Genomic DNA, 82,825 nt, shown 5'->3' on the forward strand with positions numbered 1-82,825 from the left:
AACAAAATCTGTTCCCCCTTAGTTCAGTCGGTAGAACGGCGGACTGTTAATCCGTATGTCGCAAGTTCAAGTCTTGCAGGGGGAGCCACTTTTCGAAACCCAGCCTCGGCTGGTTTTTTTGTTATCTGTCCGCAGTGTTCGCTCAAACGAGATGTTATCGCCTGTTTGATTGCGTGTGACACCAAAAACCAAAATGGTCAATTTATATACACTTCGCAAATTTAGTGAAAAACCCTCCCCCCTATCTGTTGTTATACCCGCTTCAAACGCCGATAATACAAAGATCTCTTTAAAATTATTTTGAATGGCATGACTGAGTATTTATTGCTTCTCGTCGGTACCGTCCTCGTAAACAACTTCGTGTTGGTGAAGTTTCTTGGCATCTGCCCGTTTATGGGGGTGTCTAAAAAGCTTGAAACAGCGATAGGTATGGGACTAGCGACGACATTTGTTCTTACCCTGGCGTCGGTAAGTGCCTATCTTGTTGAAACTTACATTCTGGCACCATTAGGCTTGGGTTACTTGCGCACCCTAAGCTTCATACTTGTCATTGCAGTGGTCGTTCAGTTCACCGAAATGGTCGTGCATAAAACCAGCCCAACACTTTATCGATTGCTGGGTATCTTTTTGCCACTCATCACCACGAACTGTGCCGTCCTAGGTGTGGCGTTACTTAACATCAACGAACAACATAACTTTATCGAATCCATCATCTACGGATTTGGTGCGGCAGCAGGTTTTTCGTTGGTTCTCATTCTCTTTGCTGCAATGCGTGAACGAATCGCAGCAGCTGACGTCCCAGCCCCCTTTAAAGGCGCGTCTATCGCAATGATCACCGCAGGACTCATGTCTCTGGCATTCATGGGCTTTACTGGACTGGTGAAACTGTAATGATCGGAATTTTAATTGCGGTCGCTGCAATCGCCATTTTGGCTGCCGTGTTCGGCGTGTTGTTAGGTTTCGCGTCTATCCGCTTTAAAGTGGAATCAGACCCTATCGTTGACCAAGTTGACGCTATTTTGCCACAGACCCAATGTGGTCAGTGTGGCTATCCAGGCTGTCGACCTTATGCCGAAGCGATTGCCAATGGCGACGCGATTAACAAGTGTCCTCCTGGTGGGCAGGCTACCATCGAAAAACTTGCCGACTTGATGGGCGTAGAGGCAACAGAGTCAGCACACGATGAAGAAAAAGCCTTAAAGACTGTCGCCTTTATCCGCGAAGACGAATGTATTGGCTGTACCAAATGTATTCAGGCGTGTCCGGTAGATGCCATCATTGGCAGTACCAAGGCAATCCATACCGTTCTTAAAGATGAATGTACTGGCTGCGATCTTTGTGTCGCACCGTGCCCAACTGATTGTATAGAAATGATCCCAGTTCAAACCACGCCAGAGACCTGGAAATGGCAACTCAACCAGATCCCTGTCGTACAAATTACCGACCAAGAAAATCAAAGGGTGAAACAAGCATGATCACCCTTATTGAACAAATTAAACAGGGTCAAGTCTGGGAGTTTCACGGTGGTGTACATCCCCCGGAAAACAAACATCAGTCAAATCAACAAGCCATTCGGCCCGCAGCGATCCCCAATGAAATCGTATTGCCACTGAAACAGCACATTGGTACCACCGGTCAATTGCTGGTTGCCGTTGGCGACAAGGTGCTGAAAGGCCAACCATTGACGAAATCTGACGTATTACAGGCGTGCCCTGTTCACGCGCCTACATCGGGTGAAGTCATTGCGATAGAAGCAAGAACGATCGCCCACCCTTCAGGTTTGTCGGATAACTGCATTGTTATTCAGCCGGATTTTGAGGAGCGCTGGGCAACGAAAACACCAAGTACTGATTTTCGCCGCCAAACACCTGAAGATCTGATCGATCACATCCGCATGATGGGCATTGCAGGCATGGGCGGTGCGGGTTTCCCAGCCGCGCGCAAACTGCAAACGGCGCATAACAGGACCGAAATCCTGATCTTAAACGGCGCCGAGTGTGAACCTTACATCACCGCAGATGATCGCTTGATGCAGGAACACGCACAAGAAATTGTTCAAGGCGTGGAAATTCTACAGCACATCGTCAATCCAAAGCTGACGGTCCTTGCGCTGGAAGACAATAAGCCTGAAGCCATTGATGCACTGAAAACGGCCACCATTGGCAAAGACAACATCATCGTCCAAGTCGTACCGACCAAATACCCATCGGGTGGTGAGAAACAGTTGATCAAGCTGATCACCGGAAAAGAAGTTCCCACCAAAGCAATCCCTGCAGCCATTGGCATCATGGTGCAAAATGTGGGAACCGCATTTGCCATAAAGCGCGCTGTTATTGATGGTGAGCCCCTGATCGAACGTGTTGTTACACTTGCTGGCACGACGCTAAAAGAACAAAGCAACCGTTGGGCACTGTTAGGCACGCCCGTGAGCTTCTTGCTGGATAAGCATGGCTACCAGCCAGATAATAAACTAGAACGCGTGATCATCGGCGGCCCGATGATGGGCTTTACGGTGCCGCATACCCAAATCCCCGTCACAAAAATCACCAACTGTATTCTTGTTCCAAGCAAACGTGAAATTGCGCCTTCTCAAGGTGAAATCGCGTGTATTCGATGCAGCAGTTGTGCAGACGCCTGCCCGGCTTCATTGCTACCACAACAACTGCAGTGGTATGCGAAAGACCAAAACTACGACAAATGCGAAGAGTACAACCTGTTAGATTGCATTGAATGTGGCGCATGTGCGTACGTATGTCCAAGTGAAATTCCGCTTGTTCAATACTATCGCCAAGCAAAAGCAGAAATCCGTACTCGCGATGCAGAACACCAAGCCGCTGAACGTGCACGTGAGCGCTTTGAAGCGAAAAAAGCGCGTATGGAGCGTGACAAGCTAGAACGCGAAGCGCGCCACAAGCTAGCGGCTGAAAACCGTCGTAAGGCAATGGAAAAAACGGGTGACGGTGATGCAATTGCCGCTGCGATCGCTCGTGTTAAAGCAAAGAACGACCAAGGATCTGCTGCCACAGCCATGAAACCAGCCGTTGCCGCAGCCATTGCGAAAGCGAAGGCCAAGCAAGCTGAAGCCGCTGCTGCAGGTAACGCAGAACCTGATAATAGTGAAATGAACAAGCTGCGAGAAGAACGTAAGCGACTTGCTCGTGAGCGAAAAGCGCAAAAAGAGGCGACGGAAAACACCTCGTCTTCTGACAGTGCTATAGACAAAAAAGATGCCGTTGCGGCTGCAATCGCACGAGCGAAAGCGAAAAAATCTGCTCAGCAACCGGACGAACCAGCGAGCGAGTCCAGCGAGGCTGATGCGAAAAAAACAGCGGTCGCAGCAGCTATTGCGCGCGCAAAAGCCCGCAAAGCAGAACAAGCGGGATCCGCAGAGCCTACGGTTGACAATACGTCGTCTGAGAGTGACCCGAAAAAGGCTGCCGTTGCTGCCGCTGTTGCCCGTGCAAAAGCACGTAAAGCTGCTCAGCAGGTTGAAACGCAAGAATCCGCTGACATCGTAGAGTCTTCTGAGGATGATCCGAAAAAAGCAGCCGTTGCTGCCGCTGTTGCCCGTGCAAAAGCGCGTAAAGCTGCTCAACAGGTTGAGACGCAAGAATCCGCTGACATCGTAGAGTCTTCTGAGGATGATCCGAAGAAAGCTGCTGTTGCCGCTGCTATCGCTCGTGCTAAAGCACGCAAAGCCGCGCAGCAAGCCGACGCTCAGGAAAACGTAGAAACGCCAGTGCCTTCTGAAAACGATCCGAAGAAAGCTGCCGTTGCCGCCGCTATCGCCCGCGCTAAAGCACGTAAAGCGGCACAACTGTCAGCCGCCCAGAGCGAAGAAAAAGAAGACGAAAATATCGACGAGCAGGAAGCGGAGCTGTCTGTTATTCAAGACCCTAAAAAAGCGGCTGTTGCTGCTGCCATTGCCAGAGCAAAAGCTCGCAAAGCAGCGCAGATGCAAAACAAGAACGAGGATGAGTAGTCGTGGCCTTTTTTCTAGCCAGTAGCCCACATAGCCATAATCGCAGAAGTACCAAAGACATCATGATGACAGTGATATTGTGCACGTTGCCCGGTATTGCTGCACTTTGCTACTTCTTTGGCTGGGGTGTGTTATTTCAGGTACTCATCGCCTCTGCAACCGCCGTATTGTCGGAAGCTGCCATCATTGCGATGCGCCGTCGTCCCGTAAAACGATACCTGCAAGATAATTCTGCGTTACTAACCGGTATTCTAATTGGTATCGCTATACCTCCCTTTGCACCGTGGTGGATTGCCGTCATCGGCTCTCTGTTTGCCATTGTCATCGCGAAGCATCTTTACGGCGGATTGGGCCAAAATCCGTTCAATCCTGCAATGGTTGCGTACGTTGTTCTGTTGATTTCCTTCCCCGTACAGATGACAACTTGGCTACCGCCATCCTCATTGTTGGCTCAACCATTGAGCTTTATGGATGGTTTATCGTCAGTCTTCACAGGGTTAAGCGTTGATGGCTTTAGCGTTAACCAACTCAGACAAGCTGTCGATGGTTCAACGATGGCGACGCCACTAGACACGGTTAGAACCGCCCTACTGGCCGGTAAGACTGTAACGGAAGCTGTTCAAGAACCTGTTTTCGGCACATTTGCAGGCCTTGGGTGGGGTTGGGCAAATCTGGCGTTCCTTGCAGGCGGTTTAATTCTGCTCAAACTACGCGTTATCCAGTGGCAAATTCCCGTTGCCATGCTCTCAACACTGCTCGTTTTCAGCACATTAGGGTATGCCGTTAGCCCTGATACTGTCGCATCACCCCTGCTGCATTTATTCTCAGGTGCAACCATGTTGGGTGCATTCTTTATCGCAACTGACCCTGTTTCCGCCTCTACAACGCCGAAAGGCCGTTTGGTATTTGGCTGCATGATTGGCGCTCTGGTGTATTTAATTCGAACCTTTGGTGGTTTCCCTGACGGGGTCGCCTTTGCAGTATTGATTGCCAACATGTGTGTCCCTTTGATTGATTACTACACAAAGCCAACGACGTACGGTTACAAAAAGGAAAGCAAATGATCCGCGCAATGAGAAACAATGGATTAATACTGGCGCTAGTCGCACTGCTTTCCACTGGATTGATTGCGATTACTGATTCGCTAACCAAAGACACCATTGCTGAACAACAAAGATTGCAGTTGTTAAATGTGCTCAACCAGGTTATTCCAACTTCAATGCACGATAATCCGTTGTATAAAAGCTGCACTATGATTACCAACCCAGCATTGGGTAGTAAGTCTCCAATGCCTGCATACGTCGCGACCAAAGACGGGAAAACAACCGCCATCGCGATTGAAGCCATTGCTCCTGATGGCTACAACGGTGCCATTAAGATCCTCGTTGGTGTGGACACAAACAAAACAGTCTTAGGTCTGCGTGTATTGAGCCAAAACGAAACACCAGGGCTAGGCGACAAAATTGAACTCACTGTTTCTGATTGGCCGCTCTCATTCACCAACCAGAAAATTGAAAGTGCGGACGACAAGCGTTGGCACGTCCAAAAAGATGGCGGGCAGTTTGACCAGTTCACCGGGGCAACCATCACTCCTCGCGCTGTCGTTAACGCAGCACGCAAAGCAGCATGGTATGTCAGTGAAAACATCGATACCATCATCAAGCAACCACAAAATTGTGGAGATGCATCATGAGCCAAAACATTGAATTAATGAAAAACGGGCTTTGGAAAAACAATCCAACGCTAGTTCAATTACTCGGTCTTTGCCCTTTATTGGCAGTCTCTTCTACAGTGGTCAACGCATTAGGCCTTGGCCTGGCGACACTGTTAGTACTCGTTGGGTCCAACCTCACCATCTCGCTGGTACGCGAATGGGTGCCGAAAGAAGTCCGTATACCTATCTTTGTCATGATCATCGCGTCGCTAGTAACGTGTGTGCAATTGCTTATGAATGCCTATGCATACGGTCTCTACCAGTCTTTGGGCATCTTTATCCCGCTGATCGTGACAAACTGCATTATTATTGGCCGAGCCGAAGCGTTTGCCTCAAAAAACACACCACTCCCCTCTGTACTTGATGGGCTCTGGATGGGATTAGGCATCACACTATCTTTGGTGGTCGTCGGTGCTATCCGTGAAGTGCTGGGCAACGGCACCTTATTCGATGGCGCTGACCGTTTGCTCGGAGAGTGGGCGGCAGGTCTGAAAATTCAAATATTCCACTTCGATAGCGCGTTTTTGCTGGCATTATTGCCACCGGGAGCGTTCTTAGCAGTCGGTTTCCTTATTGCCGCCAAGAATGCACTTGACGAACACCAAGCGAAAAAACTGCCAAAAGAAAAAGTCGTAATTGAACGCGTCCGCGTGACTTCAACCGACTGATATAGATAGTCAATGGAAAAGCAATGAATAACGAAAAACGAGTCCAAATACTGGAGCGATTGCGCGCGGAAAACCCTCACCCGCAGACAGAGCTGAACTGGAGTACACCGTTTGAGTTGCTCATTGCGGTTTTGCTGTCAGCGCAAGCCACCGATGTCAGTGTCAACAAAGCCACTGACAAGCTTTACCCTATCGCCAACACACCGGCAGCACTGCTGTCTCTGGGCGTCGAAGGTGTAAAAGGATACATAAAAACCATTGGTTTATTTAATTCAAAAGCGGAAAACGTCATCAAGACGTGTCAGATCTTGATCGATCAGCACAATAGCCAAGTTCCGGAAGACAGAGAAGCATTGGAAGCCCTTCCGGGAGTTGGCCGAAAAACAGCAAATGTTGTGTTGAACACTGCATTTGGCTGGCCAACGATAGCGGTTGATACCCATATCTTTCGTGTTTCCAACCGCACCAAACTTGCAGTAGGTAAAAACGTCGATCAGGTCGAGCAAAAACTTCTCAAAGTCGTACCCAATGAGTTTAAAGTGGATGTCCACCACTGGCTTATTCTTCATGGACGTTATACCTGTATAGCGCGTAAACCTCGTTGCGGAAGCTGCATCATTGAGGATTTATGCGAGTTTAAAGACAAGGTTTATCCTGACGAATAACAAAAACCACCTTTCGTGGTTTTTTACATCTGAAAAGACATATTAAAGGAGAATGTCATGAGCACGGGTCGTATTCTTCACACCATGCTTCGCGTTGGCGATTTGGATCGTTCAATTGCTTTTTACACCGACGTGATGGGTATGCAACTTCTACGTAAAAACGAGAATGAGCAGTACGAATACACGCTGGCATTTGTAGGTTACGGTGACGAATCGCAAGGCGCGGTTATCGAACTCACTTACAACTGGGGTACAACAGAGTACGAACAAGGAACTGCCTTTGGTCACATTGCGATTGGCGTAGACGACATCTATAGCACATGCGATGTCATTCGCGCGGCTGGCGGAAACGTTACCCGTGAGCCTGGCCCAGTAAAAGGTGGTTCTACTGAAATCGCGTTTGTTGAAGACCCAGACGGTTACAAAATTGAGCTGATTCAAAACAAAAGCGCATCAGAAGGTTTAGGTAACTAAACACACTGAGGAAACGCCGTGACATTCACGGCGCTTCCCATTCATATACATCTAGTTGCATTCAATTCAGAACATCATACTGCAAGTGGTTTCCATCCAATTTTCGCACTCCTCACAGTTCCCGAGTTCATCCTTCAAAAACATTTATCTCTGATAGGCTTAAAGTATTGTCGCAATAACAAGACCACGCCTTCATGCTCGGTAAAAAAAACACCTTACAGCTACATATCGCCAGCATATTTTTTATTGTCGTCTCTGTGCTCTCGCTAATATTGATTATTCTTAGCTACCAAAACTCAAAAGCCTTGAATGAGCAGCTCGCAAGAGAGAGAACCTCTCAAAATGCTGAGCAAGTAAAGCTGGCGTTTGAAAAAAAAATCTCTCCTGTTCTCACCGCATTAGAAACACTCGCCGTTTCCGATTTTGGGCATACACTCGATGCATCTAATGACGAAAATTGGTTAGCGTCTGTCAATGCCATTATGGACGTTTCGCCGGATGTACTGGCTATCTATGTTGGCTATGAGGATGAAAGCTCGGCGTTTATTCGTTCCACACGCCCCGCATTTATGCGATCACAATTTTCAACGCCAGATAACGCCTACATCATGGTCGACATCAATCAAAGCAATGGCGACCAAGTACGCACTTACTATGATGACAAGCTCGAATACATAGGCGAAAAAAGCGATAAGATTTCTTATCTCCCTACAACTCGACCTTGGTACAAAGACACACCCGATGACGGTACAATCTACATCACCGACCCCTACTTCTATCTGTTTATCAAGCGTATGGGGATCACAATCTCCAAGCGTATACCCGCTAACGGTGGTGTCCTAGCCGCTGATATTACCCTTGCAACGCTCAATGAATTTCTCACCTCATTGCCGTTTTCCGGCGACTCTCAGGTCTTACTGTTTGACGATAATGGAACCATTTTGGCGCAAAATGGCGTAATGCAGAACGCAGCAGAAAACACCACACAAGATATCTACGAGAAAGCGTTAGAAAGCTCACCGCTAAACAACACGTTTTCCCGTCAGAATTGGTCCGAGTCATCCCAAACCACCATGTTCAATGATGCTTTATGGCGAATAACGCTCGTCAATGTCGCCTTTGGACAGGGTGATGGCATGTGGTTGGCCACTGCCATTCCCGAAGACAAGCTTATCGGCACCGCGATAGAAGCCAGAAACAATCAGATATTCATTAGCTTCGCCGTCTTAGGTATCGGCATGCTACTTATTCTATGGGCATCTCGACGTATCGCAGCACCACTACGACAGCTTAATCAAGCCACATTAAAGATCAGAAACCTCGACTTCTCAGGCGTAAAAACACCGGATTCCACCATTCAGGAGGTCCGCGAATTATCTGACTCGATCAGCATGATGTCTGAAACTATTAGCGATTTTTTGGGAACATTGCACCGAGTTTCCCACAACCAGAATTTCGAGTCGCTATTGACTGACATGGTGTCACACTGCCAGAAAACATCAGACGCAGATTACGTGCTGATGTGGGCAGCTGACATGGACGATCGTGACCAATTGTCTCTTGTCGCGCACGTTCCAGAGGAAATCAGCGAAACAAACATAGATATCTTCACGTTGCTAGATGCCAAACCAGACATGACAGAAGCGCTCGAAAACCAGCGCGTATATGCCTTCACGCCTTCCGAAATAGAGAAAAGCCAATGCCAGCTGCCCGCAAAATTAAAGAGGGCATGGGTGCTGCCACTCCACAACAGAGACAAAGAACGCGTTGGTTTCGTGTTCATAGGTTTCAACCATTCCGTTAGCGAAGAGCAAGAGGAGAAAGTCGCCTTTATTCAAGAATTCCTTGGCTTCGCTTCACTGATCAAAGAAAACTGGGACCACATTGCTGCGCAAAAAAATCTCTTTAAGTCTTTTGTAGAGATGTTCGCATCCGCAATCGATACCAAATCCCCTTATACAGGCGGCCACTGTCAACGGGTACCAGAGCTAACGTTTATGCTTGCCGAGGAAGTCAGTAAAGACAATGCCACGTTCCCCGACTTTTCGCTCAATGACAATTCACGCGAAGCCTTGTACTTCGCAGCATGGCTCCATGACTGTGGAAAAGTGACCACACCCGAATATGTGGTAGACAAAGCAACCAAGTTGGAGACCATCTACAACCGCATCCATGAAATCAGAATGCGTTTCGAAGTGTTAAAACGCGATGCTGACATTGCGTATTGGCAGAAAAAATGTCGTCACGGAGTTACCGATACCGATTGGAATACGCTGCAACAAACCCACCAGCAGTTGGACGATGATTTCGCGTTTGTTGCCCAATGTAATATTGGTGGCGAATTCATGGATGATTCATCCATTGAAAGGCTTCAACGCATCAGTGAGATGACGTGGGAACGAACCCTCGACGACTCTCTTGGCTTGTCGTGGGAAGAAGAGGATCGTAGAAAACGACGGGGCGAAAATGCACTCCCTAGCACAGAAAAGCTGCTGAATGACCGTGTGGACCATGAAATTCATTGGATGCAGGAGCAGCGTAAGCACTTCGATAATTGGGAATTCAAACTTCCCGTTCCGTCTTTGCAATACAATCGCGGGGAAATTTATAACTTGGGGATTCGACGAGGCACGTTGAACGACGAGGAGCGCTTCAAAATTAACGATCACATCATTCAAACCATCACGATGCTCCGGAAACTCCCCTACCCCGAGCACCTAAAGCGCGTGCCTGAAATTGCTGGGGGCCACCATGAGAAACTGGATGGCAAAGGGTATCCATACGGTCTAGATGAAAACGATCTTCCCATTGATGCACGGATAATGGCGGTCGCCGATATCTTTGAAGCACTCACGGCAAGCGACAGGCCATACAAAAAAGCCAAAACACTCAGCGAAGCACTAAAAATATTGGCATTCATGGCGAAAGACAAACACATCGATCCAAAACTGTTTGTGCTATTTATCGAACAAAAAATTTATCAAAAATATGCCAATGCCTTTCTTCCGACAAAGCAACATGATGACGTTGATGAGCAAGCGTTACTCAACATCGTGTTAAATATCAAAAGTAAGCACGCCGCAACAAAAGCGTAATAACATATAGGTCAGATCACATTTACACTCATGGAGACGATGCTTGGCATAGCGCTCAAGAACAAAGGTAGGATCTTTGAATCAAAACAATTGTTTAATGCCCTCAGCATACAAATATTTTCGTGATGATATTCATAGGGATGAATGTAAGGAATTTGAAAAGATTTAGATCTGATAGGCTCTAAATAACATCTTACTTATTAGACACCAGACATGTTCCCCAAGAAACATTACACACTCCAAATTCACATCGCTGGCATTTTCTTTGTCGTCGTTTCAGCACTTTCTATCATCCTTATTGTATTGAGCTACCACAATTCAAAAGTGCTCAATGAGCAATTGGCATCTGAGCGTGCGCTTCAAAACGCAGAACAAATTAAAGGCTCTTTTCAAAGTCTGGTCGCCCCTGTAATCACGTCAATGGAAATGATGGCAGCATCCAGTTTCGGGGAAAACTTATATTCAGCAAACAACAAACAATGGCTTTCTGCCATCAATGCCATCATGACGCGCAACCCTGATGTGCTCTCTATTTACCTCGGCTACCCCGATGAAAGCTCAGCCTTTGTTCGCTCAACCAAACCCAGCTTTATGCGAGAACAGTTTTCAACGCCTGACAATAGCCACGTTATGGTTGACATCAACATGGCGTCCGGTCGTCAAATTCGCACTTACTATGACGAAACGCTCAGTTATATCGATGCCGATACCGACAATATAGATTACACACCCACTTCACGCCCTTGGTATAAAGTGGCACCAGACGATGGCAGCATTCATGTCACTGACCCCTATTTTTATCTGTTTATCCAACGTATGGGGATCACACTATCTCGTCAATTACCGAAGGGGGACGGTGTTATCGCTGCGGATATTACACTCGCCTCTCTTGAGCGATTCCTTTATGCGCTTATCGACTCTCCAGATACCCAATTAATGCTATTGGATGATAACAAACGTATTTTTGCGCACACAGGCTTTCTACCCGAAACCTCTTCAGGCCCCAATCAACGTGTCTACTTGGAAGCACTGACTCAATCCCCTCTCAATACCTTGTTCAAAAGGACTGATTGGGAAGAGACCAACCGCAAAGTTGAACATCGTGGTGAGACCTGGGTGCTGAACCTCGTTTATATGACATTTGGCAATGAAAGAGGGCTATGGCTGGCAAAAGCAATCCCCGAAAGCGCATTAATCGGCAGTGCAATCGAAGCACGAAACAACCAAATCATTATCAGTGCGTTCGGTCTGCTTATCGGCACCTTAATGGTGCTTGGGGCTTCACGACAAATCGCCAAGCCATTGAAAGAACTCGGAGATGCCACTCAAAGTATCCGTAAACTTGATTTCACATCCGTCATCACACCGCAATCAAATATTGTCGAAGTGAAAGAGCTCTCCGAATCAGTGCAATTGATGTCCGAAACAATTGGCAGCTTTCTTGACACTCTTCACCGCGTTTCAAATAGCTCCAATTTTGATGCCTTAATGGCTGACATCGTGTACCACTGCCACCAAACTGTGGAAGCCGATTCCGTACATTTATGGACAAAGCCCCCTCAAAGTGAGGATGCCTTGACACTTATCGCACAGTTCCCCACCAGCAACGACCAAAGCGATATAGACATTTCCAACTTACTTGTCGATTCACCAGAAATTGCCAATGCGCTTAATAGCCAAGCATTTTTCAGCTTTAAACCATCACAAACCGATGTCCAACGCAGTAACCTGCCCATCGACATTAAACACGCATGGATTCTTCCTCTCTTTAACAGAGAAAAAACATGTGTTGGCTATGTACTGCTCGGGTTCCATGACACGCCGACAAACGCGCAAAAAGACAAAATTCAATTTATCCGACAGTTCTTAGGGTTCGCCTCTCTTATCAAAGAAAACTGGGACCGCGTTTCCGCACAAAAACATCTGTTTAAATCGTTTATAGAGATGATGGCATCCGCTATCGATACCAAGTCTCCGTACACGGGGGGGCACTGTCAGCGTGTCCCTGAGCTCACGTTTATGTTGGCAGAAGAAGTAAGCAAAGATAATGCGAATTTCCCCGATTTCATACTCGATGAAAAAGCACAAGAAGCCCTTCACTTCGCCTCTTGGTTACACGATTGCGGAAAAGTGACAACCCCTGAATATGTGGTCGACAAAGCCACGAAGTTAGAAACCATTTACAACCGAATTCACGAAATCAGAACCCGCTTCGAGGTGTTAAAACGTGACGCTGAAATCACGTATTGGCAAAAGTGCTATAACGGTGAAGATGAGAAAATATGGAGACAATGGTTAAGTAACACACATACAAAATTAGATGAAGATTATGCATTTATCGCCAAGTGTAACGTGGGCGGAGAGTTTATGGATGACAGCAATCTCGTTCGGCTGGAAGAGATTTCCAAGAGGACGTGGGTTCGTACCCTGGATGACACCTTGGGTCTTTCATGGGAAGAAACGGCGCGACGGACACAGCGTGGTGACACCATATTGCCCAGTGTCGAACGTGTCTTAGATGACAAGACTGACCATCAAATACCTTGGCTCGAAAAACAAAGAGAAGCTTTCAAGAACTGGGAGTTCAGCCTGACGATTCCGACATTGCAACATAACCGTGGTGAACTCTACAACTTATCGATTCAACGTGGGACGCTCAATGATGAAGAGCGATTCATTATCAATGACCATATTATTCAAACCATCAAAATGCTGAGAAAGCTGCCCTACCCCACGCATTTGCAGCGCGTACCTGAAATCGCGGGCGGACACCATGAGAAACTGGATGGTAAAGGTTACCCCTACGGACTGGACGCTTCATCGCTGTCGATCGATGCCAGAATTATGGTGTTGCCGATATTTTTGAAGCATTAACGGCAAGCGACCGGCCATATAAAAAGGCCAAATCACTCAGCGAAGCACTGAAGATACTGGCCTTCATGGCAAAAGATAAGCATATCGACCCTCAACTATTTCGATTGTTTATCGAACAAAAAGTCTATCAACGATATGCAGATGCCTTTTTGCCCGCATCTCAACATGACTCCGTCAACGAAGGTGCTTTGCTCGCGATCGTCGCGCCAGTTAAAGCTGCACAAGAAGAGACCGCTGTTTAGCAAACGTTACGAAACGGTGCGTATCTATAAAAAAAGCCCCTTCCGGGGCTTTTTATGCAATACACGTCGCCATTATATAATCGTTCGTCCGAGAGAGATCACCACGCGTCGGTTCTTGTTTCGTCCAATAGGCGTTTCGTTGACGGCGATAGGACGGCGCTCACCGTATGCTTCAACCTGAATACGATTTTTTGGCAGACCAAGAGACATGAAATAGTCTTCCAATTTTTGCGCACGTTTTTCTGACATCCGCTGGTTGGCCGCTTTTGCACCACGCGCATCCGTATAGGTCGCCATAAGCACCAAGTCGATATCTGGACTGTAACGAACAAACTCAGCGATCTGTGCAAGTTTCGCCATGGATTGTTTATTCAACTCGTCACCATTTTCGTCGTAATGCAGCGTCGTAAACGCAATGTCTTCAAATGAATAAGGCAACAGTCGAGCCAAACAACTACTGAACTCATTATATGATGACTGGAAAGCGACGGGCGATAACGCAACTTCTACGCGCTTCCCTCGGCTTTGCCACTCTCGAAAACTGAATGTTGGCAATCGGCCAGACTCTAGTTCAGCCAACATACTCCAAGCCGTCTGACCATCGACGTATCCATCAAACTGTTTATAAAATTTCAGACGATCAATGTATTCCGCGGGCTCGCCCGGCGTCCAAACTGGCGGCTTGGAAAGCAAAAACACGTTTTCGGTCTGTCCCATCGGGCGACGCATTTCCAATTCAAAATCCAAATTGATTTTTTTGCTCGCTCGGGAGGTAAATGTCGCCGAACCAAAGTTGGGGATCACATGTTCAACTCGGCACTCTATCGGCGTATCAACTTTCACCTGCCATACTGATTCCGTTGGCTTAGCACCGTAATACTTGCTCGCATTCACAGACATAGGAGTAAGTGCTGCTGCAATGCACAGAGGAAGAAGCGTATGACGGATCGCGCTTTTCATAATCTGGGCTGGCTCCTGTGTCTTTAGTCAAACGGGGTTACTAGATTTATCGGTCGTAACAACGACTTCTTTAGTGGTAATTGTAATCATCATCCACCCAACAAGAAAATGAAAAAGGCTGCGGCTTCTGACATAATGCACGCCTGATTTTAATGAGTTGCTCAAATATGACCCAAGAAACCAACCTAAACACCTTAAAAGCGCGATTTCGTGGCTATTTCCCAATAGTTGTCGACGTTGAAACCGCAGGTTTCAATGCCAAAACGGATGCATTACTTGAGATTTGTGCCATCACTTTAAAGATGGATGAAGAAGGTTGGATTTCTCCAGACAAAACCCTGCATTTTCACGTCATGCCATTTGAGGGTGCGAACCTGGTTCAAGAGGCCTTAGAGTTTAATGGCATCAAGGAACCATTCAGCCCTTTGCGTGGTGCAGTCAGTGAAGAGCATGCACTTAAAGAGATTTTTAAGCTGATCCGTAAAGAGCAAAAGGCGCAAGGTTGTCAACGCTCCATCATGGTTGCGCACAACGCTAACTTTGACCACAGCTTTGTTATGGCCGCTTCAGAACGTGCAAGCCTGAAACGTAACCCATTCCACCCATTTGCCACGTTCGATACCGCCGCACTAAGCGGGTTGGCATTAGGACAAACCGTTTTGGCGAAAGCTTGCCAGACTGCGGGAATCGCATTTGACAATCGCGAAGCTCACTCTGCACTTTACGACACTGAGCGAACAGCTGAGTTATTTTGTGAGATCGTTAACAAATGGAAAAAATTGGGTGGTTGGCCAGTCATTTCAGCAGAAAATGAATCCGAACAAAGTACGGATAACTAACTACGCTTCTTCTTAGAAAAATCAGGCGGGAAACCAATTAAAACAGGGGATCCCGCCTGAGAATATCAAAAGTTAAACACATGTTTCAAACGATGGTATGAAAACACCATTATTTAGTGGTCTTACCATTGTAGATCTCGCGCAAACTATTGATAACAAATCCGTCACATTCATCAAAAAGCCGAATATACTCTTAAATCTGAACCGTTATAGCGCAATTGATACAAGGCTATGCAGCAGCGGGTAACACAAAGGCAGTGACAGGGAGGCAAGATTGATGAAACGTGTAACCAACCGTACCTTACTATCCGTAGCGATTGCTTTGGCAACTTTCCAAGCACACGGTGCCGGATTCCAAATTAGCGAGCATTCCGCCAGTGGCCTAGGCCGCGCATTCGCAGGCGAAGCGGCTATTGCAGACAATGCAGCCGTCGCTGTCCGTAACCCAGCCGCCATGACCATGTTTGATTCAGCCCAGCTTTCTGGCGGCATCTCCTTTATTCAGCCAGATGTGAACGCGAAAGTTAACAGTGTGGGTGGAAACTCTCCTTCTCTTTTCCCAAACACGTCTTCTGAGCACAGCGGCGTTGCACCTGATGCTGTCGTTCCTAATGTTCACTACGTTAGGCCAATTGACGAAAAATCTGCGTTTGGGTTGTCTGTTTTTTCTAATTTTGGTCTCGCAACCGAATACCCTTCGGATTCAGTTGCAGGCCCCATTGCAGGACAAACGGAGTTGACGACCATCGATTTTAACGTCAACTACGCTTACAAAATAACGCCTCAGTGGAGCTTAGGGTTCGGCCTCAATGCAATTTACGCAGATGCATCTCTCGTCCGTAACGCCGGCGCTGCTGTGTATGGCTCAAGTAAAACCCAACTTGCCGCACTAGGCATAACGTCTCCTACTGATGAAGTCACTAACTTGAAAGGCGACGGTTGGGGCTTTGGCTGGAACGCGGGGGTTCTTTGGGAGATCAATGAGAATAACCGCTTAGGTCTGTCTTATCGCTCAGAAACCGATATTACTTTGGATGGCGACTATCGAGGCACATCCAATGCACAGAGTGTACTTACTGGGGGAACGGTTCCTGGTGAGCTTGAGTTGAACCTTCCCGATATCTTCGAGTTTTCTGGTTACCATAAAGTCGCGCCAAAATGGGCAATTCACTACAGTGCAATGCGTATCGGCTGGAGCTCGTTCCAAGAGCTGAAAGCAACCAGTACATCATGCACAAGTGCAACCGCTGGTGCTGGCGTCTGTCTTCAAAAAGATGAAAAGTGGGACGACAGTTGGCGCTATGCTATCGGTGCAACGCACTACCTGAACAACGCTTGGACACTTCGTGCTGGTATTGCTGTTGATGAGAGTCCTGTACCTGACTCTCACCGTACACTGAGTATTCCAGATACCGAACGAAACTGGTACACCCTAGGGGCAACATACCAAGCATCTGACAAACTGACCATTGACGGTGGCTTCGCTTACCTCAACGGTGATTCAGTTTCTGGAACCGAGACAGAGAGTGGTACCGCATTTACATTTGAAGCGGGTGGCGACGCATATATCTATTCAATTAGTGCAAACTACACATTCTAATCACTTGTTTCATAAACAGGAAAAAGTCGACTCTTTGCAGTCGGCTTTTTTATTTCTATCACAGAATCGACATTTTCCCAATAAACCCGTGACCAATAGCAACAGCAAGCTGACACTCCATTTTCAAACACCTGTTTATATCTACAAATACTAACGTAATCAGATAACTCACTAATAACAATACAATCAATAAGTGCATTTACTATTTAGAGTAATAACTTCAAACAACAGTTTTCTTTTCCGCACTCCATTCCAACGTGAAATCCCATCAAATCCATCAATTTAACAGCTATTTAACATTCCAAAATTGCGTGCCATATTACTCAGCGAAAAGATCCGACCAGCTGGAAAACTATACCTCCCCTCCTGCGTCTCATCTTTAAAACACATTAAAACAAAAGGTTACACCCGTACCTCAACGGACATCTCTAACGGACAGAGAGGCTGTATGTCACACAAATATTTAAAGACGGCAATTGCAATCACGGTAGCTTGTACATCATCTCTTGCATGGAGTGCGGGCTATCAAGTATCAGAACACTCTGCCAGTGGGTTAGGCCGCGCCTTTGCGGGTGAGGCCGCCGTCGCTGACAACGCGTCTGTGCTGGCTCGTAACCCAGCAGCAGGGACATTGTTTAAACGTGCCACGACATCCGGCGTTATCAGCTTTGTTGACCCAAATGTGGACGTTTCACACACAGGGCCATCAAGGGAGCAGTCAGTAAAAGACGTTGCACCTTATGCTATCGTGCCTGCCTCGTATTATATATCCCCTATCAATGAACAGTTCTCTTGGGGTGTCGCTCTTTTTACGGGTTACGGTGTAGCAACAGGCTATCCCGATGATTTTAATCAGGGTCGCTCCGCAGGGGATACCTCTTTGGTGAGTGTCACCTTCAATCCCAGTATTGCTTGGCAAGCTAATGAACATTGGAGCTTAGGTGTCGGTCTCAGTGCCGTATACGGCATAGCAGAGCTGAACCGTCATAAAGGCTTGTTGGCCTTGGCGATTGGCGGAAACGCGTCAGATAAACTCATCACCATGGAAGGTGACACCTTTGGTTTTGGCTGGAATATTGGTGCGCTCTATGCGCTTGATCCTAATAACCGATTTGGATTTGCCTACCGCTCAGAAGTTACGCTCGACTTTGACGGAGACTTCACCGATCACACAGGTATTGCCGCGGGGTTACCGCCGGGCACAACATTGACAGGGAAGCTTGAAGCAGTCCTTCCCGCCACGTTTGAATTCTCTGGTTTCCATCAAGTTGCCCCTGCCTGGGCCGTCCACTACAGCGTATTGTGGACAGAGTGGAGTCAATTTAAAGAGCTTCGAGCGACCAACACTCGATGCAACTCATCAGATGGCGCAGGCGTTTGTTTCCTAAAAGAAGAACACTACGAAAACGCCTTACGCTGGTCTGTTGGCGTAACGCACAATCTCAATGATGACTGGACTGTCAGAGCAGGATTTGCCTTCGATGAACAAGCAGGTAAAGCCACACTGAGCATTCCAGATACCGACCGCTATTGGTACTCCATTGGTGCCACCTATCAGTACAGCAGTGATCTTTCCTTTGATGCAGGGTTCACTCTCATCGACAGTAAATCTGGCACGTTCACAGAAGACGGAGAAATATTCGACAGTTCAGGAAACGCCCTGATTTATGCCATGCAGGCTAACTACACCTTTTAATTTTTCATTGATGAGCAGTTCATGAGGCGTTTTATGAAAACGAAAATTTTAGCCATGATGGTTTCAGCCGCGCTTTTGTCGGCATGTAATGATTCCAGTATTTCAGGTGATTCAACTTTAGACCCCGGAATTACTGACAGCCTTAACGCACCAACCAAAGTTAACTTCGATCTGTTGGCGAAAAAAACCGTGGTCGTCACCCCGAGTTTTATTGCTGCAGATGCACATGACGGCACGCTGGCTTCCGAAGGAACAGTAGGAAGCAGTGCTTATTCGACAGATATTTCCGACCCTCTGGTTGCGACGGGAAAAACCGACGGTTGGGGAACGCAATCACCCATCAGCGTGTCATTTACCGGCAACGATCTCGACCCGTCGACAGCGAGCCAAGGCTTTCGTTTGATGGCAAGTATCAACCCAACGGCATCGTCGAGCACCAATGTAAGCCCCACGTTACTCAAAGAGAACCAAGACTACACCGTGAGTGCGAGTGGAAAAACGCTGACGGTCTCCCTGAAAAAGCCACTCAATCCAGCCGCAGAATACATGTTTGCCATTACCAATGACCTAAAAGATGTCACAGGGGCAAGCGTTGGTATGACACGCTCATATGCGGTGTTAAAAGACAAAGCGGCTCCACCCAGTGATGCGCTGAAGCCCGCACAAGCTATCACTCGTACAGTTGAAGCAGAGTTTGAGAAAGCGGGTGTTGCTGCTGAAGACATTATCTTCTCGACTTGGTTTACCACGGCATCAGCAGGTGATGTCCTCTACGGTGCAAAACAAGCCACCGCGTTTGCAATCGATCAAGGTGCATCATCAGTTTGGAAAGGGTCAGCCATTGATAGCTCTGTAACAGACGCCGATCTTAGTGCCCTTTTTTCTATCACCGCTCAGGCTGTTGCGCCTACCCAAACGAACGCAGGCAACACAGTTATTGCCCTTTCGGTAAAACTGCCCTACTTCTTAAGCAAAGAAGCTGGCACTTTCTCATCGACTCCGTGGAAAAGTGGCATGCCAAGCTTGGCGGCCATCACGAACATCGTTTCAAACGGCTCCGATGCCGACAAAGCGGCAGTCTTAGGCCAATTAACTGCACTGGGTATTTCGCAGGCGCAGTTAGCGACTGTTGCGACTGATCCTCAAACACAGGCTGACGTGCTGCCAAAACTTGTCGGCGCAACCCTAACCAAAGCTGACGGCAGTCAGCTTGATGCCGAGCGTCTTGTAACCCGCTACAGCCCTGTGCCTATGCTGCGTTCTGTAGAAGATGTACCCGTGATGCTGGTCATCCCTAAATCAGCTAACTGTGCCAACGGTGCCAAGATGCGAACAGTTATCTTTCAGCACGGCATTACATCGAAAAAAGAGGTACTTACTGATAATGGCGGAATGGGTGCTGATGGCCTTATCGGTGATAACTGCGTAGCTATTTTCGCCATTGATCACCCTCTTCACGGTGAGCGAGCCATATCCGAACAATTGAGCGCGACGACAGGAAGTGCCGCTGTTTATCTCAACCTCGCTGCACTGCCTGTTGCACGTGACAACCTGAGACAAAGTGCGATTGACGTCATCAACCTGCGTGCATCCATCGGGCGTATTCTTGCACTGCTAAAACAAGGCGGGACACTTGCTGCACCGCTTGGCAATCTAGACCCTGATAAAGGCGTCGCTTTTGTTGGCCACTCTCTTGGCGCAATCACTGGTGTTGATGTTGGGAATGTTGCAAACCGTTCGGTGAATAACCCAACTGCAGATACTTTTCTTTTCAACATCAATGCTGTGGCACTTGCTAACCCAGGGGCGGGCATTCCTTATTTGCTGCTCAACTCAGGGTTCTTTGGCGATTTCGTAAAAGGAAGCTTGTTAGCCAGTGCAAATCAAACATTTGCAGGCTTTTGTCAGCAAAATGGGCTGTCTAATGATTTAAAAACCTGTTTCTCGGTATTTCAAACGAACTCACTAGATGCAGCGTTACAGCCCGCTTATGACGCATTTGGACAATACGCTGTTGCCGCTCAGATTGTGTTAGATTCGGTAGACCCCATCAATCACGCAGGCTCAATCGGCAGCGACATTCCCGTCTACATGTCTTCTGTGGCTGGTGATGAAACCATTCCGAATGCGCTCAAAGAGAAAACCCCTATTAAACCAAGTTCAACGGTTTTCGAGATTTATTCCCCCTCAGGAGGCACATTGCCGCTTATCGAGCCTTTGGGTTTAAATGCCACGACAGCGTCAGTTTCCGGCCAAACGGTCAAAAGTGCATTGTTGTTTACTGAAGGAGGACACTCTTCGTTGCTTGATACATCGCCAAGTGCCAATACCAATAAAGAAATGCTAGATCAAATTGCCTCTTTCATTGCTGGTGACGGAAAAACACTTGAAGTTGGTAATAGCGCGATTCTTTCTACCTCCCAATAAAAGGCTGTAGCCCGCCCAATCCCTGCTTCAAAGGCCTATTTGCGTAGGCCTTCTTCTTTTTTTCTCTTTCCGTTAATTTCCTCTCGACAATGTAAAAAAAACGCGCAAACTGTGTTTTTTTGTGACATCAATCTTTTTAGGACGTTTTTTCGCCGGGATTGGGCGAGTTTTGTAGGGATAAGAAGTAATGAATCCAGTAGTCGTTTCCGTCTGTGTGATGCTGTTGTTAGCTCTATTACGAGTTAATGTCGTTGTCGCGTTGACCTTTAGTGCCATTCTTGGCGGTATTGTGAGTGGCATGAGTTTGCCCGATACCATTTCAGCGTTCGAAGGTGGTTTAGGCGGTGGTGCGACCATCGCGTTGAGCTATGCCATGCTAGGCACCTTTGCCGTCGCTATCAATCGCTCGGGCATCACAGATCTGCTTGCCCAATCAGTAATTCGTAAACTTAATGGCCGAGACAGTGCAAAAGGGTCTGCTGCACTCAAATACTCTGTGCTCGTTGTGTTGGGTTTGCTGGCGATTTCTTCACAAAATGCCATCCCTGTGCACATTGCTTTTATCCCTATTGTTATTCCACCTCTTTTGCATGTATTTGCAAAACTCAAGATGGACCGCCGTCTGGTTGCATGTGTTCTGACATTTGGTTTGATTACACCCTACATGGTGTTACCGATTGGCTTTGGCGGCATCTTCCTTAACAATATTCTTTTAAAAAACCTGCACGACAATGGTTTGGATGTGGTCGCAAGCCAAGTCCCGCATGCAATGCTATTGCCAGCCGCGGGCATGTTGTTTGGTGTCCTGATGGCTGTCTTTATCAGCTACCGTAAACCCCGTGAATATTCGGAAGAACTGATCCTAGCCGCTGAGCCTGAGAAAGCAGAATTCAAACCTTGGAACATCTGGGTGGCAGTGATTGCCATTATTGTCACTCTCGGCGCACAGCTTTACACCGGCTCCATGATAGTCGGCGCATTGGCTGGTTTTATGGTGTTTACGTTTGGCGGTGTCATCAAGTGGAAAGACTCCCACGATGTATTCACACGCGGCGTACACATGATGGCGATGATCGGCTTTATTATGATTTCTGCGGCAGGCTTTGCGGCAGTGATGAAAGCCACAGGCGGTGTGGAAACACTGGTTGCCTCACTATCATCAAGCATTGGCGACAATAAGCCACTTGCGGCACTGTTAATGTTGGTTGTTGGTCTGTTGGTCACCATGGGCATTGGTTCATCATTCTCGACAATTCCAATCATCGCAACCATCTATGTTCCACTGGCACTAGCGTTTGGCTTTTCGCCAATGGCAACCATTGCTCTGGTTGGCACCGCCGCAGCATTGGGTGATGCTGGCTCTCCAGCCTCGGATTCAACGCTGGGGCCAACATCTGGTTTGAATAGTGACGGCCAGCACGAACACATTTGGGATACGGTCGTGCCGACCTTTATCCACTACAACCTGCCGCTTATTGCATTCGGTTGGTTGGCTGCAATGACGCTATAAGTCAGTACCCGTAGCTAAAACAGCAAGATACAAAAAAGCCGCTGACATCAGCGGCTTTTTTCATCTCACTCGAAAACTTATTCGTTTTCTGCAGCATCACGGCGTGCTGCTGCTTCTTTGATCATTGGCTGAAGTTCACCTTTCTGGAACATTTCCAGAATAATGTCACAACCACCGATCAACTCACCATCAATCCACAACTGTGGGAAAGTCGGCCATTGCGCGTAGATTGGCAGCTCAGCGCGGATATCTGGGTTTTGTAAGATATCTACGTATGCGAATTTCTCACCACACGTCATCAGAGCCTGGCTAGCCTGAGACGAGAAGCCACAGCTAGGTAGCTTAGGCGAACCTTTCATGTATAGCAGAATTGCGTTTTCTTCGATCTGCTGTTTAATTTTATCAATAGTTTCCATTACTTCCTCGAACACAAAGCGTGATGATTACATCGATTCTAACTGGGAAATGCTCGGAAAAAAACGCCTAAAGTTTGTAGGGGCAAATTCCCTCCATTTTTTTAAAATTCTTCTTTTAATAAAGTAAAAACTTGCTAAACTATTCCGCAGTTAGCCTATAAGTAGATACGTCAGCCTACAGGTAAGCACTCTTAAAGTGTAAGACAAATCTACAGGAAGCAATAAAGTCAGGGGGAGACCCCGTCTATCATGGAGAATCGAGTAATGGCATTTCAACTACCAGCTCTTCCTTACGAAAAAAATGCTCTAGAGCCACATATCTCTCAAGAGACTCTGGAATACCACTACGGCAAACACCACAACACTTACGTGGTTAAGCTGAATGGCCTGATCGAAGGTACTGAGCTTGAAAGCAAATCTCTGGAAGAGATCATCAAGACTTCTACCGGCGGTGTATTTAACAACGCTGCTCAAATCTGGAACCACACGTTTTACTGGCACTGCCTGAGCCCAAATGGCGGCGGCGAGCCTACGGGTGACGTTGCAGACGCTATCGCGAAATCTTTCGGTTCTTTTGAAGAATTCAAAGCAAAATTCACTGATTCAGCAATCAACAACTTCGGTTCTTCTTGGACTTGGTTGGTGAAAAAAGCTGACGGTTCTCTGGATATCGTTAACACGTCAAACGCGGGTACACCTCTTACTGAAGAAGGCGTAACGCCACTGCTGACTGTTGACCTGTGGGAACACGCGTACTACATCGATTTCCGCAACCTGCGTCCAGACTACATGAACGCGTTCTGGGCACTGGTTAACTGGGAATTCGTTGCACAAAATCTGGCAGCGTAATTTCTGGCTATTGCCTTAGAATAGAAAAATACCTCGCCTCGGCGGGGTATTTTTTTGCCTGCGGTTTTGTGGCACCAACAGCAGTGGTAAGGATAAAAAAACCGCTGCACGAGCAGCGGTTCTTCAGTGTCGAAGTTTTACTTAAGCAACTTCAGACAGGATAATGCGGAGCGTACGACGCAATGGCTCTGCTGCACCCCACAACAACTGGTCGCCGACAGTAAACGCGTTGAGGTAATCGTCGCCCATCGCCATTTTGCGTAAACGACCCACAGGAATAGACAATGTGCCAGTGACTTTTGCAGGAGACAATTCCTGAACGGTCATGTCACGCTCGTTCGGGATCACTTTTACCCAATCATTGTGCGCAGCGATGATGCTTTCGATTTCGTCCAATGGAACGTTTTTCTTCAGCTTCAGCGTCAATGCCTGGCTGTGACAACGCATCGCACCGATACGGACACAAGTACCATCAATTGGAATTGGGCTGTCTTGGAGACCCAAAATCTTGTTGGTTTCTACCGTGCCTTTCCATTCTTCTTTGCTCTGGCCGTTTTCGCGTTTCACATCAATCCATGGGATCAATGAACCTGCCAAGGGTGCGCCAAATTCAGACGTTGGGAAATTTGCCGAACGTTGAGTCTCTGCCACTTTACGGTCAATATCGAGAATAGACGTTGAAGGGTTCGCCAGATCCATGCTTACGGAGTCATTTATCACGCCCATTTGGCTGATAAGCTCCCGCATGTTTTTCGCACCTGCACCCGAAGCTGCCTGATAAGTTTGAGATGTCATCCACTCAACCAGACCTGCTTGGTACAATCCACCCACCGCCATCAGCATCAAGCTAACGGTGCAGTTACCACCCACATAGGCTTTCGTGCCTTGGTGAATGCCTTCTTGAATTTGTTTAAAGTTAACTGGGTCCAACGTGATGATAGAATCGTCTTTCATACGTAAAGACGAAGCGGCATCGATCCAGAAACCCTTCCAGCCTGCGGCTAACAGCTTTGGATACACTTCATCGGTATAACTGCCGCCTTGGCAGGTGACGATAATGTCTAGCGTTTTCAGGCTTTCAATATCAAACGCATTTTGCAGAAGACCTGCATCTTTACCATAGTTTGGTGCAGGGATACCTACTTGAGAGGTGCTATAGAAAACGGGCTCAATAACATCAAAGTCACGCTCTTCTACCATGCGCTGCATCAGTACGGAGCCAACCATACCTCGCCAGCCTACTAAACCTACTCTTTTCATTAGTACTCACACTCCTTGTTTAATCTTCTGTACCTATCTTGAAAATTAACGACACAAATAACAAGCAAAAACTGAATCTTTTTGCAGCTAAACGTTAAAACTCACAGCAAAGTGGCGTGTTTTTTCAACAACACAGCCAGAAGGAACAAGATGCAAACACTCTCGATGGTAACAATATGAATTGATTGCATTTATATCCGCAGTTAAGAATATAATGCCAACAATCATATATATAACTACCCCATGGAAAATTCACAGTTACAAGCGCCACATTAAGCCAAATTGATAGCATTAATCGCCGTCCATTTACACATCCTCATACATTATAGAAACAAACCCACCCCAACGAACAGCGCTAACAATTAACAAAACCACTCGATCACACAAACCCTCAAAAACAAACACTTCACACCGTCAACGCGGAGAAATGTAAATACTTGTTACCCCTGCAGACAGTATTTCGCTAAAGTATGCGTCCGCCGCCAGGAAGGTAGTAATGAAAGCCCACCAAACCTGCAGCCTGAGGTTGTTTCGGTACATTTCGGCAGGAGCCAAAAGGGCCTTACTCTTAAGAAAGGTTTGAGATATGCAACAACACTCGGCGCGACTACCTTCCCTTTTCCAAGTTTTCGCTGCGCTTGGTCTGTTCCTGTTACTGGCATTTTCGTTTACAGCGAAGTTAAATCTTCCTATCCAGTTGGCTTTATACATTGGCTGGTTCGTGGTTATTGGTTTAGGCATTCGGCTCGGTCATCGATATAAAGACCTTGAGCACGCTGCGACCCAGGGTATTTCAAATGGCTTAGGTGCAGTGCTTATCCTGTTAGCCGTGGGTTCCCTCGTCGGAACATAGATTGCGGGCGGTATCGTTCCAACCATCATTTATTACGGTTTAAAAGCCATTCATCCATCCATATTCCTCGCCGCTACCATGATTATTTGTTCACTGACTGCGCTGGCTACTGGCACGTCTTGGGGGGCGGCAGGTACTGCCGGTATCGCAATGATGGGGATTGGACAAGGCTTAGGGGTGCCTGCGCCTGTCACCGCTGGTGCCGTGCTGTCAGGCTGCTATTTCGGGGACAAAATGTCGCCATTGTCTGACTCTGTGATCCTTGCTTTTTCGATGTCTGGTGTTGAGATTGTCGAACACATCAAAGGCATGCTGCCAATCGCATTGATTAGCTACATCATCACAGCGCTGATGTTTACTGCATTTGGTCTTCACTACACTGGCAATGTCGATATGGCTCAGGTGTCTGATGTGATTGCCGCAATGGACAAGCAATTCATTATTACACCCTTCTCCTTTATTCCCGTTGCTATCGTGCTCGTACTGTTGGCCCTGCGTTTACCATCTTTCCCCGTGATTTCTCTCGGTTCAGTACTGGGTATTGTATGGGCGATCGTGGTTCAAGGCATGAACCCGCTGGATGCCATTAATACCGCTTGGGCACCCTATTCAATTACGTCAGGTGTCAGCTTTATCGACGCCATCCTTAATCGTGGTGGTATGGAGTCGATGCTAGGTTCAGTGGCGGTTATCGTTTTCGGTCTCGGTTTCGGCGGACTGTTGGATAAAGTGGGTGTTCTTGAAACCATTGCGAAGATTTTTGAACGTAAAGTTAACTCAGCAGGTAGTCTGGCGACATCGACCATCGCGACAGCATTCTTGGGGAACGTATTTGGTTCAGCGATGTATGTTTCACTGATCCTGACGCCAAAAATTTGCGCGAAAAACTATGACCGTTTAGGGTTCAAACGCAAGAACCTCTCTCGCAATGCAGAGTTCGGCGGGACGCTAACATCGGGTATGGTGCCTTGGAGCGACAACGGTATTTATATGGCAAGTATTCTGGGTGTCGCAACCTTGTCTTATGCGCCGTTTATGTGGCTGAGCTTCGTCTGTATTTTAGTGACAATTGTGACTTCTTATATGGGGTGGTTTGTGAACCCATGCAAACCAACAGGGTCTATGACGACTGTGCCAAAATGTGCCAATGCACAAATTCAAAACGCATAATTTCTTATTGAGATAGGGCGTTCTATATACGCCCTATCTACGCTTCTCCGCCAAACCCTACTTTGAACCCACCCGCAACCTACCGCTGTTGCACAAATATCACACCAAATTATTCACTTTTCATAAGCCACATTTCAGTGCTCATCACTTTTCATAACAAATGACTTCGTTACCAATAGCCACCAATGACGATCAAGATCTCATTTTCATGCAATTCATCGCATTGCGGTGGTTTTATGTAGCCCATATTGACCCCTGTCAATTTCCGTTTTCCAGTCTGAAGCACAATCGATTCGTTCAATTTTATCTTTGTTTGAGGGAACAATATGTCGCAACCGGCAAACTCAGACCGCAAAGTCACTATCGGCGCCTATATTGCGCTGGCATTTGCAGTCGTATTCTTTTCTGGCCTTCTCCAATCTAATCAATGGTATGGCATTTTCGATTTCACCACGCTAAATGGCTCGTTCGGTAGCGTCGTTTACTCTGTAAATGAAACTGCTGACGGTATTCAAACTGCCGCAACATCAATGCGTGGTAAAGGCGGTAGCGGTGCTCGTGACGGTTTCATGTTCGCCCTGACCCTGATCCCAACCGTAATGTTTGCTCTTGGTATGATTAATGTTCTGGAGCACTACGGTGCACTTGAAGCCGCGCGCAAACTTTTAACACCTCTTCTGCGCCCACTGATGAACGTTCCTGGTAACACAGGTTTGGCCCTGATTGCTTCTTTGCAAAGTACGGATGCGGGTGCAGCGATGACTCGCCAGCTCAAAGATGAGGGGCAACTCACCAAGCGTGAAGCTGACATCTTTACCATGTTCCAGTTCTCTGCTGGCGCCACCATCGTTAACTTCTTCTCGTCAGGCGCGGTACTGTTCACCCTGACACTGGTTGACGGCTCGATGGCTGTTACATCATCAATCGGCCTGGCCGTCGGCGTTATGTTTATCTTCAAATTTGTCGGCGCAAACCTGTTCCGTGTTTACCTGAACATCACGGAAGGCAAAGAAGACAAAGCCAACAACGCATCGCTGACTGAGGAGAAAGCATAATGACGACAGCTAAAAAGCCGATGGTGACGGATATCTTCGTCGAAGGTGCGAAAAAAGGCTGGAACATCGCCACCATGTCGACCGTACCAAACGTTCTGATGGCATTTGTGATCATCAAAGCGCTACAAATTACCGGTGCGCTAGACATGATGGGCACTCTTTTCTCGCCGATCATGGCGATTTTCGGACTACCTGGTGAAGCCGCTGCTGTACTGATTGGCGCATGGATGTCGATGGGTGGTGCAGTAGGTGTTGTTATCACTCTATTTGACCAAGGTATCCTGAACGGCGAGCACATCGCTATTCTGGCGCCTGCTATCTACTTGATGGGTTCTCAGGTTCAGTACCTAGGTCGTATCTTGGGTCCAATCGGTACCGAAGGTCGTTACATCCCAATCATGATCCTGATCTCTGTGATCAACGCCTTCGGCGCAATGTTTGTGATGAATATTCTGGTGTAACCCCCCCTGATTTTTGCGCTGAAAGACACGCTTTCAGCGCAGCTTTCCAAATGGAATTCTGGAGTAATTATGAGCTTTTCATTAGACGCTTACCTTGAAGAACTTCGCCCTCTGGTGAACGTAGACTGTGGCACGCTGACCGTTGAAGGTATTGAAGTCATTGCAGACATCATGGCTGCAAAATACGAAGACATGGGTGGCTGGAACATCAAACGTGTTGATTGCGGTATTGCTGGCCCCGGCCTCGAAATCCGCAACAAGCCAGAAAGCGATGTTATCGACCTGATGTTGATTGGCCACATGGATACCGTATTCCCGGTAGGTACCGCGGCTAAACGCCCGATGAGCGTTGACGGTAACCGTGCATTTGGTCCGGGTGTGTCAGACATGAAATCTGGTCTGTTGAACATTGTTTATGCACTACGCACACTGGATGCGGCCGTACTGGACAAAATGTCTATCTGTGTTTGCATGAACCCAGATGAAGAGATCGGTTCTCTGCATTCTGGCGAGTGGCTGAAATCAGTGGCAGAAGATGCGCACCATGTGTTGGTTTGTGAAGCAGCCCGTGCAGACGGCTCTTTGGTTAAAGCGCGTAAAGGTAATGCTCGCTACAAAATGACCTTTAATGGGAAAGCTGCGCACGCAGGTAACGAACCGCAAAATGGTCGTAGCGCAATTTCGGAAATGGCGCATTGGATTGTGGCTATTAACGAAATGACTAACTTCGACACTGGCACCACACTAAACGTGGGCGTTGTCAGTGGTGGTGACGGTGCAAACATCGTTCCAGAGCTAGCAACCGCTGTGGTTGATGTACGTTTCTGGGACAATGATGAATACGCCGCTGTTGACAGAAAAATCCGTGAAATGGCAGAAAATGCATTCATTGATGGTGTGTCTGTAATTGTTGATCGCGAAGCGTACAAACCTTCAATGACACCTAGCGAGAAAACAGAATCGCTGATGGCAATGATCGAAGAAACAGGCACGGAGTTGGGTATGAACATCACCTGGCAAGCCGTTGGTGGTGGTTCTGATGCGAACTTGACTGCGATTCTTGGCATTCCGACGCTGGACGGTCTGGGCCCTATCGGTGCAGGTTTCCACAGTGACGCTGAATATCTGGAACTTGATTCTATCGAGCCACGCGTCGAGATGCTTCAACGCATCATCACTAAGCTGGCTTAACAGCAGGCTTCAAGTAAATAGAGGGCGTCATCGACGCCCTCTTTGTATGAGTAACGTTTACCCTGTATTTATGACTTGTATCCTCTGAGGGAGTCGATGTAGTCAGGTAGAAACAACGATATTTGTGGGATGTAGGTGATCAATATTAAGAAGATCAACAGCAGCCCCAACCACGGCAATGCGGCCTTTATCGCCCAGCCCATGCTTTCTCCGGTAATCCCCGCAGTCACAAAGAGATTGAGTCCCACGGGTGGTGTCAGCATGCCAATCTCCATGTTCACTACCATGATGATCCCGAGATGGATCGGATCAATACCCAGTTGCACCGCAATAGGAAACAAGATTGGCGCCATGATCAGAAGGATCGCCGACGGCTCCATGAAGTTCCCTGCTATGAGCAACAATATGTTTACGACGATCAAAAAGCCCCATGCAGGAAGCCCCCACGCAACAATCGTTTCAGCAATGGTATGTGGTATACGTTCAGTGGTAAGAACATGTGCGAAAAGCATGGCATTTGCGATGATAAACAGCAGCATAATACTGACTTTCGCGGCATCTTTGACGACATGGTTCACTTCTTTATCCATGAAAGAACGCACCATCACTACGGGGAGCAAAAGCATGTTACGAACAAACATGGCAATTGTATTTTCGCCCTCTTTACGCCATGCCACGTGTTTTAAAGGGCCAATGTCTCTATAGCCCCACACACTCACCAGCCACGCATAAACAGCCGCAACCGAGGCAGCCTCTGTCGGGCTTGCCACACCACCATAGATTGAACCAAGCACAATGATGATAAGCATCAGCCCGCCCAATGCCCGAGCACCGGAAAATGCTAATGCCCTCACACCGGGAAACGGCTGGGACGGCAAACCTTTGATTCTGGCAACGATGTAAATCGCCAGCATCAAAATACCGCCCATCATGAGGCCCGGAATAAAGCCTGCCATAAACATACGCGACGCTGACACTTCTGTGGCAGCGGCGTAAACCAGCATCACGATTGACGGCGGGATCAAAATACCCAAAGTTCCCGCATTGGCAATCACTCCCGCAGCAAACGCTTTGGGATACCCCGCCTTTACCATCCCGACGATGACTATCGAGCCTATTGCGGCAACGGTCGCCGGTGAGCTTCCCGAAACAGCGGCAAACAGCATACAGGCCATGACAGACGCCATCGCCAACCCACCTTTAATGTGGCCAACAGAATCAATAGCAAAGTTGATAAGACGTCTTGCCACGCCGCCCGTTGAAAGAAAGGCTGAAGAGAGAATAAAAAACGGGATAGCAAGGAGTGTGTAGTGTTCACTGGTCGCCTCAAACAGTTTGAGCGAAATAGACGCCAACGAGTCATTGGAGAACATCAGTATGGTTGCCACACTCGATAAACCTAACGCTATCGCGATGGGCATACCCATAAACATGCACAAGAAAAGCAAGCCAAATAATACTGCAATTGTCATTGGTTTCGCTCCTTGTTCGCACTGTCCGTTTCTTCACTGCTCTCCTGCACAATTTCCTCTGCCAGGTGCATACTTTCTTCAGCTTCATCAATGAATCCGAAGCCTTTACGGGAGCCTTTCACGACCTCATAAGCAATGGTGCAGACACGAAGAGCAAGCAAGCCAAACCCGAGGATAAGGCATGTCATGGCTTTCCATTTTTCAATGGGCATGTCTTCCATTTCGATGCCAATCATTTTCATTTTGCTGAGGTAAATCCAAGATCCGTAGAGAAACAAGCCACAATAGACAAGACACAATGCCAAGGCGATAAGGGTAACGACCTTCTGTCGTGAAGGAGATAGGTGTTTAATCGCCGCATCCACACCGATATGCGCACCTTCTCTCAGTCCCCAAGACGCGCCCATCAGCACCATCCAAGCGGAGAGATACAGGGTAAGCTCCTGCGCCCAAAGCAACCCTTCATTGAAGAAGAAGCGCAGAATCACTTCCATAAACACAAGCAGTGTCATTGCCACCAGTAAGAGACCAATCCCTGCCTCTTCAAAGCGGTGTAATAACCGAATCATTTCAAACTCCATGAAAAAGCCCGGTAGAACACCGGGCTTTTTGTATTACTGATTGGATGCCACTGCAGCTTCAATAAGCTCGGGGCCGATTTGTTCTTGGAATTCAACCCAAACAGGTTTCATCACTTCCACCCATTTCGCTCGCTGATCATCGGTGAGGGTAATGATTTCACTGCGGCCTGATTCGATGATGTTCTGGCGATCTTTCATCGCTTTTTCATTCGCAATCTGGTTGCCATGCGCGACAGCTTCTTCCAGTGCCTTTGCCAGCACTTGGCGATCCTCGTCTGGCAATTGCATCCAGAACTCGGTCGATGTTGTCACCATATAATCCAGAACACCGTGGTTTGACTCCGTGATATAAGGCTGAACTTCAAAGAATTTTTTGGAGTAGATGTTTGACCAGGTGTTTTCCTGTCCATCAATCGCGCGAGTTTGCAGAAGCGTGAATACTTCTGAGAACGGCTTTTTCAAAGGAACGGCATCAACGGCTTCAAACTGGGCTGCAAGTACGTCAGAGCTCATGATGCGGAACTTCTTACCATCAGCGTCACTCGGCACGCGTAAAGGGTCGTTCGCGGAAAGCTGCTTTAACCCATTGTGAAGGTAACCCAATCCGACCAAACCTTTGCTGTTCACCGAGTTCAGTAACGCCTGTCCTGCTTCGCTACGTTGGAAACGATCCACCGCCGCCATATCTTTAAACAAAAACGGCAGATCATAAATTTGTAACTGCTTGGTGTATTTCGAAAATTTGGATAATGACGGAGCAATAAACTGAATGTCCCCCAGCAGCAGAGCCTCCATTTCTTTTCCGTCGCCAAACAACTGGGAGTTTGGATAGACTTCTACAACATATTTATCGCCGATCCGCTCAGCCACCAAATCCCGGAATTTCAGTGCCATCTGTCCTTTGGGCGTATTTTCAGCCACCACATGTGAAAATTTGATGGTTTCTGGCGCAGCATGTACCCATGCAGAAAGGCCAGTAAAAAGTGCTACTGACAACAGCACTCTGCAAAACATCTTCATATCGTTTCCTCTCACTCCATGTATTCAGCATGCGCTTCGCATGCGTGTCATATTCCCTTAACCAACTAGCCTATTCACCGTAAAAGGTGAGCTACAACGCGATAGGATTAACAGTTGATTAAAGGTAGTGAGAGGTGATCAAAGAGAAATGGGTGAAAAGCCACCCATCTTTCAGGATAAACTGTGAGCGTTTATCACTATCTTGTTGTTCTCGCCTTTTCCCTCTTTTATAGCAGTGCGTAAGGCCGTTAATGGGGCCTTAGCATGACATCGCTGAGTCATTGCTTGCCGGCAAACTTGGTTGTTTAACTAAAACCCACTGTGCAAACTTTTGTTTTTGCTCATTCGTTAGAAATAAACCATGTTTAGTACGACGCTCTAAAATATCTTCCGATGTAAGTGCCCACTCATGTCGAATAAGATATTCGGCCTCTCTGGCATAGAGAAGTCCACCAAAATGTTCCCCCAAATCAGCCGTGGCCTGTGCCCCTTCTAAAAGTACAAACAACCGTGTCCCATAAAGCCGGACGTAATGATGAACAAGCGAACAAGGTAACCAGGGATACGCCTTTTCAACCTTTTTGATAAAAACACCAACATCTCTCCCCATATCACCCCCTGGCAGTGTGGCGTTAACTGTCCAATTGGGTTTCATCGCTGGGAAAAAGGGTTTGAGCTTCTCCATCGCATGTTGCGAAAGCTCTCTAAATGTGGTGATTTTGCCGCCATAGATATTTAGCAGCGGGGTCATACCAGACACACTATCTAACTCTAATTCATAGTCGCGAGTTACAGCACTAGGGTTGTTACTGTCGTCGTCAAACAACGGGCGAACGCCGGAGAATGCATGCAGGATGTCACTCTCACAGGGAGGATCGTCAAAATAGCGCGACAGTGTTTCTAACAGGTACTTTGTTTCGTGTGCGTCAATCGCAACATCTTCTGGATTGCCCGCATAACTAACGTCCGTCGTCCCGATCAGACAAAGATCGTCGAGATAGGGATTAACGAAAATGACTCGTTTATCCGGATTTTGCAGCAGATAAGCATGATCGCCCTGCCAGAACTTTTTAGCCACAAGATGACTGCCCTTCACCAAGCGTACCCTTCGTTTGCTGGCGAACTTCAGCACTCTTTCATTGACATCATTAATCCAAGGACCCGCAGCGTTCACGACAGCTCGAGACCGAAAAATGGTTTGTCGCCCCTGCTGATCTGTCGTTACAACCCGCCAGTACCCACCAGCACTTCGTGTCACCTCATCACAGCGGGTTCGGGGTAATATTTTGGCTCCTTTTTCATAGGCATCCATGGCACTCAAAATCACCAAGCGCGAGTCATCTACCCAACAGTCAGAATATTCATATGCTGTTTTAAATTGACGTTTCAGCCCTTCCTTTAAAGGAGAAAGCTTTCGCGTTGTGGTATTTGGTAGCGTTTGATTTCCCCCAATGTGATCATACAAAAACAGACCCAGACGAATAAACCAACTCGGTCGCTTGCCTTCCCCAAGTAGGAGCACGAACCGCAATGGCCATATGATGTGAGGGGCAGAGCGCAACAAAACGTCACGCTCTTTCAGCGCCTCACTAACAAGGCGGAATTCGAAATACTCAAGGTAACGTAAGCCTCCATGTATCAGTTTTCCAGAACGGGAGCTCGTTCCTTCAGCCAGATCCTCTTTCTCACACAGGATAACGTCTAATCCTCTACCTGCCGCATCTCTTGCAATACCAACACCATTAATTCCACCACCTATAACAAAGAGATCGACAGTGCAGTTATGCTCATCTTTCATCGGCTTTACCTGCTGCACACAGTGTTTGTTATTTATGCCTTAGGCATCATCTTTGGGGCCATAGCTGCCAAAAGCGGCAATGGTGCCAGCAATTTCTTCATCACTGAGCACCACCGCATCTCCCATCAATAAAGTATTAAAATATTGGCGGGCCAAGGTTTCTAGCTCTACCGCTCGCCACATGGCTTTATCCAGCGTTTCACCGATCGCAATCATGCCGTGATTCGCTAACAGACAGGCCGTTCTGTTTTTCAACGCAGTGAGGGCATTTTGCGAAAGCTCCTCCGTACCAAAACGTGCAAAGTCTGCGCAACGAACAACTGAGCCCCCAAATGCTGCAATCATATAGTGAACGGCCGGCAAGTCTTTTCGGGCAATGGCAATCGCCGTGCAATAGGTTGGGTGGGCATGAACAACAGCATGTGTATCACTACGTGCCGTTAGAATATCAAGATGGAAACGCCACTCTGTTGAGGGTTTCATTGGCCCCTCCCAACTACCGTAATCATGATTGATCGGCATTTTTGCCAGCATTTCCGGTTCCATCTTGTGGTAAGGAACACCCGAAGGCGTAATGATCATACTTTCTTCATATCGCGCGGAGATGTTGCCAGACGTACCTTGATTTAATCCGCTTTGATTCATAAATAGGCATTGTGCGATGATCTCCTGCCTCAAGGCATACTCTTGCTGCGTCATGGTCATGGCTTGTTTCCTTTCAGGGTTATGTGAATTTTGGAGTGAACGAATTAATCAACAGGGGTTGATTGGAGGCTCCCCAACGAGATAACGCTGTATTTCCTCAGCAGCAGCATTGGCTGCATTGTAAATAGTTCGAATAGAGGCACCGGCAATATGAGGGGTTAGTGTCACACTCGGCATAGCCAGCAATGGATCGTCGACAGGGATAGGCTCAACACCAAAGGTTTCCAACATCGCTCCCCTGAGCTTTCCTCGCTGAAGCGCCCGAGTCAGTGCGGGATAGTCAACCATCGGGCCGCGCGCGGTGTTAATAAACGTCGCCCCGTCTTTCATTTTCTCGAACGCCTTGTAGTCAAACAGTCCGGTGGTTTCCTCGGTCACCCTTGCATGAAGTGATACCACATCCGATTGATTCAGGAGCGAATCAAATTCCACTTGTTCAACACCAGCCTTGATGTCTTCCTCACTCAGGGTTTTATAAGGGTCGCAAACGATTATCCGGCATTTAAAAGGGCGAAGAAGTGCGGTGACGAGCGAGCCAATCTCACCATAACCGACAAGACCAACCGTCATATCGCACAGCTCGTTCCCCGTGGTATCCGCACGATAGAGATCGCCACGCCACTTTCCATGCCTTAATGCATCATGGCCACGGGTGATGTTTCGGGTTTCAGATAAAATGGCACCTATCGTAAATTCAGCCACCGCGGTTGCATTTCGTCCCGGCGCATTAACGACAGTAACGCCGTTAGCTTTAGCTGCCTTCATATCGATATTGACCGGCCCACCGCGTGAAACCGCAACCAGCTTTAAGTTTGGTAAGCGTTCAAACATTGCACGAGAAAGAGGGGCGAGATGATTCACCAGTATGCTGGCGTCGCCAATAAAACTGACAATGTCATCGGGATCCCCTAAGTACTCCTTCAGACCTTCAAGTGCGGGGGTTTGATAGCCATGCTCCATTGGCGTTTCCGGCCAATCTAGCTGCAGCGTTTTATAGCAGAGTTGGTTTGGGCAGGCTTTCTCCAACGCATCGATAAAATACTTAGGCTGCATAAACAGATCGCCGATAACTGCTACTTCTGTTTTCATGACGGACTCCTTTTTTGATGGCCAAAGGCGGCCCAAACAGGGGAGAAATATGTTCGGGTTTGCAGATAAAGGTCTCGCTTCGATTGATAAACGTGCACGAGGCTGGCGTCTGGCTGTACTGACGATAAAAGCCGCGGTTTGACCCATGACTCAGCGGCAGATGCCATGTCGTTATACAGCCCCACTTTTACCGCAACCATCATGGCGACACCCGCAGCCCCGGCTTCTTGTTGGTCGATTCTTCGTATTGGGCGGTTCAGCACCGATGCAAGCAAGGAAATGAAGCGTTGAGAATGAGCAGCACCACCAGTAATACGCACTTCATTGGGTAAATCTCCCATTGCGCGATAACAATCCCAAGTGGCAAATGCCAACCCCTCAAGCACAGCGAGAAAGAGGTGATAATAGCTATGATGAATATCTAATCCGGAAAAACTGGCACGCGCTTTTGGATCAAGAAAAGGCCCGCGTTCACCAGCATTAGATATGTACGGATGAAATAAAACGCACTCCGCGTTGGCAGGCGGATGATCATCTATGAGTTTCAGAAGAGCCTGCCTGTCTAGTGTCACGCCAAGATCGTTACAAACCGTAATGACCATATCGAGTATCCAATCGATATTGAGCGTGGCAGACATGTTAGATTGCATTTGCGCGAGCATGCCCTTTTCGGGAAAGCACATGATATAGCCAGTTTTCTCTTCGGATAGCCGGACAGCCTTCGCATCCGGCAAAAGCCTAATGTGCATCCCCGTTGTTCCGACAATGGAACAGCCGCTTTGAGTACAGTGTCCATCGTACAATCCCCCACCGAGTGCCGTGCACATCACATCAACGTAGCCCAGCGTTACGGGTATCCCCATGGGAAGGCCGCAACGCTTAGCGGCATCCTGAGTAAGTGGGTAAGCGTCTTCTAATCCATCAACAATGGGTGGTAACAAGTGTTGTAACGATTCGAGCTTAAGGATTCGGAGGACTTCCTGTTCGTAATTTCGGGTGCGGAAATTACCAAAAGTGAATACTGCCTCAGATGGGTCTGCCGCCCTCACCCCCGTCAAGCAGTAGTACAGCCAGTCTTTGGCGTGAAATGCACTCGCTGCTAACGCGACTCTCTCCGGCTCATGCTGTTGCAGCCAACGTAACTGACAGCTTTGCTGGCAGGCATTGACTCCTGTGCCAGTGAGTGAAAACAAGGTATCGTAATCTGGGCCCTCACTGATCGCCTGCGCTATCTCTGAAGCCCGGCTATCCAACCATAGCAAAGCTGGCCCAACCGGTACGCCATCACGATCCACCAGCCATGTACCGTCTCCCTGAGCAGTGATGCCCAAGCCAATAACGCGGTCACGAATCTCAGGATTACCCTCCACCAGTGATGAAATCACATCAGCGGTGACCTGCCAGGTTTCAAGCATATCCTGCTCTACATGACCATTTGCATGGGAAACATATGGATTGGGGTGACTGGCGGTAGCCAATACAGTCCCTTGATGATCAAAGGCCACGGCTTTGATCATTGAAGTCCCGGCATCAACACCAATAATGACTGCATTATTCATTGTCATGCCCGCCCTGAATGATGTGAAGATGCTGAGCAGGACGATTCAGTCAGCCGGCTACCAGACAAAGGGTCAAAGAAATGTAATTGTCGTTGGTCAATTTGAACTCTCGCATCATCGCCGGGACGAAGCGGTGACCTCTCATGGCTGATAGCAATCAAGCTGTGCTCGGCGATACGAATGGAGAAATGCGTCTGATCACCAAGCCACTGATTTGCCAATACACGGCCAGACAGACCCGTATCCGTCAGTTGAACTGCATAAGGACGGAATCCCATCATTAATTCGCCTCGCTGGCACAAATACTCACAAAGCGCTGGCGTGAAATTGGCTTTATCACACTGAATCGTATAGACGCCGCCGCTTCGTCCAAGGTCAATCAACAAGGAATCCCCGTCGTTTTTCACAAAGACAGGCAACAGGTTCATGGGAGGCTCACCAATAAACGTACCCACAAAGCGGTTGGCGGGTGATGCCTTCAAGGTGGCGGGCGTTGCATATTGCATCAACTCACCACCTTCCATCACAGCAATTCTGTCCGCCAGTGCGTTTGCTTCTGTTTGATCATGTGTCACCAGAATCGCGGTCAAACCACGGCTTTTCAGGTAGTGCTTAATATGCCCGCGAAGCAAAGTGCGCAAGCGAGGCTCCAGTTGCCCCATAGGCTCATCAAGGAGAAACAGATCTGCATCTCGCGCTAATGCCCTCGCCAAACTGACACGTTGCTGCTGGCCGCCCGATAATGACGATGGATAAGCGTCTAAGATGTCTTCTATTGCTAACAAGGTTGCCAACTCGTTGATGCGCTGGTTGATTGCCTCACGGCTCAACCCACTGCTTTTCAACGCAAAGCCAATGTTGTCTTGGACTGAAAGGGGTGGATAAAGCGAGTAGCCTTCAAATGCCATGGCCACGCCTCGCTGTGCAGGTGGCAATGTTTGTATCTCCCGTCCCGCCAGAGTAATACTTCCCGTCGTGGCGGCTTCAAATCCGGCAATCATCCTCAATGTAGAGGTCTTCCCGCACCCCGATGACCCCAGCAACGCGATGATTTCACCTTTCTCTACAGAAAGGCTCAATCTTTTAACGGCATGTACATTTCCGTCATAAACCTTATTGATCTGCGATAAAACGAGCTGGCTCATGCGCACACTCCCGTTATCTTTGTCTCTAATGACGTAATACGCTTCCCTGTTTTCGCATCAAAAAGCGTCATATCCGAGGCATCAAAAGTAACAAAGACGACGGCCCCGACCTCTGGGCTTTGAAATTGCGAGGGTATTGATGCAACCAGCTCTAGCCCTTTTTTGTCTGCCAGAAGTATCACGGTCTTTTCATTCACTGGCGTCACCGCATTGACAGTGAAAGCCGCAGACTCTGGCTTTTTTTCAGGGAGCAATGACAACGCGTCCGGACGCACTGCACAGGTGTACTCCGTTGAATCCAGTGCCTGAGCATTGGCAGGAACAGGTAGCTCAACACTGCAATCGCCAATTTGAGATCGCCATTGTCCGCCATGCCAATAGGGAGAAACCGTGAAAGCGTTAATGGCTGGGTCGCCAAATGCTTCTGCTATTTCCAGCGTTTCCGGGGTATAGAAAATTTCTTCCGGTGTACCAACCTGCACAATGCCTTCTCCTTTACCGTCTAGAATCGCAATACGATCGCCTAGAGCCATTGCTTCCCGGTAATCCTGAGTAACGTAAACAACACTCGGCGCACTGCGTGAAAGCAGTTGTGGTAGTTCAAGCCTCATTTCAAAACGCAATTTGGCATCGACATTTCTTAGTGGATCATCCAGCAGCAAAATATCGGGTTGGGACACCAACGCTCTGGCTAGTGCTGTTCGTTGTTTTTGCCCGTTAGACAACGCTTTGGGCGCGTGATCGAGCACCTTGTCAATTTTCAGAAGCTGGGCAACTTCCAACACTCGGGTCTTAACTTCACCTGTGTTGAGCCCGCTTCTTGCAATGGCACTCGCAATGTTTTCAAACGCATCCATGTGAGGAAACAGGGCAAAGTTCTGAAATGCCATGCCAATCCCTCGATGCTCAGGACCACTGTTTGTCATCTCTTCGCCCCTTAACACCACTTCGCCTTGCGTGGGCAACTCAAGCCCTGCAATGAACCTCAACAGCAGGTTTTTTCCACTCCCAGACGGTCCAAACAACACCAAGGTCTCCCCTTTGGCCACCGTCAACGAAATGTCTGTCAAAACAGGGTTGTCCTTAAAGTGTTTGCTAAGGTTTTTCAGTTCAATCATGACGACCTACCCTTTCACCGCACCAAGTGACAATCCCTCTACCAAGTACCGTTGGGCATACAAGGCCAGCAACAATGTCGGCGCAATGGACAAGACAATTGCGGCAGCGATTTGACCGTATTGAATGCCGGAAGCAGTGACAAACGCCAATGCCCCAACCGTAACTGGCTGCTTATCTGCCGAGGCGAGGACGAGGGCAAACACAAAGTTGTTCCAGGCAAAAATGAAAGACAGCAGTCCCGCCGCTGCTATACCTGGGCCTGCCAATGGAACGGCTATCTTACGGAACGTCCTGAACCAGCTGTTTCCCCCCAGTCGGTAGGCATACTCAATGTCTGGGCTTATGTCCTCAAAGTAACCACGTACAATCCACAAAATCAGCGGTAGGCAAATCAGTTGGTATACCCAGATAAGTCCGGTGTAGGTATTGGCCATACCAATATCTTGGAAATACAACGACAAGGGGAGAAGCACGAGGAGAGGAGGAGCAAAACGGAATGACAAAAGGGTGAATGCGATATCTTCCCCTAACTTAAACTGAAAACGCGCAAACGCGTATGCCGCTGGTACACCGAGGATTAGTGCCAGTAACACTGAACTTGTTGATAAAAACAGGCTGTTCCCCAAGTTCTTCATGAACGCGATATCTAATGTCCCGCCAGCACTTTCCAGCTTTCCTGTGATGAGCGATGTGTAGTTTTGCAGTGTCGGCTCAAACACTATGCTGGGTGGAATCCTCAAGATTTGTTCATTGGTCTGAAAAGACATCAACAAGATCCAGAAGATCGGGAACAGGAAGAACACCAGCACTAAGGTAATCATTACTCGGCGCAACCATCGCTCAAGCAGGGAATATTGCTCCATGACTTCTCCTTAACTCGCCTTGTTCTTGGCCCGTAACTTGAGTCAGTTTTTTACAAATAGGTTCGACAAAAAGTATGTGATAGCCCAAAGGACCATCAGCAAGGCTGCCGAACGACCGACGTTCGTTGATTGAAAAAATTGCAAATATGCCTCGACCTGAAACACCATTAATTTGTCGCCAGGCCCTCCTTGGGTCATGGCATAAATGATGTCGAACTGCTGAATGGCGTCGAGAAGCCGAAATAACACCGCTGTCAGTAAGTAAGGTGTCAGCATGGGCAATGTAATTCGAAAGAAGACGAAGCTACGGGGGACATTATCCAGAGCCGCAGCTTCAAACGGTTGTGTGGGGAGAGAACGCAGGCCGGCCAACAATAAGATCATGATGAAAGGCGTATATACCCACACATCAACCAACACGACCGTCATTAAGGCTGTATCCGGAGAAGAGGCCCACTTAAAGTCTTCAATCCCGGCTGATGCAACGAAATAGCTCAATATGCCGAAATTAGGGTTGGTCATTAACTTCCACATCAAGGCAGCTAACGCTGGTGCTGTCATCAATGGCATTAGCAATGCGATTGAGACTATGTTGTTAAAACGGGTCCGCCTTTGCAGCAACAATGCAATACCAAGGCCAAGGACCAGTTCTATCCCAACAGTTAACCCCGTGTAGGAAAGTGACACCTTCAGGGTGTTCCAAAATGACGGATCCGAAAAGAAATCTGCATAGTTTTCGCCCCAGTTGAACTTTCTCAAATGGGGCAAGTTCAGCCGATACCGCTCCAACGAGTAGTACACCGCCGTGAAAAAAGGAATCAAAACACCAATGCAAACCAGAAGAGCAGGAAGGCTCAATAAATAAGGCAAAGCTTTGTGCCGAAATTGCCCGGATTTATACTTTTGAACAGTTTGCGACATCCTTGACTCCTTCACCGTCTCGTTAAGGGCTCCCTGCTAGGGGAGCCGCCCGAATTAACTCAGTCCGGCATCCCTGAGTTGTTTATTCACGCTCTCGGCCAACATATCGAGACCTTCATCAACCGGCACCTGGTTTGCCACCATTTGTTGCAGCATGGACGCCCACTCGGTGGTCAAATCGAAGAACAAAGGCTGGGGGGTGAAATAGATTTGAGCATTGGCTGCGGAAGCATCATGCTGATCCAGATAGCCTGGGTACTTATCTGCAATGCGGGTTCGAAAATCTTCGTTATTCCAAACAGACTGTCGGACTGGGTTAACGAAATCCATTTTCCCTGCGCCAAAGAGGCCATGCTCAATACCGCTTGCCCATTGCATGAAATACCAAGCTTCATCTTTGCGTTTGGAGAAATTCGACATGGCCAGTGACCAAATCCAGACGTTCGGCGAAGGGGCCTGTGCTTCTGGGTTTGCAGCAAACGCCGCATAGGCAATATTGCCGCGTTCTTTATTGTCACCACCATTCATAAAGTAACCGAGGATATCGGCGTCATAGATCATGGCGGAAGCCCCCGCCCCTAAGTCCGTCCCGACTTGATACCAGGTATACGTCGACCAGTTTTTAGGGCCCGACTCTTGAATCATCGTCACCCATTGGCGATGAAACGCTTTAGAGGTATCGGTGTTCATTGCTGCCTGCAATGTGCCATCACTTCGCATGGTGAGATCTTTTTGCCCGAAGTTGGCATAACCTGAGAGGAAGCCGGGATGGATCGTTGCCCATGAGCGTGATCCCCTTACACCGATGCCATAGGGTCCCCCCAAATCACGTTGCGCTTTCGCCGCGGTTTCGATCATCTCATCCATATTGGTAGGGACACTCAACCCGGCTTTATCAAAATAACGCTTGTTATAAGACAGGTTGTTCAACTCGTAGCCCCAAGGAATACACCATTGTTTGGCATTGGCTGAACCCAATTTACTGCCGGGAATGCCATCCCATGCTGTAGAAGCTCGTAGTCCGGGTAACACATCGTCCCAGCGATAACCGGGATTGGTTTTCGTGGGGTCAGAAATAAACTCGTTCAGGTCAACAACCCAACCAGCCGGTCCATAGGTCCAGGTCATATAGGCCCCAGTCATAAAGGCATCATACTCTGAGGAACGGGAGGAAAGAGCGGCGGTGACTTTATCGAAGTAAACATCTTCTGGAAAAATGTCATACTCGACTTTCATACCTGTCAACGCTTCAAATGCCGGGAGGTTGGCAATCATCGCATCCACATAAGGATGCTTGTTTAGCAACAGTTTTACTGACTTGCCTTGGTACTTCTTCCAATCAAAGTCTGCTGCGAGAGCTTGACTCGACATTGTGCCGAGAAGAGTACCTGTCGCAGTTGCTGTTGCGCCTAACGCGGCCATTCCTTTTAGAAAATCGCGTCGTCCGACATCACCCCGAAGGTAACGGCTGACCAGCTTTTTTTGTTTCCTTAACATGGTTGACTCCTGTTTCAGTAACCGGAAATGCGCAGTGCGCTTCCTGTCCTATTGATCACTCAACAACTGCTTGGCTGTTACGTCGTCAGTGATCAGCCCTTTCATCAAGCCGCTTTTCAATACGGCTTTTAGCGCAGGCACTTTCGACACGCCTCCCGCCAACGCCACCAATGGCTTCCCGCGTAGTTCATCCACAGAGAGCGACATGGCTCTTTCATTGAGGCTGGTTTTTACTGGTTCCCCTTCGGCATCAAAGTAATGCCCGAGTAGCTCGCCCTGAGCGTTTAACGCTTGTATTTCATGCATTTCTTCTTTGGTAACCAAATTGACTTCACTCAGATGGGAATGCCAATTCGCCTCCCCGATGCTGATGATGAGCAAATCCGCTTCTCGCCCCATATCAAAAACATCGGCAATGCCCGGTTGCCTCATCAGGGTTTCCTTATCCTGGGCACTGTTTGCAAAAATCGAGACGGGCAACATGTAAGCTTCAGCATCGGTTTTTTCCGCTAGACGATGGATGACATCAAGAGGATTCGCCGCAAACTTTCGCGTCAAACCGCCTAGAAGAGAGACAAACCTTGTGTGTGTTTGATGTATTGCAGGAAGGTGATGAACCATAGACGCCAACGTCCGCCCATGGCCGATGCCAATGGTCTTATACTGCTCGCTTTCAATGATGCGTCGCAGAAAGCCTGCCCCCGCTAGACCCAGAGCGCGGAGAGGAAGCCCATCTTCATTCAGATCAGGAACGACCTGACAAAATTCAAGTCCATAGTTGGCAGTCAGAGAGTCTTCCAAGTCAATGCAGCATTGAATAGAGGGGTCAACAAGAACGGTAATCAATCCTTGCTTGAATGCGCGAGAAATAAGCCTATGAGCCTTTGGCTGGGTAATACCAAGGCGCTTCGCGACTTCGCTTTGTGTAAACCCTCCAGAGTAATGCAACCAAGCTGCATGCGCAGCGAGACTGTCTTCTTCTGAAAGGGGGGCGGCGGTACGCTTTAGAGATAACACCATTGCTCCGTGAATAATTTTGCATCCAATGAAAAATTATTTATTCACAGCAAAAAAAACGTCAAACCGCACCGCGTTTCGTATACGAGATAAACAAGAGGCAAAGGGAAAGGACGGGTCGCTAACTCACTAAAAAACAGACAAATAGAAAAGTGAGCATTTTACTTTAGCTCATGAGCAAAAGATCGTTGCCGATTTGGCAATAAAAGAAGAAGAGATTTGATTGAGACCACGGAGGCACTAAGCAGAAAACCTTCGCGCGCCTCGTTTAGACGCCCGGGTAAGCAAAGCGAGGAAAATGCATACCCAGCATCTTTAAATTGGCTGGGTATGTCACTAATTCAATATGGAACTCACGTAATGTCTCGCGACAAGCAATGGCTTTCGCCATCTCAGCTTTGGTTCCGCCCAACGAGTGATATGGTTTATCTCTAATCGTTTTGCATCGGGATAACACTGGCGATCACACTCTTTGCAGGCAGACTTGCTTCCTTCTTCAGCGCATTGGGTGACTCGCGTCTCCTCAAATGCTAATAGTGCTGTACATTGCGGGCACAATTGGCTGCCGCGGTGAATATGCTTACAATAAAGCGTCGTCATTGCGCGCACGAGCCACAAAGGTTGGCGTCGGGGGCCAGACGAATTAGATACAGTTTTCATAGGCGCGCTATTTTCCTCAGTCGCCATGAAAATCCTTTGATGCAGATCAAACTTCCAGCATCAAAGGACGAATCCAGAATCTCAACTTACACTTCGACTTCCGATGACATCGCTTTCACACAGACGGAAAAAATATCATTTTCGCGTAAAGGCTTACCAATATGGCCTTGCATACCGTTGCTAATGCATCGCCAAATATCATCTTTCAGCACGTTTGCCGTCATTGCCACAATTGGCGTCCGTTTGTTAAAACCATCGCTTGCACGAATCTGTCGGGTCGCCTCTAACCCATCCATTCGTGGCATTTGGATATCCATAAAGATGATGTCATAGCCTTGCAACGAAACTTTATCGATCGCTTCCACACCATCAATCGCTTTGTCTACGGTGAAGCCAAATTTGCAGAGCATCTTTTCTGCAATCATCATATTTATCGCATTGTCTTCGACGAGTAGACAATGTTTGCCCTTGAAAGCATCCGCATGCTCCTTGAGCATCTCGCGACCCTTTTCATCGCTTGAGTGTTCTTCTATTTGCAGTGGTAACGTCACATCAAATTGACTTCCGCGTCCGACCTCACTGCTGATGAAGATCTCGCCCCCCATCAACTCAACCAATTGTTTTGTAATAGCGAGCCCAAGCCCAGAACCACCAAATTGTCGGGTCGTAGATGTATCCGCTTGCTGAAACTCATCAAAAATCACATCAAACTTATCTGGTGCAATACCCACACCAGTGTCGACAACACTGATCACGACACCTGCATAACGTTCCTGCTGACGATTAATGCCGACCCTCAAATTCACTAAGCCTGTGTCCGTAAACTTCAACGCGTTGGAGACTAGGTTTAACACCACTTGCTCGATGCGGTGTGCATCACCAATAAAGCGATGCGGACAATCTTTGTCATAGTGGAAATCAAACGCAAGTTGTGGCTTGTTCTGTATCGTGGGCAGCATTAAATCACGCACATATCGACCCACTTCCTGCAAATCAAATGGCGCTTCTTCTAGCTTAAGGTGGTTAGATTCCATTTTGCTGAAGTCGAGAATATTGTTGATGAGTGACATCAAACCTCGGGAAGAATGCGCGATAACCGAAAGATATTCTGCCTGTTTACCTGACATTCCTTCATCTTGCATTAAAGACGTCGCGCCAAGTATACCGTTCATTGGCGTGCGAATTTCATGGCTGATATTGGCGAGGAACAGTTGTTTAGCTCGCGCGGCCTCGACAGCACGCTCGCGTGTTTCCACCAAGTTAGCACTCAACTGATTGAACTCTTGAACCAACATGCCAAGTTCATCTTTTTCATCATAATTAATTGGCGAATACGGCCCTTCTGAACCTTGAGCAATCAATGCATGCCTTACTCGTGCCATGGGCCGAACAATATGAAAATGGATTGCAAGATAGGTTGCGCCTACCAGTAACAATGCCACCAAAGACATGGCGAAAAATAGATCATTTTTTAACGTCGTCGCTTCTACTTTCAGCAATCGTTCTGGTAACGCACCAATGAGCATCCAGTTCGTACCCGGCAACAATCGGGCCAATACCAGCGTCGGTTCGTTGAGCACAGGGTCACGCTCAAGTTGGTGAATAAACAACTTCTCCGTGTCCTGAAAAACACCCTTATCCGGATTGAGTTCCGCTGCGATGGAGAGTGCATAGCCAAAATTAATGTCAGGGGTAGCGGTTACGATTTGCTCGGCAAGATCCTGAATATTCGCATTACGCTGTAAGGCGAGGCGCTCCCCCTGCATTGCAGAACTTATCACTAATGCCAACTCAGAAAAGCGACTGTCATTGCCGGCGATTTCAAGCACGGTAGGCAACTGCTCTTTGTCAGGTGGAGCAACCGAATTCGGGTAAGACATCAAACGTCCGCCTCGGTCAAACATAGCAAGGTAACCACCCAACTTTTCACCGCTTCGGCTTAAAAATGCTTGTAACTTGGCTAACCTCACATCAATGGTCACGACACCGTAAAAATCACCTTCTTTGATGATCGGAACACTGCAGGTGACCATTGACTCTTTGGTGTAGGGGTCAATATACGCCCGTGACCAGTAGGCCGCTCCTCTGACGAAACGGGTCGGTGCGTACCATTCTTCGATGTGATAAGGGCGCGCGATATCAGAGTTGTAGTCGTCGATACGTTGATATGAGCCATCTTCATTAAATGCGATGAACACCGATGCTTTAGACTTTCCAGACGTATAAATATGCGGCTCTGGCCAAAAACCACCACTTGCAACGACAGAGCGAATGTTTTCGTTGTTGAGCATCACTGCAAGTGTGTGCTCTATGTCTTCTTGTGTATCTGTAATTTCCAGAGTGTCAGCCAACGATAATGCCACGGTACTGACGTTATTGGACAGTTGTCCCAGAGTACGGGCCACGTTCTCAACTTGTGCTTCAACACGTTGATTTGCACTATCGCGCACCATGCTATCGCCAGTCGTTTCCATGACGTAAACGATAGTGATAACAACAACGGCAAGCATCAGACCCAAAATCCCTAGGGCTTTAAAACTCATCGTTCTGTACCAGGGTAGGTCTTTGGTAAACACGTTGTCCCTCATGTTGCCAACGTTCTTCGAAGCTGCTCCATTTCTTTGAGCACATTTTGAATGGTCATTGTTAGCAACATTTCAAATCTGTCCAATGTCGTTTCAGAGAGGGCCAGCCCCTCTTTCAGAGACATTTCCATCTCTCGACAAAAACGTTCTAGGGAAACTGCGCCGATGTTTCCGGAAACGCCTTTTAAATTGTGTATTAGCGCACTCGTTCTCGCCGTTTCATTTTGCTCATTTTGCTTTCTGACTTTTTGAGCATCGTTTTGGTGTTCGGCAACAAACATCGTCAATACCGAATCAATAGCATCAAAGTCCCCTTCCAACTGCTCGATCAGCACGTTGGAATCAAACAGTTGTTCTTCGGAAAACGAATCATCGACATGACGCTCTTTAATCTCTTCGTGTTGAAATTTTCTTGGGAGCTTTCGTGGTAAATCATTATCAGCATAAGCGCGTTGCTCTAGTTTATAGCGGACGGCTACTTGCGAACCTAACGCAATAAAAGCGACAACCAAAGACAATAACGTGTTGTCTAATAGTACGATGACGCGGTTCGTCCAATACTGCTGTTGCTGTGTCATCGCTCGGACAAATTTGTGGTTAATCACGCTATCGAGACTCTCAAGCTGTCGATTGAGGCGAATTAACCCTGTATAGAGCGTGTACAGTTCCACACTGACCACATTGGAAGATGAACTTGAAAGTTGCTTTTCTATTGCATCAATATATTGATTGAAGCGCTGAACGCTTGTCGCTCTATCGCCATTTAAGCCGTGAAACTCAAAAAGCAAGTAGCTGCTGATAGATTCGAATAAGCGAATCAGTTCAGGAGAGCGGTGTGTTTCCGTTAGCGATTTAAGCTGTCTTGTGACTTTAGAAACCGAGTAAATTGACGCAAGTAAGTTGTCGACATCTTCTACAAAAGCATCCGCATCAACCAATGTATTTTGAATGTCTTCCCACTCGTCTTCGATTGTGTGTGACTTTGTGCGAAGCAAAAGATAACGGAAGTGCTGAACTTCTTTCTCTATTTGAGTAAGTTCACGCTCTTGATTCAGCATTGACGCAGACACAGTTTGGCGAAGTTGCTGTGCCGCATTATTGAGTGTAACCACTTGTGCGGCATGAACTTTCACATGATTCATGTCTTGATAGGCATATAATGCATATCCAAGGGCGATAGCGAACACCCCCCATAGCGCGTATGAAGCCTTATGGAGTCCAGAATTACGTTTATTATCCAGCTGGTTACGAAGACCTAGCAGTGCGGATATAGATGTCACAGATGTTCCTCGAATAAGCTATCACAATAAAAAACCAGCCCCAGATAAAGACTGAAGCGTGGTGTTCGTTGTGATAGAGAAAGCGTGGCGTTTCTTATAAGTTAGAAAACCTGTCTTACTTTGCAAACATTAATGTTTAAGTTATCTACACACAACAAGCCGCCCCAAACACTTAAATTGGGGTCGGCCAACTGCATCTTATTGTATTTCGACGAATTTACTCTTCTACATTTAATCGACGGGTTAGTTGATCTCGAAGATTTGGCGGCGTGCCTTTTATCGTCAAGGTGTCGGTTTCTTGGTCATAGAAAACACGCTCACCCAACAACATGCTGTCGAAATTGATAGAGAGTCCTCCCCCACCACCAACAAACTTCGTCAGCTTACGCATTGATGTACGATCGGCTGGGAAACTTTCCTCCAGCTCATAACCTTGTTCAGATGCAAATTGGTAGAAATCAACGCCAGCGCCATTTGCTGGCAACTCTTGCGCCAACTCTTTCACGACCACTTCATCACCCGATTGCAACTGACCATTGCAGTAGTCATACACTTGCTTTCGGTATTGCTGCTTTTCTTCTTTGTCTAAACGCGAGTCTGCACAATAATCTTCAACAGCTTGCATCAAAACCAAGTTTTGCTGTTTCGTGTCCATGCCCACTTCTGCTTGCATGAAATCTAAGAAGAAATCTGCCACTTTTCTACCTACACGTCCTTTGATAAACGTCAGATAGCGGTTGGAGTCTGCGTCACTTTCCCAAGTCGACAAGTCGATACGGGCTGCAATGTCCATCTTGGCCACATCCAGATAGTCCGTCGTGCCAATTTCTAGGTCATCAGTGACTTTCATGCTTGCTTTGGACTCTAACAAGCCAATGAACAAATATTCTGTCGCCAAAGAGCGGTATTCCGCAACTACCAATACCCCTTCATCTGCAAACGGGTACTTTGAAAGTTCTTCTTTCAAGCGCTGTGTTGACTGCGACGAGAACGACAAAAAATCGAGTTGTTGCTTACGACATGCTTTCAACCAGCCGCAGAATTCACTTTTTTCAGCAAATTGACCAAAGCCTTTACCCGCTTTTGCGTTATAGACCCGATGGATTTCACTAACAAGATTTTCTGTTGATGTAGAATGAGTTAGGGGCTGTTCTCTTAGATGAACAACCAGTGAATCTTCACCGTCTTTTTTTAATTGGTGAAGAATTACGTTCGAAAGCGTGAGGCTCATAATTGAAAACATTTTTCGTCAGACTAAAGTGTGGGTTATTATACGCGGCTTCCGTTGATACAAGACAAGAGTTTCTATGCCTGTTACTTCTAAATATCAAGATAAAAACGTTGAACAGATCCTTTCCGATGTGGTCAATGTTCTTGAAAAGCACAAAGCTTCTAACGAACTTTCACTGATGATTGTTGGCAACATCGCCACAAATTTGCTTAACAGCAGCAAGATGCCTGCTGAACAGCGCAAGCTCATCGCTGAAAAATTTGCTCAAGCTCTGCTGTCATCTATCGATACAGAGTAATAACGCGTCATCAAATTACGCGAAGTAGAATAAAGAGAAGAATTGACCTTTTATGGTAGACAGCGGAAATACCTACAGGGATAAAGTGTCGCAGCTTATTAGCTGGGGACACTGGTTTAGCTTTTTCAATATCATTGCGGCCATGTTGCTGGGGACGCGCTATATCGCGCAATCCGGTTGGCCAGAAACCTTGCTCGGACAAACCTATCAATTGCTGACATGGCTTGGTCACTTTGGTTTTCTGGTTTTCGCTGTTTATATTCTGATCATTTTTCCAGCCAGCTTTGTCATCCCTTCCCAAAGATTGATGAGGCTGTTTGCCGTGTTCGTTGCTACAGCTGGCATGACATTGCTGCTGTTAGATATCTACGCCTACGAAACGCTCCATTTGCACCTCAACCCCTTGGTTTGGGAGCTCTTGCTTAGCGGTGAAAAAACAGACATGAATGCCCACTGGCAGTACTTGTTTGTTGTGGTGCCCGCCATCTTCCTTTTAGAACTCATTATGTCTGAATGGGTTTGGCGTAAATTAAGAAAATTGTCTCGCAAACGCGTAGGTGTACCCATCGCAACTGTTTTTGCGGTTTGCTTTATCGGTAGCCACTTAATTCACATTTGGGCAGACGCGTTTCTTTACAGCCCGGTGACATCTCAACGTTCCAATTTCCCTATCTCATATCCGATGACGGCCAAAACCTTCATGGAGAAATACGGCCTGCTTGACCGTCAAGAATACCAGCGCCGAAGAGATGAAATAGGGAACCAAGAAAGTGAAGTCATTCGCTACCCATTGGAAAAGTTGTCTTTTTCATCAAAAGCGTCAAGCTACAATCCAAACCTATTGATAGTGATGGTTGAAAGCCTGCGCTCGGACATGCTTGATCCGGTCGTAATGCCAAATCTGGATGACTTCGCATCACATAACGTGAAGTTTATGCACCATTACAGCTCCAGCAATGACTCAATGGCGGGTCTGTTTGGCCTGTTCTATGGATTGCCTGGCAGCTATGCACAAAGTGCACGAACCGAAGGCTTAAGCCCTCTGTTATTGGATACGTTAGAGAAACGCCAATACGACTTCGGTTTGTTCAGTGCCGATAATTTTAACAACCCAATTTATTACCAAAGCATTTTTGGTAAACACCTTGATAATGCCACCAAAATTAACGCTGACGAGGCGTGGCTGGCTGATCATAAAGCAACAGATAACCTTGAGAACTGGCTAAACAATAAAGTGCCAAACAAACCCTGGTTTGCCTATCTGGAGCTGAAAAGCGTCGCTGAATACGAGCAGGGTGGTGATTACGACCGACCATTCCAACCCTCACTGGACAACGATTTGGCCAACGTGGGAGAGCATACGACGTTAGTCCTTAAAAATAGCTATAACAACGCAGCATACTATGTTGATAGCCTACTGGGAGAGCTGTTTGACTCCCTAGAAGCCAAAGGCCAATTGGACAACACCATTGTCATCGTAACAGCCAACCACGGTTTAGAGTTTAATGAAACTGGCTCAAACAGTTGGGGGGCAAACACCAACTACAGCAAATACCAAATTCAAGTACCTTTGGTTGTTCACTGGCCGGATCAAGGCCGTCATGAAGTCGATATTTACAGCTCTCACCTTGATATTGTCCCGACACTCATGGAGAGCATGTTAGCGGTAGATAGCCCCACAGAGTCTTACACTAGTGGACAAAACCTCTTCGATTTGGCGGATACGCCGAGAAAATGGGTACTCGCCGGAGATAGCCGAGACATCGTGGTGATACAACCTGACAAGACTACGGTCGTGGATAAGTTTGGTAACTACCGCGTCTACGATAGCAACTACAAGCTGCAGCCAGAGGGTAAGCCTCAGTTGTCAGTGTTGATGCAGGTGATGCACGAACTGAAGCGTTTCTACTACCCAGAAGAAAACTAAAACTGTACTCGGGCTGGCACTCTTACTGGCGAATTTTTAGTCAACCAATTGAATTTGACGGATTTAAAAGTGAAAGGCAATTGACACTGAAGATCTAGCTCCGTACCATGAATATGTCGTCGGTCTGTAGCGCAGCTTGGTAGCGCACTGTCATGGGGTGTCAGGGGTCGGAGGTTCAAATCCTCTCAGACCGACCATTATTCAGAGCCCGCAGCATTTATGCTGCGGGCTTTTTCGTTTCTGTGCAATTCGTTATGATGCTGAAAGTCTTAATTCAAACAGACTGACTTCTCTTCATTCTACGGACGTTAAGATATGGATATCTCGCTCGGATTTGGCGTATTACTCGTCGTTCTTGGCTTTATTGCTGGCATTATAAACACCCTTGCAGGTGGCGGTTCCAATCTAACTATCCCCGCTCTCATTGTGCTAGGTATGCCTGCTGAAGTGGCGAATGCGACCAATCGTGTTGGCGTGTTAATGCAAAGTGTCAGCGGCATTGCGGGATTTCGCCATCACAACCGTTTAAAAAGCAGTGATCTCGTTGGCATTCTCATTCCTATGCTGGGAGGAGGCTTGATAGGCGCAAGTGCCGCAGCTTGGCTTCCCTCGGACATCATAAAACCCCTTCTGCTTGGCACCATGCTTCTAATGGCCTTTATCATGCTCGTTAAGCCCAGTGTTATCGCACCTGATGCCAACATTCCGTTTAGAAAAGTGAAAGATACTCCAGCGTCTTGGATCGGTTTAACCCTCGCTGGGTTTTATGGCGGTTTTGTACAGGCTGGGGTGGGCTTTGTCCTGATTGCCGCACTTTGCGGTACGCTTCGTTACGATCTCGTTCGCGGTAACGCCCTTAAGCTCGTTTGTACGTTAGCGTTTACCGCTGTGTCCTTGGCAATTTTTATATGGCAAGACCTCATTCTTTGGTTGCCAGGACTCTTGCTTGCAGCGGGTTCTATGCTGGGCGCATGGCTTGCGGTTAAGTTCGCCATCAAAGCAAATCCGCAGACACTAAAGTGGTTTCTGTTCATTATGACACTGGTCGGAAGCGTGTTTGCACTTTCAACCTAGTGGAAATCACCTACCCCACTGTTTTTAATAAATTAAAATAGAAAACACCGCTTGCAAGAAGATAGCTCACACCGTATATAAGAGCCTTGTGATTTGAGTCGAAGATGGCAGAAATTCAGGCATTCGTCAGACTAATTGCTGTCATACTGGCGTAAAGATTATTAGAACCAACGTCACATTTTTCACGCTAGCTAGATTTAGGGGGAGTCACAGAGCATGAATGCTCTTGATTATTCATTCTGTTTGAAAGTCGGTGAGGCCATTTGTCCTCAAGAAGATATTGAGTCATTTTGTGTGGCTCTCGGGCAAGTTTTTACCGACACATTTCAAGATGCGCACTGCCAACTTCTCATTGCAGAAAACGGTGATACGCAATGGCAACTACTGGCTGAAATGTCAGCAGAAACGTCAAATGTGTATACGCCTGCAACGTCGACTGATATTCAGTTCAATGCCCTGCTAAATCGTTTACTGGTATCCAGTGAATTACGCATTCAATCTGACCGCTTCCATCAGCTTGTTCGGCTGACTGTTCGCGGTAAGAATTACGGCTACTTTGTACTATCACTGCCGCAGACGATCAATATTGATGGGCATTCTCTTGATATGCTTTCCTTGTTGATTTCAGGCGCTTTGGACAGCCACCTTCAATACGAAGCCTGTATTGAAGAACAACTTGCTCACCAACAAACCGAGCAAAAGCGCGTACAAGAAGTCTGTTCGCAAAAAGGTTTGCTTGAACAGCTCCACATCCTACATAAAATCTCGCTGCGTCTTTGGCATACCCATTCTCTCGACAATATGCTTCATACCGCCGTCTATGAGTGTATACATGCGCTTGAACTCGATCGTATGGCTATTTTCCTCCTCAATACCCGCACGGGGTTAATGCGAGGCACATACGGTACCGACAGAGACGGTAGTGTGACGAACGAACAATGGTACTGCACAGCTATCCATGAACATTTTCATGCAAAAACAACGCTGGATAGACGAAAGCACATTACTATTAACGACAACGCGCCACTCTATCATGACAGTAAAGAGGTTGGGACAGGGTGGAACGCAACTATCTCGCTATGGGATGGAGACGACCCGATTGGTTGGATCGCTTGCGACAACTTAATTACCGGAACACCACTTAAAAGCTATCACAGCGAACTTCTCAAATTGCTTGGCGTCACCATGTCACAGCATCTGATTCAACGCCGCGCACAAGATGAATTAAAAGCACTTAACCTGTCGCTGGAACACCGCGTTGCAGAGCGCACAGCCCAACTTGAAGAGGCGAATAAAAGGCTGAGTCGCATATCACGCGAAGATAGCCTAACGATGGTGCCTAATCGCCGCATGCTTGATGAAAAAATGGAAGAAGAATGGCGTCGGGCTTTGAGACATCAAACACCAATGAGCATTCTGATCGTAGATATCGATCATTTCAAACAATTCAATGATACATATGGCCATTCACTGGGTGACAAGTGTCTGTATCAAGTAGCAAAAGCGCTGAGTGATGTCGACCGACGAGCAGGCACAGTGCTTGCTCGATTCGGTGGCGAAGAGTTTGTATATCTTCTCCCAAACTGCGACCGTGATGCGGCGGAAATGATCGCCGAAAGAGCCCTGGACGCAATTCGTGACTTGCAAATCAAACATGAAAATTCGCCAGTTGCACCGTTTGTCACCGTCAGTATTGGCGGAAAATCCGCCCTTCCTGACAGAGTGGATGCGCAACAACAGTTATTCACCGATGCTGACGTTGCACTGTATGAAGCGAAAAGCAAAGGGAAAAATCAGGCCTTTGTGTTGTAACGCTTTTTCCTGAATCCGCCCTTCCCTTTTTTCTTGGTAAATGTTGAAGGCTGTGCCGGCAGTGATCGCAAACTCTCCGGCAAAGGTCCTTTCCTGACTTCTTCCATCAAGCTTTTTAATTCCAACTCAAGCTCTCCCATGAAAGGCTGGTAAGCAGATTTTTTTTCTGCCATATCATGCAACTGCCTTTCCCATTGTGCTGTCATATCAGGATAAGAAGCTTTTGACGGTAGTGCATCAATCAATCCAAACCCCGATGGTGTCGCCTTGATTTGTTTACCTTCACGAGAAAGTAATCCGCGTTTAAATAACAAATCGAGGATCCCTGCACGCGTCGCTTCGGTGCCTAAACCGTCAGTGTCTCTTAGTATCTTTTTCAGTGAGGTGTCTTGTACGAAACGGGCGATACCCGTCATAGCCTGTAGTAACGTGGCCTCAGTAAAATGTCGTGGCGGCTCAGTCATACAATCTTTAATATCACCACGCAGGCACGTCAATATCGTGCCTTTATCAAGCGGCGGAACGAGGCTTTCTAAGTCTTCTTTTGGCGTTTGTGATTCTCGGGAAAGCAATGCTCGCCATCCCTCAATCATCAGCTTTTTACCTTTAGCGACAAAAAGGCCACCTGCAATATCAAAGGTAAGTTTTGCCTCAGCATATTCAGCCGATGGGTAAAACTGCATTAAGTACTGACGCGCAATCAGCTCGTAGACATTCAGTTCTCTGCCACTGAGCGTACTGGCGCTTTTTCCTGTCGGAATAATGGCATGGTGCGCTTCCACTTTGCTGTCGTTCCATGCTTTAGATTTCAAGGATATGTTTGCACCGTCAACAGCTTTTCCCAAGGAAGACGCCGTTTTCTTAACCGCCTGAATCACCGACGTCGCTTCTTTAAAATGGTCTTTGGGTAAATAGCGGCAATCTGAGCGCGGGTAAGTAATAAGCTTGTGCTTCTCGTACAATGCCTGACAGCAAGCCAATACATCCGCAGCACTCATGTTATAGCGTTTGGCTGCATCTATCTGAAGAGTGGAAAGGCTATAGGGCAAAGGCGGTGCCTGTTTGCTGCTCTTTCGTTCGGCTTCAGTAACGGATGCAGGCTGTCCTTCTATACGTTTAGCGACGTTCTCCACCAGCTTACGCGATAGAACACGGCCTTCTTCATCCTGCCAAGGCTGACAAGACTCACTTGGCTGCCAACGTGCGAGAATGTCACTTCCGTTACACGGTATCACGGCATCGAGTTGATAAAATGGCTTGGGAACAAAGTCAGACACCTCTCTGTCTCGCCGAACGACCAAACCCAACACAGGCGTTTGTACGCGCCCTACTGACAACACGCCTTGATAACCGGCCTGCTTGCCCAGCAAGGTATAAGCGCGTGACATGTTCATGCCGTAAAGCCAATCAGCACGAGAACGAGCAAGCGCGGAAACAGATAAGGGCACAAAATCTAGATTGCTTTTCAACGAAGAAAGGGCTTTTGTAACTGCTGACGTATTCAAATCGTTGATCAAAAGCCGTTGAATTCGCTGTTTCTTGGCTGCAGGTAGTTTTGCAAAACTGAACACTTCATCCACCAGCAACTGACCTTCGCGATCGGGGTCACCCGCGTGCACAATCTCATCGAACTGTTTCAGCAACCGCTTTACGACAGCCAACTGTTTCGCGGCCGATTTACGCGGTTTAAGGATCCACTGCTCAGGAAGGATAGGGAGGTGCTCTAGTCGCCAAACTTTGTACTTTTCGTCGTAAGCATCTGGCTCGGCTTGTTCTAAAAGGTGACCGATGCACCAAGTCACCGTATCCCCATTTCCGGCAACAACGAATCCTTCGTTATTTTTGTGTGGTTTCGGTAATGCAGCAACAATCGCGCAGCCAAGACTGGGTTTTTCGGCAATAAAGAGACGAGCCATAAGCACTCAGACAATAAAGTAATTGCTCACAATCTAACGAAAAATGAAGACGCACACAAGATTTAACTGGATATACATCCAGTTAAATCTTGGCAATATACAGAAGAAATAGATCAGAGATATTTCACGTATTTATTCGTATCACGCTTTGGCGCATTTGCTGGTGTACAGTCCGGTGTACCTACGTATAGGAAACCCACAATTTCATCGTCACCAGAAACACCAAAAGCCTCTCGCACACTCGGATGATAGGCCCATTTCCCCGTACGCCAAAAGCCTTGAAAACCTTGGGCTACAGCTGCCATTTGCATGGCTTGTGCTGCACAACCCGCTGAGATGTGTTGCTCAATAACAGGCACTTTGTCGTGCAGTTTGGTTCGGGCGATAACCGTGATAACCATGGGCGCACGAAACGGTGCATTGGTGGTTTTCTCTATGACAGCAGGATCTTCGTTATCCGCTTCTGCTGCCGTTTTTAGAATGGCTGATAGCTTTTCCAGCCCTTCTCCCGTCGCGATAACAAACTCCCAAGGCGTTAATGCACCATGATCTGGGGCTCTTAGCCCAGCAGCAATCATATTCTCCAGTGCATCCCTAGAAGGTGCGGGTGCCAAAAGGCGTGGAATCGAACGACGTTGAGTAAGAAGGCTTAAAGCATCCATATAAATCCCGAGATTAAAAACAATTGAACTTACAAACAAAAAATACCACAAATCCAACGGGATAAATCCCCTCAAATTTTGTGGTATTTCCTCATTCAAGTAGGGATACCCTAAAGTGAAATTGCCAGTTTCACGCCTTGACGAATAGCTCGCTTGGCATCAAGCTCTCCGGCTTTTTCTGCCCCGCCAATAACGTGCACGGTTTTTCCCCTCTCTTTTAATTCAGCGGCTAATTCATTGACCGACTCTTGCCCTGCGCAAACAATGATGCTGTCGGCAGGCAGCACATGGTGTTGGTCCTCCAGTGATATGTGTAGGCCTTCATCGTCAATTTTCTCGTAGCTGACGCCCCCCAAAAGCTCAACACCGCGCTTTTCCAGCGTTTTCCTGTGTATCCAGCCCGTTGTTTTCCCAGGTCCTTTACCTACTTTTCCTTGGCGACGTTGAAGTAGCCACACCTGACGTTGAGAAACATAATGCGCTTGTGGCAGCAATCCACCTTCATGCCCCAGCGACTTGTCAATGCCCCAATCCTGCAGCCACTCGTCCAGTGTTTGATTTTCCGGTTCGGTAATCATGGTTGCAACGTCAATTCCGATGCCACCCGCACCAATGATGGCGACGCGACGTCCAAGCGTTGGTTTTTCCCGGATCATAGTTTGATAGTCGATCACTTTTTTATGATCCAACCCTTTAATTGAAGGTAAACGCGGTCTAACCCCTGTTGCTATCACTATTTCATCAAAGTGATCAAGCACCTCGGAGGTGGCGCGTTCCCCCAACCTGACCTCAATCCCCCAATCCGCCACTTTCTTGGTAAAGTAACGAATAGATTCTTTAAACTCTTCTTTGCCGGGGATTTGCATCGCGAGATTGAATTGCCCTCCGAGCGAATCCCGCGCCTCAAACAGCACCACTTCAAATCCTCGCTCAGCCGCTGTGACAGCAAAAGACATGCCTGCCATTCCTCCGCCGATAACGGCGATACGGCGTTTATTCTGGGCTGGCGTCACTGTTAACTCGGTTTCATAGCATGCCTGCGGGTTTACCAAACAACTGGCACGCTTGCCTTTGAATACATGATCTAAACAGGCTTGGTTACACGCGATACAGGTATTAATGTCATCAGATTGATTGGCCTCTGCTTTCGCCACAAAATTGGCATCCGCAAGGAAAGGTCGCGCCATCGAAACCATATCCGCCTGCCCTTTCTCTAAAATGGACTCCGCAACCTCCGGCGTATTAATTCGATTACAGGTTACCAATGGTATGGACACCTCGCCTTTGAGCTTTTCCGTCACCCAGCTAAACGCTGCGCGGGGAACTTGTGTCGCTATCGTTGGGATACGCGCCTCATGCCACCCAATCCCAGTATTGAGGATCGTGACGCCAGCCAACTCCAACGCCTTTGCCAATTGCACCACTTCTTCTTTCGTACTGCCTTGCTCAACCAAATCCAGCATGGATAGTCGAAAAACGATAATAAAATCGTGCCCGACACGCTCGCGCACTGCTTTTACAATCTCAATAGGAAACCGAACACGGTTTTCGTAACGTCCGCCCCAGTCGTCATAACGTGTATTTGAACGCGCACAGATAAACTGGTTAATCAAATAGCCCTCAGAACCCATGATTTCAACGCCGGCATAGCCAGCTTCTCGGGCAAGTTCTGCGCTTTTTGCAAAATCAGTGATCGTATTGCGGATCTGGCGTTCACTCATGGCTGAAGGTGTAAACTTAGAGATAGGTGAACGCGTATCAGAAGCACTCACCGAAAAAGGGTGCATAGCGTAACGGCCCGCATGCAGCAACTGAAGCGCTATCTTGCCGCCATGTTCATGGACTGCATCCGTAATCGTTTTATGGGCTCTCGCCGCTCTCCCACTGCTGAACTGTGCGCTGAGCGGATGCAACCGGCCTCGGAAGTTAGGCGCAAAGCCGCCAGTGACAATAAGTCCAACCCCTCCTTTTGCACGTTCAGCGTAAAATGCAGCGAGTTTTTGGAATCCATCATTAGACTCCTCTAACCCTGTGTGCATCGATCCCATCAACACACGATTTTTTAGGGTGGTAAAACCAAGATCCAGTGGTGCAAGCAAATGTGGGTACAGCGAGCTCATAGTATGCATCCATGATAATTATAATTTCTGGTCTGACCAACATAACCTAGTTAAGCAAAAATTCAAACAACTGTTTACATTTTCACAACACAAATCAAAGCTAGGTAATCCAAACAGGATTCGTTACGATTACACTTAGGACAAGAAGCTGGATAACCAAATGAAAACGCTTTTTAAATTTATCGGTAATGTGCTGAAGTGGATCTGGAAGACCATCACGTTTGCACGTCAGTTGCTGCTAAATCTCATTTTTATAGGAATTTTGGTGGCAATCTACTTTGCCGTCACAACCGAACATACACCCACACCAAACCCACAAGAACAGCCGACTCGCGCATTACTCGTTGACCTTTCGGGGCCCATTGTAGAAAAGCAGCGTCGCCTCGACCCGTACGACTTCGCAGCACGTAACTTATTCGGCCAACAGATTCAGTTTGAAAACGTACTTTATGACGTGGTTGATCAAATTCGTGCCGCGGCAAAAGACGACAAGATAAACGGCATGGTGCTCAGTCTGTCTGATATGTCAGAAACCAGTTTGACCAAGCTGCGTTATATCGCCAAAGCCATTAACGAGTTCAAAGCAACCGGCAAGCATGTTGTCGCCATTGGTGGTCATTACAGTCAAAGTCAGTATTATCTTGCGAACTATGCTGATGAAGTGCTGATGGCACCCGACGGCGCGGTATTATTGCGAGGCTACGGCACCTACAACCTCTACTTCAAAGACTTACTGAAGAAGCTGGATATCACCACACATGTGTTCCGCGTAGGTACTTATAAATCATTTGTAGAGCCTTATACGCGCACCGACATGTCAGATGAGGCTAAAGAGTCCAACGCAGTTTGGCTAAATCAACTTTGGGGAGCATATGTTGACGATGTAGCCGCAAACCGCGGTATTCCCCCGGAGTCATTGTCGCCAAACTCCAAAACCTTGCTGAAGAATCTTAATGCTGTCGATGGTGATTTTGCATTACTGACACAAAAAATGGGACTCGTTGATGCATTGCTGACCCGCCAGCAAATCCGCGCCAAACTGGCGGAGGTTTTTGGCAGCAATGGTGAAGACAGTTTTAACTACGTCAGTATTTATGACTACGCACCTCACGCCTTTACCCTCCCAAGTGCAAACCAAATCGCGGTGGTTGTCGCAAGTGGCGCGATCATTGATGGATTTGAAACCGAAGGTACAGTAGGCGGCGATACCACTGCGGGCTTACTGCGAGAGGCTCGCCTGAATAGTGCGATTAAAGCCGTTGTGCTTCGTGTCGACAGTGCAGGCGGCAGTGCCTTCGCTTCCGAAGTTATTCGCAACGAAGTGGATGCATTGAAAGAAGCAGGTAAACCTGTTGTCGTTTCCATGTCTTCCGTTGCAGCTTCTGGTGGTTACTGGATTTCTACTAGTGCCAATAAGATCATCGCACAGCCAACGACAATCACGGGTTCTATTGGAATTTTCGGGATATTGACCACCTTTGAAGATGCACTGGCAAAATACGGCGTATACAGTGACGGCGTAGGCACCACACCGTTTGCAGGCGTTGGCGTAACACGTGCTTTGCCTGAAAAAATTGGTGAGATGATGCAATTGGGCATCGAAAATGGCTACCAACGTTTCATTAGCCTTGTTGCTAACCAGCGTAATCTGTCCATCCAAGATGTCGACTTAGTCGCGCAAGGTCGAGTGTGGACGGGATACGATGCAATGAAACGTGGCCTTGTTGACCAACTCGGTGATTTTGACGACGCCATTATTGCAGCAGCAGAGCTTGCAAACATTGAGAAGTATTCACTGAATTGGATGGAGGAACCACTGTCTCCAGCGCAGCAGTTTATTGTTGAGTTGATGAACCAGGCAACAGTAGCCTTGGAGCTCAATACGCAATTCAAATTGCCTTCCGCGATTCAAGAATTCGCGGAGGTTGCATCCGGCGAAATGAGTAACTTAAATAACTTTAACGACCCCAATGGCCGCTATGCCATGTGTCCAAATTGCCGTTATTTTGAAAACTAAGCGCACCCCGGCATCTGCCGGGGTTTTTTTCGTGGTTGGGGGACGTATAATGCGCCCACACTTACGAACAGATTGATGTTGTGAAGATGGAAAGAAAACATATTTATATCGCCTATACAGGCGGCACAATTGGCATGTTGAAGTCAGAGCAAGGCTACATCCCGGTCTCTGGTTTCATGCAGCAGCAACTTCAACAGATGCCAGAATTCCATCGTCCAGAGATGCCAGAATTCACTATTCACGAATACAGCCCCCTCATCGACTCTGCGGACATGACACCTGCAGAGTGGCAGCGTATCGCTGATGATATTCGTGACAACTATGACAACTACGATGGCTTCGTGATCCTTCATGGTACCGACACCATGGCATACACTGCATCTGCACTTTCTTTCATGCTGGAAAATCTCGATAAGCCTGTGATTATTACTGGCTCTCAAATTCCGCTTGCAGAGCTGCGCTCTGACGGTCAGGCGAATTTACTCAATGCCTTGCACATTGCAGCCAACTACCCAATCAATGAAGTGACGTTGTTCTTTAACAATCAGCTACTCCGAGGGAACCGAAGCACAAAATCGCATGCAGATGGCTTCAATGCATTTACGTCTCCAAACCTGCCTCCGCTGCTCGAAGCTGGTATCAACATTCAACTGCTGGGTGGTGAGATAAACAAGCAGCCAGACGGTGCATTCAAAGTACATACCATTACTGAACAGCCCGTTGCCATTATCATGATGTACCCAGGCATTTCACCTGATGTCATTCGTAATGCACTGAAGCAACCCGTTAACGCAATGATCCTTCTCACCTTTGGTGTTGGCAATGCGCCACAGAATAAAGAGTTGTTGGGCTTACTGCGAGAAGCAAGCGATCGGGGTGTGGTTGTGGTAAATCTGACGCAGTGTCTGGCCGGTAAAGTCAACATGGGAGGCTATGCTACGGGCTGCGCGCTCGCTGAATCCGGTGTACTAAGCGGGTTCGATATGACACCGGAAGCGGCATTGGCAAAACTGCATTTCTTGTTGAGCCAAGATTTGCCAATGACAGAAATCCGTACGCAGCTACAAACTAACCTTCGAGGGGAGTTGTCCCTCTAAATACCAAAAACGGCCACAGGGCCGTTTTTTTTACTCTTCGTTCAATCTCTTCTGAACAATCGTATCCTGTCCGGAGGAAAACTCGCGCTTCAATTCGGATTTCGACTTTAATTTTATATCGCCACCGGCAGCAACACTCATATGTTGAGGCTCCGTGTTGTGGCGTGACTGATACAGCATCACCAACTGCATCGCATTGTCACGCTGCTCCTTCGTCAGCGGCGTTCCTTCAGGCCATTTTCCGGTTTCTACCGCATAGCTCAATCGTTCAAACACGTCAGGTGTCACGCTTGATAACAGCTGCTCAATATCCATAAAAATCTCTTCCTTTACCTTCAATATGGGCGCACGGCAATGGCTTATCTTCTACACGTTTACACACATTTCACTGTCAGTCATTTGTCATACCAAAAGTCATTCTTTTTAAATGCTTTAGTGCAACACCTGACATGAATGTGAACATAATATTACTGATTTTAATATGAATACGCACCTGCAACCTTGTGCCCTTTGTGACAATTTGCCACCTTTGGCAGTATCAGGCCGGTGACAGAAACCAGTCTCACTAAAACGAGTTTCTCAATAAGCAGCAGGTAACATTGCCGCTTTCTTACTATTGTGTCCGCCACTTGGCTAGACGCAACACTGTCGCCTTAGCCTCATGAATACAAGGTACTCAAGCATGGCCACAATAACGGGTAGCGGCTCTCAGGATGACCTGGCAGGCACCTCAGACAATGGCACACTCTACGGCCTCGGTGATGATGATATTCTCCGAGGGTACGCAGGCCACGACAAAGCTTACGGTGATTCTTCATCCAGTGATATTGCCACCTTGGCAGCGAACGCCGACGGCAGCTATGACCTCGAAGAAAATACCTTTCTAACCGTCACATTGTCACAATTCGACTTTGATGTAACCGAAGAGCAAAGTCTTGGATACGCCATCCTTGATAGCAGTGGCAATGTCCTCAGCCGAAAAATCATCGTGGATGCAGTGTCCACGGCCGAACGTGGTTCCGCCATAGATATCAACGTGCCAGATGGCGCCAAATTGGTCTTTTTCACCCTCCCCGCCACCGCTTTGCCCTCCTTTGAGTGGGCACCGTTCAATCTCGCAGACGTCAACACCAACATTTCTTCCGACGACGTTGCGATTAACGTTGAAGAAATCTCAGGCGATAGCTCATCCCACGGCAATGACTCCTTATTCGGTTATGAAGGGGATGATTATCTTATCGGTGAAGGTGGTGACGATGCGCTGACCGGTGCGGATGGTAACGATGTATTATCCGGCGGTGACGGGAACGACAGAGCCTGGGGCGGGAACGACGATGACCATATTCATGGCGGAAACGGGGATGACCTTCTTTACGGCCAAAATGGTAACGACAAAGTCGAAGGCGGCAACGGCGATGATGAACTTTGGGGGGGATTCGGTAACGATGAACTCCTTGGCGGCGCTGGCAATGACCTATTAGAAGGGCAGCAAGGCGATGACGAGTTACGAGGTGGTGCCGGAAACGATGACATTTTCGGCGAAGACGGCATAGACAAAATATACGGCGACAGTGGCAACGACTATATTGAAGCTGGCAATGGCAATGATCTTGTTTTTGGCGGTGCTGGCGACGATGAAATCTATGGCGGCAACGGCAATGACGACTTACGCGGCAATGCTGGTGACGATGAAATTTACGGTGAAGATGGCAACGACAAACTCTATGGGAGTCTAGGCAGTAACCAGCTCTATGGCGGTGAAGGTGACGATATCATTTTTGCTGGTTGATTCAGTGCTAACAATATACTTGATGGACAAGGCGGTGTTGATACTCTCACTGGCAGCATAAACGCCGATACCCTTATTTTTGATGTAAACGATTTTCAGGGCCAAGTAAAAACCTTGCCAGGCGGCACTCAAATTAACCAACATCGATACGACGCATCAGCAGGATTTGACACCATGAAAATATCTGGCTCGCAGCATGCTGACTTCACGGGCGTAAGTTATCAGTCAGACCCTAGCATCACGGGCAATGTCATCGCAGGCATCGAAGCTGTGATCGGTGACAGCAGCGCACAAACCGTCACCATTAACCTGCATGAAATTGATGAACAATCCGACGACCTAAATAACGATGACTGGCAAGGGTTCATTGCCTGGCTTGGCGACGGCGATGATACATTAAACTTTACTGGCATTAATTGGGCATACAACGCTTCCGCTCCCGCTAACGCCACAATTTCACCCGAAATGATCACCCAAATGGGGCTCAGTGCCTCGCAGGTCAGTGATCTTCAGGCTTTTGTGTTTGATGATATTTACAGTGCCGCGCAAATTACCATTTGGACCGACGCGGACAATATCGACTATCTGGGAGCAACCATCCTCTAACGTAATGATGTTAAAAATCGCGGCTAGATCAATAAAATTATTCCTGTATGTGGCATCACGCAAAACTCCGAAATCAGACATAAACTCTATAAGAGTGTTTATGTTATAAGTCGTGCGTATCCTTAATTGGAAAAACCATTAAAACTGACGAGCCCGCAATACGATGACAACAGGTACAGCTCCCGTTTCGTTAAAATTCGCCGTTATCACCGTCGGCACTATGTTACTCACTGGTTGCTTTGAAAGTAATCGTAGTACTGCGCAGCTTTGTGAAAACTACCCGCAAATTTGTCACGAATTGAACGTTCGTGATGGGCAATGCCGACACCAGCGAACCGACCTCATTTGGATGAGATACAAAGTAGAGAAAAAGCCGTCAGATTTGAACAAGTTCGATGAGCTGTTACTGACTAAAAAATACGCTAGGTGTATGGAGTTGTCGGCGCAAATTGAAACCACCACCCTGAGAGAAAGAAAAACCAAACGCACAGAGGCGGTATTCCACGCTTATGATTCTATCGAGCGGATTGAGCGAGAACTTCAAAGTTCGTATCAGCCATCAATCATTTATTACCGATGGACTCAAGGCGACAATGAAGCACTCGATCAATTCTTACGTTTAGAAGAGACTGAATACCTCGACACGCCTGAACTGCAGTTGGGTTTAGCCACCTACTACGTCGATAAAGACAAAGCCCACACCATCGACATCCTATTAAAATCATTATCTTTTTATGATGGCCGAGCCGGTATGACACGAGACAGAACCGTTGCTGAAGCGGTGAAATCACTCGCAACCACAAATCACTCGCTGGGCTATTTAGACGAAGCGTACATGTGGGCGCTGGTTGGCAGTGAGCTGGGGCTGCCTGTTGCGAAAGAACCTCAACTAAAACTCCTGTATCCGATGGAGGACAGTCGACGTATTGAAATTTCGGACATCGCTAACGACGTCGCTTCTGCGATTGAAGATGGTGATTTTGAAAGAGACTTATTGGAGCCAGTTCGACAACTTGCCGATCCTTCCTGAGAATACATTGACGTCGCGCTCCAATGGCGCGACACCTTACTCGCCTTCTTTAAACGACAATGATACTGAGTTCACGCAATAACGTTGCTTGGTTTCCGTTGGACCATCATCAAAAACATGACCTAAATGGCTATCGCAATTTACACAGCGAATTTCCGTTCTTACCAAGCCATGGCTACGATCTTCCAAATTACAAACAGCGTCGTTTTCCACCTTGTCAAAACTCGGCCAACCACAGCCCGAATCAAATTTAGCGCCTGAAGAAAACAGCACGGCGTTGCAGCAAACACAATGATAAGTACCTACCGCATGGCTGTACAACAATGCACCGGAAAACGGTGGTTCCGTTTCTCCTAACCGACACACTCTGTACGCAAGTTCAGAAAGAGACGTTTTCCATTTTTCGTTTTCTTTTGTTGTCATTTTTCTCCCCATCATTCGAGTTAATCGCGACACATAATATTTCACTTTATTGTGAGGAATTCGCCCTCTCCATACTCACCCTGTGAGCTGAACAAGGCTTTAACACAACGTTGCTTATTTTAAATGCAACAGACTGTTTTAATTGTGGAGAAAAATTACAAGAATCTAATTAACACACCACATGCAATTCACTTTCTCTATTCTTCCCTACGATATAGTCCCGAATCTCAAAACTCGCACGCGAAAATAGTTTTAGTACAGTCATAATAGTCAGCGAATGAAAGGCTCCGTCGACGTATTGTTCAAGATTTCACCTAACCCTAACATCCACAAGGAAATTCAACTTTTCCTACAACAGACCAAAAAGATGTTTAGGTATTGTAAATTTAATCCGTTGTATTTTTGACTTTAAGCAATTTAGATGGGTTTTTTACTTGCATGGGTGGTACCGATTCTGTAATTTTACTACCAATTTCCTTTCACTAGATATTAAGTTGTGGAGCAACATAATGACTATCAAAGTAGGTATTAACGGTTTTGGCCGTATCGGCCGTTTCGTTTTCCGTGCATCTGTTGAGCGTAACGACATCGAAGTTGTAGCGATCAATGACCTGATCGACGTTGATTACATGGCATACATGCTGAAGTATGACTCAACTCACGGTCGTTTTAACGGTACTGTTGAAGTTGTAGAAGGTAACCTAGTAGTTAACGGCAAAACCGTTCGCGTAACTGCTGAGCGTAACCCAACTGAACTACAGTGGGATGCAGTAGGCGTTGACGTTGTTGCTGAAGCAACTGGTATCTTCCTGACTGACGAAACTGCACGCCAACACATCACTGCTGGTGCGAAGAAAGTAGTTCTAACTGGTCCTTCTAAAGACGCAACTCCAATGTTCGTAATGGGCGTTAACCACGCTTCTTACGCTGGTCAAGATATCGTTTCTAACGCATCTTGTACTACTAACTGTCTTGCGCCTATCGCGAAAGTATTGAACGACAAGTGGGGCATCGAATCTGGTCTGATGACTACTGTTCACGCTACTACTGCAACTCAGAAAACTGTTGACGGTCCTTCTGCGAAAGACTGGCGTGGTGGTCGTGGTGCTTCTCAGAACATCATCCCATCTTCAACTGGCGCAGCTAAAGCAGTTGGCGTAGTTCTTCCAGAACTGAACGGCAAACTGACTGGTATGGCTTTCCGCGTACCAACTGCAAACGTTTCTGTTGTTGACCTGACTGTTAACCTAAAAGAAGCTGCTACTTACGCAGAAATCTGTGCGGCAATGAAAGCTGCTTCAGAAGGCGAAATGGCTGGCGTTCTTGGCTACACTGAAGACGAAGTTGTTTCTCAAGACTTCATCGGTGAAGTTCAAACTTCAGTATTCGATGCGAAAGCAGGTGTTGCTCTGACTGACAAATTCGTTAAAGTTGTATCTTGGTACGACAACGAAATCGGTTACTCAAACAAAGTTCTGGACCTGATTGCTCACATCTCTAAGTAATCATTCCGGATTGCCGTTAAGGCATGAGTGACAAAAGGCGGCTTATAAGCCGCCTTTTTTGTATCTGAATTTTCGTTGCGATACCTCATCGCAATCATTTTGATATTAAAGGCATATTCATGGACGTAAGACAGCTTCCTACTACTGCTGTGCTTTCTGATTTTGTCACTGTCTGCGAGTTGGACGGACTTAAAGTTATTCGCGTTATTCACCCAAAAGCCACTGCCGCTGTTTCCCTTTTCGGCGCGCACGTATTGAGTTTTCAGCCTACGGGTAAAGAAGACGCCATTTGGATGAGTGAAAACGCTGACTTTAGCGGTAACAAAGCCATTCGTGGTGGTATTCCTGTTTGCTGGCCGTGGTTTGGCAAAGCCGCCGAACCATCACACGGCTTTGCGCGCAGCAGCACTTGGACACTCAAAGAGCATCGAGAAAGTGAAAACGGGGTAATCATCAGCCTGACACTGGAAGACAATGCCGAAACCCGTGAAATATGGCCTCACGCATTTCATGCAGAGCTTCTGATAGAAGTGTCCGAAACATTGAAAGTCAGTCTAATTTCGACAAATACTGGCAAATCAGCCATTAACGTCGGCGGAGCACTTCATACTTACTTGAATATTGGTGATGTTACCGAGACCACCGTATCGGCTCTCGGCAACGAATATATTGAAGCTGGTGAGCGTAAGCCAAGTTCAGGCACAACTGGTTTCGATCAAGAAGTAGATCGTATTTATACGTGCGCTGATGAAACTGTTGTCGTCGAAGACCCAGCGTATCAACGCCGCATGACAGTGACCAATACGGGCAACAATGCGGTTGTGGTTTGGAACCCATGGGAAGCCTTGTCTATCAGCATGGGCGACATGGCTGACGACAGCTACCAAACTATGGTTTGCGTTGAATCGGCCGTATATGACCGCAGTGTGATATTGGAACCGGGTGACAAACATATACTCACTACGTTGCTCGCTTGCCAATAAATAACACCGATCGAATAGCAAAAACCGACGCCACATTCTGCGTCGGTTTTTTTATTTCTGAACTCAGCCGTTCTCTTCCCCCTTTCCGCATTCCACAGCAAATTCAGTTGTCTCTGTGAAATTTACCAGAGAAATCCGCTTCGTCTTTGCGACACCACAGCCACAAGTGCATCAATCGAAAGTTACATCTCGAATGCAAAGCACTATCACAAAAGGGAAAAAGATTTAAAAAACAAGTAATTCAGCGACGCAAATTGATCAGTTGCTACTAGTCTTAAAAGAGCGAGGATATGAAAGCAATCGCGTTTATATCCTTTCTCAATGGACAACAGCACGATTTAGGGGGCAGGACCATGAGTATTTTCGACCACTATCGTCAACGCTACGAAGAAGCTAAAGACGAAGAGCTGAGCCTTCAGGAGTTTCTGGACCTATGCCGCGAAGATCGCAGCGTTTATGCCAATGCCGCAGAGCGATTACTGATGGCAATTGGGGAACCAGAAATGATTGATACAGCGCTCGATCCACGACTGAGCCGACTCTTTTCGAATCGCGTCATATCGCGCTACAAAACATTCGAAGACTTTTATGGCATGGAAGAGGCCATAGAGCAAATTGTATCTTATTTAAAGCACGCAGCCCAAGGGCTGGAAGAACGTAAACAAATTCTATACTTACTCGGTCCCGTGGGGGGCGGTAAGTCTTCACTGGCAGAAAAACTGAAAAGTTTAATGCAAAAAGTGCCAGTTTATATGCTGACTGCAAACGGTGAACGCAGCCCTGTGAATGATCACCCATTCAGTCTCTTTGATGCATTGGAAGACGGTGCGTTGCTAGAGAGCGAATATGGTATTCCTCAGCGTTACTTGCGCTCTATTATGTCACCATGGGCAGCAAAACGTCTTCATGAGTTTGGTGGCGATATCAGTAAATTCAAGGTCGTTAAAGTACGCCCTTCCATTCTCGATCAAGTTGCGGTCGCCAAAACCGAACCTGGTGATGAGAACAACCAAGATATTTCATCACTGGTAGGTAAAGTCGACATTCGACAGCTAGAACATTTCTCGCAAGACGACCCAGACGCATACAGCTACTCCGGTGCGCTATGTAAAGCGAATCAGGGCTTGATGGAATTCGTCGAGATGTTCAAAGCGCCGATTAAAGTACTTCACCCGCTGCTGACTGCGACACAGGAAGGCAACTACAACGGTACCGAAGGGCTTTCTGCACTGCCATTTGAAGGCATGATCCTCGCGCACTCAAATGAATCAGAGTGGCAGACGTTCCGAAACAACAAGAACAACGAAGCATTCCTCGACCGCGTATACATCGTCAAAGTTCCGTACTGTCTGCGTGTCTCGGAAGAAATGAAAATATACGACAAACTACTGCAAAGCAGTGAATTGTCTGCAGCGCCTTGTTCCCCTAGCACCTTAGATATTCTGGCACGCTTCAGTATATTGTCTCGCCTTAAAGAGCCTGAGAACTCTAGTCTCTTCTCGAAAATGCGCGTCTACGATGGGGAAACGCTAAAAGATACCGATCCGAAAGCCAAGTCTTATCAGGAATACCGCGACTACGCAGGTGTTGATGAGGGTATGAACGGTCTTTCCACCCGATTCGCGTTCAAGATCCTCTCCCGCGTGTTTAACTTCGATCACTCCGAAGTGGCAGCGAACCCTGTTCACCTCTTCTATGTGCTTGAGCAACAAATCGAGCGTGAACAGTTCCCGCAAGACGTGGCTGAAAAATACCTCGAACACCTCAAAGGGTATTTGATTCCTAAATACGTTGAGTTTATCGGTAAAGAGATCCAAACCGCTTATCTAGAGTCGTATTCTGAATACGGGCAAAACATCTTTGACCGCTACGTCACCTATGCTGACTTCTGGATCCAGGATCAAGAGTACCGTGATCCTGACACAGGGCAACTGTTTGACCGCTCTGCGCTCAACAGTGAACTGGAAAAAATCGAGAAGCCTGCGGGTATCAGCAACCCGAAAGATTTCCGAAATGAAATCGTCAACTTCGTGTTGCGTGCGCGAGCGAACAACGAAGGCAAAAACCCCATGTGGACAAGCTACGAGAAGCTTCGCACTGTTATCGAGAAGAAAATGTTCTCAAACACTGAAGAACTGCTTCCCGTTATTTCCTTCAACGCAAAGACATCGACCGAAGAGCAGAAAAAGCATGACGACTTTGTCGCCCGCATGATGGAAAAAGGCTATACCCGCAAACAAGTAAGACTCCTGTCAGAATGGTATCTGCGCGTACGTAAATCGTCGTAAACAGGCAGTCTGAGTAGTTACAAATTATACGGGGGGCTTATGGCGCATTTTATAGATCGAAGGCTCAACGGAAAGAACAAGAGTACGGTTAACCGTCAGCGTTTCTTACGACGTCACAAACGACAGATAAAAGAGTCGATTGCAGATGCTGTAAATAAACGCTCAATCACCGATGTGGATAGTGGCGAGAGCTATCCCCTCTCGTGACATCCGCGAGCCAGTATTCCGACAAGGCAAGGGCGGAGAGCGCGATGCTGTCCACCCTGGTAATGACCAATTTATTCCAGGTGACCGTATTGAACGTCCACCTGGAGGTGCTGGCGGTGGTGCTGGTGAAGGTCAGGCAAGCCCCGATGGTGAAGGGCAAGACGATTTCGTTTTCCAAATCTCAAAAGATGAGTATTTAGATCTCCTGTTTGAGGATTTGGAACTGCCTAACCTTCAAAAAAACCAAATGACCAAATTGGTCGAATACAAAACCTTCCGCTCCGGTTTTAAAGCAACGGGTGTTCCCGCTAACATCGCTATCGTGCGATCGCTGCAGAATTCACTTGCCCGACGCACAGCCATGTCGGCAGGCAAGCGCCGAAAAGTGCGGGAATTGGAGGCGGAACTAGAAGCGCTGAAAAGTACGGAACCCGCGCAACCACTAGAAGAAAAGCGTTTACAAGAAGAGATCGATGCACTGAAAGATAAGATCGCCGCTGTGCCTTTTATCGACACCTTTGACTTACGCTTTAAAAACTACGAAAAACGTCCTCAGCCAAGTAGTCAGGCCGTAATGTTTTGTCTGATGGATGTATCAGGTTCAATGGATCAAGCGACCAAAGACATCGCTAAACGTTTTTACATCTTGCTGTATCTCTTCCTCACGCGTACCTATAAAAATGTCGAGGTCGTATTTATCCGACACCATACCCAAGCGAAAGAAGTGGATGAGCATGAGTTTTTCTACTCGCAGGAAACCGGTGGCACTATTGTCTCCAGTGCACTTCGTTTGATGAACGAGATTGTGAAAGAACGTTATCCATCAAACGAATGGAATATCTATGCGGCGCAAGCGTCTGATGGTGATAACTGGGCAGATGACTCACCGGGCTGTAGAGAGTTACTGGAGAGAAACTTACTTCCAGTTTCACGGTACTACGCATATATAGAAATCACACGTCGTGCACACCAAACGCTCTGGCGCGAATATGAAACGCTAGATGAGAGACATGAGAATTTCGCTATGCAGAATATTCGCACGGCAGACGACATCTTCCCTGTCTTCCGAGAGTTGTTTAAAAAACAGGTGAGCTAACCACTCACCGTTTCCTACTTTTCGGGCTGGGATCCAAGGAGGACTTATGACTGTCGCAGAAAAAAACAGAAAAAAGACCCTCAGTGATGGTCCAGATTGGACATTTGATCTGCTGGATAAATACCACAATGAAATTAAGCGTGTTGCTGCGCACTATCGACTCGACACGTACGTTAATCAGATTGAGATCATCACTGCCGAACAAATGATGGATGCCTATTCAAGCGTCGGCATGCCAATCAATTACAACCACTGGTCGTTTGGCAAAAAATTCATCGAAACAGAGCGCGGATACAAGCATGGTCATATGGGATTGGCCTATGAGATTGTGATTAACTCCGACCCCTGTATCGCCTACTTGATGGAAGAGAACACCATCACAATGCAAGCTCTCGTGATGGCACATGCATGTTATGGGCACAACTCTTTCTTCAAAGGCAATTATCTGTTCCAAACATGGACAGATGCAGGCTCAATCATCGATTACCTATTATTCTCCAAAAAATACATCAGCGAGTGCGAAGAAAAATATGGTGTAGATGAAGTCGAAAAGCTTCTCGACTCTTGCCATGCCCTGATGAACTACGGCGTAGATCGCTACAAACGCCCTCAAAAAATATCAATGGCGGAAGAAAAGGCACGTCAAAAAGCTCGCGAGGATTACCTGCAAACACAGGTGAATGCTCTTTGGCGTACCATTCCCACCAGCGAGAAGAAACGCGAAAAAGAAGTCGAGCGATTCCCTGCTGAACCGCAAGAGAACATTCTCTATTTCTTTGAAAAACACTCACCATTACTCGAACCGTGGCAACGCGAAATTATCCGCATCGTGAGAAAAGTGAGTCAGTACTTCTATCCGCAAAAACAAACGCAAGTCATGAACGAAGGCTGGGCAACGTTTTGGCATTACACCATTTTGAACCATTTATATGACGAAGGCCTGGTGACAGATCGCTTCATCATGGAGTTTCTACACAGTCATACAAACGTTGTGGCGCAACCGCCCTACAACAGTAAATTCTATAGTGGTATCAACCCTTACGCGCTCGGCTTTGCAATGATGCAAGACATTCGCAGGATTTGTGAAGAACCCACGGAAGAAGACAAATATTGGTTCCCTGATATTGCAGGAAGTGATTGGCTTGAAACGCTTCACTTTGCCATGGCGAATTTCAAAGACGAAAGCTTTATCAGCCAGTTTCTATCGCCAAAAGTGATGAGAGACATGAAATTCTTCTCCATCAATGATGACGACAGGCACAACTACATTGAAGTAACCTGCATTCACAATGAAGAAGGCTACCGACAAATTCGAGAAAAGCTGTCTGCGCAATACAACCTGAGCAATCATGAACCTAACATTCAAGTGTGGGATGTGGATTTACGCGGAAACCGTTCTTTGACACTGCGTTATGTCCCCCACAACCGAGTTCCTCTGAATGACTCTTATCAAGAGGTGCTCAAACACGTTCACCGACTTTGGGGATTTGAAGTGGTACTGGAAGAAGAGTTGCCTGATGGTAAAGGTAAAATCATTTCGACTTGCCCTAAGCGACCGCAATTTGATCCAGATTTAATCCCAGGCACATAAGCTAAAAACAAAAAACCGCCATCTCGGCGGTTTTTTTATGCGTTTACAGTAGTGTGTTTACGCTTCTTCTTGTTCCATTAGCTTTGCGATGCTGTCACGGTTAACAAACCACATTGCACCACTCTCACGGCCATACTGTTTGATGCGCTCAGCAACGTCGCCGTTACGGCCCTCGACGGTAATCGCCAGCAAATCGCGATAGAACTGAAGTGCCAATTCACATGCACGTTTGTCCATGAAATAGTAACCGCCCACGCGTGAATAGATCTTACGCATACCGTTCATGGTTAACACGTAAACTTTGTTGCCTGAACGTTGAGCCATGCCTTGGAACAGCATGTAGTCAAAGTGGTTGAACGCACGGCCACGACAGACGGCTTCACACACATCCATATCTGTCTTACCAAACGTATCAAGGATCTTTTTCACGTCTTTTTGAATGGCATCTTTTTCTTCGATGCTTTCAACAAAGCTGGCATAGCTTTCACTTGCTAACAATTCTTCACAACGGCTAATCACTTTTTCAATCAAAGCGGCACATTGTTGAGCGTCATTTTTAACCGCGTAACGCATGAAAACACCACTGATGTCAGTACGTGCTGCTAGCAGGTTTTCAAGTACACCCTGTACGTCTTCGCCTTCTAGCGTAACGAGCGTATCAAGAATACTCAGTCCTGATGTGTTCATGTAGTCATTTACACGGGTTGGCTTCCCGTGCTGAATGGTTAACCATCCATCACGCGCTAAACGCTGTAGTACTTCTCGCAACGTCGTACGCGTTACTCCGATCAGTTCTGACAATTCACGCTCTGCTGGCAGGATGGAGCCTTGAGGAAAGTGATTATTCCAAATGCTCTCGATAATATATTTTTCAGCAAAAGTTGCCGGGCTGTCCGCCTTAATAACCATTGAGTGTTCCAAATTGCTTCTTGTCTTGATTAATAACTCATCATACCACTTCTGGTCACATCCTAGAAACCTGTGAGTGATATCGTTTGCGTGGAATTGACGCAGAATTAACGGCGCATGTCACAGATACTCAATTTGTACGCAAATTGTCATTAATTTTGACGATTTCAATTTGCTATCAACTCATTATTTACAACTGTCTCAATAAGTGAAATGCGAGGTTCTTCAAGATGTCCAGAGCGGATTCCTCGCTCATCGTCGAACAAATTCTCTCAATTTTTCAGCTCACGAATTAACCTTGACCAACATCACAGTTTGCAACAGATCTCGCGCATAGAATAAGCGCGCTTAAATGTTACATATCGTTTCATTTTTAATGTGCTGGAGTGGCATTTTTTCGTAACAAACTCCAGTAATTTAATTAACATGCATTGGATTGTTGACTGTTTGAAAAGTCGCTGTATTGTGTGCACCGAATCTGTCTGACCCGTGGACGATCGAAGTGTTAAGCGTCAACTATTGGGCGGTTTCACTATGGAAAATTGTTATTTCAACGCATCACGAAATAAGATCACCATTCTTCAGTCCTCGGTAACAGCTTATTTACAACCATTTCAAGCCCCCAAGAATACTTGCATTAGAAAAAACAGAGACTAATACATGGCCATTACGCTAAGGAACGCATTTATCAAGAATTTTCTTGGTAAGGCGCCAGACTGGTACAAAGCCGCGATTATCGCGTTTTTAATCATCAACCCGATATTATTTGCTATTGACCCATTTGTTGCGGGTTGGGTACTCGTTGTTGAGTTCATATTCACCTTGGCGATGGCACTAAAATGCTACCCCCTTCAGCCTGGTGGCTTACTTGCTATCGAAGCAGTCGCCATTGGAATGACAAGCCCTGCAACCGTGAAACACGAGCTGGTTGCGAACTTCGAAGTGTTACTGCTGCTTATCTTTATGGTTGCTGGTATCTACTTCATGAAACAGCTACTGCTGTTCATCTTTACCAAAATACTGCTGGGTATCCGTTCTAAAGTTCTGCTTTCCCTTGCATTTTGTTCGATGGCCGCGTTCCTGTCTGCGTTCCTTGACGCATTAACCGTTATCGCCGTTGTCATCAGTGTCGCAGTGGGCTTCTATGGCATTTACCACCGTGTCGCATCCGGGGCAGACTTTACCTCTTCGCACGATATTAACTCTGATGATTCAGTTCGTGATGATTTGAGCCGCGACGATTTAGAAAACTACCGTGCATTCCTGCGCAGCCTACTTATGCATGCAGGTGTAGGTACTGCTCTAGGTGGTGTAATGACCATGGTTGGTGAGCCACAAAACCTGATCATTGCTGAAAAGGCGGGCTGGTACTTTGGCGAATTTATCATTCGAATGCTGCCAGTAACGTTACCCGTTCTAGTTTGTGGTCTTCTAACGTGTGTACTGGTAGAGAAATTCCGTCTGTTTGATTACGGTACTGAACTCCCTGAAAATGTCCGCCAAATTCTGGTTGAGTACGACCAAGCAGAACGTGCAAAGCGCACTAACTACGATGTCGCTAAACTGATTATTCAAGCATTGATCGCTGTGTGGCTAATTCTGGCTTTGGCTATGCACTTAGCGGCCGTTGGCCTCATTGGTCTAACCGTAATCATCTTTGCAACATCTTTCACCGGTGTTATCGATGAGCACCAGATTGGTAAAGCTTTTGAAGAAGCACTGCCATTTACCGCACTGCTTGCCGTGTTTTTCTCGGTCGTTGCGGTTATCGTTGACCAAGGACTTTTCACGCCCGTTATCGCAGCTGTACTACGACTAGAAGGTAGCGATCAGTTGACGATGTTCTACATCGCGAACGGCTTACTGTCTATGGTGTCTGATAACGTTTTCGTGGGTACCGTTTACATTAACGAAGTAAAAGCGGCGTTGATGGAAGGTGTCATCTCTCGTGAACAGTTTGAGCTTTTGGCCGTTGCTATCAACACGGGTACCAATCTGCCTTCAGTTGCTACACCTAATGGCCAGGCAGCATTCTTGTTCTTGCTGACCTCTACATTGGCACCATTACTTCGTCTTTCTTACGGCAAAATGGTTTACATGGCACTGCCATATACCGTTGTTCTAGGCCTGATCGGCCTAGCCGGTATCGAGTTCATGCTGATTCCAATGACTGAGTGGTTCTACGATGCGGGTTGGATCTCAATCGGCGAAATCGGTTCCGCAGCCGCAGCGAGCACAGGTCACTAAAAGGTTGATCTTAGATCAAATAAGCCTTTGAATAGCGAAGTCCTGTTATAAACAGCAGGGCTTCGTTTTTTTTAAATGGATTCGCTATTTATGTTTTCCTTCTTCAATGAAATTTCGCGAGGCCGTGGTGCATGGTTTTTGCTAATGCTGTCAGCGTTAGCGTTTGAAGCGTGCGCCTTATTCTTCCAGCACATCATGGATTTAGCGCCATGTGTCATGTGTATCTACGAACGCGTTGCCATGTTAGGCGTCGTTGGTGCAGGTCTCTTGGGTATGATTGCCCCTGCGAACGGATTGATGCGTTGGTTGAGCCTAACGGCTTGGGGCATTTCTGCAGGTTGGGGACTCAAACTGTCCGTTGAGCATGTCGGATACCAATTTCCGGATCCAAATGTGCTGTTTGGAGCGACGTGTGACATTTTTGTCTCATTCCCTTCCTGGGCACCTCTGAATGAATGGGTTCCATCCGTTTTTGAAGCCAGTGGTGACTGCAGCAAGGTTGTCTGGCAATTCTTGACCTTGTCTATGCCTCAATGGCTCGTCGTCATATTTAGCGGCATGCTACTCATGCTGGCTATCGTGGTTCTATCCCAGTTCATCGGAAAACGAGAACGCCGAATGTTCAGCTAAAAAAATCCCAGCTTAGCTGGGATTTTTTTTGCCTAGCAGTTTGGCAACTAAAGGCTTATCTGCACCACTGAATATGTAATGAGCCAGTTCATCAGGCTCTACCCATGCCATACTTTGATGGCAGTGCAGCGTCAATTCTCCCGCCAGGATACGACATTTGTAACTTCGTAGGCAGACCGTTTTTGCCGGGTATGAATGACGCGTTTCCAGTTGAAATGCGCCAACCTCAACAACTACCCCAAGCTCCTCCAGAAGCTCTCTTGCTAATGCATCAGGCTCTGATTCACCCGGCTCTACCTTTCCACCAGGAAACTCCCACAGCCCGGCGCCTTCGTCAGCGTCAAAGCGTTGGGTGATTAGTATTTTAGTGCCGTTACAAATCACACCAGCCACAACCAAAATGGCAGAATCTTCCATGCTTACTTCCCGCAGCACTTCTTGAATTTTTTGCCACTGCCACACGGGCAAGCATCATTTCGGCCGACCGATTTATATGGGTTAACAGCCTGAGCACCCGAACCTTGTTGAACTTCATCAGCCGCAAGTGCCACTTCATTAATCATGACTTCAAGTTGCTTGTAGTACTTCTCTGGTGAAGGAAGCGAAGAAAGCCCAGCTTTTCTCATCTGTGCCAAGGTGCCCTCTTCATCATGAAGAAACAACATAGTCGTCATCAACGCAGATAGCATTCGACGGCTGCCATCAGACACTGTCACTTCCTGCCATGCGGGTTCAATGTGCGGCCAAACTGCCAGAAAGCCCTCAGAAAACGCTAAATGAGCGTCATTGCGCTCACTGTCCAACGAGAGTACGTCAGGCAGTACGTATTGATGTCTCATGAGTAGTGCGTATTGTTGTTCAAAACGCACCATTATCGCTTTCTTTTGGTCTAGAGTGACTGCTTCAACATCGTCTTCATCCATGCCTGCAGTCTGAAGAATGGGCAGCCAAGTATCAGGGTCTAACGGTGCAGGTGACAGATTTGCCGCTAGCAACGCCCCTTCAATAAAGCTCGCAGGCATGCCTTCCCAATCTTGGGGCATTTCAATCAGTGTGTTCATTGCAACTCTCGGTTAAACCAAAACAGTGGATCATATACATCCACCTCAGTAAGTCCAGTAATTGAAATACCTTCCTTACGTCTTACTCTCGCTCGTCTTCTAAACGTTAAGCGTCAAGGAATACATAAAGTAAAAAGTGCGCGTTCATTCTCTTCGCTTCATCCAATATTCCATCTAAGATATTGAATGTATTTACGCAATTCGTGTTAGCCTACGCCCAATTGCTTATTGAAGGAAATTGCAGTGTCTTCGTCTAGAAGCGTTATCATCGCTGGCGCAACAGGTTTAGTTGGCGACGAGTTACTCCATCAACTTCTTGGTGATCCCGATGTGTACACATTCATGTCGTCACACGCCGTCCTATCGCAATTACCTCAGAAAAAATCATCATCCATCTCAGTCAGGATCTGTCTGTGACCCATTGGCAGCCCCAGTGGCCGGTGCCTCTTCAGGGATATATTGCTCTGGGAACCACCCTCAAGCAGGTAGGTTCAAAACAAGCATTGGAAGAGGTGGATTTTCACTTAGTCGTGAAGGTCGCGAGAATGATGGCAGTGGTTGGTGTAAAGCATTTAGCCGTTGTTTCTAGCATGGGAAGCCACCCTTGGTCACCATCGCACTATCTCCGCTGTAAAGGCAAGATGGAGCGGTCACTGACCGATATGAGATTCGAGAGGCTGCTTTTTGCTAGACCTGGCCCCCTTTTAGGTGAGCGTGAAACACTGCGCACCGATGAGCAGGCCTTGAAGCGCATACTGCCTTTTATTTCTCCGTTTCTTGCCGGTCCTTTGGCAGATTTCGAACCAGTAGAAGCCGTCCGGGTCGCAAAATCCATGATAAAAACACTGACTGAAGAAAAGTGGCCAGGCCGTTTTGATTTCCGAATACTACCAGGAAAGGTATTGAATCAAGGCTAGTTTAGGTAAATGATTGCACCCGTTGATACGGTTAAAACAATGAAAAAGGCAGACGTTTAGCGTCTGCCTTTTTATTGGCTCAAAGAGACGGTTAGCTGTCCGCTATCAACATCATATTCAAACGTTATCAGCTCGCGACAAAGCGTCTTCAATAATGCCCAGAATTTGTTGCTTATTTTTTAACGCGCGGATGTCAGAAAACAACGCGCGGGCATCGGGGTATTCAACTTGCAGATACCGAAACCATTGCTTAACACGGTTTGGGTAGTACATACCTTTGTCACCCTGAATTTCAAATTCTGAATATCGTACAAGAAGAACCAGCACTTGATGCCAACTCATTGGTACCTGGTCGTCTTTGATATGGGAAGCGAGGTTCGGCATATTTAGCGCGCCGCGACACACCATTAACTGATCGCTGCCCGTCATCTCTGCACATTTCAACGCATCAGCTCTGCTCCATATGTCACCATTCGCAGTAACTGGAATCGTTAAACGCTGAGAAATGTCACCAATTAAATCCCACCGCACAGTACCGGGCTTATAGGCGTCCGCTTTACTTCTACCATGCACAACGATTTCATTCGCCCCCCCAGACTGGACGGCATCTACAATTTCTCGATATGGCGAACAATCATCGAATCCTAGCCTAACCTTGGCACTCACTACGTGCTCTGACGACACCGAATCACGCACAGCCTTAACGACTTTGTATATGAGCTCCGGTTCTTTCAGGAGCGCCGCACCACCTTTGTTACCGTTAACCGTTTTAGACGGACAGCCAAAATTAATATCGATCCCTGAGGAACCAAGCTCAGTGGCGAGAGCGGCATTCTCTGCCATATATTCTGGCGCTTGACCGAGAAGTTGAACACGTACAGGAGTACCCGATAAGGTTTTACCTCCATTATTCAGTTCAGGGCTGAGCTTATGAAATACACGCGGGGGAAGTTTCGCATCCACGACACGAACAAACTCCGTAACACAGAGATCGTAAGGGTTAATTTCGGTCAGAATTTGACGCATGAGTGGGTCAAGAACCCCCTCCATTGGGCCTAAAATCAGTTTCAATCTCACTGACCTCGAGTCATCGGCACGAAGAGCATAGTTTGGCGCACGGTGTAAATCACTTCTTTCATATAGGTAACTCAGAAACACTATCAACACGATTCGTCGTAACGAAATGAGCGGCTAAGCCCTTCCCTATCAACGATGAGGGCGTATGGTACTTGAATTAGAACGACAAGAGTACCATCCCGCATCCAGAGGGAATAATGCAGAGGTGCCGGGGTTAAAAGGATGGAGGGGAGGAAGGGGCCATAACATCGGCCCTCAGTCCTAAAATCTCAACATATCGCGATTAATTTTCAAACGGTTTTCATTTGGCAAATAGACATCAAAGTTTAGTTGTGTTGAATGCTAGTTCACCACGCATAGCCCCATCGGGTTATAAACGTCTCTTTCATTGGCAAATTTATTGCTGTACGAAACCATCATGGATGCCATTTGGGTGCTGTTTTTCAATAGCTCAATACGGGCTGACTCAGGAAGTTTCGAAAGAATCATCATGAAGTCCATCACATCTTTACTGTCTCTTACACTTTGATAGTCGTCATGGTCTCGGACATCTTCCAAAAACCACATAATCGGCATTTTAGTAATTTCAGCGATTTCCATTAACGTTGTGGTTTTAGCCGCCGTTTTACCGTTCTCAATATCTAAATAGGTCTGTCTCGCAATATTTAACTCTTTAGCCATAAAAACTTGTGTTTTGTGTGCCATTTCTCTTGCGGTTCTGATTTTGTTAGCAATCTTCTTTTTTGACAGTTCCATATCCATTTATTCACCTATTGTGTCGAATTAATTCAAAAATGCCCACACTAACTCTCTTAGTGTTTTTCATATCAATAGTTATGTGCCTCAAAAAATATGGATATATTTCACCTTCCTTATAAAAAGAGAAAAGGTAGTACAATGAACCATATTATTTTGAACAACAGAAAATACCGTTACACCGTGAGTGAGAATGACTGGCTTTGTTGCTTAAATCGATGGAACTAAATCTAGAAGCTACGAT

General features: G+C 47.2%; 66 protein-coding genes, 2 tRNA genes and 3 pseudogenes. 41 read left to right on the plus strand and 30 right to left on the minus strand.

The features are described 5' to 3' along the window. The first annotated feature begins 12 nt into the window (after positions 1 to 12). From B5D35_RS06625 to B5D35_RS25610, 12 genes and pseudogenes are all read left to right on the plus strand, one after another. Positions 13 to 88 (plus strand) — tRNA-Asn (locus B5D35_RS06625). A gap of 221 nt (positions 89 to 309) precedes the next feature. Next, the gene (gene rsxA, locus B5D35_RS06630) at positions 310 to 891 is read left to right on the plus strand and encodes an electron transport complex subunit RsxA (protein ID WP_078751809.1); all 582 of its coding nucleotides are present in this window, start codon (positions 310 to 312) and stop codon (positions 889 to 891) included. Continuing rightward, positions 891 to 1,475, plus strand: a complete 585-nt coding sequence (gene rsxB / locus B5D35_RS06635; RefSeq protein WP_078751810.1) for an electron transport complex subunit RsxB — start codon at positions 891 to 893, stop codon at positions 1,473 to 1,475. Before rsxA ends, rsxB begins: the two co-directional genes overlap by 1 nt. Further along, positions 1,472 to 3,982, plus strand: a complete 2,511-nt coding sequence (rsxC, locus tag B5D35_RS06640; protein WP_078751811.1) for an electron transport complex subunit RsxC — start codon at positions 1,472 to 1,474, stop codon at positions 3,980 to 3,982. Before rsxB ends, rsxC begins: the two co-directional genes overlap by 4 nt. A gap of 2 nt (positions 3,983 to 3,984) precedes the next feature. Continuing rightward, positions 3,985 to 5,046 (plus strand): electron transport complex subunit RsxD, encoded by a 1,062-nt coding sequence (gene rsxD / locus B5D35_RS06645; RefSeq protein WP_078751812.1) that lies wholly within the window; start codon positions 3,985 to 3,987, stop codon positions 5,044 to 5,046. Then, complete coding sequence (gene rsxG / locus B5D35_RS06650) at positions 5,043 to 5,675, plus strand: electron transport complex subunit RsxG (RefSeq protein ID WP_078751813.1); 633 nt, start codon at positions 5,043 to 5,045, stop codon at positions 5,673 to 5,675. The genes rsxD and rsxG overlap by 4 nt, the downstream gene beginning before the upstream one ends. After that, positions 5,672 to 6,364: an electron transport complex subunit E gene (locus tag B5D35_RS06655; RefSeq protein WP_078751814.1), complete on the plus strand. Its 693-nt coding sequence runs from the start codon at positions 5,672 to 5,674 to the stop codon at positions 6,362 to 6,364. Before rsxG ends, B5D35_RS06655 begins: the two co-directional genes overlap by 4 nt. Before the next feature lie 23 nt (positions 6,365 to 6,387). Further along, positions 6,388 to 7,029 (plus strand): endonuclease III, encoded by a 642-nt coding sequence (gene nth, locus B5D35_RS06660; RefSeq protein ID WP_078751815.1) that lies wholly within the window; start codon positions 6,388 to 6,390, stop codon positions 7,027 to 7,029. A gap of 57 nt (positions 7,030 to 7,086) precedes the next feature. Beyond that, positions 7,087 to 7,503, plus strand: coding sequence for a lactoylglutathione lyase (gloA, locus tag B5D35_RS06665; protein WP_078751816.1), 417 nt, complete (start codon positions 7,087 to 7,089; stop codon positions 7,501 to 7,503). 194 nt (positions 7,504 to 7,697) lie between these two features. After that, positions 7,698 to 10,598, plus strand: coding sequence for an HD domain-containing phosphohydrolase (locus B5D35_RS06670; RefSeq protein ID WP_078751817.1), 2,901 nt, complete (start codon positions 7,698 to 7,700; stop codon positions 10,596 to 10,598). Positions 10,599 to 12,965: 2,367 nt separating this feature from the next. Further along, positions 12,966 to 13,504: pseudogene (locus B5D35_RS25605) on the plus strand (HD-GYP domain-containing protein); the annotation flags it as partial. 33 nt (positions 13,505 to 13,537) lie between these two features. Beyond that, complete coding sequence (locus B5D35_RS25610) at positions 13,538 to 13,714, plus strand: hypothetical protein (protein WP_244556515.1); 177 nt, start codon at positions 13,538 to 13,540, stop codon at positions 13,712 to 13,714. A 72-nt stretch (positions 13,715 to 13,786) separates the two neighbouring features. Here B5D35_RS25610 and motY read toward each other — a convergent pair whose 3' ends face one another. Continuing rightward, a complete protein-coding gene (gene motY, locus B5D35_RS06680; RefSeq protein WP_244556522.1) occupies positions 13,787 to 14,614 on the minus strand; it encodes a flagellar protein MotY in 828 nt (275 codons plus the stop codon). Positions 14,615 to 14,841: 227 nt separating this feature from the next. On the opposite strand from motY, the gene rnt reads away from it, so the two are divergent. From rnt to B5D35_RS06705, 5 genes are all read left to right on the plus strand, one after another. After that, positions 14,842 to 15,513, plus strand: coding sequence for a ribonuclease T (gene rnt / locus B5D35_RS06685; protein WP_078751819.1), 672 nt, complete (start codon positions 14,842 to 14,844; stop codon positions 15,511 to 15,513). 277 nt (positions 15,514 to 15,790) lie between these two features. Next, positions 15,791 to 17,113: an outer membrane protein transport protein gene (locus B5D35_RS06690; protein WP_078751820.1), complete on the plus strand. Its 1,323-nt coding sequence runs from the start codon at positions 15,791 to 15,793 to the stop codon at positions 17,111 to 17,113. A gap of 448 nt (positions 17,114 to 17,561) precedes the next feature. After that, on the plus strand, positions 17,562 to 18,809 hold the full coding sequence (locus tag B5D35_RS06695) for an outer membrane protein transport protein (protein ID WP_078751821.1): 1,248 nt from the start codon (positions 17,562 to 17,564) through the stop codon (positions 18,807 to 18,809). A 33-nt stretch (positions 18,810 to 18,842) separates the two neighbouring features. Next, a complete protein-coding gene (locus tag B5D35_RS06700; RefSeq protein WP_078751822.1) occupies positions 18,843 to 21,236 on the plus strand; it encodes a VolA/Pla-1 family phospholipase in 2,394 nt (797 codons plus the stop codon). 187 nt (positions 21,237 to 21,423) lie between these two features. Further along, positions 21,424 to 22,746 carry a Na+/H+ antiporter family protein gene (locus tag B5D35_RS06705; RefSeq protein WP_078751823.1) on the plus strand — a complete coding sequence of 441 codons (1,323 nt, stop codon included), beginning with the start codon at positions 21,424 to 21,426 and terminating at the stop codon, positions 22,744 to 22,746. Positions 22,747 to 22,823: 77 nt separating this feature from the next. Here the strand turns inward: B5D35_RS06705 and B5D35_RS06710 are convergent, their stop codons facing one another. Beyond that, positions 22,824 to 23,162 (minus strand): Grx4 family monothiol glutaredoxin, encoded by a 339-nt coding sequence (locus tag B5D35_RS06710; RefSeq protein WP_078751824.1) that lies wholly within the window; start codon positions 23,160 to 23,162, stop codon positions 22,824 to 22,826. 264 nt (positions 23,163 to 23,426) lie between these two features. Between B5D35_RS06710 and sodB the strand changes: the two genes are divergently transcribed. Beyond that, positions 23,427 to 24,011, plus strand: a complete 585-nt coding sequence (sodB, locus tag B5D35_RS06715; RefSeq protein ID WP_078751825.1) for a superoxide dismutase [Fe] — start codon at positions 23,427 to 23,429, stop codon at positions 24,009 to 24,011. 141 nt (positions 24,012 to 24,152) lie between these two features. Here the strand turns inward: sodB and asd are convergent, their stop codons facing one another. Beyond that, complete coding sequence (gene asd, locus B5D35_RS06720) at positions 24,153 to 25,271, minus strand: aspartate-semialdehyde dehydrogenase (RefSeq protein ID WP_078751826.1); 1,119 nt, start codon at positions 25,269 to 25,271, stop codon at positions 24,153 to 24,155. Positions 25,272 to 25,857: 586 nt separating this feature from the next. On the opposite strand from asd, the pseudogene nhaC reads away from it, so the two are divergent. The 4 genes and pseudogenes from nhaC (at position 25,858) to B5D35_RS06740 (ending at position 30,001) form a co-directional block, all read left to right on the plus strand. Further along, positions 25,858 to 27,294 (plus strand): annotated as a pseudogene (gene nhaC / locus B5D35_RS06725) (Na+/H+ antiporter NhaC). 326 nt (positions 27,295 to 27,620) lie between these two features. Next, positions 27,621 to 28,349, plus strand: a complete 729-nt coding sequence (locus B5D35_RS06730) for a nucleoside recognition domain-containing protein (RefSeq protein ID WP_078751827.1) — start codon at positions 27,621 to 27,623, stop codon at positions 28,347 to 28,349. Further along, the gene (locus B5D35_RS06735) at positions 28,349 to 28,810 is read left to right on the plus strand and encodes a YjiG family protein (RefSeq protein WP_078751828.1); all 462 of its coding nucleotides are present in this window, start codon (positions 28,349 to 28,351) and stop codon (positions 28,808 to 28,810) included. The genes B5D35_RS06730 and B5D35_RS06735 overlap by 1 nt, the downstream gene beginning before the upstream one ends. Before the next feature lie 69 nt (positions 28,811 to 28,879). Beyond that, positions 28,880 to 30,001: a M20 family metallopeptidase gene (locus B5D35_RS06740; protein WP_078751829.1), complete on the plus strand. Its 1,122-nt coding sequence runs from the start codon at positions 28,880 to 28,882 to the stop codon at positions 29,999 to 30,001. Between the two features lie 68 nt (positions 30,002 to 30,069). Here the strand turns inward: B5D35_RS06740 and B5D35_RS06745 are convergent, their stop codons facing one another. From B5D35_RS06745 to yejK, 17 genes are all read right to left on the minus strand, one after another. After that, the gene (locus B5D35_RS06745) at positions 30,070 to 31,473 is read right to left on the minus strand and encodes a TRAP transporter large permease (RefSeq protein ID WP_078751830.1); all 1,404 of its coding nucleotides are present in this window, start codon (positions 31,471 to 31,473) and stop codon (positions 30,070 to 30,072) included. Next, positions 31,470 to 32,042 carry a TRAP transporter small permease gene (locus B5D35_RS06750; RefSeq protein ID WP_078751831.1) on the minus strand — a complete coding sequence of 191 codons (573 nt, stop codon included), beginning with the start codon at positions 32,040 to 32,042 and terminating at the stop codon, positions 31,470 to 31,472. The genes B5D35_RS06745 and B5D35_RS06750 overlap by 4 nt, the downstream gene beginning before the upstream one ends. Positions 32,043 to 32,087: 45 nt before the next feature. Next, positions 32,088 to 33,074 carry a TRAP transporter substrate-binding protein gene (locus B5D35_RS06755; RefSeq protein WP_078751832.1) on the minus strand — a complete coding sequence of 329 codons (987 nt, stop codon included), beginning with the start codon at positions 33,072 to 33,074 and terminating at the stop codon, positions 32,088 to 32,090. A gap of 259 nt (positions 33,075 to 33,333) precedes the next feature. Continuing rightward, entirely contained in the window at positions 33,334 to 34,872 is a 1,539-nt protein-coding gene (locus B5D35_RS06760; RefSeq protein ID WP_078751833.1) for a glycerol-3-phosphate dehydrogenase, read from the minus strand. A 39-nt stretch (positions 34,873 to 34,911) separates the two neighbouring features. Next, on the minus strand, positions 34,912 to 35,577 hold the full coding sequence (locus B5D35_RS06765; protein ID WP_244556516.1) for a class II aldolase/adducin family protein: 666 nt from the start codon (positions 35,575 to 35,577) through the stop codon (positions 34,912 to 34,914). Between the two features lie 48 nt (positions 35,578 to 35,625). Continuing rightward, complete coding sequence (locus tag B5D35_RS06770; RefSeq protein ID WP_078751834.1) at positions 35,626 to 36,666, minus strand: 2-hydroxyacid dehydrogenase; 1,041 nt, start codon at positions 36,664 to 36,666, stop codon at positions 35,626 to 35,628. After that, positions 36,663 to 38,225, minus strand: coding sequence for an FGGY-family carbohydrate kinase (locus tag B5D35_RS06775; protein WP_170915138.1), 1,563 nt, complete (start codon positions 38,223 to 38,225; stop codon positions 36,663 to 36,665). Before B5D35_RS06775 ends, B5D35_RS06770 begins: the two co-directional genes overlap by 4 nt. A gap of 2 nt (positions 38,226 to 38,227) precedes the next feature. Beyond that, positions 38,228 to 39,370, minus strand: coding sequence for an ABC transporter ATP-binding protein (locus tag B5D35_RS06780; RefSeq protein WP_078751836.1), 1,143 nt, complete (start codon positions 39,368 to 39,370; stop codon positions 38,228 to 38,230). Continuing rightward, entirely contained in the window at positions 39,367 to 40,488 is a 1,122-nt protein-coding gene (locus B5D35_RS06785) for an ABC transporter ATP-binding protein (RefSeq protein ID WP_078751837.1), read from the minus strand. The genes B5D35_RS06780 and B5D35_RS06785 overlap by 4 nt, the downstream gene beginning before the upstream one ends. A 6-nt stretch (positions 40,489 to 40,494) precedes the next feature. Next, on the minus strand, positions 40,495 to 41,352 hold the full coding sequence (locus B5D35_RS06790; protein ID WP_078751838.1) for a carbohydrate ABC transporter permease: 858 nt from the start codon (positions 41,350 to 41,352) through the stop codon (positions 40,495 to 40,497). Positions 41,353 to 41,394: 42 nt separating this feature from the next. Next, positions 41,395 to 42,273 (minus strand): carbohydrate ABC transporter permease, encoded by an 879-nt coding sequence (locus B5D35_RS06795; protein WP_078751839.1) that lies wholly within the window; start codon positions 42,271 to 42,273, stop codon positions 41,395 to 41,397. Between the two features lie 54 nt (positions 42,274 to 42,327). After that, complete coding sequence (locus B5D35_RS06800) at positions 42,328 to 43,770, minus strand: extracellular solute-binding protein (RefSeq protein ID WP_078751840.1); 1,443 nt, start codon at positions 43,768 to 43,770, stop codon at positions 42,328 to 42,330. A gap of 48 nt (positions 43,771 to 43,818) precedes the next feature. Continuing rightward, on the minus strand, positions 43,819 to 44,790 hold the full coding sequence (locus B5D35_RS06805) for a sugar-binding transcriptional regulator (RefSeq protein WP_078751841.1): 972 nt from the start codon (positions 44,788 to 44,790) through the stop codon (positions 43,819 to 43,821). Between the two features lie 333 nt (positions 44,791 to 45,123). Further along, complete coding sequence (locus B5D35_RS06810) at positions 45,124 to 45,474, minus strand: nitrous oxide-stimulated promoter family protein (protein WP_332870323.1); 351 nt, start codon at positions 45,472 to 45,474, stop codon at positions 45,124 to 45,126. A 59-nt stretch (positions 45,475 to 45,533) separates the two neighbouring features. Next, a complete protein-coding gene (locus tag B5D35_RS06815; protein ID WP_078751866.1) occupies positions 45,534 to 47,990 on the minus strand; it encodes a hybrid sensor histidine kinase/response regulator in 2,457 nt (818 codons plus the stop codon). Between the two features lie 41 nt (positions 47,991 to 48,031). Then, entirely contained in the window at positions 48,032 to 49,312 is a 1,281-nt protein-coding gene (locus B5D35_RS06820) for an Hpt domain-containing protein (protein ID WP_078751842.1), read from the minus strand. A 217-nt stretch (positions 49,313 to 49,529) separates the two neighbouring features. Next, positions 49,530 to 50,543, minus strand: a complete 1,014-nt coding sequence (gene yejK, locus B5D35_RS06825) for a nucleoid-associated protein YejK (protein WP_078751843.1) — start codon at positions 50,541 to 50,543, stop codon at positions 49,530 to 49,532. 76 nt (positions 50,544 to 50,619) lie between these two features. On the opposite strand from yejK, the gene B5D35_RS06830 reads away from it, so the two are divergent. The 5 genes from B5D35_RS06830 (at position 50,620) to B5D35_RS06850 (ending at position 55,654) form a co-directional block, all read left to right on the plus strand. Beyond that, complete coding sequence (locus B5D35_RS06830; protein WP_078751844.1) at positions 50,620 to 50,841, plus strand: YejL family protein; 222 nt, start codon at positions 50,620 to 50,622, stop codon at positions 50,839 to 50,841. 52 nt (positions 50,842 to 50,893) lie between these two features. Continuing rightward, positions 50,894 to 52,768, plus strand: a complete 1,875-nt coding sequence (locus B5D35_RS06835; protein ID WP_078751845.1) for a DUF3413 domain-containing protein — start codon at positions 50,894 to 50,896, stop codon at positions 52,766 to 52,768. Between the two features lie 120 nt (positions 52,769 to 52,888). Continuing rightward, a tRNA-Pro gene (locus B5D35_RS06840) sits at positions 52,889 to 52,965 on the plus strand. 118 nt (positions 52,966 to 53,083) lie between these two features. After that, the gene (locus B5D35_RS06845) at positions 53,084 to 53,842 is read left to right on the plus strand and encodes a sulfite exporter TauE/SafE family protein (RefSeq protein WP_078751846.1); all 759 of its coding nucleotides are present in this window, start codon (positions 53,084 to 53,086) and stop codon (positions 53,840 to 53,842) included. Between the two features lie 216 nt (positions 53,843 to 54,058). After that, positions 54,059 to 55,654: a GGDEF domain-containing protein gene (locus tag B5D35_RS06850; RefSeq protein WP_078751847.1), complete on the plus strand. Its 1,596-nt coding sequence runs from the start codon at positions 54,059 to 54,061 to the stop codon at positions 55,652 to 55,654. Here B5D35_RS06850 and B5D35_RS06855 read toward each other — a convergent pair. From B5D35_RS06855 to B5D35_RS06865, 3 genes are all read right to left on the minus strand, one after another. Next, the gene (locus B5D35_RS06855; protein ID WP_078751848.1) at positions 55,636 to 57,570 is read right to left on the minus strand and encodes a DNA topoisomerase III; all 1,935 of its coding nucleotides are present in this window, start codon (positions 57,568 to 57,570) and stop codon (positions 55,636 to 55,638) included. The two genes, B5D35_RS06850 and B5D35_RS06855, sit on opposite strands and share 19 nt — an antisense overlap. Before the next feature lie 113 nt (positions 57,571 to 57,683). Then, entirely contained in the window at positions 57,684 to 58,232 is a 549-nt protein-coding gene (locus B5D35_RS06860; RefSeq protein ID WP_078751849.1) for an NAD(P)H nitroreductase, read from the minus strand. A gap of 110 nt (positions 58,233 to 58,342) precedes the next feature. Next, positions 58,343 to 60,352, minus strand: a complete 2,010-nt coding sequence (locus B5D35_RS06865) for an NADPH-dependent 2,4-dienoyl-CoA reductase (RefSeq protein WP_078751850.1) — start codon at positions 60,350 to 60,352, stop codon at positions 58,343 to 58,345. Positions 60,353 to 60,512: 160 nt separating this feature from the next. Between B5D35_RS06865 and sppA the strand changes: the two genes are divergently transcribed. Together sppA and ansA are read left to right on the plus strand one after the other, a co-directional pair. Further along, positions 60,513 to 62,369: a signal peptide peptidase SppA gene (gene sppA, locus B5D35_RS06870; protein WP_078751851.1), complete on the plus strand. Its 1,857-nt coding sequence runs from the start codon at positions 60,513 to 60,515 to the stop codon at positions 62,367 to 62,369. 86 nt (positions 62,370 to 62,455) lie between these two features. Continuing rightward, positions 62,456 to 63,466, plus strand: a complete 1,011-nt coding sequence (gene ansA / locus B5D35_RS06875) for an asparaginase (RefSeq protein ID WP_078751852.1) — start codon at positions 62,456 to 62,458, stop codon at positions 63,464 to 63,466. A gap of 30 nt (positions 63,467 to 63,496) precedes the next feature. On the opposite strand, the gene B5D35_RS06880 is transcribed toward ansA, so the two are convergent. Then, positions 63,497 to 63,781 carry a YeaC family protein gene (locus tag B5D35_RS06880; protein WP_078751853.1) on the minus strand — a complete coding sequence of 95 codons (285 nt, stop codon included), beginning with the start codon at positions 63,779 to 63,781 and terminating at the stop codon, positions 63,497 to 63,499. A gap of 367 nt (positions 63,782 to 64,148) precedes the next feature. Here B5D35_RS06880 and B5D35_RS24785 point away from each other — a divergent pair, with 367 nt between their 5' ends. From B5D35_RS24785 to B5D35_RS06890, 3 genes are all read left to right on the plus strand, one after another. Then, the gene (locus B5D35_RS24785; protein ID WP_244556517.1) at positions 64,149 to 65,255 is read left to right on the plus strand and encodes a calcium-binding protein; all 1,107 of its coding nucleotides are present in this window, start codon (positions 64,149 to 64,151) and stop codon (positions 65,253 to 65,255) included. A gap of 174 nt (positions 65,256 to 65,429) precedes the next feature. Beyond that, a complete protein-coding gene (locus B5D35_RS24790; RefSeq protein ID WP_244556518.1) occupies positions 65,430 to 65,861 on the plus strand; it encodes a hypothetical protein in 432 nt (143 codons plus the stop codon). Positions 65,862 to 66,024: 163 nt separating this feature from the next. Beyond that, the gene (locus B5D35_RS06890; RefSeq protein ID WP_078751854.1) at positions 66,025 to 66,891 is read left to right on the plus strand and encodes a DUF2989 domain-containing protein; all 867 of its coding nucleotides are present in this window, start codon (positions 66,025 to 66,027) and stop codon (positions 66,889 to 66,891) included. Positions 66,892 to 66,927: 36 nt separating this feature from the next. Here the strand turns inward: B5D35_RS06890 and msrB are convergent, their stop codons facing one another. Further along, complete coding sequence (msrB, locus tag B5D35_RS06895; protein ID WP_078751855.1) at positions 66,928 to 67,314, minus strand: peptide-methionine (R)-S-oxide reductase MsrB; 387 nt, start codon at positions 67,312 to 67,314, stop codon at positions 66,928 to 66,930. A gap of 509 nt (positions 67,315 to 67,823) precedes the next feature. Between msrB and gap the strand changes: the two genes are divergently transcribed. The 5 genes and pseudogenes from gap to B5D35_RS06920 all read left to right on the plus strand — a co-directional run bounded on the left by gap (position 67,824) and on the right by B5D35_RS06920 (position 74,984). Beyond that, positions 67,824 to 68,819, plus strand: coding sequence for a type I glyceraldehyde-3-phosphate dehydrogenase (gene gap / locus B5D35_RS06900; protein ID WP_078751856.1), 996 nt, complete (start codon positions 67,824 to 67,826; stop codon positions 68,817 to 68,819). 119 nt (positions 68,820 to 68,938) lie between these two features. Next, on the plus strand, positions 68,939 to 69,802 hold the full coding sequence (locus B5D35_RS06905) for a D-hexose-6-phosphate mutarotase (RefSeq protein ID WP_078751857.1): 864 nt from the start codon (positions 68,939 to 68,941) through the stop codon (positions 69,800 to 69,802). Positions 69,803 to 70,155: 353 nt separating this feature from the next. Next, complete coding sequence (locus B5D35_RS06910) at positions 70,156 to 72,090, plus strand: PrkA family serine protein kinase (protein WP_078751867.1); 1,935 nt, start codon at positions 70,156 to 70,158, stop codon at positions 72,088 to 72,090. Positions 72,091 to 72,129: 39 nt separating this feature from the next. Then, a pseudogene (locus B5D35_RS06915) lies at positions 72,130 to 73,393 on the plus strand (YeaH/YhbH family protein). Between the two features lie 46 nt (positions 73,394 to 73,439). Further along, the gene (locus B5D35_RS06920; RefSeq protein ID WP_078751858.1) at positions 73,440 to 74,984 is read left to right on the plus strand and encodes a SpoVR family protein; all 1,545 of its coding nucleotides are present in this window, start codon (positions 73,440 to 73,442) and stop codon (positions 74,982 to 74,984) included. A 57-nt stretch (positions 74,985 to 75,041) separates the two neighbouring features. On the opposite strand, the gene fadR is transcribed toward B5D35_RS06920, so the two are convergent. Next, entirely contained in the window at positions 75,042 to 75,893 is an 852-nt protein-coding gene (gene fadR / locus B5D35_RS06925) for a fatty acid metabolism transcriptional regulator FadR (RefSeq protein ID WP_078751859.1), read from the minus strand. 660 nt (positions 75,894 to 76,553) lie between these two features. Between fadR and nhaB the strand changes: the two genes are divergently transcribed. Both nhaB and dsbB read left to right on the plus strand, forming a co-directional pair. Continuing rightward, positions 76,554 to 78,140 (plus strand): Na(+)/H(+) antiporter NhaB, encoded by a 1,587-nt coding sequence (gene nhaB, locus B5D35_RS06930; protein ID WP_078751860.1) that lies wholly within the window; start codon positions 76,554 to 76,556, stop codon positions 78,138 to 78,140. Positions 78,141 to 78,230: 90 nt separating this feature from the next. Then, entirely contained in the window at positions 78,231 to 78,770 is a 540-nt protein-coding gene (gene dsbB, locus B5D35_RS06935; RefSeq protein ID WP_078751861.1) for a disulfide bond formation protein DsbB, read from the plus strand. A gap of 12 nt (positions 78,771 to 78,782) precedes the next feature. On the opposite strand, the gene B5D35_RS06940 is transcribed toward dsbB, so the two are convergent. Beyond that, positions 78,783 to 79,187, minus strand: coding sequence for a (deoxy)nucleoside triphosphate pyrophosphohydrolase (locus B5D35_RS06940; protein ID WP_078751862.1), 405 nt, complete (start codon positions 79,185 to 79,187; stop codon positions 78,783 to 78,785). Between the two features lie 2 nt (positions 79,188 to 79,189). Then, on the minus strand, positions 79,190 to 79,831 hold the full coding sequence (locus B5D35_RS06945; RefSeq protein WP_078751863.1) for an SEC-C metal-binding domain-containing protein: 642 nt from the start codon (positions 79,829 to 79,831) through the stop codon (positions 79,190 to 79,192). Between the two features lie 243 nt (positions 79,832 to 80,074). Here B5D35_RS06945 and B5D35_RS24795 point away from each other — a divergent pair, with 243 nt between their 5' ends. Together B5D35_RS24795 and B5D35_RS06950 are read left to right on the plus strand one after the other, a co-directional pair. Next, a complete protein-coding gene (locus B5D35_RS24795) occupies positions 80,075 to 80,248 on the plus strand; it encodes a hypothetical protein (protein WP_244556519.1) in 174 nt (57 codons plus the stop codon). Then, positions 80,245 to 80,748 (plus strand): Rossmann-fold NAD(P)-binding domain-containing protein, encoded by a 504-nt coding sequence (locus B5D35_RS06950; protein WP_244556520.1) that lies wholly within the window; start codon positions 80,245 to 80,247, stop codon positions 80,746 to 80,748. Before B5D35_RS24795 ends, B5D35_RS06950 begins: the two co-directional genes overlap by 4 nt. Before the next feature lie 117 nt (positions 80,749 to 80,865). Here B5D35_RS06950 and dusC read toward each other — a convergent pair whose 3' ends face one another. Both dusC and B5D35_RS06960 read right to left on the minus strand, forming a co-directional pair. Then, on the minus strand, positions 80,866 to 81,819 hold the full coding sequence (dusC, locus tag B5D35_RS06955; RefSeq protein WP_078751868.1) for a tRNA dihydrouridine(16) synthase DusC: 954 nt from the start codon (positions 81,817 to 81,819) through the stop codon (positions 80,866 to 80,868). A 348-nt stretch (positions 81,820 to 82,167) separates the two neighbouring features. Continuing rightward, positions 82,168 to 82,587 carry a helix-turn-helix transcriptional regulator gene (locus tag B5D35_RS06960; RefSeq protein ID WP_244556521.1) on the minus strand — a complete coding sequence of 140 codons (420 nt, stop codon included), beginning with the start codon at positions 82,585 to 82,587 and terminating at the stop codon, positions 82,168 to 82,170. Between the last annotated feature and the right edge of the window lie 238 nt (positions 82,588 to 82,825).

Source organism: Enterovibrio nigricans DSM 22720, from assembly GCF_900167155.1.
GTDB lineage: Bacteria > Pseudomonadota > Gammaproteobacteria > Enterobacterales > Vibrionaceae > Enterovibrio > Enterovibrio nigricans.

Excerpts from the sequence above, each read along its gene's own strand:
- rsxA (WP_078751809.1), top strand. The coding sequence starts at position 310 with ATGACTGAGTATTTATTGCTTCTCGTCGGTACCGTCCTCGTAAACAAC.
- rsxB (WP_078751810.1), top strand. The coding sequence starts at position 891 with ATGATCGGAATTTTAATTGCGGTCGCTGCAATCGCCATTTTGGCTGCC.
- rsxC (WP_078751811.1), top strand. The coding sequence starts at position 1,472 with ATGATCACCCTTATTGAACAAATTAAACAGGGTCAAGTCTGGGAGTTT.
- rsxG (WP_078751813.1), top strand. The coding sequence starts at position 5,043 with ATGATCCGCGCAATGAGAAACAATGGATTAATACTGGCGCTAGTCGCA.
- B5D35_RS06655 (WP_078751814.1), top strand. The coding sequence starts at position 5,672 with ATGAGCCAAAACATTGAATTAATGAAAAACGGGCTTTGGAAAAACAAT.
- nth (WP_078751815.1), top strand. The coding sequence starts at position 6,388 with ATGAATAACGAAAAACGAGTCCAAATACTGGAGCGATTGCGCGCGGAA.
- gloA (WP_078751816.1), top strand. The coding sequence starts at position 7,087 with ATGAGCACGGGTCGTATTCTTCACACCATGCTTCGCGTTGGCGATTTG.
- B5D35_RS06670 (WP_078751817.1), top strand. The coding sequence starts at position 7,698 with ATGCTCGGTAAAAAAAACACCTTACAGCTACATATCGCCAGCATATTT.
- B5D35_RS25610 (WP_244556515.1), top strand. The coding sequence starts at position 13,538 with ATGGCAAAAGATAAGCATATCGACCCTCAACTATTTCGATTGTTTATC.
- motY (WP_244556522.1), bottom strand. The coding sequence starts at position 14,614 with ATGTCTGTGAATGCGAGCAAGTATTACGGTGCTAAGCCAACGGAATCA.
- rnt (WP_078751819.1), top strand. The coding sequence starts at position 14,842 with ATGACCCAAGAAACCAACCTAAACACCTTAAAAGCGCGATTTCGTGGC.
- B5D35_RS06690 (WP_078751820.1), top strand. The coding sequence starts at position 15,791 with ATGAAACGTGTAACCAACCGTACCTTACTATCCGTAGCGATTGCTTTG.
- B5D35_RS06695 (WP_078751821.1), top strand. The coding sequence starts at position 17,562 with ATGTCACACAAATATTTAAAGACGGCAATTGCAATCACGGTAGCTTGT.
- B5D35_RS06700 (WP_078751822.1), top strand. The coding sequence starts at position 18,843 with ATGAAAACGAAAATTTTAGCCATGATGGTTTCAGCCGCGCTTTTGTCG.
- B5D35_RS06705 (WP_078751823.1), top strand. The coding sequence starts at position 21,424 with ATGAATCCAGTAGTCGTTTCCGTCTGTGTGATGCTGTTGTTAGCTCTA.
- B5D35_RS06710 (WP_078751824.1), bottom strand. The coding sequence starts at position 23,162 with ATGGAAACTATTGATAAAATTAAACAGCAGATCGAAGAAAACGCAATT.
- sodB (WP_078751825.1), top strand. The coding sequence starts at position 23,427 with ATGGCATTTCAACTACCAGCTCTTCCTTACGAAAAAAATGCTCTAGAG.
- asd (WP_078751826.1), bottom strand. The coding sequence starts at position 25,271 with ATGAAAAGAGTAGGTTTAGTAGGCTGGCGAGGTATGGTTGGCTCCGTA.
- B5D35_RS06730 (WP_078751827.1), top strand. The coding sequence starts at position 27,621 with ATGTCGCAACCGGCAAACTCAGACCGCAAAGTCACTATCGGCGCCTAT.
- B5D35_RS06735 (WP_078751828.1), top strand. The coding sequence starts at position 28,349 with ATGACGACAGCTAAAAAGCCGATGGTGACGGATATCTTCGTCGAAGGT.
- B5D35_RS06740 (WP_078751829.1), top strand. The coding sequence starts at position 28,880 with ATGAGCTTTTCATTAGACGCTTACCTTGAAGAACTTCGCCCTCTGGTG.
- B5D35_RS06745 (WP_078751830.1), bottom strand. The coding sequence starts at position 31,473 with ATGACAATTGCAGTATTATTTGGCTTGCTTTTCTTGTGCATGTTTATG.
- B5D35_RS06750 (WP_078751831.1), bottom strand. The coding sequence starts at position 32,042 with ATGATTCGGTTATTACACCGCTTTGAAGAGGCAGGGATTGGTCTCTTA.
- B5D35_RS06755 (WP_078751832.1), bottom strand. The coding sequence starts at position 33,074 with ATGAAGATGTTTTGCAGAGTGCTGTTGTCAGTAGCACTTTTTACTGGC.
- B5D35_RS06760 (WP_078751833.1), bottom strand. The coding sequence starts at position 34,872 with ATGAAAGATGAGCATAACTGCACTGTCGATCTCTTTGTTATAGGTGGT.
- B5D35_RS06765 (WP_244556516.1), bottom strand. The coding sequence starts at position 35,577 with ATGACCATGACGCAGCAAGAGTATGCCTTGAGGCAGGAGATCATCGCA.
- B5D35_RS06770 (WP_078751834.1), bottom strand. The coding sequence starts at position 36,666 with ATGAAAACAGAAGTAGCAGTTATCGGCGATCTGTTTATGCAGCCTAAG.
- B5D35_RS06775 (WP_170915138.1), bottom strand. The coding sequence starts at position 38,225 with ATGAATAATGCAGTCATTATTGGTGTTGATGCCGGGACTTCAATGATC.
- B5D35_RS06780 (WP_078751836.1), bottom strand. The coding sequence starts at position 39,370 with ATGAGCCAGCTCGTTTTATCGCAGATCAATAAGGTTTATGACGGAAAT.
- B5D35_RS06785 (WP_078751837.1), bottom strand. The coding sequence starts at position 40,488 with ATGATTGAACTGAAAAACCTTAGCAAACACTTTAAGGACAACCCTGTT.
- B5D35_RS06790 (WP_078751838.1), bottom strand. The coding sequence starts at position 41,352 with ATGGAGCAATATTCCCTGCTTGAGCGATGGTTGCGCCGAGTAATGATT.
- B5D35_RS06795 (WP_078751839.1), bottom strand. The coding sequence starts at position 42,273 with ATGTCGCAAACTGTTCAAAAGTATAAATCCGGGCAATTTCGGCACAAA.
- B5D35_RS06800 (WP_078751840.1), bottom strand. The coding sequence starts at position 43,770 with ATGTTAAGGAAACAAAAAAAGCTGGTCAGCCGTTACCTTCGGGGTGAT.
- B5D35_RS06805 (WP_078751841.1), bottom strand. The coding sequence starts at position 44,790 with ATGGTGTTATCTCTAAAGCGTACCGCCGCCCCCCTTTCAGAAGAAGAC.
- B5D35_RS06810 (WP_332870323.1), bottom strand. The coding sequence starts at position 45,474 with ATGGCGACTGAGGAAAATAGCGCGCCTATGAAAACTGTATCTAATTCG.
- B5D35_RS06815 (WP_078751866.1), bottom strand. The coding sequence starts at position 47,990 with ATGAGTTTTAAAGCCCTAGGGATTTTGGGTCTGATGCTTGCCGTTGTT.
- yejK (WP_078751843.1), bottom strand. The coding sequence starts at position 50,543 with ATGAGCCTCACGCTTTCGAACGTAATTCTTCACCAATTAAAAAAAGAC.
- B5D35_RS06830 (WP_078751844.1), top strand. The coding sequence starts at position 50,620 with ATGCCTGTTACTTCTAAATATCAAGATAAAAACGTTGAACAGATCCTT.
- B5D35_RS06835 (WP_078751845.1), top strand. The coding sequence starts at position 50,894 with ATGGTAGACAGCGGAAATACCTACAGGGATAAAGTGTCGCAGCTTATT.
- B5D35_RS06845 (WP_078751846.1), top strand. The coding sequence starts at position 53,084 with ATGGATATCTCGCTCGGATTTGGCGTATTACTCGTCGTTCTTGGCTTT.
- B5D35_RS06850 (WP_078751847.1), top strand. The coding sequence starts at position 54,059 with ATGAATGCTCTTGATTATTCATTCTGTTTGAAAGTCGGTGAGGCCATT.
- B5D35_RS06855 (WP_078751848.1), bottom strand. The coding sequence starts at position 57,570 with ATGGCTCGTCTCTTTATTGCCGAAAAACCCAGTCTTGGCTGCGCGATT.
- B5D35_RS06860 (WP_078751849.1), bottom strand. The coding sequence starts at position 58,232 with ATGGATGCTTTAAGCCTTCTTACTCAACGTCGTTCGATTCCACGCCTT.
- B5D35_RS06865 (WP_078751850.1), bottom strand. The coding sequence starts at position 60,352 with ATGAGCTCGCTGTACCCACATTTGCTTGCACCACTGGATCTTGGTTTT.
- sppA (WP_078751851.1), top strand. The coding sequence starts at position 60,513 with ATGAAAACGCTTTTTAAATTTATCGGTAATGTGCTGAAGTGGATCTGG.
- ansA (WP_078751852.1), top strand. The coding sequence starts at position 62,456 with ATGGAAAGAAAACATATTTATATCGCCTATACAGGCGGCACAATTGGC.
- B5D35_RS06880 (WP_078751853.1), bottom strand. The coding sequence starts at position 63,781 with ATGGATATTGAGCAGCTGTTATCAAGCGTGACACCTGACGTGTTTGAA.
- B5D35_RS24785 (WP_244556517.1), top strand. The coding sequence starts at position 64,149 with ATGGCCACAATAACGGGTAGCGGCTCTCAGGATGACCTGGCAGGCACC.
- B5D35_RS24790 (WP_244556518.1), top strand. The coding sequence starts at position 65,430 with ATGAAAATATCTGGCTCGCAGCATGCTGACTTCACGGGCGTAAGTTAT.
- B5D35_RS06890 (WP_078751854.1), top strand. The coding sequence starts at position 66,025 with ATGACAACAGGTACAGCTCCCGTTTCGTTAAAATTCGCCGTTATCACC.
- msrB (WP_078751855.1), bottom strand. The coding sequence starts at position 67,314 with ATGACAACAAAAGAAAACGAAAAATGGAAAACGTCTCTTTCTGAACTT.
- gap (WP_078751856.1), top strand. The coding sequence starts at position 67,824 with ATGACTATCAAAGTAGGTATTAACGGTTTTGGCCGTATCGGCCGTTTC.
- B5D35_RS06905 (WP_078751857.1), top strand. The coding sequence starts at position 68,939 with ATGGACGTAAGACAGCTTCCTACTACTGCTGTGCTTTCTGATTTTGTC.
- B5D35_RS06910 (WP_078751867.1), top strand. The coding sequence starts at position 70,156 with ATGAGTATTTTCGACCACTATCGTCAACGCTACGAAGAAGCTAAAGAC.
- B5D35_RS06920 (WP_078751858.1), top strand. The coding sequence starts at position 73,440 with ATGACTGTCGCAGAAAAAAACAGAAAAAAGACCCTCAGTGATGGTCCA.
- fadR (WP_078751859.1), bottom strand. The coding sequence starts at position 75,893 with ATGGTTATTAAGGCGGACAGCCCGGCAACTTTTGCTGAAAAATATATT.
- nhaB (WP_078751860.1), top strand. The coding sequence starts at position 76,554 with ATGGCCATTACGCTAAGGAACGCATTTATCAAGAATTTTCTTGGTAAG.
- dsbB (WP_078751861.1), top strand. The coding sequence starts at position 78,231 with ATGTTTTCCTTCTTCAATGAAATTTCGCGAGGCCGTGGTGCATGGTTT.
- B5D35_RS06940 (WP_078751862.1), bottom strand. The coding sequence starts at position 79,187 with ATGGAAGATTCTGCCATTTTGGTTGTGGCTGGTGTGATTTGTAACGGC.
- B5D35_RS06945 (WP_078751863.1), bottom strand. The coding sequence starts at position 79,831 with ATGAACACACTGATTGAAATGCCCCAAGATTGGGAAGGCATGCCTGCG.
- B5D35_RS06960 (WP_244556521.1), bottom strand. The coding sequence starts at position 82,587 with ATGGATATGGAACTGTCAAAAAAGAAGATTGCTAACAAAATCAGAACC.